Source organism: Streptomyces sp. NPDC047971 (assembly GCF_040653355.1).
Lineage (GTDB): Bacteria > Actinomycetota > Actinomycetes > Streptomycetales > Streptomycetaceae > Streptomyces.
The window spans coordinates 1-115,343 of sequence record NZ_JBEZNW010000004.1; the positions used below are offsets into that span (position 1 = coordinate 1).

General features: G+C 71.7%; 92 protein-coding genes, 1 tRNA gene, 2 rRNA genes, 1 other RNA gene, 1 pseudogene and 1 riboswitch (1 of these 98 running past the window's edge). Of the genes and pseudogenes, 64 read left to right on the forward strand and 33 right to left on the reverse strand.

The features are described 5' to 3' along the window. Positions 1 to 74 (forward strand): 23S ribosomal RNA (locus AB0D99_RS05505); the annotation flags it as partial. Positions 75 to 147: 73 nt separating this feature from the next. Then, positions 148 to 264 (forward strand): 5S ribosomal RNA (gene rrf, locus AB0D99_RS05510). 105 nt (positions 265 to 369) lie between these two features. Here the strand turns inward: rrf and AB0D99_RS05515 are convergent. The 5 genes from AB0D99_RS05515 to AB0D99_RS05535 are packed head-to-tail and all read right to left on the reverse strand — an operon-like array spanning position 370 to position 5,786. Then, a complete protein-coding gene (locus AB0D99_RS05515; protein ID WP_362357231.1) occupies positions 370 to 1,680 on the reverse strand; it encodes a DUF58 domain-containing protein in 1,311 nt (436 codons plus the stop codon). A 12-nt stretch (positions 1,681 to 1,692) separates the two neighbouring features. Next, on the reverse strand, positions 1,693 to 2,676 hold the full coding sequence (locus tag AB0D99_RS05520) for a MoxR family ATPase (RefSeq protein ID WP_362357233.1): 984 nt from the start codon (positions 2,674 to 2,676) through the stop codon (positions 1,693 to 1,695). Then, positions 2,673 to 3,869 carry a DUF4350 domain-containing protein gene (locus AB0D99_RS05525; protein WP_362357235.1) on the reverse strand — a complete coding sequence of 399 codons (1,197 nt, stop codon included), beginning with the start codon at positions 3,867 to 3,869 and terminating at the stop codon, positions 2,673 to 2,675. The genes AB0D99_RS05520 and AB0D99_RS05525 overlap by 4 nt, the downstream gene beginning before the upstream one ends. Next, positions 3,866 to 4,555, reverse strand: a complete 690-nt coding sequence (locus AB0D99_RS05530) for a DUF4129 domain-containing protein (RefSeq protein WP_362357237.1) — start codon at positions 4,553 to 4,555, stop codon at positions 3,866 to 3,868. The genes AB0D99_RS05525 and AB0D99_RS05530 overlap by 4 nt, the downstream gene beginning before the upstream one ends. Positions 4,556 to 4,559: 4 nt before the next feature. Then, positions 4,560 to 5,786, reverse strand: a complete 1,227-nt coding sequence (locus AB0D99_RS05535; RefSeq protein WP_362357239.1) for a hypothetical protein — start codon at positions 5,784 to 5,786, stop codon at positions 4,560 to 4,562. Between the two features lie 803 nt (positions 5,787 to 6,589). Here AB0D99_RS05535 and mtrA point away from each other — a divergent pair. The 6 genes from mtrA to AB0D99_RS05565 all read left to right on the forward strand — a co-directional run bounded on the left by mtrA (position 6,590) and on the right by AB0D99_RS05565 (position 14,301). After that, the gene (gene mtrA / locus AB0D99_RS05540) at positions 6,590 to 7,267 is read left to right on the forward strand and encodes a two-component system response regulator MtrA (RefSeq protein ID WP_009333493.1); all 678 of its coding nucleotides are present in this window, start codon (positions 6,590 to 6,592) and stop codon (positions 7,265 to 7,267) included. Position 7,268: 1 nt separating this feature from the next. Beyond that, on the forward strand, positions 7,269 to 9,281 hold the full coding sequence (gene mtrB / locus AB0D99_RS05545) for an MtrAB system histidine kinase MtrB (protein ID WP_362357242.1): 2,013 nt from the start codon (positions 7,269 to 7,271) through the stop codon (positions 9,279 to 9,281). Positions 9,282 to 9,366: 85 nt separating this feature from the next. Beyond that, a complete protein-coding gene (locus AB0D99_RS05550; RefSeq protein WP_362357675.1) occupies positions 9,367 to 11,139 on the forward strand; it encodes an LpqB family beta-propeller domain-containing protein in 1,773 nt (590 codons plus the stop codon). A 409-nt stretch (positions 11,140 to 11,548) separates the two neighbouring features. Then, positions 11,549 to 12,316 carry a ComF family protein gene (locus AB0D99_RS05555; protein WP_362357244.1) on the forward strand — a complete coding sequence of 256 codons (768 nt, stop codon included), beginning with the start codon at positions 11,549 to 11,551 and terminating at the stop codon, positions 12,314 to 12,316. A gap of 330 nt (positions 12,317 to 12,646) precedes the next feature. Next, positions 12,647 to 13,327 (forward strand): ribosome-associated translation inhibitor RaiA, encoded by a 681-nt coding sequence (gene raiA, locus AB0D99_RS05560; RefSeq protein WP_362357246.1) that lies wholly within the window; start codon positions 12,647 to 12,649, stop codon positions 13,325 to 13,327. A gap of 218 nt (positions 13,328 to 13,545) precedes the next feature. After that, positions 13,546 to 14,301 carry a response regulator transcription factor gene (locus AB0D99_RS05565; RefSeq protein WP_362357248.1) on the forward strand — a complete coding sequence of 252 codons (756 nt, stop codon included), beginning with the start codon at positions 13,546 to 13,548 and terminating at the stop codon, positions 14,299 to 14,301. A 21-nt stretch (positions 14,302 to 14,322) separates the two neighbouring features. Here AB0D99_RS05565 and AB0D99_RS05570 read toward each other — a convergent pair whose 3' ends face one another. Both AB0D99_RS05570 and AB0D99_RS05575 read right to left on the reverse strand, forming a co-directional pair. After that, positions 14,323 to 15,486, reverse strand: coding sequence for a crosslink repair DNA glycosylase YcaQ family protein (locus tag AB0D99_RS05570; RefSeq protein WP_362357250.1), 1,164 nt, complete (start codon positions 15,484 to 15,486; stop codon positions 14,323 to 14,325). Positions 15,487 to 15,516: 30 nt separating this feature from the next. Continuing rightward, positions 15,517 to 16,101, reverse strand: a complete 585-nt coding sequence (locus AB0D99_RS05575; RefSeq protein WP_362357252.1) for a GNAT family N-acetyltransferase — start codon at positions 16,099 to 16,101, stop codon at positions 15,517 to 15,519. A 238-nt stretch (positions 16,102 to 16,339) separates the two neighbouring features. Here AB0D99_RS05575 and secA point away from each other — a divergent pair, with 238 nt between their 5' ends. Next, positions 16,340 to 19,144: a preprotein translocase subunit SecA gene (gene secA, locus AB0D99_RS05580; RefSeq protein WP_362357254.1), complete on the forward strand. Its 2,805-nt coding sequence runs from the start codon at positions 16,340 to 16,342 to the stop codon at positions 19,142 to 19,144. Positions 19,145 to 19,308: 164 nt separating this feature from the next. On the opposite strand, the gene AB0D99_RS05585 is transcribed toward secA, so the two are convergent. Then, the gene (locus AB0D99_RS05585) at positions 19,309 to 19,719 is read right to left on the reverse strand and encodes an Rv3235 family protein (protein WP_362357677.1); all 411 of its coding nucleotides are present in this window, start codon (positions 19,717 to 19,719) and stop codon (positions 19,309 to 19,311) included. Between the two features lie 472 nt (positions 19,720 to 20,191). Here AB0D99_RS05585 and AB0D99_RS05590 point away from each other — a divergent pair, with 472 nt between their 5' ends. Continuing rightward, the gene (locus AB0D99_RS05590; RefSeq protein WP_362357256.1) at positions 20,192 to 20,698 is read left to right on the forward strand and encodes a hypothetical protein; all 507 of its coding nucleotides are present in this window, start codon (positions 20,192 to 20,194) and stop codon (positions 20,696 to 20,698) included. 40 nt (positions 20,699 to 20,738) lie between these two features. Next, entirely contained in the window at positions 20,739 to 21,398 is a 660-nt protein-coding gene (locus tag AB0D99_RS05595; RefSeq protein WP_362357258.1) for an HAD hydrolase-like protein, read from the forward strand. Between the two features lie 165 nt (positions 21,399 to 21,563). Here the strand turns inward: AB0D99_RS05595 and AB0D99_RS05600 are convergent, their stop codons facing one another. After that, positions 21,564 to 22,121 (reverse strand): DJ-1/PfpI family protein, encoded by a 558-nt coding sequence (locus tag AB0D99_RS05600; protein WP_362357679.1) that lies wholly within the window; start codon positions 22,119 to 22,121, stop codon positions 21,564 to 21,566. A gap of 406 nt (positions 22,122 to 22,527) precedes the next feature. On the opposite strand from AB0D99_RS05600, the gene AB0D99_RS05605 reads away from it, so the two are divergent. Further along, complete coding sequence (locus AB0D99_RS05605) at positions 22,528 to 27,483, forward strand: NAD-glutamate dehydrogenase (protein WP_362357260.1); 4,956 nt, start codon at positions 22,528 to 22,530, stop codon at positions 27,481 to 27,483. Between the two features lie 49 nt (positions 27,484 to 27,532). On the opposite strand, the gene AB0D99_RS05610 is transcribed toward AB0D99_RS05605, so the two are convergent. The 3 genes from AB0D99_RS05610 to AB0D99_RS05620 all read right to left on the reverse strand — a co-directional run bounded on the left by AB0D99_RS05610 (position 27,533) and on the right by AB0D99_RS05620 (position 30,649). After that, positions 27,533 to 28,663, reverse strand: a complete 1,131-nt coding sequence (locus tag AB0D99_RS05610; RefSeq protein WP_362357681.1) for a glycosyltransferase family 87 protein — start codon at positions 28,661 to 28,663, stop codon at positions 27,533 to 27,535. A gap of 236 nt (positions 28,664 to 28,899) precedes the next feature. Beyond that, the gene (locus AB0D99_RS05615; protein ID WP_362357683.1) at positions 28,900 to 29,625 is read right to left on the reverse strand and encodes an ABC transporter ATP-binding protein; all 726 of its coding nucleotides are present in this window, start codon (positions 29,623 to 29,625) and stop codon (positions 28,900 to 28,902) included. 115 nt (positions 29,626 to 29,740) lie between these two features. Beyond that, the gene (locus tag AB0D99_RS05620; RefSeq protein ID WP_362357262.1) at positions 29,741 to 30,649 is read right to left on the reverse strand and encodes an ABC transporter permease; all 909 of its coding nucleotides are present in this window, start codon (positions 30,647 to 30,649) and stop codon (positions 29,741 to 29,743) included. Positions 30,650 to 30,791: 142 nt separating this feature from the next. Between AB0D99_RS05620 and AB0D99_RS05625 the strand changes: the two genes are divergently transcribed. Continuing rightward, positions 30,792 to 31,397: a TetR/AcrR family transcriptional regulator gene (locus AB0D99_RS05625; protein ID WP_362357264.1), complete on the forward strand. Its 606-nt coding sequence runs from the start codon at positions 30,792 to 30,794 to the stop codon at positions 31,395 to 31,397. Positions 31,398 to 31,487: 90 nt separating this feature from the next. On the opposite strand, the gene AB0D99_RS05630 is transcribed toward AB0D99_RS05625, so the two are convergent. The 4 genes from AB0D99_RS05630 to AB0D99_RS05645 all read right to left on the reverse strand — a co-directional run bounded on the left by AB0D99_RS05630 (position 31,488) and on the right by AB0D99_RS05645 (position 38,795). Then, entirely contained in the window at positions 31,488 to 32,291 is an 804-nt protein-coding gene (locus AB0D99_RS05630; RefSeq protein ID WP_362357685.1) for a carbohydrate ABC transporter permease, read from the reverse strand. 152 nt (positions 32,292 to 32,443) lie between these two features. Continuing rightward, positions 32,444 to 33,745, reverse strand: coding sequence for a sugar ABC transporter permease (locus AB0D99_RS05635; protein ID WP_362357266.1), 1,302 nt, complete (start codon positions 33,743 to 33,745; stop codon positions 32,444 to 32,446). 4 nt (positions 33,746 to 33,749) lie between these two features. Next, complete coding sequence (locus AB0D99_RS05640) at positions 33,750 to 35,126, reverse strand: ABC transporter substrate-binding protein (RefSeq protein ID WP_362357268.1); 1,377 nt, start codon at positions 35,124 to 35,126, stop codon at positions 33,750 to 33,752. Between the two features lie 123 nt (positions 35,127 to 35,249). After that, positions 35,250 to 38,795: an FHA domain-containing protein gene (locus AB0D99_RS05645; RefSeq protein WP_362357270.1), complete on the reverse strand. Its 3,546-nt coding sequence runs from the start codon at positions 38,793 to 38,795 to the stop codon at positions 35,250 to 35,252. 441 nt (positions 38,796 to 39,236) lie between these two features. Here AB0D99_RS05645 and AB0D99_RS05650 point away from each other — a divergent pair, with 441 nt between their 5' ends. The 5 genes from AB0D99_RS05650 (at position 39,237) to AB0D99_RS05670 (ending at position 45,382) form a co-directional block, all read left to right on the forward strand. Next, on the forward strand, positions 39,237 to 40,925 hold the full coding sequence (locus AB0D99_RS05650) for a serine/threonine-protein kinase (protein WP_362357272.1): 1,689 nt from the start codon (positions 39,237 to 39,239) through the stop codon (positions 40,923 to 40,925). A gap of 107 nt (positions 40,926 to 41,032) precedes the next feature. After that, positions 41,033 to 42,298 (forward strand): serine/threonine-protein kinase, encoded by a 1,266-nt coding sequence (locus AB0D99_RS05655; RefSeq protein WP_362357274.1) that lies wholly within the window; start codon positions 41,033 to 41,035, stop codon positions 42,296 to 42,298. A gap of 51 nt (positions 42,299 to 42,349) precedes the next feature. Further along, on the forward strand, positions 42,350 to 43,456 hold the full coding sequence (gene prfB / locus AB0D99_RS05660; RefSeq protein WP_362357276.1) for a peptide chain release factor 2: 1,107 nt from the start codon (positions 42,350 to 42,352) through the stop codon (positions 43,454 to 43,456). Positions 43,457 to 43,619: 163 nt separating this feature from the next. Continuing rightward, entirely contained in the window at positions 43,620 to 44,147 is a 528-nt protein-coding gene (locus tag AB0D99_RS05665) for a GNAT family N-acetyltransferase (protein WP_362357279.1), read from the forward strand. A gap of 341 nt (positions 44,148 to 44,488) precedes the next feature. Further along, a complete protein-coding gene (locus tag AB0D99_RS05670; protein WP_362357281.1) occupies positions 44,489 to 45,382 on the forward strand; it encodes a hypothetical protein in 894 nt (297 codons plus the stop codon). Positions 45,383 to 45,476: 94 nt separating this feature from the next. Here the strand turns inward: AB0D99_RS05670 and AB0D99_RS05675 are convergent, their stop codons facing one another. After that, positions 45,477 to 45,662, reverse strand: a complete 186-nt coding sequence (locus tag AB0D99_RS05675) for a hypothetical protein (RefSeq protein ID WP_362357283.1) — start codon at positions 45,660 to 45,662, stop codon at positions 45,477 to 45,479. 258 nt (positions 45,663 to 45,920) lie between these two features. Between AB0D99_RS05675 and ftsE the strand changes: the two genes are divergently transcribed. From ftsE to ssrA, 5 genes are all read left to right on the forward strand, one after another. Continuing rightward, positions 45,921 to 46,610: a cell division ATP-binding protein FtsE gene (ftsE, locus tag AB0D99_RS05680; RefSeq protein WP_260229593.1), complete on the forward strand. Its 690-nt coding sequence runs from the start codon at positions 45,921 to 45,923 to the stop codon at positions 46,608 to 46,610. Positions 46,611 to 46,631: 21 nt separating this feature from the next. Continuing rightward, entirely contained in the window at positions 46,632 to 47,549 is a 918-nt protein-coding gene (gene ftsX, locus AB0D99_RS05685; protein WP_362357286.1) for a permease-like cell division protein FtsX, read from the forward strand. Between the two features lie 78 nt (positions 47,550 to 47,627). After that, a complete protein-coding gene (locus tag AB0D99_RS05690) occupies positions 47,628 to 48,818 on the forward strand; it encodes a S41 family peptidase (RefSeq protein WP_362357288.1) in 1,191 nt (396 codons plus the stop codon). 18 nt (positions 48,819 to 48,836) lie between these two features. Next, positions 48,837 to 49,376 carry an SsrA-binding protein SmpB gene (smpB, locus tag AB0D99_RS05695; RefSeq protein ID WP_362357290.1) on the forward strand — a complete coding sequence of 180 codons (540 nt, stop codon included), beginning with the start codon at positions 48,837 to 48,839 and terminating at the stop codon, positions 49,374 to 49,376. A gap of 102 nt (positions 49,377 to 49,478) precedes the next feature. Next, positions 49,479 to 49,871, forward strand: a transfer-messenger RNA (tmRNA) gene (gene ssrA, locus AB0D99_RS05700). Positions 49,872 to 49,923: 52 nt separating this feature from the next. Here ssrA and AB0D99_RS05705 read toward each other — a convergent pair. Further along, positions 49,924 to 51,183 (reverse strand): MFS transporter, encoded by a 1,260-nt coding sequence (locus AB0D99_RS05705; RefSeq protein WP_362357292.1) that lies wholly within the window; start codon positions 51,181 to 51,183, stop codon positions 49,924 to 49,926. Positions 51,184 to 51,265: 82 nt separating this feature from the next. On the opposite strand from AB0D99_RS05705, the gene AB0D99_RS05710 reads away from it, so the two are divergent. The 3 genes from AB0D99_RS05710 (at position 51,266) to AB0D99_RS05720 (ending at position 55,015) form a co-directional block, all read left to right on the forward strand. Then, on the forward strand, positions 51,266 to 52,234 hold the full coding sequence (locus AB0D99_RS05710) for a LysR family transcriptional regulator (protein WP_362357294.1): 969 nt from the start codon (positions 51,266 to 51,268) through the stop codon (positions 52,232 to 52,234). A 201-nt stretch (positions 52,235 to 52,435) separates the two neighbouring features. Then, entirely contained in the window at positions 52,436 to 53,803 is a 1,368-nt protein-coding gene (locus tag AB0D99_RS05715; RefSeq protein ID WP_362357296.1) for a nitrate/nitrite transporter, read from the forward strand. Between the two features lie 75 nt (positions 53,804 to 53,878). Then, positions 53,879 to 55,015 (forward strand): uroporphyrinogen-III synthase, encoded by a 1,137-nt coding sequence (locus tag AB0D99_RS05720; protein ID WP_362357298.1) that lies wholly within the window; start codon positions 53,879 to 53,881, stop codon positions 55,013 to 55,015. 21 nt (positions 55,016 to 55,036) lie between these two features. Here AB0D99_RS05720 and AB0D99_RS05725 read toward each other — a convergent pair whose 3' ends face one another. Further along, positions 55,037 to 55,534 (reverse strand): anthrone oxygenase family protein, encoded by a 498-nt coding sequence (locus AB0D99_RS05725; protein WP_362357300.1) that lies wholly within the window; start codon positions 55,532 to 55,534, stop codon positions 55,037 to 55,039. 209 nt (positions 55,535 to 55,743) lie between these two features. On the opposite strand from AB0D99_RS05725, the gene AB0D99_RS05730 reads away from it, so the two are divergent. From AB0D99_RS05730 to AB0D99_RS05755, 6 genes are all read left to right on the forward strand, one after another. Beyond that, complete coding sequence (locus tag AB0D99_RS05730; RefSeq protein ID WP_362357302.1) at positions 55,744 to 56,295, forward strand: ABATE domain-containing protein; 552 nt, start codon at positions 55,744 to 55,746, stop codon at positions 56,293 to 56,295. A gap of 82 nt (positions 56,296 to 56,377) precedes the next feature. Continuing rightward, on the forward strand, positions 56,378 to 56,965 hold the full coding sequence (locus AB0D99_RS05735) for a sigma-70 family RNA polymerase sigma factor (protein ID WP_362357304.1): 588 nt from the start codon (positions 56,378 to 56,380) through the stop codon (positions 56,963 to 56,965). Further along, entirely contained in the window at positions 56,962 to 57,876 is a 915-nt protein-coding gene (locus AB0D99_RS05740) for a zf-HC2 domain-containing protein (protein ID WP_362357306.1), read from the forward strand. Before AB0D99_RS05735 ends, AB0D99_RS05740 begins: the two co-directional genes overlap by 4 nt. A gap of 62 nt (positions 57,877 to 57,938) precedes the next feature. Beyond that, positions 57,939 to 60,284: a UvrD-helicase domain-containing protein gene (locus AB0D99_RS05745; RefSeq protein WP_362357308.1), complete on the forward strand. Its 2,346-nt coding sequence runs from the start codon at positions 57,939 to 57,941 to the stop codon at positions 60,282 to 60,284. Between the two features lie 366 nt (positions 60,285 to 60,650). After that, a complete protein-coding gene (locus tag AB0D99_RS05750) occupies positions 60,651 to 62,087 on the forward strand; it encodes an NAD-dependent malic enzyme (RefSeq protein WP_362357310.1) in 1,437 nt (478 codons plus the stop codon). Positions 62,088 to 62,466: 379 nt separating this feature from the next. Continuing rightward, entirely contained in the window at positions 62,467 to 62,748 is a 282-nt protein-coding gene (locus AB0D99_RS05755) for an HU family DNA-binding protein (RefSeq protein ID WP_017237029.1), read from the forward strand. Between the two features lie 161 nt (positions 62,749 to 62,909). On the opposite strand, the gene murA is transcribed toward AB0D99_RS05755, so the two are convergent. Then, entirely contained in the window at positions 62,910 to 64,250 is a 1,341-nt protein-coding gene (gene murA / locus AB0D99_RS05760) for a UDP-N-acetylglucosamine 1-carboxyvinyltransferase (RefSeq protein ID WP_352187417.1), read from the reverse strand. 266 nt (positions 64,251 to 64,516) lie between these two features. On the opposite strand from murA, the gene AB0D99_RS05765 reads away from it, so the two are divergent. The 15 genes from AB0D99_RS05765 (at position 64,517) to AB0D99_RS05835 (ending at position 82,458) form a co-directional block, all read left to right on the forward strand. Beyond that, entirely contained in the window at positions 64,517 to 65,077 is a 561-nt protein-coding gene (locus tag AB0D99_RS05765; protein ID WP_362357313.1) for a YqgE/AlgH family protein, read from the forward strand. Between the two features lie 29 nt (positions 65,078 to 65,106). After that, positions 65,107 to 65,400, forward strand: a complete 294-nt coding sequence (locus tag AB0D99_RS05770) for a DUF3039 domain-containing protein (RefSeq protein WP_329120009.1) — start codon at positions 65,107 to 65,109, stop codon at positions 65,398 to 65,400. Between the two features lie 209 nt (positions 65,401 to 65,609). Then, positions 65,610 to 66,917 carry an extracellular solute-binding protein gene (locus AB0D99_RS05775; protein WP_362357315.1) on the forward strand — a complete coding sequence of 436 codons (1,308 nt, stop codon included), beginning with the start codon at positions 65,610 to 65,612 and terminating at the stop codon, positions 66,915 to 66,917. Positions 66,918 to 66,919: 2 nt separating this feature from the next. Further along, positions 66,920 to 67,960: a sugar ABC transporter permease gene (locus AB0D99_RS05780; RefSeq protein WP_362357687.1), complete on the forward strand. Its 1,041-nt coding sequence runs from the start codon at positions 66,920 to 66,922 to the stop codon at positions 67,958 to 67,960. Beyond that, positions 67,957 to 68,796, forward strand: a complete 840-nt coding sequence (locus AB0D99_RS05785) for a carbohydrate ABC transporter permease (RefSeq protein WP_362357317.1) — start codon at positions 67,957 to 67,959, stop codon at positions 68,794 to 68,796. The genes AB0D99_RS05780 and AB0D99_RS05785 overlap by 4 nt, the downstream gene beginning before the upstream one ends. A gap of 78 nt (positions 68,797 to 68,874) precedes the next feature. After that, positions 68,875 to 70,560 (forward strand): beta-N-acetylhexosaminidase, encoded by a 1,686-nt coding sequence (locus AB0D99_RS05790; RefSeq protein WP_362357319.1) that lies wholly within the window; start codon positions 68,875 to 68,877, stop codon positions 70,558 to 70,560. A 224-nt stretch (positions 70,561 to 70,784) separates the two neighbouring features. Then, on the forward strand, positions 70,785 to 71,660 hold the full coding sequence (locus AB0D99_RS05795) for an FAD binding domain-containing protein (RefSeq protein ID WP_362357321.1): 876 nt from the start codon (positions 70,785 to 70,787) through the stop codon (positions 71,658 to 71,660). Continuing rightward, positions 71,657 to 73,006, forward strand: coding sequence for a 2Fe-2S iron-sulfur cluster-binding protein (locus AB0D99_RS05800; protein WP_362357323.1), 1,350 nt, complete (start codon positions 71,657 to 71,659; stop codon positions 73,004 to 73,006). Before AB0D99_RS05795 ends, AB0D99_RS05800 begins: the two co-directional genes overlap by 4 nt. Then, a complete protein-coding gene (locus tag AB0D99_RS05805; protein ID WP_362357325.1) occupies positions 73,003 to 75,318 on the forward strand; it encodes a molybdopterin cofactor-binding domain-containing protein in 2,316 nt (771 codons plus the stop codon). The genes AB0D99_RS05800 and AB0D99_RS05805 overlap by 4 nt, the downstream gene beginning before the upstream one ends. 532 nt (positions 75,319 to 75,850) lie before the next feature. Next, on the forward strand, positions 75,851 to 76,396 hold the full coding sequence (locus tag AB0D99_RS05810) for a hypothetical protein (RefSeq protein ID WP_362357327.1): 546 nt from the start codon (positions 75,851 to 75,853) through the stop codon (positions 76,394 to 76,396). A gap of 33 nt (positions 76,397 to 76,429) precedes the next feature. Then, positions 76,430 to 77,977: a WXG100 family type VII secretion target gene (locus AB0D99_RS05815; RefSeq protein WP_362357329.1), complete on the forward strand. Its 1,548-nt coding sequence runs from the start codon at positions 76,430 to 76,432 to the stop codon at positions 77,975 to 77,977. A 28-nt stretch (positions 77,978 to 78,005) separates the two neighbouring features. Beyond that, on the forward strand, positions 78,006 to 79,367 hold the full coding sequence (mycP, locus tag AB0D99_RS05820; protein WP_362357331.1) for a type VII secretion-associated serine protease mycosin: 1,362 nt from the start codon (positions 78,006 to 78,008) through the stop codon (positions 79,365 to 79,367). A gap of 288 nt (positions 79,368 to 79,655) precedes the next feature. Continuing rightward, positions 79,656 to 80,081: a hypothetical protein gene (locus AB0D99_RS05825; RefSeq protein WP_362357333.1), complete on the forward strand. Its 426-nt coding sequence runs from the start codon at positions 79,656 to 79,658 to the stop codon at positions 80,079 to 80,081. A gap of 5 nt (positions 80,082 to 80,086) precedes the next feature. Further along, entirely contained in the window at positions 80,087 to 81,874 is a 1,788-nt protein-coding gene (locus tag AB0D99_RS05830) for an alpha/beta hydrolase (protein WP_362357689.1), read from the forward strand. A 107-nt stretch (positions 81,875 to 81,981) separates the two neighbouring features. Next, positions 81,982 to 82,458 (forward strand): hypothetical protein, encoded by a 477-nt coding sequence (locus AB0D99_RS05835; RefSeq protein WP_362357335.1) that lies wholly within the window; start codon positions 81,982 to 81,984, stop codon positions 82,456 to 82,458. Between the two features lie 108 nt (positions 82,459 to 82,566). Here the strand turns inward: AB0D99_RS05835 and AB0D99_RS05840 are convergent, their stop codons facing one another. From AB0D99_RS05840 to AB0D99_RS05855, 4 genes are all read right to left on the reverse strand, one after another. Next, complete coding sequence (locus AB0D99_RS05840; RefSeq protein WP_362357337.1) at positions 82,567 to 84,639, reverse strand: PQQ-binding-like beta-propeller repeat protein; 2,073 nt, start codon at positions 84,637 to 84,639, stop codon at positions 82,567 to 82,569. 52 nt (positions 84,640 to 84,691) lie between these two features. Further along, positions 84,692 to 86,860, reverse strand: coding sequence for a PQQ-binding-like beta-propeller repeat protein (locus AB0D99_RS05845; protein ID WP_362357339.1), 2,169 nt, complete (start codon positions 86,858 to 86,860; stop codon positions 84,692 to 84,694). A 4-nt stretch (positions 86,861 to 86,864) separates the two neighbouring features. Continuing rightward, positions 86,865 to 87,758, reverse strand: a complete 894-nt coding sequence (locus tag AB0D99_RS05850; RefSeq protein ID WP_362357341.1) for a serine/threonine protein kinase — start codon at positions 87,756 to 87,758, stop codon at positions 86,865 to 86,867. Positions 87,759 to 88,022: 264 nt separating this feature from the next. Continuing rightward, a tRNA-Cys gene (locus AB0D99_RS05855) sits at positions 88,023 to 88,094 on the reverse strand. A gap of 268 nt (positions 88,095 to 88,362) precedes the next feature. Here AB0D99_RS05855 and AB0D99_RS05860 point away from each other — a divergent pair. From AB0D99_RS05860 to AB0D99_RS05880, 5 genes are all read left to right on the forward strand, one after another. Continuing rightward, positions 88,363 to 89,814 (forward strand): MFS transporter, encoded by a 1,452-nt coding sequence (locus AB0D99_RS05860; RefSeq protein ID WP_362357343.1) that lies wholly within the window; start codon positions 88,363 to 88,365, stop codon positions 89,812 to 89,814. 218 nt (positions 89,815 to 90,032) lie between these two features. Next, a complete protein-coding gene (locus AB0D99_RS05865) occupies positions 90,033 to 91,823 on the forward strand; it encodes a DEAD/DEAH box helicase (RefSeq protein ID WP_362357345.1) in 1,791 nt (596 codons plus the stop codon). Positions 91,824 to 92,205: 382 nt separating this feature from the next. After that, positions 92,206 to 92,847: a helix-turn-helix domain-containing protein gene (locus AB0D99_RS05870; RefSeq protein WP_189975433.1), complete on the forward strand. Its 642-nt coding sequence runs from the start codon at positions 92,206 to 92,208 to the stop codon at positions 92,845 to 92,847. 112 nt (positions 92,848 to 92,959) lie between these two features. Further along, complete coding sequence (locus AB0D99_RS05875) at positions 92,960 to 93,583, forward strand: hypothetical protein (protein ID WP_362357347.1); 624 nt, start codon at positions 92,960 to 92,962, stop codon at positions 93,581 to 93,583. A 53-nt stretch (positions 93,584 to 93,636) separates the two neighbouring features. After that, on the forward strand, positions 93,637 to 94,431 hold the full coding sequence (locus AB0D99_RS05880) for a S16 family serine protease (RefSeq protein WP_362357349.1): 795 nt from the start codon (positions 93,637 to 93,639) through the stop codon (positions 94,429 to 94,431). Here AB0D99_RS05880 and AB0D99_RS05885 read toward each other — a convergent pair. From AB0D99_RS05885 to AB0D99_RS05900, 4 genes are all read right to left on the reverse strand, one after another. Then, entirely contained in the window at positions 94,364 to 95,671 is a 1,308-nt protein-coding gene (locus tag AB0D99_RS05885; protein ID WP_362357351.1) for an MFS transporter, read from the reverse strand. The genes AB0D99_RS05880 and AB0D99_RS05885 overlap by 68 nt on opposite strands. Beyond that, positions 95,668 to 95,874 (reverse strand): hypothetical protein, encoded by a 207-nt coding sequence (locus AB0D99_RS05890; RefSeq protein ID WP_362357353.1) that lies wholly within the window; start codon positions 95,872 to 95,874, stop codon positions 95,668 to 95,670. The genes AB0D99_RS05885 and AB0D99_RS05890 overlap by 4 nt, the downstream gene beginning before the upstream one ends. An 18-nt stretch (positions 95,875 to 95,892) precedes the next feature. Beyond that, a complete protein-coding gene (locus AB0D99_RS05895) occupies positions 95,893 to 96,639 on the reverse strand; it encodes a helix-turn-helix domain-containing protein (protein WP_362357355.1) in 747 nt (248 codons plus the stop codon). A gap of 113 nt (positions 96,640 to 96,752) precedes the next feature. Then, complete coding sequence (locus AB0D99_RS05900; RefSeq protein WP_362357357.1) at positions 96,753 to 97,232, reverse strand: Lrp/AsnC family transcriptional regulator; 480 nt, start codon at positions 97,230 to 97,232, stop codon at positions 96,753 to 96,755. A 121-nt stretch (positions 97,233 to 97,353) separates the two neighbouring features. Between AB0D99_RS05900 and hppD the strand changes: the two genes are divergently transcribed. Further along, positions 97,354 to 98,499: a 4-hydroxyphenylpyruvate dioxygenase gene (gene hppD, locus AB0D99_RS05905; RefSeq protein WP_362357359.1), complete on the forward strand. Its 1,146-nt coding sequence runs from the start codon at positions 97,354 to 97,356 to the stop codon at positions 98,497 to 98,499. 414 nt (positions 98,500 to 98,913) lie between these two features. On the opposite strand, the gene AB0D99_RS05910 is transcribed toward hppD, so the two are convergent. Further along, positions 98,914 to 100,443, reverse strand: a complete 1,530-nt coding sequence (locus AB0D99_RS05910; protein ID WP_362357361.1) for a tetratricopeptide repeat protein — start codon at positions 100,441 to 100,443, stop codon at positions 98,914 to 98,916. Positions 100,444 to 100,530: 87 nt separating this feature from the next. Between AB0D99_RS05910 and AB0D99_RS05915 the strand changes: the two genes are divergently transcribed. Then, positions 100,531 to 101,910, forward strand: coding sequence for an FAD-linked oxidase C-terminal domain-containing protein (locus AB0D99_RS05915; RefSeq protein WP_362357363.1), 1,380 nt, complete (start codon positions 100,531 to 100,533; stop codon positions 101,908 to 101,910). Between the two features lie 31 nt (positions 101,911 to 101,941). Here the strand turns inward: AB0D99_RS05915 and AB0D99_RS05920 are convergent, their stop codons facing one another. Further along, positions 101,942 to 102,433 (reverse strand): SsgA family sporulation/cell division regulator, encoded by a 492-nt coding sequence (locus tag AB0D99_RS05920; protein ID WP_362357365.1) that lies wholly within the window; start codon positions 102,431 to 102,433, stop codon positions 101,942 to 101,944. Between the two features lie 293 nt (positions 102,434 to 102,726). Between AB0D99_RS05920 and AB0D99_RS05925 the strand changes: the two genes are divergently transcribed. After that, positions 102,727 to 104,202: an RDD family protein gene (locus AB0D99_RS05925; protein WP_362357367.1), complete on the forward strand. Its 1,476-nt coding sequence runs from the start codon at positions 102,727 to 102,729 to the stop codon at positions 104,200 to 104,202. 125 nt (positions 104,203 to 104,327) lie between these two features. Then, on the forward strand, positions 104,328 to 105,098 hold the full coding sequence (locus tag AB0D99_RS05930) for an RDD family protein (protein WP_362357369.1): 771 nt from the start codon (positions 104,328 to 104,330) through the stop codon (positions 105,096 to 105,098). A gap of 13 nt (positions 105,099 to 105,111) precedes the next feature. On the opposite strand, the gene AB0D99_RS05935 is transcribed toward AB0D99_RS05930, so the two are convergent. Further along, complete coding sequence (locus AB0D99_RS05935) at positions 105,112 to 105,384, reverse strand: hypothetical protein (RefSeq protein ID WP_362357371.1); 273 nt, start codon at positions 105,382 to 105,384, stop codon at positions 105,112 to 105,114. A gap of 370 nt (positions 105,385 to 105,754) precedes the next feature. On the opposite strand from AB0D99_RS05935, the gene AB0D99_RS05940 reads away from it, so the two are divergent. After that, the gene (locus tag AB0D99_RS05940) at positions 105,755 to 108,196 is read left to right on the forward strand and encodes an immune inhibitor A domain-containing protein (RefSeq protein ID WP_362357373.1); all 2,442 of its coding nucleotides are present in this window, start codon (positions 105,755 to 105,757) and stop codon (positions 108,194 to 108,196) included. 124 nt (positions 108,197 to 108,320) lie between these two features. After that, a pseudogene (locus tag AB0D99_RS05945) lies at positions 108,321 to 108,566 on the forward strand (hypothetical protein); the annotation flags it as partial. Between the two features lie 182 nt (positions 108,567 to 108,748). Here AB0D99_RS05945 and AB0D99_RS05950 read toward each other — a convergent pair. Next, a complete protein-coding gene (locus AB0D99_RS05950) occupies positions 108,749 to 109,345 on the reverse strand; it encodes an isochorismatase family protein (protein ID WP_362357375.1) in 597 nt (198 codons plus the stop codon). 107 nt (positions 109,346 to 109,452) lie between these two features. Beyond that, positions 109,453 to 110,781: a nicotinate phosphoribosyltransferase gene (locus AB0D99_RS05955; RefSeq protein WP_362357377.1), complete on the reverse strand. Its 1,329-nt coding sequence runs from the start codon at positions 110,779 to 110,781 to the stop codon at positions 109,453 to 109,455. A gap of 100 nt (positions 110,782 to 110,881) precedes the next feature. On the opposite strand from AB0D99_RS05955, the gene clpS reads away from it, so the two are divergent. The 6 genes from clpS to AB0D99_RS05985 all read left to right on the forward strand — a co-directional run. Continuing rightward, the gene (gene clpS, locus AB0D99_RS05960) at positions 110,882 to 111,187 is read left to right on the forward strand and encodes an ATP-dependent Clp protease adapter ClpS (RefSeq protein ID WP_329120087.1); all 306 of its coding nucleotides are present in this window, start codon (positions 110,882 to 110,884) and stop codon (positions 111,185 to 111,187) included. Continuing rightward, the gene (locus AB0D99_RS05965; protein ID WP_362357379.1) at positions 111,187 to 111,771 is read left to right on the forward strand and encodes a DUF2017 domain-containing protein; all 585 of its coding nucleotides are present in this window, start codon (positions 111,187 to 111,189) and stop codon (positions 111,769 to 111,771) included. The genes clpS and AB0D99_RS05965 overlap by 1 nt, the downstream gene beginning before the upstream one ends. A 315-nt stretch (positions 111,772 to 112,086) precedes the next feature. Next, positions 112,087 to 113,538 (forward strand): amino acid permease, encoded by a 1,452-nt coding sequence (locus AB0D99_RS05970; RefSeq protein ID WP_362357381.1) that lies wholly within the window; start codon positions 112,087 to 112,089, stop codon positions 113,536 to 113,538. Positions 113,539 to 113,615: 77 nt separating this feature from the next. Continuing rightward, positions 113,616 to 114,044, forward strand: a complete 429-nt coding sequence (locus AB0D99_RS05975) for a M67 family metallopeptidase (protein WP_362357383.1) — start codon at positions 113,616 to 113,618, stop codon at positions 114,042 to 114,044. Positions 114,045 to 114,075: 31 nt separating this feature from the next. Beyond that, positions 114,076 to 114,149: riboswitch (cobalamin riboswitch) on the forward strand. Positions 114,150 to 114,208: 59 nt separating this feature from the next. Next, complete coding sequence (locus AB0D99_RS05980) at positions 114,209 to 115,177, forward strand: ABC transporter substrate-binding protein (RefSeq protein WP_362357385.1); 969 nt, start codon at positions 114,209 to 114,211, stop codon at positions 115,175 to 115,177. Beyond that, positions 115,174 to 115,343, forward strand: partial view of an iron ABC transporter permease gene (locus tag AB0D99_RS05985; RefSeq protein WP_362357387.1) — the beginning only. Its footprint extends 955 nt past the window's final position; only the first 170 of its 1,125 coding nucleotides appear in the window; its start codon is at positions 115,174 to 115,176; the stop codon falls past the right edge of the window. Before AB0D99_RS05980 ends, AB0D99_RS05985 begins: the two co-directional genes overlap by 4 nt.

Below are 115,343 nucleotides of genomic sequence, written 5' to 3' on the forward strand. Positions count from 1 at the left end.
GGTTGATAGGCCGGATGTGGAAGCCCAGTAATGGGTGGAGCTGACCGGTACTAATAGGCCGAGGGCTTGTCCTCAGTTGCTCGCGTCCACTGTGTTAGTTCTGAAGTAACGACCGTGATTATGCCCGGTTGGTCAACTTCATAGTGTTTCGGTGGTCATAGCGTTAGGGAAACGCCCGGTTACATTCCGAACCCGGAAGCTAAGCCTTTCAGCGCCGATGGTACTGCAGGGGGGACCCTGTGGGAGAGTAGGACGCCGCCGAACAATCATTGTGGGAAAGCCCCGCACCTTCTGGTGCGGGGCTTTTCTGCGTTCAGGACCCGGGCAGTGGCCCATCTGTGGGCTCCCTTCGGGAGCCCACAGTCGTTTTCAGAGCCGGCCGGCCGCCTTCAGCGCGAGGTAGGCATCCGCGAGTGCCGGGGCGAGTTCGTCAGGCGTGGCGTCCACGACCGTGACTCCGTGGTGGCGGAGTTGTTCAGCCGTTCGCCGACGCTGGGCCTGGGCCTGTGTGGCGGCCGCGGCCTCGTAGACACCGTCGGTGGTCCCGCGTTTCGCCGCCATGGCGGCCGTGTGCGGATCGGCGACGGAAGCGATCAGAACCGTGTGGCGCTGGGTGAGCTGCGGCAGGACCGGGAGGAGGCCCTCTTCCACGGGGGCCGCGTCGAGACTCGTGAGGAGGACCAGCAGTGAGCGGCGCGGGGCCCGGGCAAGCGCGGTGGCGGCCAGGGAACGGGCGTCGGTCTCCACGAGCTGGGGTTCGAGCGGAGCGAGGGCGTTGACCACGGCGGGCAGCACGTCGGAGGCGGAGCGGCCCTGGACCTGGGCGCGGAGGCTGCGGTCGTAGGCCAGGAGGTCGACGCGGTCGCCGGCACGGGAGGCGAGCGCGGTGAGGAGAAGTGCGGCGTCCATTGCGGCGTCGAGGCGCGGGACGTCTCCGACGCGGCCCGCGGAGGTGCGGCCGGTGTCGAGAACGATCAGGATGTGGCGGTCGCGCTCGGGCCGCCAGGTGCGGACGGCGACGGTCGTCTGGCGGGCCGTGGCACGCCAGTCGATGGAGCGGGTGTCGTCACCGGGGACGTACTCGCGAAGGCTGTCGAACTCGGTGCCGTCACCTCGGGTGAGGACGCTTGTGCGGCCGTCGAGTTCGCGGAGGCGGGCAAGGCGTGAGGGCAGGTGCTTGCGGCTGTTGAACGGCGGCAGCACGCGGACCGTCCAGGGGACGTCGTGGTTGCCCTGTCGGGCGGCCAGGCCGAGGGGGCCGTAGGAACGGACCGTGACGCGCTCCGCGTGGCGATCTCCGCGGCGGGTCGGGCGCAGGGCCGTGGTGATCCGGCGGCGTTCGCCGGCGGGCACGGTGAGCTTCTGCCGGGACGCTGCCTGGCCGGTGCCCGGGAGCCAGCTGCTCGGTGGCCAGGCGTCGCGGAGTTGGGCGCGCAGGCGCCGCCGCGAGGTGTTGGTGACCGTGAGCTGTACCTCCGCGCCGTCACCCAGTCGAACTGTTGTGTCACCACTTCGGGTGAACTGCAGCGTTCGCACTGGCGCGGCCATCGCGTAGTCGCACAGAATTGCGAGTGAGAGAGGCGCGTTCACCGCGAGCATCCCCGTCCAGCTGGGGGCGAGGATGCCCACGGGCAGCGATCCGAGGGCGGCGAGCAACGCGGTTCGTCCGGTGAGGGCCATGGGGCGCCGTTCTCAGCGGGGTACGGGGACGTGGGCGAGGATCGAGTTGATGACGGAGTCGGCGGTGACGCCCTCCATCTCGGCCTCGGGCCGCAGTTGGACGCGATGGCGGAGGGTGGGCAGGGCCAGGGCCTTCACATCGTCCGGGGTGACGTAGTCCCGGCCGGTGAGCCAGGCCCAGGCGCGGGCGGTGGAGAGCAGGGCGGTGGCCCCTCGGGGGGAGACACCGAGGGTGAGTGAGGGGGATTCACGCGTGGCACGACAGATATCGACGACATAGCCGGCGATCTCGGGGGAGACGGAGGTCTTGGCGACGGCGTCGCGGGCTGCCTCCAGCGCGGCGGGGCCGGCGACCGGGCGGACACCGGCGGCCTTGAGGTCGCGGGGGTCGAAGCCGTTCGCGTGCCGGGTCAGGACGTTGACCTCGTCCTCTCGGGAGGGCAACGGGACGGTCAGCTTCAGCAGGAAGCGGTCGAGCTGGGCCTCGGGGAGGGGGTAGGTGCCCTCGTACTCGACCGGGTTCTGGGTCGCGGCGACCATGAACGGGTCGGGCAGCGGGCGAGGCGTTCCGTCGACGGTGACCTGGCGTTCCTCCATCGCCTCCAGGAGCGAGGACTGTGTCTTCGGAGGCGTGCGGTTGATCTCGTCGGCGAGCAGCAGGTTGGTGAAGACCGGACCGGGCTGGAAGGAGAACTCGGCGGTGCGGGCGTCGTAGACCAGTGAGCCGGTGACGTCGCTGGGCATCAGGTCCGGGGTGAACTGGACGCGCTTGGTGTCCAGTTCGAGTGTGGCTGCGAGCGCGCGGACGAGCAGTGTCTTCGCGACGCCGGGGACTCCTTCGAGGAGGACGTGTCCCCGGCAGAGCAGGGCGACGACGAGTCCGGTGACGGCGGGGTCCTGGCCGACCACCGCCTTCGCGATCTCGGTGCGCAGAGCCTCCAGGGAGGCGCGGGCGCTGTCCGAGTTCGTGGCGGTCTCGGGGGTCGGGGCGCTCATGAGGTGCGTACCTCTCTTTCGAGGGCGTCGAGTTGGTCTGCCAGGCGGATGAGAGCGGCGTCGTCGGCGGGAGCCGGGCCGAAGAGAAGGTCCCGGGGGTCCGCGGCGGCCTCGGTGAGGCGGGCGGAGATCGCGGGGAGCAGGGTCTCGGGGGAGTGGGCGTCCTGGGTGGCGACGCCGAGGAGCGGGGCGATCCGGGTGCGGGTGGCGGTGCGCAGCAGGGCGGCCGCGCGGTCGCGTGCGTTGCCCTTGCGGTAGAGGCGGGCGCGGCCCTCCGTGGCCTCGGAGGCCCGGATGGCCACGGGAAGACGTTCGGTCACCAGCGGGCCGAGGCGTCGGGCTCGCCAGATGGCGGCGAGGGCGGCGGCGAAGGCGAGTTGGAGGGTGCCCCAGAGCCAGCCCGAGGGGATGAGCGAGAGGAAGCTGTCGGCGGCGCTGTCGGAGGACTCGTCCTCGGCGGCGGAGGTGTCGGAGAGGGAGGGGAGGTACCAGACGAGATGGGTACGGGAGCCGAGGAGTTGCAGGGCGAGGGAGGCGTTGCCCTGCTCGTCGAGCCTTTCGTTGGTGAGGAAGTCCGCGGAGCCGAGGAGCACCGTGTCGCCGCCGGCGGTCGGGACGCGGAGCAGGGTGGCCTTTCCGCCGCTGAGGTAGCAGGTGTCGGCCGTGTCGATGTCGGTGGTGTACCGCTCGCCGCCGATGTCGACGCTGCCGGCGCGGACAGCGGCGGGCAAGGAGCACTGGGGCTCTCGGGTGGTCACCGAGGCGCTGGTGGCGACGGTGACGTCGGGGGCCAGGGTGTCGAGGGAGGGATGGCTCGCGCCGACGAGAACGGTTCGGCCGTGAGACTTCGTCATGGCCTCGCGCAGCGAGGACTGTTGAAGGTCGGTCAGCAGATCCGGGGTGGTGACCAGGAGAGTGCTGTCGGTCCCGGCGGCGGTGGTGACCTCGTCGAGTGTGGTGGCCACCTGGATGTCGACGCCCTGGGCCTTGAGGATCTCGGCGACGGCTCGGCTGCCGTTGGGGTCGGCGGAGCGGGGGTCGAGGTGGCCGTGGTGGTCGGAGGACTGCACGGTCGCCAGGACGATCCCGCCGATCAGAATCAGGCCGATGACGAGGAGTGCTCCCCGGGTCCGGGTCCAGATCTGGAGGGTCGAGAGGGAGGCCGAGGTGGCGCTGGTGCGCGGCCGGCTCATGTCGGCGCTCCCGTGGCTGCGGTGTCGAGGGCGGGCTTGGTCCGCTCCAGGGACAGGTCCAGTTCCTCGATGCGACGGTACGCGGGCTCGTCGGCGGTGCGACCGCCGTATGTGACGTCGTCGAAGGAGCGGGCGGCGGCGCGGAGTTCGTCCGTGTGGGACGGCAGGGAGCGGCCCGCCTCGGCGGCGGCCTCGTCGGCGGTGCGGCCGGGGCGGGGGTCGAGGAGGGTGCGTTCCTCCAGGGAGCGGACGATGGCGCGCATCCGCTCCTGGACCGCCTGGTTCCAGCGGCCGGCGGAGGCGTGTCGGGCGGCGGCGGTCCGGTGCTGGGCGGCGGTGCGGGGCCCGTCCTCGAAGAGAGAGTCCCCCGAGGCAGAGGTCCGCTGCGGGGTGCCGAGCCGCCACCAGAGGGCGGCGACCAGGGCGAGCACGACCACGACGATCACGAGAAGTCCCAGCAGGCCCCCGGGGGTTGCCCCGGAGGCCGAGTCGAAGAGGTCGCCGACCCACTCCCAGAATCGGTCGAGGCCGCGTTCGAGGAGGCTGGGGTCGTTCTCGTGGTACATCGGTTTGGACAGTTCCCGCTCCGCCGCCTCCCGGGCGGGGACGCGGGGGATGTCCAGTGGTACGTCGTCGGCGTCCTGGATCGGCCACCGCGCCGTGATCATGCCCCCCGTGATGTGCACCCCGTCAGCTCCCGGTGGCGTGTTCGCCGGGGGCGGGACCGTAGCCGGGAACGCCGGCGGCTCGGGCGAGTTCGAGGTCCAGGGCTTCGCGGCGGATGCGCTGGTCCACGTAGAGGAGGACGGTGACACCGGCGGAGATCGGGTAGGTGATCGCGCTGGTGATCACGCCGCCGATGCCGGTGATGATCAGGAACGGCCAGCCGAACTCGGGGGTGGAGCCGGAGGCCAGGCCGCTGAGGCCCTCGCCGTCGACGGCGAGCGCGAGCATGGCGAAGGGGACCGTGATGATCATCCCCACGATGAAGAGCAGCAGCTGTGTCAGCAGCGTGATGCCGAAGATGCGCCACCAGGAGCCCTGGACGAGCTTGGCGGAGCGCTTCATCGACTGGAGGACGCCCTGTCGCTCCAGCATCAGGGCCGGCGAGGCCAGACTGAAGCGGACCATGAGCCAGACGACGACGACCACGCCGGCGATGGCACCGAGGACGATGAGCGCGCCGTCGGTCACCTCGCCGAGGAGGATTCCGGGCAGCATGGCGCCGAACACGATCGCCGCGCTCATCAGGGGGAGCAGCAGGGTCAGACCGAGCAGACGGAGCAGTCGCGGGCGGGCCTCCTGCCAGGCCGCGCCGATCGAGACCGGGCGCCCGAGGACCGCGCGGCTGATCACCACGGTGAGGAGCGCGGCGCTCACCAGCGTCGCCATCAGGAGGATGAGGATCGCGGGGATCGAACCGATCAGCGAGGTCTGCAGGGACTCGCCGAGCTGCGCGATGGCCTCGTCGGGGGAGGCGTTCGGGTCGACCGCGGGCGGCGTCGGGACCAGGAACCGCTGGACGAGGATGTCGGCGACCTGCGAGATCACGGCGACGGTGACCGTGATGGTCAGGACCGTGCGCCAGTAGGTACGCATCGTGGAGACGGCGCCGTCGAGGATCTCGCCCATGCCCAGGGGGCGCAGCGGGATCACACCGGGCTTGGCGGCCGGCGGCTTGCCCCAGTTCCCGTGGTGCGGCGGGCCGCCCCAGCCCTGGCCGGGCCGGGGCGCGGGGGCCTGGCCGGGCACGGGGGTGGTCGGCGGGGACCACTGTCCGGCGGGCGGCTGGTCCTTGGACCACTGGGGGGCGGAGCCGTTCGCGTCACCGGGCGTCGCGGGCCGGGGAACCCCGGTTCCGTTCTCGCCGTCGGAGGGAGCAGATCCGGGCGAGGTCCAGCCCGGAGTGTCGTTCACGGTCGTCCACCTCGAGGAATGGTCGCGGGGCCGGCTCGGCGAGCCGACGCGGTCTCAGTGGCCGATCGCCTGTGCGGGCGGCGGGCCGGTGCCATCGTGCCACGAGGGGCCCACCGGTGGGCGGGGCCTGCTGTCTCCATTCTCTTCTTCCTCGTGGGCGCTCCCGAGGGCAGAGGGGGGCGGATGCCTGATCAGTCCGTACAAACCGCGGCGGCGGGCGGAGCGGGTGCGGGGGCTCCGGATTCGAACGGGGTTATGGAGGGGCCCGGCCGGTGCCGTGGTCGCCGTTGCTCACCGCCGCGCCTCCGGTGGGGGTCTCGGCTTCGGGGGCGGCGCGGGCCGCCCCGGCCGGTCGGCGGCGCTCCGGCGGTTCGTCAGAGCGGTGGGGGATCCCGTGGCCGCGAGCGGGGCCGGGTGGCGCTGGAGCTTCTCGCCGAGGTCCGTGTGGAGGCGGGGCGCGGAGGAGGGGTGCGGAGTATCGGGTCTGCTGGGGGCCAGGGGCGTCGCACAGGTCCGAGACCTCCGGTCCCGGAGCGCGGAGCGCGGCTCGACGGTGGGTGTCGAGCGGCGCCGGTGCCCGCGCGGTCCGCCGAGGAGATCTTCTCCCGGGCATGGGCCGCGGCCAGCCGCTCGGGGTACGGTTCTGGGCGACCACAACGGGGCCACGGGCGTGACTTCCATGTCTGACATCAACACCCACAGACACCGGCAGCCAACGGCGAGCAATCGCGGACGTCACCGCAGCTCAGTGAGGTATCTCACCAGCCGCCTTAGGACTGATACGGAAATGGGATGATGTCGATATGAAGGGACGCGTTCTTGTCGTCGACGACGACACCGCACTGGCCGAGATGCTCGGCATCGTGCTGCGGGGCGAAGGGTTCGAGCCGTCGTTCGTAGCGGACGGCGACAAGGCGCTCGCCGCATTCCGTGAGGCCAAGCCGGACCTGGTGCTGCTGGACCTGATGCTGCCCGGCAGGGACGGCATCGAGGTGTGCCGGCTCATCAGGGCCGAGTCCGGTGTACCCATCGTCATGCTCACGGCCAAGAGCGACACCGTCGACGTGGTGGTGGGACTCGAGTCCGGGGCCGACGACTACATCGTCAAGCCGTTCAAGCCGAAGGAGCTCGTCGCCCGCATCCGGGCGCGGCTGCGGAGGTCGGAGGAGCCCGCGCCGGAGCAGCTCGCCATCGGCGATCTGGTCATCGACGTGGCCGGTCACTCGGTGAAGCGGGACGGGCAGTCCATCGCCCTGACGCCGCTCGAGTTCGATCTGCTGGTCGCGCTGGCCCGTAAGCCGTGGCAGGTGTTCACCCGCGAGGTCCTGCTGGAGCAGGTCTGGGGCTACCGGCACGCTGCCGACACCCGGCTCGTGAACGTGCACGTCCAGCGGCTGCGCTCGAAGGTCGAGAAGGACCCGGAGCGCCCCGAGATCGTGGTGACCGTCCGTGGTGTCGGCTACAAGGCGGGGCCGAGCTGACATGAGCATAGGCAGTACTGCTCCGAAGCCCGGGGACCCGGGAGTCCGGTCGGGGCGGACTGCCGGACCGAGGCGGGGGGGCTCGCGATTCGGCCGTCTGCTCCGTGGTGGACGGCTGCTCCAGGACGGGGCGCCGGGTGGACCGGTGCTCCGGCTCCTCGCCCGATGGGTGCGCCGTCCGCTGCTGCCCGCCGTGCGGCTGTGGCGGCGCAACCTCCAGCTCCGTGTGGTCGCGGGCACCCTGCTGATGTCACTCGGCGTGGTGCTCCTGCTCGGCCTGGTCGTCATAGGCCAGGTCCGCAACGGTCTGCGTGATGCCAAGGAACAGGCCGCGCAGAGCCAGGCCGCCGGTGGTTTCTCGGCTGCCCAGGACAAGGCGGCGACGACCCCGTACGTGCCCGGAGGGCAGGACGGCGGGCGCGCCGGTGCCTCGCTGACCTGGCGCTCCACGCTGGTGGAGCAGCTCGCCAGTGGCGGCCAGAGCGCGTTCAACGTGGTCGCGCTGTCCCTGGAGGATTCGGACGGGCCCGCCAGCCGGGGCGCCCGTGCCTCCGGCGAGGTCGATCCGGCCACGAGCATCCCCGACGAACTGCGGCACTCCGTCGGCCAGGGCGCGGGCACCTTCCAGACGTACACCCGGATCCACTACACCAACGGCAAGGACTCCGAGGCCGGGCTCGTCATCGGCAAGCGGCTCAACGACGCCGAGGGCACCCAGTACGAGCTGTACTACCTCTTCCCGCTGACGCACGAGGAGGACTCCCTCGCGCTGGTGAAGGGCACGCTGGCGACCGCCGGGCTGTTCGTGGTCGTGCTGCTCGGAGCCATCGCCTGGCTGGTGGTCCGGCAGGTCGTCACGCCCGTCCGGATGGCGGCGGGGATCGCGGAGCGGCTCTCGGCCGGTCGTCTGCAGGAGCGGATGAAGGTCACCGGCGAGGACGACATCGCCCGGCTCGGTGAGGCCTTCAACAAGATGGCGCAGAACCTCCAGCTCAAGATCCAGCAGCTGGAGGAGCTCTCGCGGATGCAGCGCCGGTTCGTCTCGGACGTGTCGCACGAGCTGCGGACACCGCTGACGACGGTACGGATGGCGGCGGACGTCATCCACGAGGCGCGGGTCGACTTCGACCCCGTCACCGCGCGCTCCGCCGAGCTGCTCGGCGACCAGCTGGACCGTTTCGAGTCGCTGCTCGCCGATCTGCTGGAGATCAGCCGGTTCGACGCGGGTGCCGCGGCGCTGGAGGCCGAGCCGATAGACCTGCGCCAGGTCGTCCGGCGGGTCATCGGTGGCGCGGAGCCGCTCGCCGAGCGCAAGGGCGGCCGGATCGTGGTCGTCGGCGACGAGCAGCCGGTCGTGGCCGAGGCGGATGCCCGCCGGGTCGAGCGGGTGCTGCGTAATCTGGTCGTCAACGCCGTCGAGCACGGCGAGGGCCGGGACGTGATCGTCCGGCTGGCCGCCGCGGGCGGCGCCGTCGCCGTGGCCGTACGGGACTACGGCGTGGGTCTCAAGCCCGGCGAGGCGACCCGGGTCTTCAACAGGTTCTGGCGGGCCGACCCCGCACGCGCGCGCACCACCGGCGGTACGGGCCTGGGCCTGTCGATCGCGGTGGAGGACGCGCGGCTGCACGGCGGCTGGCTCCAGGCATGGGGCGAGCCCGGCGGCGGCTCGCAGTTCCGGCTCACCCTGCCGAGGACGGCGGACGAGCCCCTGCGCGGCTCCCCGATCCCGCTGGAGCCGGAGGACTCGCGGCGCAACCGTGAGCAGGCGGCGGCCGCCGAGCGGGCGCAGGAGAGCGGGGCACGCCGCATGACCGTGCCGGTGCAGACCGCGGGGGACCGGCCGGCGCTGCCCGTGCCGCCGAGGCTGCCCACGGTGCCGCGGGCCACGGTGGATCCGACGGCCCTGCCGGGCAATGGCGCGCGGGTGGTCGCGCGGACGTCGGCCGAGGCCGACAGCGGTGAGTCGATGGCGTCGGCGAACGCCGAGGGGGAGGACGGAACAGGTGAGCGCTGACTCTCGAGGGCAGCGGTCGTCCGGTGCCGTGCGGGCGGGTGTGCTGTTCGCCTGCGGCGGTGTGCTGGCGACCGGCTGCGCGACGATGCCCGACAGCGGGGACGTACGGCAGGTGAAGGCGTCCAACCCGGGCGACTCGCAGGTCCGGGTGTACGCCGTGCAGCCTCGGGAGAACGCGGAGCCCGACGAGATCGTCGACGGTTTCCTGGAGGCGATGACCAGCGACGACCCCGGTTTCGCCACGGCACGGAAGTATCTGACGAAGGAGGCCGCGCGGACCTGGAAGCCCGGCCAGAGCATCACCGTGCTCACCACGGCGCCGGACCGTGAGCAGGCGGACCGGATCGCGGACCCGGAGAGCCAGGGGCGGTCGTATCCGATCCGCGGCCGGCAGATCGCCACGGTGGACGCCCGCCACGCGTACCAGCCGATGAGCCCTGCCGAGTACAAGGACTTCATCCACGTGGTGCAGCAGCCCTCCGCGGACGGCAAGGGCAAGGAGTGGCGCATCGACCACCTGCCGTCGGGGCTCGTGCTCAGTGAGGCCGACTTCCAGCGCAACTACCGCTCCGTCAACAAGTACTACTTCGCCTCGGGGCAGGAGTGGGTCGTCGCCGACCCGGTGTACATCCGGCAGCGGCAGGATCCGGTGACCCGGATGGACCCGGTGACCCAGACCGTCAAGGCGCTGCTCGAAGGTCCGACGAACTGGCTGAAGCCGGCGGTGGATTCGCGTTTCCCCTCCGGTACGGAGCTGAAGGAGGGCGTCACCTCGCTGACCACGGACGACCAGTCCACGCTGAAGGTGCCACTCAACGCCAAGGCCGACCGGGTGGGCGGGGAGGTGTGCCGGCGGATGGCGGCTCAGTTGCTCTTCACGCTGGGCGATCTGACGTCAGTACGGGTCGAGCAGGTGGAGCTCCAGCGGGGTTCGGACGGCGGGCGGCTCTGTGTGCTGTCGAAGGCGCAGGCGGAGGAGTTCGCCCCGGTCCACGACTCGGGCCGGGCGGAGAACCCGTTCTTCGTCGACGAGCACGGCATGGTGAAGACGCTGCCGGTCGGTGGCAAGGAGGACGCGGAGGCGGACGCGACGCTCGGGCCCTTCGGCAAGGGCGCGATGCCGCTGCGGTCGGTCGCGGTGGACCGTGAGGAGAGCCGGGCGGCCGGGGTCGGCAAGGACGGGCGCGAGCTGCGCGTGGCGTCGATCCTCTCCGACGACGAGCTGCCTCCCGCGCTGGTGTCGAGCGGCGCGGCACGGCCCGAGGACCGGTTGTCCGCGCCGAGCTGGGACGGGCGGGGCGACCTGTGGGTCGCGGACCGCGACCCCGTGAAGCCGCGTCTGTGGATGGTCCCGGGAGGCGCCGGGGAACCCGTCGAGGTCCGGGCGCCGTGGCTGGCGGACGGGGCCCGGGTCGAATCGCTGAGGGTCTCCGCGGACGGTGTGCGGATCGCCCTGCTGCTCAAGGAGAAGGAAGGCCGCACCATCCTGAAGATCGGCCGGGTGGAGCGGGAGGGCAGCGGGACGCAGCAGGCGGTGTCGGTCACCGATCTGCAGCCCGTGGCGCCGCGGATGGAGAACGTCACCGCCGTGTCCTGGGCCGGTCCGAGCCGGCTCGTCATGGTCGGCAAGGAGGCGGGTGGCGTCCAGCAGATCCGCTACATCCAGACGGACGGCGCGACCTCGACGGCCTCGGTGCTGCCCGGCCTGAACGGGGTGACGGCCGTCGCCGCGCCGAACGACGAGCGCGCTCCGGTGGTCGCCTACTCGGGCAACGACGGCATCGTGCGCCTGATGCCGGGCGCGAACTGGCAGCGGATGGGCAAGGTCGCGGGCTCCGCACCGGTCTACCCGGGCTGACCAGCGGCTCCGTACGGTCTCTCCGGGCTGACCAGCGGCTTCGTCGGGTCTATCCAGGCTGGCCACCGGACGCGGAGTTCCCCGGCCCTCCGGCCGAGACCGGACGCGGACGTCCCCGGCCCTCCCGGCCGGGCCCGGGAGGGGCCCGGCCTGCCGCCCGTGACCGCCTGGCCGGGCCTCTGGCGTGGGCCCCTGGCCGTGACGCCGTGCCCCGGGCGGGCCCGCCGCCGGTGGGGCCGGTGGCCGGGCCGGGCCCCCGAGCGTGGGCGCCGTGACCGCCTGGCCGGGCCCGCCCGCCGGTTGGGTCGGCCGCCTGGCCGCCGCGCCCCGTCGCCCACCGCCCCGTCGTCCCGTTGCCCCGTTGTCCACAGGGGTGGCCGCCCGGGTCCGGCAGGAGGACAGTGGAGCCATGCGGGGGTGGTGGCGCGAGATCGCCGGACTGGTGCTGCCGGTCGCCTGTGGAGGCTGCGGCAGGCCCCGGACGGAGTTGTGCCCGCGGTGCGCGGACGAGCTGACGGGCCCCGGACCGCGCAGGGTGCGGCCCGTTCCCGAGCCGGCCGGGCTGCCGGTCGTCCATGCCTCGGCGCCGTACGCCGGGTCCGTACGCTCGCTGCTTCTCGCCCACAAGGAGCGTGGCGCGCTCCGTCTCGCCGGACCTCTCGGGTCGGCGCTCGCCGGCGCCGTGGAGGCTGCTGCCAGCCGCTGTGACGCCTCCGGGACGGGCCCCCTTCTCCTTGTACCGGTGCCCTCGTCACGTCGCTCGGTGCGGGCGCGTGGCCACGATCCGACCCGGCGCATCGCGCTCGCGGCGGCGGGCCGGCTGCGCGATCGGGGGAGGGCCGCCCGGGTGATTCCGGTGCTGCGCCAGCGCCGCGTCGTGGCCGACCAGTCGGGGCTCGGCGCCCGTGGACGGTTCGCCAACCTGGCCGGGGCGCTGCAGGTGGTGGCCGGCGGCGCGCGGCTGATGGAGGGAGGCCGCGTGGTGCTCGTCGACGATCTGATGACCACGGGCGCCTCGTTGACGGAGGCGGCCCGGGCACTGGGTGCCGTACACCCGCCGTTCATTCGGGCACGGAGTGAAGGCATGGAACGGAGCGCGCCGGAAAGGGGATTCGTACACGCGCCGGCGGCGGTGGTCGCTTGTTCTCCGGCGTCGTTCGAAATAAACCGGAACTGACGAAGAGCTTGCATCGTTGCAGGTGGTGAGAGGTGAGAACACCCGAACGGGGGTATGTCGCGGTAGCGGGTGCCGACACCCGTCCGAACGAGCTATGTTCGGTTGTGAGGAATGGCGAATGCTACGCCTCAGCGAATGCACGGGTGCGCCTACAGGACAGGAGTTCAGGGCGAATTAACCTCGGATCGGTGGGGTGGGGATCTTGCCGGCTGGGGAGGAGGAGGTGAAAGTCGCCAAGTCCGAGGCTCCGGCATTCACCGGAGTCTGGTGCAAAGGGAGAAGCTCGACGGCCGAGGAGCCGTTCTGAGCGATCCGGGAACGGAGTTCTGCGTGGACATCGTCGTCAAGGGCCGCAAGACCGAGGTGCCCGAGCGGTTCCGCAAGCACGTGGCCGAGAAGCTGAAGCTGGAGAGAATCCAGAAGCTCGACGGCAAGGTGATCAGCCTCGACGTCGAGGTGTCCAAGGAGCACAACCCGCGGCAGGCCGACAGGTCCGACCGTGTAGAGATCACCCTCCACTCCCGAGGCCCGGTGATCCGGGCAGAAGCGGCGGCAGGCGACCCGTACGCAGCACTCGACCTCGCCAGCGACAAGCTGGACGCGCGACTGCGCAAGCAGCACGACAAGCGGTACACCCGCCGAGGAAACGGCAGGCTGTCGGCCGCCGAGGTCGCCGATGTGGTGCCGGGCGTCGCCCAGCTCAACGGAAACGGCGAGCTGGTGGGCGAGGAGTCCGGTGGAGTGCCCACCACGATGATGGGCTCGATCGAAGTGCAGGGCGAAGGCCCGCTGGTGGTCCGCGAGAAGACGCACCGGGCCGCCCCCATGACCCTCGACCAGGCGCTCTACGAGATGGAGCTCGTCGGTCACGACTTCTATCTGTTCGTCGACTCCGACACCAAGCAGCCGAGTGTCGTCTACCGGCGGCACGCGTACGACTACGGCGTCATCCATCTGGAGAGCGACCCGCTCGCCGAGGGCGGCGGCGCCGGTGGTGCCCTCGGCGGCTGACCCACAGCCCCAGCACCACCCCTACTCTGTCCGTCACGGTGCCCCTGGAGCGCCCCATGCGCCCCCAGGGGCACCCCCGTGCGCCCCCGTGGTCACCACGGGATCACCGCACTGTCCGCCGGGCATGAAATCATGGCGTGCACGCCAACCGGTGCTTTGAGAGCAGCGGTTGGAGGACCGAACACGAATTCAGGCCACGGCCTTCAGGGGGAGGAACGATGGCGGACAGCTTCGGGCCGGTGCACAGCGGGCGAGAGCCTGATGGCGCGGCCACCCCCGAGCGATCGGAATCGGACAGCGGGGACTCCCGCAAAGAGCCGATCCGGGTCCTCGTGGTCGACGACCATGCCCTCTTCCGTCGTGGCCTGGAGATCGTCCTCGCCCAGGAGGAGGACATTCAGGTCGTCGGCGAGGCGGGCGACGGGGCGGAGGCCGTCGACAAGGCGGCCGATCTGCTGCCCGACATCGTGCTGATGGATGTCCGGATGCCCAAGCGCGGCGGTATCGAGGCATGCACCTCCATCAAGGAGGTGGCCCCCAGCGCGAAGATCATCATGTTGACGATCAGCGACGAGGAGGCCGATCTCTACGACGCGATCAAGGCGGGCGCGACCGGCTATCTCCTGAAGGAGATCTCCACCGACGAGGTCGCCACCGCGATTCGCGCGGTGGCCGACGGCCAGTCGCAGATCAGCCCGTCGATGGCGTCCAAACTCCTCACGGAGTTCAAGTCGATGATCCAGCGCACGGACGAACGCCGACTGGTACCGGCACCCCGGCTGACCGACCGCGAGCTCGAAGTCCTCAAGCTCGTCGCGACCGGGATGAACAACCGGGACATCGCCAAGCAGTTGTTCATCTCCGAGAACACGGTGAAGAACCACGTGCGCAACATCCTGGAGAAGCTCCAGCTGCACTCCAGGATGGAGGCCGTGGTCTACGCGATGCGGGAGAAGATCCTCGAGATCCGCTGACGGAGGAAGGCGTCCGCCGGATCAGCCGAGCGCGGCCGTCAGCGGGGCGATCAGCTCCGGGCGGTCCGCCCGCTCGATCCGTACGGAGTCGCAGCCGACCCACTCGGCCGCCTCCCGCAGCGCCTGCGCCATCGGTGCGACGGCCTTGGGGGACTCCAGCGACAGCTGCCTGGCCACCAGCGTCCTGCCGTCGCGCGCCGGGTCCACGCGGCCCACCAGCCTGCCGCCCGCGAGGAGCGGCATGGCGAAGTAGCCGTGCACCCGCTTCTGCTTCGGTACGTACGCCTCCAGGCGGTGGGTGAAGCCGAAGATCCGCTCCGTGCGCGGCCGCTCCCAGATCAGCGAGTCGAACGGCGACAGCAGCGTCGTCCGGTGCCGGCCGCGCGGCTCCGTCGCCAGCGCCGCGGGATCCGCCCAGGCCGGCTTGGCCCAGCCCGCCACCGTCACCGGCACGAGGCCGGACGCCTCCACCACCGCGTCGAACGCCTCGCCCTTGATCCGGTGGTAGTCGGCGATGTCGGAGCGCGTGCCCACGCCCAGGGCCTCGCCCGCCTGCCGCACCAGCCGCCGCAGACACTCCGTGTCGTCCAGGTCGGCCTGGAGCAGGGCGTCCGGGATCGCCCGCTCGGCGAGGTCGTAGACGCGCTTCCAGCCGCGGCGCTCGGTGCAGACCACCTCGCCGTACATCAGCGCCCGCTCGACGGCGATCTTCGACTCGGACCAGTCCCACCACTCGCCCTTGTTCTTCGCGCCGCCGAGCTCCGTCGCGGTCTGCGGGCCCTCGGCGCGCAGCTGCTTGATCACGGCGTCGTACGCCCCGTCGGGCAGGTGGTGGTGCCACTGCGGGCGGGCACGGTAGGAACGGCGCCGGAACGCGAAGAGCGGCCACTCCTCGACCGGCAGGATGCAGGCCGCGTGCGACCAGTACTCGAAGGCGTGCCCCTCGGTCCAGTACGCGTCCTCGACCGTCCTGCGGCCCACCGCGCCCAGCCGGGCGTAGGGGATCAGCTCGTGCGAGCGGGCCAGGACGGAGATCGTGTCGAGCTGCACCTGCCCCAGATGCCGCAGCACGCCCCGCACCCCGGCGCGGCGGTCGGGCGCGCCCAGGAACCCCTGGGCGCGCAGGGCGATCCGGCGGGCTTCGTCCGCGGACAGTTCGGCAACGGGCGGCGGCGCAGTCGTCATGATCCGCACCCTAGAGGCAGGCACTGACATTCATCCCGGGGTCCGGGAAGTCGCCGCCACGTACGGCAGGGCGCACGGCAGGCCGAGGTCCGACGGCAGCAGGGCGCCGACCCAGACGTCCCGCAGCACTCCGTTGTTCGGCAGCGCGGCGCGCAGCACGCCCTCGACCGTGAAACCGGCCTTCTCCGCGGTCGCCCGCGAGCCCTGGTTGCCGACCTCGGCGCGCCACTCCAGGCGCGTGCAGCGCAGCTCCGTGAAGGCCCATTCGGCGAGCGCGAGGACCGCCTCGGTCATGTAGCCGCGGCCCCGGTGCTCCTCGGCGGTCCAGAACCCGACCTCCCAGGTGCCCGAGCGCGGGTGGTGCAGGGCGACGGCGGCGAGGAGCGGGCCGCCGTCCCGGAGGCGTACGGCGAAGCTGTACTCCGTGTCGTCGCGCCAGCCGTCGGGGACGACGCGGTTCAGGAAGAACTCGGCGTCCTGGCGCCCGTAGGGCGAGGGGACGGTCGTCCAGCGCTGGATCTCGGGGTCCTGGCAGATCGCGTGGACCTCGTCGACGTCCTCGGGCGCGAACCTGCCGAGGGCCAGGCGTTCCGTGATCAGTGTCTTCGGCTCCATGACGGAATTCTGGTGAGCGGAGCGTTGCGAAGCGAACACTTTTCGGACCCTGCGGCACCTTCGGCGCGTCTCGAGCGTTCTCATTCCGGGCGGCGGTGACGCTCCGGCCTTCGGGCCTCCCGGCGCGGCGGCGGTCTCGCTTACGATGGCCGTTGCGGTGGGGACCACCTGCCGTGCCCGCGCCCGAGTCCATCACAAGACCCAGTGCCAGGCCCGACCGGCAAGGAGACCAGCCTCAGTGTCCGTCTTCAACAAGCTCATGCGTGCAGGCGAAGGCAAGATCCTGCGCAAACTGCACCGCATCGCGGACCAGGTCAACTCCATCGAAGAGGACTTCGTCAACCTCTCCGACGCCGAGTTGCGGGCGCTCACCGATGAGTACAAGCAGCGGTACGCCGACGGTGAGAGCCTCGACGACCTGCTCCCCGAAGCCTTCGCGACCGTCCGCGAGGCCGCCAAGCGCGTACTCGGCCAGCGCCACTACGACGTCCAGCTCATGGGCGGTGCCGCCCTGCACCTCGGCTATGTCGCCGAGATGAAGACCGGTGAGGGCAAGACCCTCGTCGGCACGCTCCCCGCGTACCTGAACGCGCTGTCCGGCAAGGGCGTGCACCTGATCACGGTGAACGACTACCTGGCCGAGCGCGACTCCGAGCTCATGGGGCGCGTCCACAAGTTCCTGGGCCTGACCATCGGCTGCATCCTGGCCAACATGACGCCGGCCCAGCGTCGCGAGCAGTACAACTGCGACATCACGTACGGCACGAACAACGAGTTCGGCTTCGACTACCTCCGCGACAACATGGCGTGGTCCAAGGACGAGCTCGTCCAGCGCGGCCACAACTTCGCCTGTGTCGACGAGGTCGACTCGATCCTGGTCGACGAGGCCCGTACGCCGCTGATCATCTCCGGCCCGGCCGACCAGGCCACCAAGTGGTACGGCGACTTCGCCAAGCTGGTCACCCGCCTCACCAAGGGCGAGGCGGGCAACCCGCTGAAGGGCATCGAGGAGACCGGCGACTACGAGGTCGACGAGAAGAAGCGCACCGTCGGCATCCACGAGGCCGGCGTCGCCAAGGTCGAGGACTGGCTGGGCATCGACAACCTCTACGAGTCGGTGAACACCCCGCTCGTCGGGTACCTGAACAACGCCATCAAGGCCAAGGAACTGTTCAAGAAGGACAAGGACTACGTCGTCATCGACGGCGAAGTCATGATCGTCGACGAGCACACCGGCCGTATCCTCGCCGGCCGCCGCTACAACGAGGGCATGCACCAGGCGATCGAGGCGAAGGAAGGGGTGGACATCAAGGACGAGAACCAGACCCTCGCCACGATCACCCTGCAGAACTTCTTCCGCCTCTACGACAAGCTCTCCGGCATGACCGGTACGGCCATGACCGAGGCGGCCGAGTTCCACCAGATCTACAAGCTCGGCGTCGTCCCGATCCCGACGAACAAGCCCATGGTCCGCAAGGACCAGTCGGACCTGATCTACCGGACCGAGGTCGCCAAGTTCGCCGCCGTGGTCGACGACATCGCGGAGAAGCACGAGAAGGGCCAGCCGATCCTCGTCGGTACGACGTCGGTCGAGAAGTCCGAGTACCTCTCCCAGCAGCTCTCCAAGCGCGGCATCCAGCACGAGGTGCTCAACGCCAAGCAGCACGACCGTGAGGCCACGATCGTCGCCCAGGCCGGCCGCAAGGGCGCCGTCACCGTCGCCACGAACATGGCCGGCCGAGGCACCGACATCAAGCTCGGCGGCAACCCCGACGACCTGGCGGAGGCCGAGCTGCGTCAGGCGGGCCTGGACCCCGTCGAGCACGTCGAGCAGTGGGCCGCAGCCCTCCCGGCCGCCCTGGAGCGTGCCGAGGCGGCCGTGAAGGCGGAGTTCGAGGAGGTCAAGGAGCTCGGCGGGCTGTACGTGCTGGGCACCGAGCGCCACGAGTCCCGCCGGATCGACAACCAGCTGCGCGGTCGTTCCGGCCGTCAGGGCGACCCGGGCGAGTCCCGCTTCTACCTCTCCCTCGGCGACGACCTGATGCGCCTGTTCAAGGCCCAGATGGTGGAGCGCGTGATGGCCATGGCCAACGTGCCGGACGACGTGCCGATCGAGAACAAGATGGTCACCCGTGCCATCGCCTCCGCGCAGTCCCAGGTCGAGACCCAGAACTTTGAGACGCGTAAGAACGTCCTGAAGTACGACGAGGTCCTCAACCGGCAGCGTGAGGTCATCTACGGCGAGCGCCGCCGCGTCCTGGAGGGCGAGGACCTGCACGAGCAGATCCAGCACTTCATGGACGACACGATCGACGACTACATCCGCCAGGAGACCGCCGAGGGCTTCGCGGAGGAGTGGGACCTCGACCGGCTGTGGAACGCGTTCAAGCAGCTGTACCCGGTGAAGGCGTCCGTGGACGAGCTGGAGGAGGCGGCCGGCGACCGCGCGGGCATCACCGCCGAGTTCATCGCCGAGTCCGTCAAGGACGACATCCACGAGCAGTACGACGCGCGTGAGAAGTCGCTCGGCTCGGACATCATGCGTGAGCTGGAGCGCCGCGTGGTCCTCTCCGTGCTCGACCGCAAGTGGCGCGAGCACCTCTACGAGATGGACTACCTCCAGGAGGGCATCGGCCTGCGCGCCATGGCGCAGAAGGACCCGCTGGTCGAGTACCAGCGCGAGGGCTTCGACATGTTCACCGCCATGATGGAGGGCATCAAGGAGGAGTCCGTCGGCTACCTGTTCAACCTGGAGGTCCAGGTCGAGCAGCAGGTCGAGGAGGTCCCGGTGAAGGACGCGGCTCCGTCGCTCTCCAAGGAGGACGCCGTGCCGGCGCCCGCCGGGCGTCCGGAGATCCGTGCCAAGGGGCTCGACGCCCCGCAGCGGCCGGACCGGCTGCACTTCACCGCGCCCAAGGTGGACGGTGACGGCAGTGTCGTCGAGGGCGACTTCGTCAGCGGGGACGCCGGCGGTGACGGTCTGACGCGCGCGGAGCGTCGCAAGGCGCAGAAGAGCAGCGGCGGGCGTCGCCGCAAGAAGTAGCCCCCAGCGGGGAGGAGGGGCCGGGCACCGGGTGAGGTGTCCGGCCCCTCCGGCATGTCCGGCCGGTCAGGTCCGCCCCGCCCCCTCCGCCCCGTCCGCCCCCTCACGTCCGCCTCCCTCACGTCTGCCCCCGGTCCCGTCCGCCCTCCGCCCCTTCCGCCCCGTCAGGGACGGGCCTGGGCGGGCACGCGCGGCCGGGCCGGTGCGCGGTCGGCGGGGGCGGGCGACGGGTCCCCCACGCGCGCGTGGAGGCCGTCCAGCTCGACGGCGGCGCAGCGCCAGCGGCGGTCGGCGCCGCGCTCCAGGCGGAAGGCCATGGCCCTGATCCGTTCGCCGGTGGCGACGACCGCGCAGACCTCGACGGCGCCCGTCCTCGGCGGATGGAAGCGGCAGGTACGGAGCACGGGCCGGGCGCCCAGGGACCTGAAGGGGGTTTCCGGGGCGAGCTGGACGAGCTGTTCGTACGCCTCCCCGACCGTCATCCCGAGCATCCAGTGGACGGGCCGTTCGCCGCTGAGGACGGCGAGCAGGCGCTCGGCGAAGAGGGCGTGCGGCGGGAGCGCGCGGGGCGGCACGCGGACGGCGGAGGGGGCCCCGGGGCGGGTGCCCGGGCGGGACCCGGCCGAGCCTCGGGGGCCGGTGCCGGCCGGGCCGCGGGGCGCGGTGCGGGGGCGAGGGGCACGGGGACGCGTGGTGGCGGTGGGGGTGAGCGAGGGAACCGGCCGGGACGGGGGCGGCGGCGTGCGCGTCGTGGTGATGGCGTCCATGGGCGGGTCCCCGTTCCGTACGGCCTCGGCGGTTCTACCGGGCGGTAACTTCTGTTGGGGATCTTGTTACGGGGGTGCTCGGCGCACCCGCAAGGCTCCGTGGCGGCCCGCGAGGCCGTGCGGCGGATTCACCTATCAGAGTGACGGGACGGTCTTCCCGGTCTGCCGGAGCGGGGGCGGGGGATGCCTCGGGTGGACCCGTGAGGCGGCGGCCCGGAGACCCCGAAGGGGGACTCCGCACGTATCCTGAGGGCGTTTCCGACTACGAAAGCGGCCAGCCATGCGCGTGTACGTCCCCCTGACCCTTCCCGGTCTCGCACAGGCGCACAAGGCGGGCGAGCTCGGCCCCGGACCGGTCACCGCGTACGCCGTCACCCCGGCACTGCGCGAGTGGTACGTCTCCGACGACATCGAGGAGCTCGAGTACGCCGCGCTCAGCCGGGCCGCGTCCGCGTCCCTGCGGCTGCTCGCCGGCGACCCCTCGGCGGCACGCCGCCGGATCGTCGTCGCCGTCGACGTACCGGACAAGGAGGCCGTGGTCGACCCCGACCGCGGTCTGGACGCCTCCTCGCTGGGCGAGGTCCGCATCGCCGGAGCCGTACCGCTGGCGAAGGCGGCGGCCGTGCACGCCGACGCGGACGACGCCGAGACGGACGTCTCGGCGGCGGCGGACGCGCTGGGGGCGGCGGACCAGGGTGACGACGACGCGCAGTTCACGGTGGACGGCGCCGAGGACCACGAGCTGCTCTGGTTCGGCGTGCAGGAGATTCCGGGGCTGCTCGGCTGACGGACGTCGCCCTGTCGGCGGGTGCCGGTACCGTCTTCGCATGGGGAAGCACGGAAAGCACCTGGTCTGGGACTGGAACGGCACGCTGCTCGACGACACGGACGCCGTCATCGGGGCGACGAACGCCGCCTTCGCCGAGCTGGGCCTGGAGCCGATCACGCTCGCGCGCTACCGGGACCTGTACACGGTGCCGGTGCCGAAGTTCTACGAACGGCTGATGGGGCGCCTGCCCACGGACGCCGAGTGGGAGCTGATGGACGGTGTGTTCCACCGGCACTACTGGACGCGGGCCGAGGGCTGTGGGCTGACGATCGGGGCGGCGGAGCTGCTGGCCGCGCGACAGGCGTCCGGGTTCACGCAGTCGCTGCTCTCCCTGGCGCCGCATGCCGAGCTGGTCCCGCTGGTGCGCAGGCACGGTATCGAGGAGCGGTTCGTGCGGGTGGACGGGCGGGTCGGGGCGTCGACGGAGGGGAAGTCGGCGCACATGGTCCGCCACCTTCAGGCGCTCGGCGGTGTCGATCCGGTGCGGATCGTGGTGATCGGGGACGCCGCCGACGACGCGCGGGCGGCGGCGCACGTGGGGGCGCGGGCCGTTCTGTACACGGGCGGGTCGCACAGCCGGGCGTCGCTGGAGGCCGTCGGGGTCCCCGTCGTCGACTCGCTCGCGGAAGCGGTCGCCGTGGCGGAGGAGCTCGTCTAGGGCGGGTTTCGAAAGTGGCGCCGTCCGCCCGAAGGGCGGGGGCAGGCGGGACTTTCGAAACACGCCCCAGGGGCAGGCCCGGAGGGCCGGTCCGCGCGCCGGGGCGGTCGCGCGGGAGGGCTCGCATTGCGCGCCCCGCCCGCGCGGCCGCCGTGGGCCGAGGCGTCAGCCCGCCGCGCGCAGGACCTTCAGGAACTCGCGCATCCAGGCCGGGTGGTCCGGCCAGGCCCGCGAGGAGACCAGCGTGCCGTCCACCACCGCCTCCGTGTCCTGGAAGCCGGCGCCCGCCGCCTGCATGTCGAGTTCCAGGGCCGGGTACGCCGTGACCCTGCGCCCCTCCAGGCCGCCGATCGCCGCCGTCAGGAGGGGACCGTGGCAGATCTGGGCCACCGGCTTGTCCGCGTCGAAGAACGACTTCAGGATCTTCCGGAGCTCCGGGTCGTTGCGGAGGTACTCCGGGGCCCGGCCGCCCGGGATCACGACCGCGATGTAGTCGCCCGGATCGACCTCCGAGAACGCCAGGTCCGCGGGCCAGGTGTACCCCGGCTTCTCGGTGTAGGTGTCGTAGCCCGGCTCGAAGTCGTGCACCACGAACCGCAGCTGTTTGCGCGCCGGAGCGGCGATGTGGACCTCGTACCCCTCTTCGAGAAGACGCTGGTACGGGTACATGACCTCCAGTGATTCCGCCGCGTCCCCGGTCACGATCAAGATCTTCGCCATGATGACTCCCAGATCGGTGGGTACCCCGCGTCCACGTTGCCCGCGGCGCCCCGCTTTGCCAAGAGGACATGTGTCGCTGTCCATAACGTCAAACTTCCACCCCCTCTTTTGTACACATACGGACCATGACGACTCCGGGGTGGAGAGCGATAGGCTTTTCCCGTGATCAGCGCGATACGCCGAGGGGGCAGCGAAGCCCCCGGCTCTCGCCCGGTCCGCTACCGCGGCCGGGCCGACAAGGCGTTCGCTGATCCCTGCCGTCCGGGCCTCCCGCCGACATTGGCCGATATCGGTTCGGACATCTCTCATCACGACATAACGTCGACGTCGACCGGTAACCCCGCGTCGTGGCGTTGTGTCATTTCTTCCACCGACGTCACGCAACGGCGCGCGACAGGAGCCAGAGGACATGCAGACCAAGCTGGACGAAGCCAAGGCCGAGCTGCTCGCACGGGCCGCCCGGGTAGCTGAGACCGGTCCGGTCGGGGGGCAACTTCCGACGGGGCCCGAGAAGGGGAAGCGCCCGGACAGGGACACCCTGCTCGACTACCTCCAGCGCTACTACCTGCACACCGCGCCCGAGGACCTCACCGACCGAGACCCGGTGGACGTCTTCGGCGCCGCTCTCTCGCACTACCGGCTCGCGGAGAACCGCCCCCAGGGCACCGCGAACGTCCGCGTCCACACCCCGACGGTCGAGGAGAACGGCTGGACCTGCAGCCACTCCGTCGTCGAGGTCGTCACCGACGACATGCCCTTCCTGGTCGACTCGGTCACCAACGAGCTCTCCCGGCAGGGCCGCGGCATCCACGTCGTGATCCACCCGCAGGTCCGCGTCCGCCGCGACCTGACCGGCAAGCTCATCGAGGTCCTGCCGGGCGAGGCCAGGGGCGAGCAGGCCCACGACGTCCTCACCGAGTCCTGGATCCACGTCGAGATCGACCGCGAGACCGACCGCGCCGACCTCAAGCAGATCACCAGCGACCTGCTGCGCGTCCTGTCCGACGTCCGCGAGACCGTCGAGGACTGGGAGAAGATGCGCGAGACCGCGCTGCGCATCGCCGAGAACCTGCCCGACGAGCCCACCGCCGACGATCTGCGCCCCACCGAGGTCGAAGAGGCCCGCGAGCTGCTGCGCTGGCTCTCGGACGACCACTTCACCTTCCTCGGCTACCGCGAGTACGAGCTGGTCAACGGAGACGCGCTGGCAGCCGTCCCCGGCACCGGCCTCGGCATCCTCCGCTCCGACCCGCACCACGGCGGCGAGGACGACCACCACGCCCCCGTCTCGCCGTCCTTCAGCCGGCTGCCCGCCGACGCCCGCGCCAAGGCACGCGAGCACAAGCTGCTGATCCTGACCAAGGCGAACAGCCGGGCCACCGTGCACCGCCCCTCGTACCTCGACTACGTGGGCGTGAAGAAGTTCGACGCCGAGGGCAACGTCATCGGGGAGCGCCGCTTCCTGGGCCTGTTCTCCTCCGCCGCGTACACCGAGTCCGTCCGCCGCGTCCCGGTCATCAAGCGCAAGGTCCAGGAGGTCCTGGAGGGCGCCGGTTTCTCGCCGAACAGCCACGACGGCCGCGACCTGCTCCAGATCCTGGAGACGTACCCGCGCGACGAGCTCTTCCAGACCCCGGTCGACGAGCTGCGCTCCATCGTCACCTCCGTCCTCTACCTGCAGGAACGCCGCCGACTGCGGCTCTACCTGCGCCAGGACGAGTACGGGCGCTACTACTCCGCCCTCGTCTATCTGCCGCGCGACCGCTTCAACACCACCGTCCGCGAGCGGCTGACCGGCATCCTCATGGAGGAGCTCGACGGCACCAACGTCGACTTCACCGCGTGGAACACCGAGTCGATCCTCTCCCGGCTCCACTTCGTCGTCCGCGTCGAGCCCGGCACCGAGCTGGCCCAGCTCTCCGACGCCGACAAGGACCGCATCGAGGCGCGGCTCGTCGAGGCCGCCCGCTCCTGGGCCGACGGCTTCGCCGAGGCCCTCAACGCCGAGTGCGGCGAGGAGCGCGCCGCCGAGCTGCTGCGCCGCTACGGCAACGCCTTCCCCGAGGGCTACAAGGCCGACCACTCGCCGCGCTCCGCCGTGGCCGACCTGGTCCACCTGGAGCAGCTGACGAGCACCGGCAAGGAGTTCGCGCTCTCGCTGTACGAGCCGGTCGGTGCCCGCCCCGGCGAGCGCCGCTTCAAGATCTACAAGTCCGGCGACCAGATCTCCCTCTCCGCCGTCCTCCCGGTGCTCAACCGGCTCGGCGTCGAGGTCATCGACGAGCGGCCGTACGAGCTGCGCTGCGCCGACCGTACGCACGCCTGGGTCTACGACTTCGGCATGCGGATGCCCGCCCCGACCGCCAACGGCGCCTCCTTCAGCGACGACGCGCGCGAGCGGTTCCAGGAGGCGTTCGCCGCCACCTGGACCGGCCAGGCCGAGAACGACGGCTTCAACTCGCTGGTCCTGAGCGCCGGGCTGACCTGGCGCCAGGCCATGGTGCTGCGCGCCTACGCGAAGTACCTGCGCCAGGCCGGTTCGACGTTCAGCCAGGACTACATGGAGGACACCCTCCGCAACAACGTCCACACCACCCGGCTGCTCGTCTCGCTCTTCGAGGCCCGGATGTCCCCGGAGCGCCAGCGCGCCGGCATCGAGCTGATCGACGCGCTCCTGGAGGAGCTGGACGCCGCCCTGGACCAGGTCGCGAGCCTGGACGAGGACCGCATCCTGCGCTCCTTCCTCACCGTCATCAAGGCGACCCTGCGGACGAACTTCTTCCAGAACTCGACGGACGGAGTCCCGCACTCCTACGTGTCGATGAAGTTCGACCCGCAGGCCATCCCCGACCTCCCCGCGCCCCGGCCGGCCTTCGAGATCTGGGTGTACTCGCCGCGCGTCGAGGGCGTCCACCTGCGCTTCGGCAAGGTCGCCCGAGGCGGTCTGCGCTGGTCCGACCGGCGTGAGGACTTCCGCACCGAGATCCTCGGCCTGGTCAAGGCGCAGATGGTGAAGAACACCGTCATCGTGCCCGTCGGCGCCAAGGGCGGCTTCGTCGCCAAGCAGCTCCCGGACCCGTCCGTGGACCGCGACGCCTGGCTGGCCGAGGGCATCGCGAGCTACAAGACCTTCATCTCGGCGCTGCTCGACATCACGGACAACCTGGTCGCCGGCGAGGTCGTGCCCCCGGCCGACGTGGTCCGCCACGACGAGGACGACACCTACCTCGTCGTCGCCGCCGACAAGGGCACGGCGACCTTCTCCGACATCGCCAACGAGGTCGCCGTCTCCTACGGCTTCTGGCTCGGCGACGCCTTCGCCTCCGGCGGTTCGGCGGGCTACGACCACAAGGGCATGGGCATCACCGCCCGCGGTGCCTGGGAGTCCGTGAAGCGGCACTTCCGCGAGCTCGGCCACGACACCCAGACCGAGGACTTCACCGTCGTCGGCGTCGGCGACATGTCCGGCGACGTCTTCGGCAACGGCATGCTGCTCTCCGAGCACATCCGCCTGGTCGCGGCCTTCGACCACCGTCACATCTTCATCGACCCGACCCCGGACGCGGCCGTCTCGTACGCCGAGCGCCGCCGTCTCTTCGAGCTGCCCCGCAGCTCCTGGGCCGACTACAACACCGAGCTCCTCTCCGCGGGCGGTGGCATCCACCCCCGTACAGCCAAGTCGATCCCGGTCAACGCGCAGATGCGGGCGGCCCTCGGCATCGAGGCCGGCGTCACCAAGCTGACCCCGGCCGAGCTGATGCAGACGATCCTCCACTCGCCCGTCGACCTGCTGTGGAACGGCGGCATCGGCACGTACGTCAAGTCGTCCGCGGAGTCCAACGCGGACGTCGGCGACAAGGCGAACGACGCCATCCGCGTCAACGGCGAGGCCCTGCGGGTCAAGGTCGTCGGCGAGGGCGGCAACCTCGGTCTGACCCAGCTGGGCCGCATCGAGTTCGCCCGCAAGGGCGGCCCCGACGGCGAGGGCGGCAAGGTCAACACCGACGCCATCGACAACAGCGCCGGCGTCGACACGTCCGACCACGAGGTCAACATCAAGATCCTGCTGAACGGGCTCGTCGCCGAAGGCGACATGACCGTGAAGCAGCGCAACAGGATCCTCGCCGAGATGACCGACGAGGTCGGCTCGCTGGTCCTGCGCAACAACTACGCGCAGAACGTCGCGCTGGCCAACGCGGTGACGCAGTCGCCGTCCCTGCTCCACGCCCACCAGCGGTTCATGCGCCGCCTGGAAAGGGACGGCGCGCTGGACCGCTCGCTGGAGTTCCTGCCGCAGGACCGGCAGATCCGCGAGCTGCTCAACAACGCCAAGGGCCTGAGCCAGCCGGAGGTCGCCGTCCTCCTCGCGTACACCAAGATCACGGTGGCCGACGAGCTGATCGGCACCGAGCTGCCGGACGACCCCTACCTGCGGGGTCTGCTCCACGCGTACTTCCCGACGCAGCTGCGCGAGAAGTTCGCCGAAGCGGTCGACAGCCACCCGCTGCGCCGGGAGATCGTCACCACGATCCTGGTCAACGACACCGTGAACACCGGTGGCTCGACCTTCCTGCACCGCCTCCGCGAGGAGACCGGCGCGTCGATCGAGGAGATCGTCCGCGCGCAGACCGCCGCCCGGGTCATCTTCCGGCTCGGCGAGGTCTGGGACGCCGTCGAGGCGCTCGACAACCGGGTTCCGGCCGACGTCCAGACCCGGATGCGGCTGCACTCCCGCCGTCTGGTCGAGCGCGGTACGCGCTGGCTGCTCGGCAACCGGCCGCAGCCGCTCCAGCTCGCCGAGACGATCGACTTCTTCGGTGAGCGCGTCGAGCAGGTCTGGGCCGAGCTGCCGCAGCTGCTGCGCGGCGCGGACCTGGAGTGGTACCAGTCGATCCTGGAGGAGCTGACGGAGGTCGGCGTGCCGGAGGAGCTCGCTCTGCGGGTGGCCGGCTTCTCCTCCGCCTTCCCGACGCTCGACATCGTCGCGATCGCCGACCGCACCGCCAAGGACCCGATGGCGGTCGCCGAGGTCTACTACGACCTGGCGGACCGGCTGCGGATCACCCAGCTCATGGACCGGATCATCGAGCTGCCGCGCGCCGACCGGTGGCAGTCGATGGCCCGCGCCTCCATCCGCGAGGACCTGTTCGCCGCGCACGCCGCTCTCACCGCGGACGTGCTCTCGGCGGGCAACGGCAGCTCGACGCCGGAGGAGCGGTTCAAGGGCTGGGAGGAGACGAACGCGGCGATCCTCGGCCGGGCGCGCACCACGCTGGAGGAGATCCAGGGCTCGGAGACCTTCGACCTGGCGAATCTCTCGGTGGCGATGCGGACCATGCGCCAGCTGCTGCGCGCGCACAGCTAGTCGGTCATGCGCGAGGGCCCCGCCGGTATCCGTACCGGCGGGGCCCTCGTCATGGCGCGGGTGTGACGGTCGAGGTCCACAGCCGCCGGGCGGCCAGCAGGGCCGCCGCGAGCAGCAGCACGTTGCGGACGGCGAGAGCGGCCACGCCCGGCCCGGAGCCGGTCAGGACGTCCTCGTAGAGGACGGGGTACGCGAGGGAGCTCAGTGCCGCGGCCGGCAGGAGCAGCAGCGCCACCGGTCGCATCACGGTCCGCCGCGAGGTGAGGCAGACGGCGCTCAGACCGAGCAGCCAGATCATGTACTGGGGGCTGATCACCCGGCTGGTGACGGTGAAGAGCAGGACCGCGGCGAGCGCCGCGTCCAGCGGGGTGGCCTCGCTCCAGCGGCGGGCGCAGAGCCGCCACAGCACCAGCCAGACGAAGGCGAGGACCGTCAGCAGCAGCGCGAGCCGGCCCACGCTGGAGACGTACGGGCCGACGTACTCGAAGGCGCCGTAGCGGTACTGGACGGTGCCCGACCATCCGCCCGCCGCCCTGGCCACCGCGAGCGCGGTGCCGCCCAGCGACTCGATCTGGACGCCGCGGTCGCCCTGCGGGCGCAGGAAGCCGAGGGAGTTCGAGAAGAGGAGGGCCAGGGTGGCGAGGAGGGCCGCGGCGGTGGTGGCGGCCGCGGTCCAGGCGTCGCGGGTGGTACGGCCCCGGGGGGTGCCGATCAGGGTGAGCACCGGCCAGACCTTCACCAGCGTGCCGAGCGCGGCGAGCGCCCCGCCGAGCCGGTGCGCGGCGGGGCGACGGGCCGTCAGCGCCAGCAGGGCGAGGACGGCGAGGGCGGTGACCTGGACGTCGTACCGGGCCAGCGGGATGTGCAGCAGCAGGGGGAGTCCGCCGACCCAGATCCAGGCGCCGTGGGTGACCCGGTCGCTGTCCGCCCGGGCGAGGGCCAGGGTGACCACGGCGTCGGCGAGGAGGGTGAGGGCGACGAAGCCCTGGAAGTACGTGAGCCAGGGCAGCGCCCCGGGGGACATGATCACCAGGCCCGCGCCGGGCGGGTACTGCCAGGTGATGTCGTTCACCGGGAACGTGCCGTGCGTGAACTCCCGGTACCAGTGCTGGTAGAGGACGTGCACCTCGCGGCCGACACCGCCCACGCCGAGGGTGTCGCGCAGCAGGAGCAGCGCCATGCCGGCGCGGGTGACGACCCAGACGACGGCGAGGGCGAGGGCGGTTCCCCGGCCGACGTTGACGAACGTGGCCGAGGTGAAGGTGTCCGAGTCGAAGGGGGAGCCGGTGAGGCCGGGCGGCGCGGGGGCACAGGTGGGGGCGCCGCCCGGTTCGGGCTCCTGCTCGGGAGTGTGGTTGCGATCCGTCGTCATCGAACCGCACTCTATGAGGTTTTGGGCGGTTTGCCCGAGTTTTGTCAGCCCTTCTTGGTGAACGCCTCGTACGCCGCCACGACCTCCTTGGCCGGTCCGTCCATCCGCAGGGTGCCGGCCTCCAGCCACAGCGCGCGGTCGCAGGTCTCGGTGATGGTGGAGTTGGAGTGGGAGACGAGGAAGACGGTGCCCGCCTCGGCGCGCAGCTCGTCGATGCGCTGCTGGCTGCGGCGGCGGAACTTCGCGTCGCCGGTGGAGAGCGCCTCGTCGATCAGGAGGACGTCGTGGCTCTTCGCCGCCGCGATGGAGAAGCGGAGGCGGGCGCCCATGCCGGAGGAGTACGTCCGCATGGGCAGCGAGATGAAGTCGCCCTTCTCGTTGATCCCGGAGAAGTCCACGATGTCGTCGTAGCGGGCGTCGACCTCCGCGCGGGTCATGCCCATCGCGAGTCCGCCGAGGATCACGTTGCGCTCGCCGGTCAGATCGTTCATCAGCGCCGCGTTGACCCCGAGGAGGGAGGGCTGGCCGCGGGTGTAGATCCTGCCCTCGTTGACGGGCAGCAGGCCGGCCACGGCCTTGAGGAGGGTGGATTTGCCCGATCCGTTCGAACCGATCAGGCCAATCGCCTCGCCCCGGTACGCGACGAAGCTGACGCCCTTGACCGCGTGCACCTTGCGGGCGCCGGGAGTGGCGCGCCGGGAGAAGATCCGGCTCAGCGCGGCGGTGGCGCTGCCCTTGCCGCCCCGGGCGCCGTTGACGGTGTAGGTGATGTGGACGCCGTCGGCGACGACGGTGGGGGTGCGCTCCGGAGCCGGAGCCGGAGCCGGGGCCTGGGCCTGGGCCGGTGCGGCGGTCGGCGCCTCGGTGGGGGTCTGCGTCAGGGTCTCAGCCACGGCCGTAGGTCTCCTCTGCCTTCCAGAAGTAGATGAATCCGCCGACGAACGCCACGAGCGCCCAGCCGGCGGCGAGCGCCCAGATGTGCGGTGGCAGCTGGTCGGCGGTGAAGCTCCCGATGAGCGCGAAGCGCATCAGGTCGATGAAGACGGCCGCCGGATTGCCCTGGAGGGCCGCGATCGCCGCGTCCGGGAGCCGGCCGCTCGCCGCCAGGTGCTGGATGGACCACATCGCGCCGGAGACGTACATCCAGGTCCGCAGCACGAACGGCATCAGCTGGGCGACGTCCGGGGTGCGGGCGGCCAGGCGGGCCATGGCGAGCGCGACCCCGGAGTTGAACAGTGCCTGGAGCAGCAGGGCGGGGACGGCCAGGAGCCAGCTCCAGCGGGGGAACTCGCCGCAGCAGAACAGGATCGCGACGAGCACCCCGAGCGAGAGCAGCAACTGCTGGAGCTGCTGGAGCGCGAGGGCGAGCGGGAGGCTCGCGCGGGGGAAGTGCAGGGCGCGGACGAGGCCGAGGTTCCCGCTGATCGCCCGGGTGCCGGTCATGATCGACTGGGAGGTGAAGGTCCAGACGAAGATGCCCGTGATCAGGAACGGGACGTAGTCCGGGATGTCCTTCTGGACGTTCATCAGGACGCCGAAGATCAGGTAGTACACCGCCGCGTTGAGCAGCGGGGTCACCACCTGCCAGACCTGGCCGAGCTTCGCCTGGCTGTACTGCGCGGTGAGCCGCGCCGTCGCGAACGCCCCGATGAAGTCGCGCCGGGACCAGAGCTGCCCGACGTACGCGGGGAGGGTGGGGCGGGCGCCGCTGACGGACAGGCCGTGGCGCCGGGCCAGCGCGCGCAGGTCCTCGGGGGCGTGGGGGCTGGGTTTCGTGAGCGTCCCGGTGGTCACGAGCTCGCTTTCGGCGCGGGTGATGGGTGCTGGCGATGGAACGGGTCCGTATCGTCGCTACGGTGAGAGTAGGACGGTCGGGCGTCGCAACGCAACCGTCTCGTCGTGACGTGGGCGTACGCCGTTGGCTAGGATCGCGTTCATGACGACACCCTCCGGATCCCCTCGCCGCGCCCCCGCGGGAGCCGCCGTTCTCCGCGAGGACGTCACGGAGGCCATCCGCACGGCCGTCTTCGAGGAACTGGCCGCGGTCGGATTCGCCCGCATGTCCATCGAGGGCATCGCGCGCCGCGCGGGCGTCGGCAAGACCGCCGTCTACCGCCGCTGGAAGTCCAAGCTCTCCCTCGTCCTGGACCTCGTCGGCGCCTTCGCCGCGCAAGGGCTGCCGGCGCCGTCCACCGGCTCCCTCGTCGGCGACGTGCGCGCGCTGCTCGAAGTCGCCTCGCACGCCCTGCGCCACCCCGTGGCCTCGCAGGTCATCCCGGACCTGCTGGTCGAGGCCGCCCGGCAGCCGGAGATCGCCCAGGCGATCAAGTCGGCCCTGCTCGACGGCCAGCAGGGGGTCGTCGCGCAGATCGTGCGCGAGGCCGTGGCGCGCGGGGAACTGCCCGAGGGCGCGGACCCGGACCGGGCGCTCGACGTGGTCGTGGGACCCCTCTACTGGCGGCTCGCGGTGGTCCGCGGCGATCTGCCGAAGGGATACCTGGACGACCTCGCCCGCTCGGCGGTGGCGGCGCTCACGGCCTGAGCGTGGTCCGAGGTGCGCGCCTCGGCGACCACTCAGGACGCCACGGGTACGGAGGCGGGCCCCGCACCCGTGCCGTCCGGCAGGCCCCGGCTACTTCACCGCGCCCGCCATCACGCCCGAGACGAACTGCCGCTGGAAGGCGAAGAACACCGCCAGCGGGATCACCATCGACACGAAGGCGCCCGGCGCCAGCACGTCGATGTTGTTCCCGAACTGCCGGACCTGCTGCTGCAGCGCCACCGTGATCGGTGGGGACTCGGAGTCCGCGAAGATCAGCGCGACCAGCATGTCGTTCCAGACCCACAGGAACTGGAAGATCCCGAGCGAGGCGATCGCCGGGCCGCCCAGCGGCAGGACGACCCGGGTGAAGAGCCGGACCTCGCCCGCCCCGTCGAGCCGCGCCGCCTCCAGCAGCTCCCTGGGGATCTCCGCGAAGAAGTTCCGCAGCAGGAAGATCGCGAAGGGCAGCCCGAAGGCCGTGTGGAAGAGGATCACCCCGAGCGTCGTCTCGAAGATGCCGACCGTGCCGAAGAGCTTCGAGACGGGGACGAGCGCCACCTGCACCGGGACCACCAGAAGCCCCACGACCACCAGGAACCACCAGTCGCGGCCGGGGAAGTCCAGCCAGGCGAAGGCGTACCCGGCGAGCGAGCCGATGACGACGACCAGCACCGTGGCCGGGACGGTGATCAGCACCGTGGAGACGAGCGAGCCCGTGATCGTGTCGTTGGCGAGGAGCGCGGAGTAGTTCTCGACCGTGAGCTGGGCGGGCGAGGTGAAGACCTCCCACCAGCCGCTCTCGCTGATGTCGGAGGGGGAGCGGAGCGAGGACAGCAGGAGTCCTACCGCCGGCATCAGCCAGAACAGCCCGACGAGGACGAGGAAGATCCGCATCCCCCCACCGGCGGCGCGGGCGGCGAGCCGCGCGGCCGGACTCCTCCGTACCGCGGGACCTCCCTCCGGGGCCGCACCCTTCGCCGCGGCCGGCCCCCTCCGCGCGGCCGGAACCTTCTGCGCGGCAGGACTCCTCCGCGCGGCGGGACCGCTCATCGACGGGCCTCCCTTCGCATCCGGCGGATGTTGAACGCCATCACCGGGATCACCAGGAGCAGCAGCAGGACGGCGATGGCCGAGCCGACGCCGAGATCCGCGTCCGTGCCGAAGGACGAGCGGTACAGCTGGAGCGCCAGCACGTTGGCATCGTCCTGGGCGGAACCCGGCGCGATGATGAAGACGAGGTCGAAGACCTTCAGCACGTTGATCATCAGGGTGACGAGGACGACCGCGAGGACCGGAGCCAGGAGCGGGACCGTGATCCGGCGGAACACCTGCCATTCGTTCGCGCCGTCGACCCGGGCCGCCTCCAGGAGCTCCCGGGGCACGCTCGCCAGACCGGCCGCGATCAGGACCATCGCGAACCCGGCCCACATCCACACGTAACTGCCGATGACGGCGGGCGTGACGAGCGAGGGGCCCAGCCACTCGACCCCGTTGTACTGCTCGCGGAAGTTGCTCGCGGGCAGCCGCAGCAGGGCTCCGTCGGCGGCGGCCGGGAGGCTGAACGTGCCGTCGGCGGCCACCGTGGTGGACGCGACGACAGCGCCGTCCTTCACCGCCTCCACGCGCAACCCCTTCAGACCGAGTTCGCTCGCGTCGACGACGTTCGGCCGCCCGCCTCCGCCCCGGGTGAAGTCCAGCCAGGCGGTCCCGGTGATCCGGTCCTCCCGCGGGGCCGGTTCGCGCGCCGGACGGGCGTCCTTCGGCATCTGTGCCGGGGCGACGCCGATCAGCGGGAGCCGCGCCGTCTCACCCGTACGGACCGGGCTCTCGGTGATGAACGCGCCGCCGCCCGCCGCTTCGAGCGGGTGGACCGGCAGTGGGCGCGCCCGGGGGAAGACGGAGGACTCGGCGAACGTGTCGTGGACGCCGACCCAGACGGCGTTCGCGACGCCCCGGTCCGGATCCTGCTCGTAGACGAGCCGGAAGATGATTCCGGCGGCGAGCATCGAGATCGCCATCGGCATGAAGACGATCAGTTTGAACGCCGTGCCCCAGCGGACCCGCTCGGTGAGCACCGCGAAGACCAGGCCGAGCGCCGTGGCCACGGTCGGGGCGAGGACCACCCAGATCGCGTTGTTCTTGACGGCGGTGAGGATCGTGTCGTCCGTGAAGAGCTCGACGTAGTTGTCGAGTCCGGCGAAGGAGTCCCCGGACGCGTCGAAGAAGGAACGGTGGACGGAGTACCCGATCGGGTAGACCACGAGCGCACCGAGCAGGACCAGCGCCGGGAGGAGGAACCCCACCGCGACGGACCTGCGCGTACCGGTGACCTTCGAGGCGGACGCCACGGCGTCAGCTCTTGTACGCCTTGGCCGCGTCGGCCTCCAGCCTCGCCTGGGTCCCCGCGATGTCCTTCGGGTTCTTCAGGAAGTCCTGGAGTGCCTTCCACTCGCCCTTGCCGGGAGTGCCGCCGAACGACTGCGGCATCTGGTCCGACATGTCGAAGCGGAAGTCGTCCCCGGCCTCCAGCATCGCCTTGGCGATCTCACGCTGGACGTCGTTCGGGTACGAGGCCAGGTCCAGGTTCTTGTTGGGCGAGAGGAAGCCGCCGGCACCCGCCCAGATCGCGGCCGCGTCCGAGGAGGCGAGGAAGGTCAGCAGCGCCTGGGCGCCCTTCGTGTCCTTCAGCGCCACCGCCGCGTCCCCACCGGTGACGACGGGGGAGGCCGCGCCCACCGCGGGGAACGGGAAGACCTTCGCGTCCGTACCGATCTTCGCGCTCGTCTGCGCGATGTTGACGGCGGAGAAGTCGCCTTCGAAGACCATCGCGCCCTTGGGCTGGTCGCCGCCCGTGAAGGTCTGGGTGACCGAGACCGGGAACTCCGTCTGCAGCGCGCCGTCCGCGCCGCCCGCGATCAGCTCCGGCTTGCCGAACAGTTCGGCGAGGGTGGTGAGCGCCTGCGCGACGGACGGGTCGGTCCACGCGATCTCGTGCTTGGCCAGCTGGTCGTACTTGGTGGGGCCCGCCTGGGAGAGGTAGATGTTCTCGAACCAGTCCGTCAGGGTCCAGCCGTCCGCGCCGCCGACGGACACCGGGGTGACACCGGAGGCCGAGATGGTCTCGGCGGTGGAGAGGAACTCCTTCCAGGTCTTGGGCTCGGTGGCGCCGGCGTTCTCGAAGACGGCGTTGTTGTACCAGATCAGGGACTTGTTCGCGGCCTTGAAGTACACGCCGTACTGCTTGCCGTCGACGGCGCCGAGGTCCCGCCAGCCCTGCGAGTAGTTCTTGACGAGCTGGGCCTCGGTCTCGGGGCCGACCGGCTTGAGCCACTTCTGGGCGGCGGCCTGCTGGATCGCGCCGACCTGCGGGAACATCGCCACGTCGGGCGGGGATCCGCCGGCGATCTTCGTGCCGAGGAAGTTCACGATCGGGTCCTGCGCGGGAACGAAGGTGACGGTGGCGCCGGTGCGCTTCTCGAACTCCTTCAGGACCTTGGTGAAGTTCTCCTGCTCGGGGCCGGTCCAGACGGCCGCGACCTCGACCTTCTCGCCCTTGAGGGAGGGCAGGGTCACGGAGCTTCCGGAGGGGGCCGGCCGGCCGGGGTCCTTCGTGCCGCCGCCGTCCCCGTCACCGTCGTCGCCACAGCCGGCGAGCGTCAGGCCGAGGGTGAGCGCGGTGACCGCGGCAACGGTCCGTGCGGCCCTGCGTGTACGAAGAGTTGTGCGCATGAATGCCCCGTCTCTCCTGTGCGCGTGGTCGTCCCGTCCGCTCAGGTCTACGCCGGGGGCTCGGGCCCCGCAATACCGCCTTCCGTGGCAACCGGGGGATCGTGATGGCCTCGTGACGTCCCGTCAGGCTCTCGTCGCGGGTGTGAGGGGTGCTACGGGCGAGGCGTCGACCGAGCGGGCGGCGCGGTCGAGCGCGCTCGCGAGGAGCGCCAGGTCCGTGGGGCCGTTGCCCAGCTCACGGACCGGTCGACGGGTGGGCGGGTCGCCCATCCGCTCCCATTCCAGCGGGACGACCGTCGGCCGGAGGGTCGCCGTGCGCGGGATGCGGCCGGTGACCCGCCCGGACTGGAACGGCGTCACTCGGCCGTCCGGATGCCCGAGCCGCCCACGGCCGGGCGCCGGCGCGTCGGGACCCGTGGCGAGCGGGGCCGGGTCGAGCACGACCCGCAGTCGGGCGCCGTGGGCCAGCTCCGTGTCCGCCGTACGGTCCGGCCGGGCCGAGGTCACGACCAGATGCACCCCGAGCCGCTCCCCGGACCGCGCCACGGCCTCCAGCGCCCGCACGACGGACCCGGCGGCGGGCCGCCCCGGCGATCCGAGCGCGGGCGCGACGAGCGCGTCGAAGTCGTCGACGAGCACGACGAGACGGGGGAGGTGGGTGGCGCCCGCCGGATGGCCCGCCGTGCCCGCGGCCTCGCCCCGCGCACGCGGGGCCGCGTCGCCGTACGACTCGGACTCCCCGCCCGGCCGGGGCACCCGGGCGGAGGCCCGCTCCACGGGGCCGGCGTCGGCGGGGCGGGCGACCCGTCCGCTGGGCCGGTCGCCGAGCGAGCCGTCACCGGCGGCGCTGTCGGAGGACAGGCCGTCACCGCCGGTGCGGGCGGTGCGTCCGCTGGGGTGGGTCCGGAGGTCGTCGGCGCCCGGGTGGGGGGTGCGGCCACTCGGGCGGTCCGCGAGATCGCCGGAGCGGAACGGCAGCCGGCCGCTCGGACGATCACCGAGATCGTCGCCACCGGTCCGCGGGTCGGGCACGCCGGGGCGGCCACCGCCGCGAACGGTCCGGGCGCTGGGCCGGTCGCCGAGCGTGCCGTCGGCCGTGCGGCCCATGGAGTGGTACGTGAGGTCGCCGGCGCCGGGACCGGGGCGGGCGCCCACCGCGCCCTCGCCGGTACGGAGGGTGCGGCCGCTCGCCGCGTCCTCCACACGGGCCACCGACTCCGCGGCGCTCGGGGTGCGCTGGCCGATCAGGCGTCCCGTCGTGCGGCGGTCGGAGAAGCGGCCGTCGCCCAGGATCTCCGCGCGGCGCTTCAGCTCGGCGCCCAGCGCCTGGGCGAACTCCCGCATCCGTACCGGGTCGGAGGCGACCAGATGCTCGGTGACGTGCGGCAGCTCCGTACACGCCGCCAGTCCCTCGCCGCGCTCGCCCCCCGCGCCGTCGACGAGGAGCAGGCCCAGCCGGTCGGGCCGCCCGCCGGCCGCCAGCGAGGCGGCGATCGAGCGCAGCAGCTCCGTGCGTCCGCTGCCCGCGGGCCCCTCGATCAGCAGATGGGGGCCTTCCTCGGTCAGGTCCACCGACACCGGTCCGCGTGGCCCGGCGCCCAGGACGGCCGTCCCCTCCCCGGCGGCGGCCCAGCGGGCCATCAGCGAGGCGGGCGTGGCCCGGGCGAGACCGAGCTCGTCGAGCAGCCGGGCGGACGGGGGCAGCGCGGCCGCGGCCGTCCGCCCCGCCGTGGCGGGCGCGTCGGTGCGCAGCGGGGCCAGCGCCCGCCCGAAACGCTCGGCCCAGGCGACCGAGACCGCGTCCACCACACCGACGGTGCCGTGCCCCGCGGCCCGGCCCCCCGCCGTACGCAGCAGCCGCAGCGCCGTCGCGACGTCGCCGCTCAGCAGCGCCACGGCCCCGCACTCACGGAACGCGAGCGAGGCCGCGCACGCCGTCTCGTACGTCGCGGCGACGGGGGAGACCGGCGAGGCCGCCGGCGCCTCGGCCAGGCAGAGTAGATGGATCCCCGCCGCCGCCCCGGCCCCCGCGAGCCGCGCGGTGGTCTCGCGCAGCGCCGCGGAGCCGGGGTCGCCGTCCACGATCACGACGGTGACAGGACCCTCGTGGCGCGCCGCGGCCTCGGCGACGGCCGCCCGGTCGGCGCTCGGCCAGCCGGGACCCAGAGGTCCGTCGTCCAGCCTGCGGGTGAGCTCGGACGTACGGGCCTGGGCCTGTTCCCGGTCGTACGCGAGGAGCAGCCGGCAGTCCTGGCCGTGCGCCGGGCGCAGGTGCGGGAGCCAGCCGAGCCAGCCCCAGGCGCGGCGCCGCTCCTCCAGCGGGCGGCCGCGGTCCGCGCTGATCAGCACGATCTCCAGGTCAGAGGGGGAGTGCAGGGCGGCGAGCTGGGCCACCACGGAGCGGGCGAGCCCGGCCAGCCGCTTGCCGGGGCCCGCGAGCCCGAGCGATCCGGCCTCGCGGAGCCCGACGGTGACGGGCACACCGGACAGCTCGGCCCGGTCGGTCGTGCCGAGCCGGACGACCAGCGCCTCCGGATGGTCCGGGCCCCGCTCCCAGAGCCGCGGACCGGGGCCGAGCGCGGTCAGCAGCACGGCGGCCGGGTCGGGCCAGGTGTCGGCGGCCCGCGCCTGCCCGGCGGCCGGCTCCGCACCGGACGCGGCGCCGTCCGTCGACCCGGTCTCGGCACCGGGGGCCGCCAGGTCCTCGCGGGGGCCGGTGAACCGTCGCGCCCATGCCCCGAGGCCGCGCCTGCCGCGCGGGGGCGTCGCCTGGCGCGGGGTCTGCCGGGTCCTGCTGTGCCCCTCGCCCGATGCCTCGCCGTCCCCGGGCTCCTCGGCGCGGGCGTGGGCCGGGGAGGACGTGGCGCCGCCGGCCCCGCCGTGCGTCGCGTCCTGGGAGGCGGGTGAGTGCGGCCAGGCGTCGCGCCCCCGCGCACACCCGTACGCCCCGTCCGCCTCGTCCGCGCCGGGCAGCCCGGAGCCGCCACCGCTGCCCGAGGCCGCTTCCCCGCGCGTCGCGTACGGGCCCACCCGCAGGTGTCCCTCGCCGTCGGGGGTCGTCGGCAGCGAGTCCGTACCGCAGCCGCCCGGCCCGGCCAGCCGGAGGGCGGACTCGCCGAGGCGGAGCAGCGCCCCGGGCAGCAGGCGGACGGGGCGGTCGCCGACGGTCGTGCCGTCCAGCGTCGTGCCGTTCGTGGAGCCGAGGTCGGCGACCGTCACCCGGCCGTCGCCGCCGACGGTCACCGTGCAGTGCACCCGGGAGACGTCCGGGTCGTCGAGCGGCACGTCCGCGTCCAGGGAGCGGCCGATTCTGATCGGGCCGCCGTGCAGCAGATGCACACCGCCCGCGTCCGGCCCGGCGACCACGTGGAGCCGGGCCGCGGCGCCCTCGCCGAGGCTGTCGTCCTCGCCGGGCACCTGGAGGGTGAGGACCGCGCCGTCGACGAGCGGGGGCTCGCCGAGGGCGCAGCGGCGGGCGTCGAGCCGCTCTCCGCCCGCGTAGAGCACGGTCGTGCCGGAGGAGGAGGTGTCCGGGCCGGAGACGGCCGCGGCCAGACCGGAGGCCACGGTGGCCAGGGCCGTGCCGGCCGGGGCCGTGACGAGGACGTCGCACGCGCGCCCCGCGCCGTGGCCGGAGTGCGGCGCGAGGACGGTCAGCCGGATCTGCATCGCCGTCAGCGGTCCCTTCCGCGTGATGCCCGGCAGGGGAACGCCCTGTGTCTCCCCCCACCCGGCACGGACGCGTCGTCCGGTACAGGTCGGCACGGCGCGGGGCTCCCGACCCCTCGATACGACGTGCTGTGTGCATCCTCGCACCTGCCGCCGACAACCCGCCCGCGGGTCGCCTCCAAGTGATCTTGAATGGTCGGCTGTGGACCAAAAAGTGCCTGGTTGGGTACGCCTTCCGACGACCCCGGCAACCGCCGGTACGACAAACGCGTCTTCTTTTCGGACAAGTCGGCACCCGGAATCAGCCGCATCGCGATCGACCGTTGACCCGTTCGACGGCACTAAAGTGGGTCGGACACCCGGACGGGTCACAACAGATGTCACAACGGATGACAAGGACCCCGGGGCCCCAGGGACCACGATCAGCAGGGAGCGCGTGACGTGCGGCCAATCGGCAGCAAGTACCTGCTCGAGGAGCCGCTCGGACGCGGCGCCACGGGCACCGTCTGGCGAGCCCGCCAGCGAGAGGCGGCGGGCGCCGAGGCGGCCGTGCAGGGCCAGCCCGGCGAGACCGTGGCGATCAAGGTCCTCAAGGAGGAGCTGGCCAACGACGCGGACATCGTGATGCGCTTCCTGCGCGAGCGTTCCGTGCTCCTGCGGCTCACCCACCCGAACATCGTGCGCACCCGTGACCTGGTCGTCGAGGGCGATGTCCTCGCCCTGGTGATGGACCTCGTCGAGGGCCCGGACCTGCACCGCTACATCCGGGACAACGGCCCGCTCACCCCGGTCGCGGCCGCCCTGCTCACCGCGCAGATCGCCGACGCGCTCGCCGCGAGCCACGCCGACGGCGTCGTGCACCGCGACCTCAAGCCCGCCAACGTGCTCCTCGCCGAGCAGGGTGGCCAGATGCACCCGATGCTGACGGACTTCGGCATCGCGCGCCTCGCGGACTCCCCGGGCCTGACCCGTACGCACGAGTTCGTCGGCACGCCCGCGTACGTTGCGCCGGAGTCCGCCGAGGGCCGCCCCCAGACCTCCGCCGTCGACATCTACGGCGCGGGCATCCTGCTCTACGAGCTGGTCACCGGCCGTCCGCCGTTCGCCGGCGGCTCGGCCCTGGAGGTCCTGCACCGGCACCTCAGCGAGGAGCCGCGCCGTCCCTCGACCGTGCCCGGCCCGCTGTGGACGGTCATAGAGCGCTGCCTCAGCAAGAACCCGGACCACCGGCCCAGCGCCGTGAACCTGGCCCGCGGACTGCGCGCGGTCGCCGCGGGCATCGGCGTGCACTCCACCCCCGCCCAGATCGAGGCGGCCGAGGGAGTCGGCGCGCTGCTCGCCCCCGACCCGGCGCCGGCGCCGGTCCCGGAGACCCCGGGGGCGGCCGATCCGACCCAGGTCCTGCCCAGCGGCGCGGGCGACCGCTTCGACCCGGCCGCCGCGACCAGCGTCCTGCCGACCAGTGGCCCGGGGGGCGGCGGTGCCGACCCGACGTCGGTCATGCCTCCCGTACCGTCGCAGCCCCCGCAGGGCGGGCCCGAGGACGCGCACCCCTGGCAGAACCAGCTGCGCGCGGCCCGCGACCGCAACGAGCAGACGCAGGTGCAGTACCTGGACCCGAGCCAGGACCCCCTGCGCCGCCGTCCGCAGCGCCAGCCCCAGCAGCCGCAGCATCAGCCGCAGCACCAGCAGCCGTACGGTCAGCAGCCCCAGCCGTACCAGCAGCAGCAGCCGCCGCGGCCTCCGCAGCGCCAGCAGTACGCCCCGCAGCCGCAGCCGCAGCCGCAGCAGCAGTACCAGCCGCAGCCGCAGCAGCAGCAGTACGCGCCCCCGCAGCGGCCGCCCCAGTCCCAGCCCCCGGCCCCGCGCGAGCCGCGTCCGCCGCGTCAGCGCAGCGCCAACCCGATGCGGATCCCGGGCCTCGGCTGCCTGAAGGGCTGCCTCTTCACGATCGTCCTCTTCGTCGTCGCGGGCTGGCTCATCTGGGAGCTGACCCCGCTCCAGGACTGGGTGGCGCAGGGCAAGGGCTACTGGGAGGCCATCGGCGACATGGTCTCGTCCGTCTCGACGTGGGTCTCCGAGCTCGGCGGCACGGAGAGTGGTACTACTACCGGCGGTACGGGGCAGTAGTACTGCCGATTTATCGACTTCCGAGGGGTGATTTCCCCTCGGAAGTGACGACCAGCGGCTGTGGACGCGTAACTTATTCGCGACCGCCAGCCGCTGAGGGAGCAGTCTTGGCACGGAAAATCGGCAGCCGCTACACCGCCCACCAGATCCTCGGTCGGGGCAGCGCCGGCACGGTGTGGCTCGGCGAGGGCCCCGAGGGCCCCGTCGCCATCAAGCTGCTGCGCGAGGACCTGGCCTCGGACCAGGAGCTCGTCGGACGCTTCGTCCAGGAGCGCACCGCCCTGCTCGGTCTCGACCACCCCCGGGTGGTGGCCGTCCGCGACCTCGTCGTCGACGGCAACGACCTCGCGCTCGTCATGGATCTGGTCCGCGGCACCGACCTGCGCACCCGGCTCGACCGGGAGCGCAGGCTGGCCCCCGAGGCGGCCGTCGCGATCATCGCCGACGTCGCCGACGGGCTCGCCGCCGCGCACGCCGCCGGAGTCGTCCACCGGGACGTCAAGCCGGAGAACATCCTGCTCGACATGGAGGGCCCGCTCGGCCCCGGCGGAGCCCACCCCGCGCTCCTCACCGACTTCGGCGTCGCCAAGCTCATCGACACCCCGGGCCGCACCAAGGCGACCCGGATCATCGGCACGCCGGACTACCTGGCCCCCGAGATCGTCGAGGGCCTTCCGCCGCGAGCCGCCGTCGACATCTACGCCCTCGCGACCGTCCTGTACGAGCTCCTGGCCGGGTTCACCCCCTTCGGCGGCGGCCACCCGGGCGCCGTCCTGCGCCGCCACGTCACCGAGACGGTCGTCCCGCTGCCCGGCATCCCCGAGGAGCTCTGGCAGCTGATCGTCCAGTGCCTGGCCAAGGCCCCCGCCTCGCGGCTGCGCGCCTCCGAGCTGGCCAGCCGGCTCCGGGAGTGCCTGCCCCTCCTCGCCGGGCTGCCGCCGCTGGACGTCGACGAACCCGACGACGCCGAGCACACGGCGGAGGGGTACGAGGACGAGTCCTCCACGACCCGTTCCGGCCTGGGCGCCCACTCCGGCACGGCTTCCGGCGACGGTGCCCCGCGCCGCGCCGCCGTGCCGCTGGTCCCCGGCGCCTCGCCGGACTCCAACCGGGACACCCACACCTCCATGCGCGTCCCCGCCCCCGACGAGCTGGCCGGCGGCCCCCTGGGCACCGCCCGGGCCCCCCGCTCCGCCGGCGCCAGGAGACCCGGCTCGGCCCGCCACAAGGCCGAGGCGGTCCGCAAGCGCCGCATCACCCTCTCGATCGCGGCGGTCGTGCTCCTGGGCGCCGTGGGGGCCGGCGGCTACCTGGCGACCGCGGAGGACTCCGACGCACCGCCGCAGGACTCCAAGACGTCCACACAGCCTTAGAGCGCGGGCGGGCGGGTCCGGTCGCTTGCCACGAGCCGTTACGCTGGACGCGTGGCAGTCGTGGATGTATCCGAAGAGCTGAAGTCCCTCTCCTCGACCATGGGGTCGATCGAGGCCGTCCTGGACCTCGAGAAGCTGAGGGCCGACATCGCCGTGCTCGAAGAGCAGGCCGCGGCCCCGTCCCTGTGGGACGACCCGGAGGCGGCGCAGAAGATCACCAGCAAGCTTTCGCACCTCCAGGCCGAGGTCCGCAAGGCCGAGGCCCTGCGCGGCCGGATCGACGACCTCGGGGTGCTCTTCGAGCTCGCCGAGGAGATGGACGACCCGGACACCCGCGCCGAGGCCGAGACGGAGCTCGTCGCCGTCCGCAAGGCCCTGGACGAGATGGAAGTCCGCACGCTGCTCTCCGGCGAGTACGACGAGCGCGAGGCGCTGGTCAACATCCGCGCCGAGGCGGGCGGCGTCGACGCCGCCGACTTCGCCGAGCAGCTCCAGCGCATGTACCTGCGCTGGGCCGAGCGCCACGGCTACGGCACGGAGGTCTACGAGACCTCGTACGCGGAAGAGGCCGGCATCAAGTCGACCACCTTCGTGGTCAAGGCTCCGTACGCCTACGGCACGCTCTCGGTCGAGCAGGGCACGCACCGTCTGGTCCGCATCTCGCCCTTCGACAACCAGGGCCGCCGCCAGACCTCGTTCGCGGGCGTCGAGATCCTCCCGGTCGTCGAGCAGTCCGACCACGTCGAGATCGACGAGTCCGAGCTGCGCGTGGACGTCTACCGCGCGTCCGGCCCGGGCGGCCAGGGCGTCAACACGACCGACTCGGCGGTGCGCATCACGCACATCCCGACCGGCATCGTGGTCTCCTGCCAGAACGAGCGCTCCCAGATCCAGAACAAGGCGAGCGCCATGAACGTCCTCCAGGCCAAGCTCCTGGAGCGCCAGCGCCAGGAGGAGCGCGCCAAGATGGACGCCCTGAAGGGCGACGGCGGCAGCTCCTGGGGCAACCAGATGCGTTCGTACGTCCTCCACCCGTACCAGATGGTCAAGGACCTCCGGACGGACTTCGAGGTCGGCAACCCGCAGTCGGTCCTGGACGGCGAGATCGACGGCTTCCTCGAGGCGGGCATCCGCTGGCGGAAGCAGCAGGAGAAGTAAGCCGGCCGATCGCCTCACGACTCCACGGCGCCGGGCCCGTCGCACCACGCGTGCGGGCCCGGCGCCGTGTCGTCGTGCGACCGGTCGGCAGAACCCGACCCGCCCTTCCCCGCGTTCGCGTCGAGGGTTTCCGTAGGGTGCCGGGATGGTGAAAGTGCGAGCCATGACCGCGGACGACGTCCCGGCGGTCTCGGCGATACGGGTGAGCGGCTGGAAGGCCGCGTACGAAGGCATCCTGCCGAGGTCCTTCCTGGACGCCATGACGGTGGAGGCGGACGTCCGGCGGCGCCGGCGGTACTTCGAGGAGGCGAACGAGCTCACGGCCGACCTCGTGGCGGTCGACACCGGCGGACGGGTCGTCGGCTGGGCCTGTCTCGGGCGCTCGGACGACACCGGAACAGGTCCGGACACGGGCGAGCTCCACGCCCTGTACGTCCAGCCGTCGCTCACCGGGTCCGGCATCGGCGGCACCCTGCTCGACGCCGCGCACGCCCACGCCGATGCCGTCGGCCTCGCGCCGGTGGTGCTGTGGGTCCTCGCCGACAACACCGGGGCGCGCCGCTTCTACGAGCGGGCGGGCTACACCGCCGACGGTGCGGTCCAGGAGGACGACTACGACGGGGTGTCCGTACCCGAGGTCCGATATCGTCGCGGCCCGGCGGAGCGTGACCGGCCGTCAGCCCGGACGTAGCGCCTCGATACGCCACGAAGCGGCCCCAGGTGTTCGCTTGCGCAAGCGGAACGGGTCCGAGCAGGCCGCTTTGTCGACAAGGGAACTGGCGTGGCCGGGCCTGAAGTTCAGCGTTTACGTCACAGTTGCATCCCCGCATGGCGGGCAACTGGTGATCTTTCGGGCATCGCACGCGCAACGTCCTTGACGCGTATGCGGAAACTCGGGAGGGTGGCCGGTGGCATGCGTATCTCTGGGGCGTGTGTGAACGGGGGCCGGTTGAGTGCAACGCCAACTCCCGCTGCCCGAGGCCCCCGAGCGCTGCTCCAATGACGAGATGAGCTACTGGGGGTAGCAGCCAGATGACGAAGAAGACGCGGATCCGCGTAGCGCGCATAGCGGCCGGCGCGGTGATCGCCGCCGGCGCGTCGCTCACTGCGGCGGGTGCCGCATCGGCCGTGGGCGTGTCCTTCGGCGCCGAGGTCAACGACGGCACCGTCGAGGTTGCGGTCGGCGTCAACGACACCACCGGCAACACGACCGTCGGGTCGACCGAAGGTACGACCGAGGGCAACACCGGCGGTAACGAGACGACCGGTGGCAACGAGACCACGGGTGGCAACGAGACCACCGGCGGTAACGAGACCACGGGTGGCAACGAGACCACCGGCGGTAACGAGACCACGGGTGGCAACGAGACCACCGGCGGTAACGAGACGACCGGTGGCAACGAGACCACCGGCGGTAACGAGACCACGGGTGGCAACGAGACCACCGGCGGTAACGAGACGACCGGTGGCAACCCGACCACGGGTGGCAACGAGACCACCGGCGGCAACCCGACCACCGGTGGCAACGAGACGACCGGTGGCAACCCGACCACGGGTGGCAACGAGACCACCGGCGGCAACGAGACCACGGGCGGCAACCCGACGACCGGTGGCAACACCGGCGGCAACCAGACCACCGGCGGTTCCACCGCGACCGGTGGCTCCGCCGACGGTGGTTCCTCCACCAACGGTGGCGGCAACACCTGCACCGTGGACCTCGACGGCGCCGAGTGTGTCGAGAACAACCCCGACACCAACAACGCCGGCTCGCAGCCCGTCGAGCAGGGCAAGGCCAAGGAGGAGCTGGCCGAGACCGGCGCCGCCGAGACCTCGTTCCTGATCATCGGCGCGGCCACCATGATCGCCGGTGGCATCGGCTTCCGGATGCTGCCGCGTCTGGTCGGCGGCGGGCGCGCCGCCGTCTGAGCGGATCGCTGAGGCCGTGAGGCCACAGACATGACGGAGAGGGCCGGGGGAGTACCCCCGGCCCTCTCTCGTGTCCGGCTCGTATGCGGAAGTGCTACGCGGTCTGCAGCGCCGCGAGCAGCGCCACCATCGCCACCAGGGCGATCACCAATGTCAGCACCATCGCAGGGGTCAGGCCCGCCGACGGGCCCAGACGCTCCCGATTGGCGCGACAGACGGGGCAGCGGCCCTCTGCGACGGGTGCCGCGCAGTTGGCGCACACCAGTCGGTCGTAGGTCATGCGCTCTCCTCCTCCCGCACAGCGGTCCACGCGGGGTCCACACCCAGCACAACGCTCGACGGCACCCGAGCGTTCCTCCTACCACTGTGCCAGCTCCACGGCTTTTCGGCGCGCCCCGCCGGATTACACCCGGAACGCATCGCTTCCGCCCCGAAGGGCGAAAAGGATAAACCACGCAAGCCGGGACCGCGACTGCGCAGGCCATCGCCTGTCGCGTAAGGTCGCGCACACCTACTCCCGGCCGACCGTGGTGCATCCGTGATCCGATTCGACAACGTCTCCAAGTCCTATCCGAAGCAGAACCGCCCCGCGCTCCGGGATGTATCCCTGGAGATCGAGAAGGGGGAGTTCGTCTTCCTCGTCGGTTCCTCCGGCTCCGGTAAGTCGACTTTCCTCCGGCTGATCCTGCGCGAGGAGCGCTGCAGCCATGGCCAGGTGCACGTCCTCGGCAAGGACCTCGCCCGGCTGTCCAACTGGAAGGTGCCCCAGATGCGGCGCCAGCTCGGAACCGTCTTCCAGGACTTCCGGCTGCTGCCCAACAAGACCGTCGCCGAGAACGTCGCCTTCGCCCAGGAGGTCATCGGCAAGCCGCGCGGAGAGATCCGCAAGGCCGTGCCCCAGGTCCTCGACCTCGTCGGCCTCGGCGGCAAGGAGGACCGGATGCCCGGCGAGCTCTCCGGTGGTGAGCAGCAGCGCGTCGCCATCGCCCGGGCCTTCGTCAACCGGCCCATGCTGCTGATCGCCGACGAGCCCACCGGAAACCTCGACCCGCAGACCTCCGTCGGCATCATGAAGCTGCTCGACCGCATCAACAGGACAGGGACCACCGTCGTCATGGCGACCCACGACCAGAACATCGTCGACCAGATGCGCAAGCGCGTCATCGAGCTCGAGAAGGGCCGTCTCGTCCGCGACCAGGCACGCGGCGTCTACGGATACCAGCACTGAGCAGGTAGGGGACAGATCACCATGCGCGCTCAGTTCGTGCTCTCCGAGATCGGCGTCGGTCTCCGGCGCAATCTCACGATGACCTTCGCCGTCATCGTCTCCGTGGCCCTCTCGCTCGCCCTGTTCGGCGGTGCGCTGCTCATGCGCGAGCAGGTCAGCACGATGAAGGACTACTGGTACGACAAGGTCAACGTCTCCATCTTCCTCTGCAACAAGAACGACGCGGCCACCTCTCCCAAGTGCGCCAAGGGCGCGGTGACCAGCGAGCAGAAGGAACAGATCGAGGCCGATCTGAAGAAGATGGACATTGTGGAGAAGGTCATCCACGAGTCCACTGATGACGCCTACAAGCACTACAAGGAGCAGTACAGCGACACCGCCATCGCGTCGGTCATCACGCCCGACCAGATGCAGGAGTCGTTCCGGGTCAAGCTGGACGACCCGGAGAAGTACAAGGTCGTCGCCACGGCCTTCGCGGGGCGGGACGGCGTGGAGTCCGTCCAGGACCAACGCGGCATCCTGCAGAACCTCTTCGACCTGATGAACGGCATGAACGTCGCCGCGCTCGGCGTCATGGCGCTGATGCTGATCATCGCGCTGATGCTGATCGTCAACACGGTGCGCGTCTCCGCCTTCAGCCGGCGGCGTGAGACCGGCATCATGCGGCTGGTCGGTGCCTCCAGCTTCTACATCCAGATGCCGTTCATCATGGAGGCGGCCTTCGCCGGCCTCCTCGGCGGAGTGGTCGCCTGCATCATGCTGCTGGTCGGCCGGTACTTCCTGATCGACCACGGCATCGCGCTCGCCGAGAAGATGCAGCTCGTCAACTTCATCGGCTGGGACGCCGTCCTGTCGGTGCTCCCGCTCGTCCTCGTGATCGGCCTGCTCATGCCGTCCCTGGCTGCATTCGTGGCGCTGCGCAAGTACCTCAAGGTGTGAGAAGAGCCCCTTGAGTGCCCCGGGCGCCGTGCGGTCAACGACCGTACGGCGCCTTTCGCTTGTCCTAGAGTGGGCGCCATGCCGGTGGGCCCCGGGTCCCGACCCGACCTCTGTCTCCGGCCCCGCGGCGTCCTCCGTGGGGCCGCTTTGACGTTGGTCTTCACCGGGGTCCTCGCCACCGCCGCGGCCACCGGGGTGCTGCCCCGGCAGGAGACCGCCTCGGTGAAGCGCGAGCAGTCCGCCCCGCCGCGCGACACCGTCGACCGGGCCGCCCTCGCCCGCGCCGCCGCCGATGCCATGGCGGACGGCAAGTCGGGCAAGAAGGCCGCCGAGGAGTTCGTCAGCCGCAGCGGTGACCGCTGGGGCGCGGTGTACGACCGGGACGAGTTCGAGGAGTTCGAGCAGGCGCTGGACGGCTCGTACACCGGAGTCGGCATCTCCGCGCGGAAGGCGGCGCAGGGCCGTATCGAGATCTCCCGCGTCCAGACCGGTGGACCCGCCGCGAAGGCGGGGCTGCGCGCCGGAGACCGTCTCGTCGCCGTCGACGGGCGCGGTGTCGGCGCCCTCTCCGTCTCCGAGGTCGTGGCCCTGCTGCGGGGCGCCGGCGTCTCCGGCTCCGCGGTCGCCGTCCGCGTCGAACGCGACGGCTCCGCCTGGACCGAGACCCTGCGCCGGGCCAGGCTGGCCACCGAGGACGTCACCGTACGCCGCCTCGACGACGGCGTCGTGCTGATCAAGGTGACCGCCTTCAGCAAGGGCGCGGGCGAGCGGGTGCGGGACGCGGTGCGGGACGCCCCGACCGGCGCCGGCGTCCTGCTCGACCTGCGCGGCAACGCGGGCGGTCTGGTCTCCGAGGCCGCCGTCGCCGCCTCCGCCTTCCTCGACGGCGGCCTGGTCGCGACGTACGACGTCGACGGCGAGCAGCGTGCGCTGTACGCGCAGAGCGGCGGCGACACCCACCGGCCCGTGGTCGCCCTGGTCGACGGCGGCACCATGAGCGCCGCCGAGCTCCTCACCGGCGCCCTGCAGGACCGTGGCAGGGCGATCACCGTCGGCGCGAGGACCTTCGGCAAGGGCTCGGTGCAGATGCCGAGCGCGCTGCCCGACGGCTCGGTCGCCGAGCTCACCGTGGGCCACTACCGCACCCCCGCCGGGCACGGCGTCGACGGCAGGGGCATCACCCCCGACCTGATCGTCGGCGATGCCACCGGCAAGCGGGCCGAGGAACGGGCCAGGACGGTATTGAGTGGCCTCGGAGGGGGCTCGTAGTGCGAAAATGGCCGCACTATGGCAAAGGGACTCGTGAACGTGCAGGGCAAGCCTGCCAAGAAGAAGGACCCGGAGAAGGGTCCTGAGCGCAAGATCATCGCGCAGAACAAGAAGGCGCGCCACGACTACCACATCATCGACACCTACGAGTGCGGTGTGGTGCTCATGGGCACCGAGGTGAAGTCGCTCCGCATGGGCCGCGCGTCGCTGGTCGACGGCTTCGTGCAGATCGACGGGCACGAGGCGTGGCTGCACAACATCCATGTGCCCGAGTACATGCAGGGCAGCTGGACCAACCACTCGGCGAAGCGGAAGCGCAAGCTGCTCCTGCACCGCGCCGAGATCGACAAGCTGGAGGCGAAGTCGCAGGAGACGGGTCACACGATCGTGCCCCTCGCCCTGTACTTCCTGAAGGGCCGCGTCAAGGTCGAGATCGCGCTCGCCAAGGGCAAGAAGGAGTACGACAAGCGGCAGACCCTGCGGGAGCAGCAGGACACGCGCGAGACGAACCGGGCGATCGCGGCGGCGAAGCGTCGTCAGCGGGCCGCTGCCGTCTAGCGCCGCCGTCGCCTCCCCTTAATACGCTGGCAACCGTGCGCGGTCGTCACGTACCATGGGGCCTGCACCTCACAGCGGGTGCGCGCATTGAAAAATCAACATGGGGATGATCGGTTTCGACAGCGGATGTCGAAGCAGGGGAAGCGTGTCGAGGAAGCGGCAATGATCTCGTAAACCATATGTCGCAACCAATAATCGCCAACTCCAAGAGCGATAACTCCCGCTTCGCCCTCGCTGCCTAATTTTAGGTAACGAGCAGAAGCCTCTGTGAGGAGCGTCAGCCCGGGGATGGTCCCGACCCGGATCCTGGCGTCATCAAGGGATCTAAACCTCTAGCCCCGGTCACGGGGGCCTGAGGGAAATCAAACAGTGACTGAGCCCGTCGGAGACTTGTCCGCGTGATCTCCGGGGCTGAGAAACTCATAGCGGACTGCACACGGAGAAGCCCTGGTTCTGCACCGTTGGACGCGGGTTCGATTCCCGCCATCTCCACTCATCCCATGTGGGCACAGGCCCGGCGGTCGTCACGACGACCGCCGGGCCTCTGTCATTCCCGGCGCGGCCGCGGCGCCGTCTCCCGGGCGGTGCGGGTCGCCTCCCGCAGGAGGGCCAGCGCGGCCGCGGCCACCGGGACCAGGAAGGCGTACGCCGTCGACGGGGCGTTCTCGGCCGTCCAGCCGCCGGTGGCCGAGCCGACCGCGATGCCCGCGAGGAGGGCGGTCACGGCGAGCGTCATGCCCTCGTTGAGCCGGCCCCGCGGAGTCAGACGCTGGACGAGGGCCATCCCGGTGACCAGCGTCGGGGCGGTCGCCATGCCCGCCACCAGCAGACCGGCCGCGAGGGCGAGCAGCGAGCCGGTCGAGGCGCCGAGGAAGGGCAGCGCCATCAGGCAGGTCATCGCCACGAGGCAGGTGCGCAGCCGGACCGCGCGGCCGGTGCGGCCGTAGACCAGACCGGCCGCGCAGGAGCCCGCGGCCTGCAGGGCCAGGACCGGGCCGGCGAGCGGCCCGTCCACGTGCGCGAGCGTCACGACCTCCATCGCGCCGAAGACCGCGCCCGTCGCCAGGAAGACGCCGAGCAGCGGCACCGTTCCGGCCACCCGCAGCAGGGAGCCGGGCGCGGTGGCGGAGCGGGGCGTGACCGGGGGTTCGGTGGAGCGCTGGGCAGCGAAGACGAGGACGCCGGTGAGCAGCAGGACCGCGCCGAGCAGTGTGCCCGCCTCCGGGAACAGCGCCGCGCACACGAACGCGGCCAGGACCGGGCCCAGCATGAAGCACAGCTCGTCGACGGCCTGTTCGAAGGAGTTGGCCGTGTGCAGCGCCGCCGGGTCGCCCCGGTACAGGTGGGCCCAGCGGGCGCGGGACATCCCCCCGGTGTTGGGGCAGGTCGCCGTCGCGGCGCACGCGGCGAACAGCGTCCAGGCGGGCGCCCGGTGGTGCACGCACAGCAGCAGGGCCAGCGAGCCGAGCACGGCCAGCGCCGTGGCGGGGACGGCGACCCGGGCCTGCCCGTGGCGGTCGACGAGCCGCGCGGTCCACGGGGCGACGACGGCGGTGGCGGCCATCCCGGTCGCCGTCACGGCGCCGGCGAGCGCGTACGAGCCGTACGCTCCCGCGATCATGATCACCGCGCTGACGCCGAACATGCCCATGGGCAGCCGCGCGATCAGATTGCCGGCGGTGAAGGCGCGGGCGCCGGGAGCGGCGAAGAGCCGCCGGTAGGGGCCTGCGGCGCCGGTGCGGGGTTCGCGGTAGCGCGGGGCGAGGGCCGGGCCGGCGGGGGTGAGCATGAGGTCGTGGTGCGGCATGGGACTAGCCTCCGGGGACCCCTCGGCCGCGGTCCAACACCTGATCCGTGGCCATTCACGCGCCTGTGTTGTTAAATGCCGGGTGGCCACTTCGTACGACATCGAGCCCCGGCTGCTGCGCGCCTTCACGGCCGTCGCCGACGAACTGCACTTCACCCGTGCCGCCGCCCGCCTGTACGTCGCCCAGCAGGCCCTCAGCCGCGACATCCGGCGGCTGGAACGGGAGCTGGGCACGGACCTGTTCGTCCGGACGACCCGTCAGGTGACGCTCACCCCGGACGGTCTGCGGCTCCTGCCGTACGCCCGGCGGGTGCTGGCCGCCTGCGACGAACTCGCCGACGCCTTCCGGGCGGCCGCCAGGCCCCTGCTGGTCGACCTCAACAGCACCGGACTCCCGGCCCAGGGCCGCGTCCTGGCGCGGGCCCGCGAACTCGCGCCGGAGCAGGAGCTGATGGCCCGCTACGAGAGCGGGCTGACCGGGGCCACCGCCGAGATCCTCGCCGGGCGCCTCGACGTCTCCTTCGGACGGTACGGCGGGCTCGACGCGTCCACGCGCGGGCGGCTCGCCGCGCAGTTCGTCCGCTACGAGCCCATGGCGGTGGTGCTGCCCGACGACCACCGGCTCGCGGGGCGGGCGACGGTGCCGCTGGCGGCGCTGGAGGGCGAGAGCGTCTACGCGGGCGCCGGGAACGACCGGACTCCGGAATGGACCGACCTGGCCGCCAGGCTCTTCGCGGGACGCGGCATAGCCGTCGCGCCGCCCGCGCCGATGGCGGTGGGGAAGGAGGAGTTCCAGCGCATCATGGCCAAACTCCGCATGCCCGTCCTCGTGGTCGTCGACTTCCCGCCGATGCCGGGCTGCGTGTTGCGACCCCTCGTCGACCCCGTACCGCTCTCGCCGGTGAGCCTGGTGTGGCGCAAGGGGCTGCGGCACTCCGGTCTGGACGCGCTGCGGACCGCCGCGGCCGAGATCGGCCGGCGGGAGGGCTGGCTGGACCGCCCCGCGGACTCCTGGCTCCCGGAGGGGGAACCGGGAGTGCCGGGGGCCTGAGTCCGGGAGCCGCGTGGGGGAGCGGTGCGGGAGAGCCGGGCCCCGTCCCCGTACTCACATCAGCTGTGCGCGCCGGGTGAGAGCAAGGTTCCGTACCCGTCACTTTCCGCCACCGGCACGAAACGCGGCTTCCCTAGGGTCTTCCCCAAGATATCCAGGGCGTCTGGACGCTCGGGAAACCCGACACCGTGGAGGTACGTGATGGGCGGCCGGTGGATCGAACGGTGGGAGCCGGAGGACGAGACCTTCTGGCGTGAGGGAGGGGAGCGGATAGCCCGGCGCAATCTGGTCTTCTCCGTGTTCTCCGAGCACATCGGCTTCTCCATCTGGAGCCTGTGGTCGGTCATGGTCCTGTTCATGGGACCGGAGTACGGCATCGACCCGGCGGGGAAGTTCTTCCTGATCGCGACCGCGACCTTCGTCGGCGCGCTCATCCGGATCCCGTACACCTTCGCCGTCGCCCGGTTCGGCGGCCGGAACTGGACGATCTTCAGCGCGCTGCTGCTCCTCCTGCCGACGGGCGTGGCCTTCACCGTGATGGAGCCGGGCACCTCGTACACCACCTTCCTGCTGGTGGCGGCGCTGACCGGCGTCGGCGGCGGAAACTTCGCCTCCTCCATGACCAACATCAACGCCTTCTTCCCGCTGCGGAAGAAGGGCTGGGCGCTCGGCCTGAACGCCGGCGGCGGCAACATCGGCGTCCCCGTCGTCCAGCTCGTCGGCCTGCTCGTCATCGGCACCGCCGGCGCCATGCACCCGCGGATCGTCCTCGGTGTCTACCTCCCGCTCATCCTGATCGCGACGGTGTGCTCCGCGCTCTTCATGGACAACCTCGCGCCGGTGAGGAACGACACCGGCGCCGTGAAGGAGGCCGTGGGGGCCAAGCACACCTGGATCATGGCCTTCCTGTACATCGGCACCTTCGGGTCCTTCATCGGCTACAGCTTCGCCTTCGGCCTGGTCCTGCAGACCCAGTTCGGCCGGACCCCGCTCCAGGCCGCCTCGCTCACCTTCATCGGTCCGCTGCTCGGCTCGCTGATCCGGCCCGTCGGCGGCTCGCTCGCCGACAAGTACGGGGGCGCCCGCATCACCCTCGCGACCTTCGCCGCCATGGCGCTCGCGACGGCGGTCGTCGTCTACGCCTCGGTCGTCGAGTCCCTCGCGGTCTTCCTCGTCGGCTTCATCGGACTCTTCGTCCTCAGCGGCCTCGGCAACGGCTCCACGTACAAGATGATTCCCGCGATCTTCCTCGCGCAGGGCCATCGCAAGGGCCTGTCCGGCGAGGAGGCGGAGTCGTACGGCCGCAGGCTCTCCGGCGCCTCCATGGGGCTGATCGGCGCGGTCGGCGCGCTCGGCGGGCTCGGCATCAACCTGGCCTTCCGGCAGTCCTTCCAGACGGCCGGCACCGGCACCTCGGCCTTCGTCGCCTTCCTCGTCTTCTACGCGGCCTGCATGGTGGTGACCTGGGCGGTATACCTTCGCCGCACGGACGCGGTCCCGGACACGGCGGAGGGCGCGGCCGGTGCCTCGGGCGAAGCGGCGCCGCAGCGCGGTTACGCCGAGGTGTGATCCGAAGTGGTCCGTAACGGCCAGGAAATACCGGCGAACCGAGTCTGTGACCAATCGCCGTCAGGCTCGGTCGTCATGTACGAGCAAGAGCAGGGTCCCCTCGCGGGGTTCACCGTCGGCGTCACGGCGGCACGGCGCGCGGACGAGCTGGGCGCGCTCCTTCGCCGCCGGGGCGCGGCCGTGGTCCACGGTCCGGCACTCAGGATCGTGCCGCTCGCGGACGACACGGAACTGCTCGCCGCCACCAAGGAACTCATCGACCACGCCCCGGACGTCGTCGTCGCCACCACGGCGATCGGCTTCCGGGGCTGGGTCGAGGCGGCGGACGGCTGGGGCTACGGCGAGGAGCTCCTCGACTGCCTGCGGGGCGTCGAACTCCTCGCCCGCGGGCCCAAGGTCAAGGGAGCGGTGCGGGCGGCGGGGCTCACGGAGACGTGGTCGCCGTCGTCCGAGTCCATGGCCGAGGTGCTCGACCGGCTCCTCGCCGAGGGGGTGGCGGGACGGAGGATCGCGCTCCAGCTGCACGGGGAGCCGCTGCCCGGCTTCGTGGAGGCGCTGACGGCGGGCGGTGCGGAGGTCGTCGGCGTACCGGTCTACCGGTGGATGCCGCCGGAGGACCTCGCCCCGCTGGACCGGCTCCTGGACGGGGCGCTCGGCGGGTCCCTGGACGCGGTCACCTTCACCAGCGCGCCGGCCGCCGCCTCGCTGCTGACACGGGCGCAGGACCGGGGGCTGCTGCCGGAGTTCCTCGCGGCGCTCCGGAACGAGGTGCTCGCGGTCTGCGTGGGGCCGGTGACGGCGCTGCCGCTGCAGGCGCACGGCGTCGACACGCTCCAGCCGGAGCGCTTCCGGCTCGGTCCGCTGGTGCAGCTGCTCTGCCAGGAGCTGCCCTCCCGGGCCCGCGCGCTCCCGGTGGCGGGACACCGCATCGAGATCCGCGGGCACGCGGTCCTCGTCGACGGCTGTCTGCGCCCGGTCCCGCCGGCCGGGATGGCGCTGCTGGACACCCTGGCACGGCGACCGGGCTGGGTCGTCTCCCGCGCCGACCTGCTGCGCGCCCTGCCGGGCGCGGGCCGCGACGAGCACGCCGTGGAGACGGCGATGGCCCGGCTGCGGACGGCACTCGGCACGCCGAAGCTGATCCAGACGGTGGTCAAGCGGGGGTACCGGCTGGCGCTCGATCCGGTGGCGGACAGCAAGTACGACGAGTAGGAGAGGCGGAGCGGGGCACGGTCACCGCGCCCCGCGATCGCCGGCCCCGCGCACCGAGAGCGCCCGCAGCAGGCAGACGAAGCCCACGGCCGTCAGGCCCGCGCGGACGACGTTCCACGCCACCCACGGGGTCTCGAAGTCAGCGCGGGCCCGCACCGGTTCCGATGCGGCCGCGAGGGCGTCGTTGAGCGGGACGTTCACGGCCGAGGTGACCACGAAGACGGCCACGTACAGGATCAGCGCCGCGAGCGCCCACGGCTTCGCCGGTGTGCCCCGCGACTGCCATGCCGCGATCGCCGTCAGGATCAGCGCCCCGAAGAAGGGCGTGAAGAAGACCGGATTCTGGATCACGTCGTTGATGTTCCGCATCACCTCGACGAAGACCCGGTCGTCGCTGCGCGCCAGTGCCGGCATCACCGAGCACACGTACGCGAACCAGACCCCGGCGATCAGTCCCGTCGCCACCGTCGCGGCGCCCAGCACCGTGCCGGCCGCCGTCCCACCCCTGTTGTTCGTCATGCCCCCAGTCAAGCGACCGGAGCCGGGCGGATCCATGGGTGCGCGTCCACGCTCCATACGCGGGCGTCCACGGGGGCGGGCTTCGCGACAGCCCTCCGGGACACGAACCGTGACGCGCCCCCTGGCGGGGTCCGCCCGCTGTGGGCACTCTGGTCGGGCGCCCCACCGGCTCCCCGCCGGCCCCACGACCGCGAGGTGGTGACAGGGTCATGACCGTACGGTTCGACTCCGGGCGGATCTGCCTGGATCTGGCCGCCCACGCGCTCGGCCGCGCCGACGCGCTCGACGACTTCCTGCGCACCACCGGACTCGTCCCGGCCGCCACCCCGCTCGCCGCGCTCGACGCCCACTGGCTCCTCCGCTTCCGTGAACTGCGCGACTGCGTCCGCGAACTCGTCGGAGCCCAGCTCGACGGGCGGTGCGCCGGTCCCGCGCTGGAACGCCTCAACGCGTTCGCCGCCGCCTCCGCCCCGCCCGCGCCCCGCGCCGTCCGCACGGAAGCCGGAGGGCTCGTACGGGCGTTGAGCGACGAACCCGACTGCCGCGCCCTGCTCGCCGCCGTCGCCCGGGACGCCGTCGACCTCCTCACCGACCCGGCCGCCCGCGCCCTGCTCCGACGGTGTGAGGGAGACAACTGCCGCCGCTGCTACCTCGATACGTCGCGAGGACGCCGGCGGCGCTGGTGCTCCAGTGAGACCTGCGGTAACCGAGAGCGAGTTGCCCGGCATCGGGCAGCCCGCAAGGGAATCGTGCCCGTGTGAAAAAATCTCGCACGACGTTGAGTCGAACCCGCTCCGGCTCCGTACCTCTCGGCGACAACAAGGTCTCGACCGGGAGGTTCAGGTGCGCAAGGATGCGGCCGTGGCCGATGACCGTCCGCATCGGGCCCGGCATCGCAGCGAGGTGCCACGCATTCGACCCGACGTCCCTGACGAGGAGTTGATGCGTGCTCTCTATCGCGAACATGCCGGACCCCTGCTCGCCTACGTACTACGCCTCGTCGCCGGCGACCGCCAGCGTGCCGAGGACGTCGTACAGGAGACGCTCATCCGTGCCTGGAAGAACGCCGGCCAGCTCAACAGGGCGACCGGCTCCGTCCGACCTTGGCTGGTGACGGTTGCCCGGCGCATCGTCATCGACGGCCACCGCAGCCGGCAGGCCCGGCCTCAGGAGGTCGATCCGTCACCGCTCGAGGTCCTGCCCGCGGAGGACGAGATCGACAAGGCGCTGTGGCTGATGACGCTCTCTGATGCGCTCGAAGATTTGACGCCCGCCCACCGGGAAGTGTTGGTCGAGACCTACTTCAAGGGGCGTACGGTCAATGAGGCGGCCGAGACCCTCGGCATACCTGCCGGGACCGTGCGTTCCCGGGTTTTCTACGCACTCCGTTCGATGAAGCTCGCGCTGGAGGAGAGGGGGGTATCGGCATGACACCGCCGCACGACGCCGCGGGTGCGTACGTACTCGGCATCCTGGACGACGTCGACGCCGCCGCCTTCGAGGCGCACCTGGTGAACTGCGACCTCTGCACCGCGCACGTCGAGGAGTTCGCCGGGATGGAGCCGATGCTGGCGATGCTGGCGGACGGCGGCACCACGCCCGCCGCGCCCGAGACCTACACCGGCCCGTACGCCGCCCCCGACCCCTTCACCGGGCCGGTCGGATCCATGGGACCCGTGGGTCCCGCGACCGATCCGTACGCGGACCGGATCTTCGACGACTTCGCGCCGCGGCCGCCGGCCCCGCCCCGCCCCCGGCGCGTCCCCACCGCTCCGGTCTCCCTCGACTCCACACCCGGGCCGCAGCTCCTCGGCCGGCTCATGGACGAGGTGGGCGCCAAGCGGGCGCGCTCCCGGCGCCGCACCTTCTACCTCGTCGCGGCCGCCGCCGTCCTGGTCATCGGCGGTCCCGCCGTCGCCGTCGTCGCCACCTCCGGAGGAGACAAGGAGAACCGGGCGATCGACCCCCACCCCACCAGTCCCGCCGAGGACGCCTTCTTCAACCACATGGAGGAGAAGATCCAGGCCACCGACCCGACGACCCGGGTCAGCGCCACGGTCGGCATGGAGAAGAAGGGCTGGGGCACCCACACCGTCCTCGAACTCAAGAACGTCAAGGGCCCGCTCAAGTGCCGGCTCGTCGCCGTCTCCAAGAGCGGTGAGGAGGAGGTCGTCACCTCCTGGGCCGTCCCCACGTGGGGCTACGGCATCCCCGGAGCCACCCAGGAGAGCGCCAAGAACCCGCTCTACGTGCACGGCGGGGCGGCCATGGAGCGCAACGACATCGACCACTTCGAGGTCCGGACCTTCGACGGCGAACGCCTCGTGGAGGTCGACGCCTGACATTTCGGCCCCCTGTGGCGTACGCTCGACGGCTGCCCAGTGCACGTCAGAAGGGGGCCTTAGTGGCCGCGCAGGAAGCCGTGGACACCGTGGACACGGTCCGGGACCGTGAGATCGGTGTCGAGCAGGAACATCTGGACCAGGTCTACCGCCGCCTCGAGGAGAAGATCCGCGAGGCGGAGTTCCTGATGAACGACGCCGCCAAGCGCGGCCAGGTCGGCACGCCCGGCGCGCTCGCCGAGCGCGACGCCCAGGTGTTCCGGGCCGGTATCCACCTCAACCGGCTCAACAACGAGTTCGAGGACTTCCTCTTCGGCCGGATCGACCTGCTCTACGGCAAGGACGGCAAGAAGGGCCCCGACGGCGCCTACACCTCCGTCGAGCCCGCCGAGGACGCCGTACGGCCCGACAACACGGCCGACATCGGCGAGACCCTCCACATCGGCCGGATCGGCGTCCTCGACTCCGACTACGCACCGCTCGTCATCGACTGGCGCGCACCCGCCGCCGCCCCCTTCTACCGCTCCACGCCGGTCGACCCCGGCCGGGTGGTGCGCCGCCGCGTCATCCGCTCCAAGGGCCGCAAGGTCCTCGGCGTCGAGGACGACCTGATGCGCCCCGAGCTGAAGGCGACGCTGGCCGGGAACGAGCTGCCGGTGATCGGCGACGGCGCCCTGATGGCCGCCCTCGGCCAGGCCCGCAGCCACACCATGCGCGACATCGTCTCCTCCATCCAGGCCGAGCAGGACCTGGTCATCCGCGCGCCCGCCGCCTCCGTCACCTACGTCGAGGGCGGCCCGGGCACCGGGAAGACGGCGGTCGCCCTGCACCGGGCGGCCTACCTGCTCTACCAGGACCGGCGGCGGTACGCGGGGGGCATCCTGATCGTCTCCCCGACCCCGCTGCTCGTCTCCTACACCGAGGGCGTCCTGCCCTCGCTGGGCGAGGAGGGCCAGGTCGCCATCCGCGCCCTCGGCTCGCTCGTGGACGGCGAGGAGGCCACCACGTACGACGAGCCCGCCGTGGCCCGCGTCAAGGGCTCCTCCCGGATGCTCGCCGTCCTGCGCAAGGCCGCCCGCGGCGCCCTGGAGACCCCGGCGCCCAAGCCCGCCGAGGGCGACCAGCTCTCCTTCGACGAGCCCCAGGAGCCCGCCGGCACGCCCACCCGCCTGCGGGTCGTCGCCTTCGGCCGCCGGCTGGAGCTGGAGGCCGACGAGCTCCACCGCATCCGGCACAACGTCCTGGGCGGCTCCGCCCCCGTCAACCTGCTGCGCCCGCGCGCCCGCAGGCTGCTGCTCGACGCGCTGTACGCCAAGTCCGGCGCCGCCGGCCGGCACAGTGACCCCGAGCTCGCCGCGGAGCTGCGCTCCTCCTTCGACGAGGACGTCTCCACGGAGGACTCGTTCCTCCACTTCCTCGACGCCTGGTGGCCCGAGCTCACCCCCCGCCAGGTCCTCGCCGCGATGGCGGACGAGAAGCGCCTCGGCCGCTGGGCCCGGCGCGTCCTCAACCCCGGCGAGGTCCGCCGCCTCGCCCGCTCCCTGCGGCGGGACGGGCTCTCCGTGCACGACGTGGCGCTCCTCGACGAGCTGAACACCCTCCTGGGCGCCCCGGTCCGGCCCCGCAAGAAGCGGGAGTACGACCCGCTGGACCAGCTGACGGGCCTGGAGGAGCTGATGCCCGTACGGGAGGAGACACAGCGGGAGCGGGCCGAACGGCTCGCGGCCGAGCGCACCGAGTACGCCCATGTCATCGTCGACGAGGCCCAGGACCTCACGCCCATGCAGTGGCGGATGGTGGGCCGGCGGGGCCGCACCGCGACCTGGACGGTCGTCGGGGACCCGGCGCAGTCGTCCTGGTCGACCCCGGACGAGGCCGCCGAGGCCCGCGACGAGGCGCTGGGCAGCCGCCCGCGCCGCCGCTTCGAGCTGACCGTGAACTACCGCAACCCCGCCGAGATCGCCGAGCTTGCCGCCAAGGTGCTCGCCCTCGCCATGCCCGGCAGCACCTCGCCGCGCGCGGTCCGGTCGACCGGTGTCGTCCCGCGCTTCGTGCCGGTGGAGGAGAAGATCGATCTGGCCGAAATCGTACGGAACGAGGCGCAACGCCTCCTCGAACAGGTGGACGGCACGGTCGGTGTCGTGGTCGCCATGAACCGGCGCGAGCAGGCCGCCCGCTGGCTGGCCGACCTCGGTGACCGGGTGGTGGCACTGGGCTCCCTGGAGGCCAAGGGCCTGGAGTACGACGCCACGGTGGTGGTCTCGCCCGCGGAGATCGCGGACGAGTCGCCGGCCGGTCTCCGGGTGCTGTACGTGGCGCTGACGCGTGCCACGCAGCAGCTCACCGTCGTCTCCGGCGCCCGGGACGTGCCGGACGCGAAGGGGGTCCCCGACCTGCTCAGGGACTGATTTCCGGTCAACCTGCGTCGCAGGAATCACTTGCCAGAGTGGTTTGTTAGCCTGTCTATGGCACCGGCTCGATCCAAGCCCCCGGGCCCAACCTTCGTCCCTCAGAGGGACCTCTTGCCGCGAGGCGAGCATGGCGGGTCGGTGCCACTTAGTACATAGCTACGAAGTTGAGGTCCCTGTCACCCCTGGTGGCGGGGACCTCTTCTGTTTCCCCACAGGTTCTCGTATGGTGGAAACTACTTTCCGAAAACAAAATGACCGCATTACCTGCTACCGGCAGGTAGGTGCGACGATCGGAGGGCGCCGCCGGGCAACCAGCCGAGGCGGCGTAGCAACGAAGCTCAGGGAAAGCAGAGGAACTCGGCCATGGCAACGGCGCCCAGCGTCTCGTACTCGATGACGGTCCGGCTGGAGGTTCCCGCCAGCGGAACCGCGGTCTCCCAGCTCACCACGGCGGTGGAGTCCCACGGCGGTTCCGTCACCGGCCTCGACGTGACCGCCTCCGGCCACGAGAAGCTGCGGATCGACGTCACCATCGCCGCCACCTCCACCGCGCACGCCGACGAGATCGTCGAGCAGCTGCGCACCATCGAGGGCGTCGTCCTCGGCAAGGTCTCCGACCGTACGTTCCTGATGCACCTCGGCGGCAAGATCGAGATGGCGTCGAAGCACCCCATCCGCAACCGTGACGACCTCTCCATGATCTACACCCCGGGCGTCGCCCGCGTGTGCATGGCGATCGCCGAGAACCCCGAGGACGCCCGCCGCCTCACCATCAAGCGCAACTCCGTCGCAGTCGTGACGGACGGCTCCGCCGTCCTCGGCCTCGGCAACATCGGCCCCAAGGCCGCCCTGCCCGTCATGGAGGGCAAGGCCGCCCTCTTCAAGCGGTTCGCCGGCATCGACGCCTGGCCGCTCTGCCTGGACACCCAGGACACCGACGCCATCGTCGAGATCGTCAAGGCGATCGCCCCCGGCTTCGCGGGCATCAACCTGGAGGACATCTCCGCCCCCCGCTGCTTCGAGATCGAGGCCCGCCTGCGCGAGGCCCTCGACATCCCCGTCTTCCACGACGACCAGCACGGCACGGCGATCGTCGTCCTCGCGGCCCTCACCAACGCCCTGCGCGTGGTGGGCAAGGGAATCGGCGACGTACGGGTCGTCATGTCCGGCGCCGGCGCGGCCGGTACGGCCATCCTCAAGCTGCTCATCGCGGCGGGCGTGAAGCACGCCGTCGTGGCCGACATCCACGGCGTCGTGCACGCCGGCCGCGAGGACCTCGTCGAGGCCGCGAAGGACTCGCCGCTGCGCTGGATCGCCGACAACACCAACCCCGAGGGCGTCACCGGCACCCTCAAGCAGGCCGTCGTCGACGCGGACGTCTTCATCGGCGTCTCCGCGCCGAACCTGCTCGGCGCGGACGACGTCGCCGCGATGGCGGAGGGCGCGATCGTGTTCGCGCTCGCGAACCCGGACCCCGAGGTCGACCCCGCAATCGCCCGCCAGACCGCGGCCGTTGTGGCCACCGGCCGCTCGGACTTCCCGAACCAGATCAACAACGTGCTGGTCTTCCCGGGCGTCTTCCGCGGTCTGCTGGACGCTCAGTCCCGCACGGTCAACACGGAGATGATGCTGGCGGCCGCCTCCGCCCTCGCCGACGTCGTCACCGAGGACGAGCTGAACCCGAACTACATCATCCCGTCGGTCTTCAACGACAAGGTCGCCGGTGCCGTCGCGGGCGCCGTCCGCACCGCCGCGAAGGCGGCGGGCGCGGGTGCCGACAACGGGACGAACGGACTCTGAGAGAGTTCGCGCACGACGTACGGCGGGCCGGAACGGGGCCGTGGAAGGTCCCGGGCCCGCCGTCGGGACGGCGCGTCGCCGGGCGCCGCGCCGTAGATCCGCCGTAGGGTGGCGCTTCGGCTCCAAAGAGTTTCGGCGGAGTCGACGGAACGTCACCACGCCAGAGCCCGTGGCGCTTTTCGTGTGACCCCAGAGGGTGCCGGATTGGCGTTCCCGCCGCTGGTGGGGGCAGGATGCCTATTCGGGCGCGAGGGTCTGTCACCAGACCCGGGTCCGGGGACTGTCCGAGGGCCCTGGCAGCATCGGCTTCGCTGTGCCCATACATGCGGCTCCGCCGCATGGCACGCCTCACAGGCAAGAAGAACACGGGAGTAACAACATGAACCGCAGTGAGCTGGTGGCCGCCCTGGCCGACCGCGCCGAGGTGACCCGCAAGGACGCCGACGCCGTGCTGGCCGCTCTCGCCGAGACCGTCGGCGAGGTCGTCGCCAAGGGCGACGAGAAGGTCACCATCCCCGGCTTCCTGACCTTCGAGCGCACCCACCGTGCCGCTCGCACCGCTCGTAACCCGCAGACCGGCGACCCGATCAACATCCCGGCCGGCTACAGCGTGAAGGTCTCCGCGGGCTCGAAGCTCAAGGAAGCCGCCAAGGGCAAGTAAGCCTGCAGGCACACCGCCGGAGGCGCCCACGCGGGCTTCTGGGCGGACGAAAGGGCGGCCACCCTGTCAGGGGGTGGCCGCCCTTTCGTACGCCCGCGAGAGGGCCCCTCGGGGCCCGCGGACCGCCTGAGGCCCTCGCGCCTCAGGCGGTCGCCGTCACGTCAGACGAGTGCGCTGCCGGGGAGCTCGACCTTCGCGCCCAGTTCCACGAGCTTCTCCATGAAGTTCTCGTAGCCGCGGTTGATCAGGTCGATGCCGTGGACGCGGGACGTGCCCTGGGCCGCCAGCGCCGCGATCAGGTACGAGAAGCCGCCCCGGAGGTCCGGGATGACCAGGTCGGCGCCCTGGAGCTTGGTGGGGCCGGACACGACCGCCGAGTGGAGGAAGTTGCGCTGACCGAAGCGGCAGTCCGAACCGCCCAGGCACTCGCGGTACAGCTGGATGTGGGCACCCATCTGGTTCAGCGCCGAGGTGAAACCGAGCCGCGACTCGTAGACCGTCTCGTGGACGATGGAGAGGCCCGCCGCCTGCGTCAGGGCCACCACCAGCGGCTGCTGCCAGTCCGTCTGGAAACCGGGGTGCACGTCCGTCTCCAGCGCGATCGCGTTGAGCGAGCCGCCCGGGTGCCAGAAGCGGATGCCCTCGTCGTCGATCTCGAAGGCGCCACCCACCTTCCGGTAGGTGTTGAGGAACGTCATCATCGAGCGCTGCTGGGCACCGCGCACGTAGATGTTGCCCTCGGTCGCCAGCGCCGCCGACGCCCAGGACGCCGCCTCCAGGCGGTCCGGGAGCGCGCGGTGCGTGTAGCCGTCGAGCTTGTCGACACCGGTGATGCGGATGGTGCGGTCGGTGTCCATCGAGATGATCGCGCCCATTTTCTGCAGGACGCAGATCAGGTCCTCGATCTCCGGCTCCACGGCGGCGTTGGAGAGCTCGGTGACGCCCTCCGCCAGCACGGCCGTGAGCAGCACCTGCTCCGTCGAGCCGACCGAGGGGTACGGCAGCCGGATCTTGGTGCCGCGCAGCCGCTGCGGGGCCTCCAGGTACTGGCCGTCCGCCCGCTTCTCGATCGTCGCGCCGAACTGACGCAGCACGTCGAAGTGGAAGTCGATCGGGCGTCCGCCGATGTCGCAGCCGCCCAGGCCGGGGATGAAGGCGTGGCCGAGGCGGTGCAGCAGCGGTCCGCAGAAGAGGATCGGGATGCGCGACGAACCGGCGTGGGCATCGATGTCGGCCACGTTGGCGGACTCGACGTGCGTCGGGTCGAGAACCAGCTCGCCCGGCTCCTCGCCGGGGCGGACCGTCACTCCGTGCAGCTGCAGCAGCCCGCGGACCACACGGACGTCACGGATGTCGGGCACGTTGCGCAGTCGGCTCGGCCCGCTGCCGAGGAGAGCGGCGACCATCGCCTTGGGCACGAGGTTCTTCGCGCCGCGGACGCGGATCTCACCCTCCAGCGGGGTTCCGCCGTGGACAAGCAGTACATCGTCTGTGCCGGTCATGAATCTCGCGTTCCGGTGGGGGTCGGGCAGGGGGCCAGGGAAAAGGGTAAGGGGCGGGGGCACCCCCCTAGGAAGCATCAGGGGGCCTGTCAGATGTAATGAATTCGGCACAACACTCTCTGTTCACCCAATCTTGCGGAGCGTCACGGTCCGTTTGTGTCCGGCGGGCGCCGTCCGGATCCGCCCTGAACTGCGCGGGTACCCCGTGTGTGTCCACTCCACCGGACGACCTCCCTAATCGGCGAAGATGCGGGATCATGTGTCGCATGACCGAGGTGTCCTCGCTCACAGGGCGGCTGCTCGTCGCCACCCCCGCCCTGGCCGACCCGAATTTCGACCGCGCGGTGGTGCTGCTCCTCGACCATGACGACGAGGGTTCGCTCGGCGTGGTTCTCAACCGGCCGACCCCCGTCACGGTCGGTGACATCCTCGCGCCCTGGGCCGACCTCGCGGGCGACCCCGGCGTGGTCTTCCAGGGCGGCCCCGTCTCCCTGGACGCGGCGCTCGGTGTCGCGGTCATCCCCGGTGACGAGGGTCCGCTGGGCTGGCGCCGCGTGTTCGGGGCGATCGGCCTGGTCGACCTGGAGACCCCGCCGGAACTCCTCGGCCCGGCCCTGGGCTCGCTGCGGATCTTCGCCGGCTACGCGGGCTGGGGCCCGGGCCAGCTGGAGACGGAACTCGGCGAGGGCGCCTGGTACGTGGTCGAGTCCGAGCCGGGCGACGTGTCCTCGCCCCACCCCGAGACCCTGTGGCGAGAGGTCCTGCGCCGCCAGCGGAGCGACCTCGCGATGGTGGCGACGTACCCGGACGATCCCTCGCTCAACTGAACCCGGGCTTTTCAGTACCCTTGGTCTCCATGAGCACTCTCGAGCCCGAGCGCGGGGCAGGTACGGGAACCCTCGTGGAGCCGACGCCGCAGGTGTCCCACGGTGACGGCGACCACGAGCGCTACGCCCACTACGTCCAGAAGGACAAGATCATGGCGAGTGCCCTCGACGGCACTCCCGTGGTGGCACTGTGCGGCAAGGTCTGGGTACCGGGGCGCGACCCCAAGAAGTACCCCGTCTGCCCGATGTGCAAGGAGATCTACGAGTCCATGGGTCCCGGTGGGGACAAGGGCAAGGACGGCAAGGGCGGCGACAAGAAGTAGCCCGCTCTCCCGCCGCGGGGACGGCCCCCGGTGCGTGTACCTCGGTACGCGCACCGGGGGCCGTCTCGCGTTGCAGAGGGTGCTTCCCCCGGTCACAGAGTGGTTGAGACCACTTGTCCGGGAGTTGGCGCGGCCCTAACCTCTCGCGTGTTGTGCAGCACGAAACGCCCGTTGCGTATGCTGCAACGCCGATTGGTGGGAGCCCCCGTATGAAGCTTTCTGCCCGTATCGCCGCCCCTGTCACCGCACTCGTCCTCGCCGGCCTCACCGCCACCGCCTGCGCCCCGCAGACCTCCGACGGCAAGGCCACGACGGACGAGAAGACCGGCACCGTGCGCGTCTGGCTCTTCCAGGAGGTCGCCAACGCGCCCAAGGAGCAGGTCGTCGACGCCGCGGTCGCCGCCTTCGAGCAGCGGCACAAGGGGGCGAAGGTCGAGGTCGAGTACATCCCCGTCGACACCCGCGCCCAGCGCATCAAGGCCGCCTTCAACGACCCGAAGTCCGCCCCCGACCTCATCGAGTACGGCAACACCGACACCGCCGGCTACGTGAAGGACGGCGGACTCGCCGACATCAGCGCCGAGTTCGGCGGCTGGGCCGACGCCGAGGACACCGACGCCACGGCCAAGGCGTCCGTCACCGTGGACGGCAGGATCTACGGCGCCCCGCTCTTCGTCGGCGTCCGCGCGCTCTACTACCGGACCGACGTCTTCAAGGACCTCGGCATCTCCGCGCCCACGTCCCAGGACGAACTCGTCTCCACCGCCAAGAAGATCCACAAGGCCAGGCCGGACCTCTACGGCATCGCCGTCGGAGGCGCCTACACCTACGGCGCCATGCCGTTCATCTGGGCCAACGGCGGCGAACTCGCCACCGAGGCGGGCGGGTCCTACAAGGCCGCCATCAACAGCGAGGCCGCGCGCAAGGGCATCGCCGCCTACACCTCCCTCTTCGGCGACGACAACTGTCCGGCCGCCAAGTGCGCGCAGATGGGCGGCAACGCGACCGTCACCGCCTTCGCCTCCGGCAAGGCGGCGATGGCCATCGGCGGCGACTTCAGCCACGCCGCCGTGGAGGCCGGCGCGGTCAAGGGCAAGTACGCCGTCGTACCGCTCCCGGGCGTCACGGCCGGCTCCATCGCCCCCGCCTTCGCCGGCGGCAACAACATCGGTGTGATGAAGAGCAGTTCGCACCGCACCCTCGCCGTCGAACTCATGAAGTCCCTGGCAGGCAAGGAGACCCAGGGCAGGCTCTTCGACGCGATGGGCTTCCTGCCGACCTACACCGACGTACGGGCCGAGGCCGCGCGCAAGCAGCCCTTCGTGAAGCCCTTCATCGACTCGCTCGGCGCCGGCGCCAAGTTCGTCCCCGCCTCCCCGGGCTGGGGCAAGATCGACTCCTCGCTGGTGCTGCCGACGATGTTCCAGGAGGTCGTCAGCGGCCGCAAGGACGTGAACGCCGCCTCGGACGACGCCGCCAGGAAGATGGACGAGGCCTTCGCGTCCGCGGGCCGATGACGATGACGGCCCGTACGAACGCCGGCGGCACACGGACGGACGGCCCGGCCGGTACGAAGACGGACGGCGCGCACCCCGCCGGCGGAGCCCCCGGCCCCGCCGCGGGCGGCCGGATCCCCCGTCCCCGTCGCCGGGCCCCGGGCGGCCCGGCGTCCCGCCCCCGCACCGGCCGCGCCGGGTGGACCCCCTGGCTCTACCTCCTGCCCGCGCTCGTCGTCCTCGGCGGGCTCCTGCTCTACCCCATCTACCAGCTCGGGCTCATCTCCTTCCTGGAGTACACCCAGGCCCAGGTCAGCGGCGGCGAGCCGACCTCCTTCCGGGGCTTCGGCAACTACACCGAGCTCTTCTCCGACCCGCAGTTCTGGCAGGTGCTCCTCGCCACGGTCCTGTTCGCCGCCGCATGCGTCGTCACCACCCTCGTGGTGGGCTGCGCGCTCGCGGTCCTGCTGACCCGCGTACGGGCCGTGCCGCGCCTCGCGCTCATGCTCGCCGCGCTCGGCGCCTGGGCCACCCCCGCCGTCACCGGCTCCACCGTCTGGGTCTTCCTCTTCGACCCCGACTTCGGCCCGGTGAACCGGCTCCTCGGCCTCGGCGACCACTCGTGGACGTACGACCGCCTCAGCGCCTTCGCGCTGGTCCTCTTCGAGGTCGTCTGGTGCTCGTTCCCGTTCGTGATGGTGACGGTGTACGCGGGCATCAAGGCCATCCCGGGGGAGGTCCTGGAGGCCGCCGCCCTCGACGGGGCGTCGCAGTGGCGGATCTGGCGTTCGGTCACGGCGCCGATGCTGCGGCCCATCCTCGTCGTCGTCACGATCCAGTCGATCATCTGGGACTTCAAGGTCTTCACCCAGATCTACGTGATGACGAACGGCGGTGGCATCGCCGGGCAGAACCTCGTCCTCAACGTGTACGCCTACCAGAAGGCGTTCGCCTCGTCCGAGTACAGCCTGGGCTCGGCGATCGGCGTCGTCATGCTGCTGATCCTGCTGGCGGTCACGCTGGTCTACCTCCGTCTGCTGCGCCGCCAGGGAGAAGAACTGTGAGCGCGTTCCGCATCCGGCGCCCCGGGCGCCTCGCGGCCGAGGCCGCCGCCCTGCTCGTCGCGGCCGCCGTCGCCTTCCCGCTGTACTGGATGGTCCTCTCCGCCTTCAAACCGGCCGGCGAGATCCAGTCGACCGACCCGCGGCCGTGGACGCTGTCCCCGTCCCTCGACTCCTTCCGGCGCGTCTTCGAACAGCAGGAGTTCGGCCGGTACTTCCTCAACTCGCTGATCGTGGCCGGCACGGTCGTCCTGGCCTCCGCGCTGATCGCGTTCCTCGCGGCGACCGCGGTGACCCGGTTCCGGTTCCGCTTCCGGACGACGCTGCTCATCATGTTCCTGGTCGCCCAGATGGTGCCGATCGAGGCCCTGACCATCCCGCTCTTCTTCCTGATGCGGGACTTCGGCCAACTCAACACACTGGGCTCGCTGATCCTGCCGCACATCGCCTTCTCGCTCCCGTTCGCGATCTGGATGCTCCGCGGATTCGTCAAGGCGGTCCCCGAGGCGCTGGAGGAACAGGCCCAGATCGACGGCGCGAGCCGCACGCGATTCCTGTGGCAGATCCTCTTCCCGCTGGTCTTCCCGGGGCTGGTGGCGACGAGCGTGTTCTCGTTCATCTCGACCTGGAACGACTTCCTCTTCGCGAAGTCCTTCCTCATCAGCGACACCTCGCAGTCCACCCTCCCGATGGCGCTGCTGGTCTTCTTCAAGCCGGACGAGAACGACTGGGGCGGGATCATGGCGGGGTCGACCGTGATGACGATCCCGGTACTCGTCTTCTTCGTCCTCGTACAGCGCCGCCTGGTCTCCGGACTCGGCGGGGCGGTCAAGGACTGAAGCGGGCCGCCCTCGCCGGCCCGCGTGACCCGCTTCCGCTCCGTGCCCCCAGGACCTCCGTCTCGAAAGGCCGATGCCATGCACGACGACCACGACCGTCACGAGCCGCTGATCCCCGAGCCCGGGAGGGTCGAGGCGCGCGAGGGCGGCCCCGGCGGCCCCGCGCTGGACGCGGACACGACGCTCGACGCGAGGCCGGGCACCGAGGGTGTGGCGCGCTGGCTCCGCGGCGCGCTCGGCGCCGCCACCGGACTGCCGTTCGCGCCCGTCGCCGGCGCCCAGGGCGGTCGTCACGGCGGCGGGATCCGGCTGCGCGTCAGTCCCGAGGTGGCGGAGGCGTACGGCCCCGAGGGCTACCGTCTGTCGACCGACGGTTCCCTCGACGACGTCGCCGTGCTCGTCGAGGGCGGCAGCGCGGCCGGCGTCTTCTGGGGTGCCCAGACGCTCCGTCAGCTGCTGGGACCCGACGCGTACCGGAAGGCTCCGGTCGGCCGGGCCGACCGGGTCTGGGACCTTCCCCCGCTCACCGTCACCGACGGCCCCCGTTTCCGCTGGCGCGGGCTCATGCTGGACGTCTCACGGCACTTCATGCCCAAGGACGACGTCCTGCGCTACCTCGATCTCCTCGCCGCCCACAAGCTCAACGTCCTCCACCTCCACCTCACCGACGACCAGGGCTGGCGCATCGAGATCAGGCGTCGTCCCCGGCTCACCGAGGTCGGCGCCTGGCGCGCCCGTACCAAGTGGGGGCACCGGGCCTCGCCGCTGTGGAACGAGACCCCGCACGGCGGTCACTACACGCACGAGGACATCCGCGAGATCGTCGCGTACGCCGCCGAGCGGCACATCACGGTCGTGCCCGAGATCGACATCCCCGGCCACTCGCAGGCCGCGATCGCCGCCTACCCCGAACTCGGCAACACCGACGTGGTCGACACCGCCTCCCTCGCCGTCTGGGACACCTGGGGCGTCAACCCGAACGTCCTCGCCCCCACCGACGCCACCCTCCGCTTCTACGAGGGAGTCTTCGAGGAGGTGCTGGAGCTCTTCCCCTCCACCTTCGTGCACGTCGGCGGCGACGAGTGCCCCAAGGGCCAGTGGCAGGAGTCCCCGACGGCCCAGGCCCGCATCAAGGAGCTGGGGCTCGCCGACGAGAACGAGCTGCAGTCCTGGTTCATCCGGCACTTCGACCGCTGGCTCGCCGACCGGGGACGCCGGCTGATCGGCTGGGACGAGATCCTGGAGGGTGGCCTCGCACCCGGTGCCGCCGTCTCCTCCTGGCGGGGGTACGCGGGCGGGATCACGGCGGCCGAGGCGGGCCACGACGTCGTCATGTGCCCCGAGCAGCAGGTGTATCTGGACCACCGTCAGGCGCCGGGCGAGGAGGAGCCGATGCCCATCGGGTACGTGCGGAGTCTGGAGGACGTCTACCGCTTCGAGCCCGTGCCGCCGGGGCTGTCCCCGGAGGCCGCCGCCCATGTCATCGGCACCCAGGCCAACGTCTGGACCGAGGTCATGGAGAACCGCGACCGGGTGGACTACCAGGTCTTCCCGCGCCTCGCCGCCTTCGCCGAGATCGCCTGGTCGGCCCTCCCCGCGCCCGAGGAGCGGGACTTCGCCGGGTTCGAGCGCCGGATGGCCGCCCATTACCGGCGCCTGGACGCCCTCGGCGTCGGCTACCGGCCGCCGACCGGACCGCTGCCGTGGCAGCGGCGCCCCGGCGTCCTGGGACGGCCCATCGAGGGGCTCCCCCCGAACGTGTGAGTAACCTCGCGCCCCCGTGTCACCCAAGAGCGGCAAACCGGAAGTTACCGTCCCCTGTGGGATCTCCTGGACGGAACCGTCCTTCGCGGACCCTCGCGTCGGGCGGCTCGGAAGATGTGCCAGAGTTGCCACGTCCGGCCTGTGAGCACGTACGGTACGGCCACACAGGCGTCACAGCCGGGGACAGTCGGGGACCGCCGGGGACACCGGGAAGGGGCAGCGGGTTGACCACGCACGCACCACAGACGGCGCAGTCCGTGACGCTGCCCGCCTCGCTCGACGAGGCGGTGGCGGCGCTCACCGCCATGCCCGCCGCCGTGCCCGTCGCGGGCGGCACCGACCTGATGGCCGCCGTCAACAAAGGCCAGCTCAGGCCCGCCGCGCTCGTCGGCCTCGGCCGGATCAACGAGATCCGCGGCTGGCAGTACCAGGACGGCCACGCGCTCCTCGGCGCCGGCCTCACCCACTCCCGGATGGGCCGCCCCGACTTCGCGGCCCTCATCCCCGCCCTGGCCGCCGCCGCGCGCGCGGCGGGACCGCCCCAGATCCGCAACGCGGGCACGCTCGGCGGCAACGTCGTCACCGCGGCCCCCACGGGTGACTCCCTGCCCGTGCTCGCGGCCCTGGAGGCCGACCTGGTCGTGATGGGCCCGCACGGCACCCGCGAGATCCCCGTCTCCCACCTGCTGGCCGGCCGCGACCTGCTGGCGCCCGGTGAGCTGGTCGCGTTCGTCCGCGTCCCCCTCCTGCACGCCCCCCAGGTCTTCCTCAAGGCCACGGGCCGGACGGGCCCGGCCCGCGCCTCGGCCTCCGTCGCCGTCGTCCTCGACCCGGCCCGGCGCGGTGTGCGCTGCGCGGTCGGCGCCATCGCCCCGATGCCGCTGCGCCCGCTGGAGGCCGAGCACTGGATCGCCTCGCTGGTGGACTGGGACGGCGAGCGGGGCCTCGCGCCGGAGGCGCTGACGGCGTTCGGCGAGTACGTGGCCGCCGCCTGCATCCCGGACCCGCCGGGCGACGAGCAGCTGCCGTCGGCCGTACTGCACCTGCGGCGCACGGTCGCCGCGCTGGCCCGACGGGCACTGGGGAGGGCGCTGTCGTGAGCAACGAGAACCACGGTCACGGGCAGGGGGGCGGCTGGGAGCCGATCCCGCAGAGCGAGGGCTACGACGGCGATGCCACCGCCTTCGTGCAGCTGCCGCCCGAGTTCATGCTGGACGGCGTCCCGCTGGAGGCGCCGGGCCACGGCTACGTACCGCCGATGATCACCCCGCTCGTGCCGCTGACGCCCGAGGCGGCGACGGATCCGGCGGCGACCGGTTCGTGGGTGGTGCAGATGCCGACGGCGGCGGAGGGCGCGGAGCCGGAGCCGGAGTTCCTGTCGGAACCGGATCCGCACGCGACGGGCCAGTGGAGCTTCGAGGCCGCGTCGGACCCGGACCCCGGCGCCACGGGCCAGTGGACGATTCCGGTCGTGTCGGACGGTGCGGACTCGGCGGACGAATCGGGCGAGTACACGGCGTCGATGCTGGCGCAGTACGCGAGCAGCGCACCGGCGACCCTGCCGGGCGGCGCGCCGGCGCCGTGGGCGGTCCAGGAGCCGGAGCCCGTCGAGCCCGCGGAGGCCGTGGAGTTCCCCGAGGCCGTCGGGGCCGTCGAGGCCGCTGAGTTCCCCGAGGCTGCCGGGGCGGTCGAGAGCGCCGAGGCCCCTGCGGCCCCCGAGGGCGGCGTGGAGGCCCCCGAGGCCGGCGTGGAGGGCCCCGCGGCGCACGAGGCCCCCGAGTTCCCCGAGGGCGCGTCCCCGGGCCCCGAGGGCCCGGACCCCTCGCCCGCCCACGCGGACGCCGCCGAGCCCGCCGCCGAGCCCACCACGGGCAACAGCGCGGACAGCGGCGAGCACCCGCACATCTCGTACGTCCTTCGTGTGAACGGCGCCGACCGGCCCGTCACGGAGTCCTGGATCGGCGAGTCGCTGCTCTACGTGCTGCGCGAGCGGCTCGGCCTGGCGGGCGCCAAGGACGGCTGCTCGCAGGGCGAATGCGGCGCGTGCAACGTCCAGGTCGACGGCCGGCTCGTCGCCTCCTGCCTGGTCCCCGCGGCCACGGCGGCCGGCAGCGAGGTGCGCACGGTCGAGGGCCTGGCGACCGACGGCGAACCCTCGGACGTCCAGCGCGCCCTGGCCCGCTGCGGAGCCGTCCAGTGCGGCTTCTGCGTCCCGGGCATGGCCATGACCGTGCACGACCTGCTCGAAGGCAACCACGCCCCGACCGAGCTGGAGACCCGCCAGGCGCTCTGCGGCAACCTGTGCCGGTGCTCCGGCTACCGGGGCGTCCTCGACGCCGTCCGGGAGGTCGTCGCCGAGCGCGAGGCGAGCGCGGCCTCCGACCACGACGACGAGGCGCGCATCCCGCACCAGATCCCCCACCCGCACGACGGAGGCACGGCGTGAGCAGCGACGCGACCACCGCCACCCCCCTTCCGGCCTCGCCGGAGCTCGACGGCGTCGAGGAGGAGACGGTCGCCCACGGCCTGGGCTCGTCCCTCCCGCAGGCCGACGCGCGGGCCAAGACCGAGGGCACCTTCCCGTACGCCTCCGACCTGTGGGCCGAGGGCCTGCTGTGGGCGGCCCTGCTGCGCTCGCCGCACCCGCACGCCCGGATCGTCTCCATCGACACCACGGCCGCCGCCGACATGCCCGGCGTACGCGCCGTGGTGACGCACGCCGACGTGCCGGGCGAGGCGACGTACGGCCGGACCGTCGCCGACCGTCCGGTCTTCGCCTCCGACCTGGTCCGCCACCACGGCGAGGCGATCGCGGCCGTGGCCGCCGACCACCCGGACACCGCGCGGCTCGCGGCGGCGGCGATCGCCGTCGAGTACGAGGTCCTGGAACCCGTCACGGACCCGGAGAAGGCCTTCGCGGCCGAGCCGCTGCACCCGGACGGCAACCTGATCCGCCACATCCCGCTGCGCTTCGGCGACGCGGAGGCGGCCGGCGAGATCGTCGTCGAGGGCCTCTACCGGATCGGCCGGCAGGACCCGGCCCCCATCGGCGCCGAGGCCGGCCTCGCCGTGCCCCGACCGGACGGCGGGGTGGAGATCTACACGGCCTCCACCGACCCGCACACGGACCGGGACCTCGCGGCGGCCTGCTTCGGCCTCTCGCCGGACCAGGTGAAGGTCGTGGTGACCGGCGTCCCGGGTGCCACCGGCGACCGTGAGGACCCGGGCTTCCAGATCCCGCTGGGCCTGCTGGCGCTGCGTACCGGCTGCCCGGTCAAACTGGCCGCTACGCGCGAGGAGTCCTTCCTCGGCCACGCCCACCGCCACCCGACGCTGCTGCGCTACCGCCACCACGCCGACGCGGAGGGCCGTCTGGTGAAGGTGGAGGCCCAGATCCTCCTCGACGCGGGCGCCTACGCGGACGCGTCCTCGGAGTCCCTCGCCGCGGCCGTGGCCTTCGCCTGCGGCCCGTACGTCGTCCCGCACGCCTTCATCGAGGGCTGGGCGGTCCGTACGAACAACCCGCCGTCCGGCCATGTGCGGGGCGAGGGCGCGATGCAGGTGTGCGCGGCGTACGAGGCCCAGATGGACAAGCTGGCCCTGAAACTGGGCCAGGACCCGGCGGAGCTGCGCCTGCGCAACGTCCTCGCGACGGGCGACATCCTGCCGACGGGCCAGACCGTGACCTGCCCCGCGCCGGTGGCCGAACTCCTCGCGGCGGTGAGGGACTTCCCCCTCCCCGCGCTTCCCCTGGACTCCCCGGAGGAGGACTGGCTGCTCCCGGGCGGCCCGGAGGGCGCGGGCGAGCCGGGCGCGGTGCGGCGGGGCGTCGGCTACGCGGTCGGCATGGTGCACATGCTCGGCGCCGAGGGCGCCGACGAGGTCTCGACGGCGACGGTACGGGTCCAGGACGGCGTGGCGACGGTCATCTGCGCGGCCGTGGACACCGGTTCGGGGTTCAGCACGCTGGCGCGCCAGATCGTCCAGGAGACCCTGGGTCTGGACGAGGTCCACGTCGCCCCGGCCGACACGGACCAGCCCCCGGCGGGTCCGGCGACGCACGGCCGCCACACCTGGGTGTCGGGCGGTGCGGTGGAGCGCGCCGCGAAGATGGTCCGCACCCAGCTGCTGCAGCCGCTGGCCCACAAGTTCGGCATGTCGACGGAGCTGCTGCAGATCACGGACGGCAAGATCACGTCGTACGACGGCGTCCTGTCGACCACGGTCACGGAGGCCATGGACGGCAAGGAACTCTGGGCCACGGCCCAGTGCCGCCCGCACCCCACGGAGCCCCTGGACGAGTCGGGCCAGGGAGACGCCTTCGTGGGCCTGGCCTTCTGCGCGATCCGCGCGGTGGTGGACGTGGACATCGAACTGGGCGCGATCCGCGTGGTGGAGATGGCCGTCGCCCAGGACGTCGGCCGCGTCCTCAATCCGGCCCAGCTGGCGACCCGCATCGAGGCCGGTGTCACCCAGGGCGTGGGCGCGGCCCTCACGGAGAACCTCCGCACGGCCCGCGGCCTGATCCGCCACCCGGACCTGACGGGCTACGCACTCCCGACATCCTTGGACGCCCCGGACATTCGCATCGTGAAACTCGTCGAGGAACGCGACGTGGTGGCCCCCTTCGGCGCCAAGCCGGCGAGCGCGGTCCCGGTGGTCACGGCCCCGGCGGCGGTGGCGTCAGCGGTACGCGCGGCAACCGGACGCCCCGTCAACCGCCTCCCGATCAGGGCCCAGGCGGCGGTGGGGGCGTGACCACCCGCTGGACGGCCGTCCGGTCGAATCCGGGAATCCGTGTGCCCCCGACGGCGGCCGGCCTGTGGCCGGTCCCGTGGGGGCGGCCACTCAGCGGGACCGCCTTCCCCCGGAAGATGGCATGAACTGGTGGTCGTCCGGTAGCAGTTCGGCCGAACACCGTGGGCTCCGCGGCTTCGAGACCCGGGCCGCTCCCCGAGCCTGAGGACCCGGTCGCGTGGGCGGGCGGGCGGACGGGCAACGGGCACGAGGCGCGCGAGGGCAGGGGTACCGACGCGAGTGAGCCGAACCCCGGGCCGTTCGCACCATGAAACGCGTCACACGACCGGAGGGCTCCTGACCAGGTCCTCCACGGTCGTACGAATTCAGCCATCCAGGCCCTGGGGAAACGGCCCTTGGCCCGGCCGGCGGTTGATCTCCGTGCCCAAGTCGTAACCACGGGATCTGCGTTGCGCGTGCAACCCAGAGGTGCGCTCTGTCCGTCGTCTTGACTAGAGTGAAGGTCTGAGACTTGTCGAACGGGGAGGCGGCGATGGCCGAGGCAGCGATGGACGGCGGCGGGGGAGCGAGTGGCTCGCTGTCGACGATGGGGATGTTCGGAGGGGTCATCGGGGCGGCTGCCGCCGCGGCCAGCCTGGCCGTCGAGGTAAGCGAGTTGGCCAATCTCAAGAGCCGTGTGGACCAGCTGCTCAAGGACTTCCAGGAGTCCCACGCGGGCCCCGGCAAGATCGCCAACGACTGGCTGGACAAGGGTGCGCTCGCGGGTCCGGGGTTCAAGGAGGCCGAGTTCCTCTTCTCCTCGTACGACGTCGTGCGCGAGGAGCTGCTCAAGTTCTCCAAGGTCCTCGGACTCCAGATGGAGAGCATGAAGATCGCTATCGATTTCTCGAAGACCGGGTACGAGAACATCGACGACGACATCCGTGCGCGCATGCGGTTGCTCAACACGCAGATCACGGATCTGCAGAAGCGTGAGGGCGAAGAGGGGCAGGATCGCCGCGCCATGGGCGCGACGTCGCAGACGGAGATCCCGCAGACCGCCGCGCCCACGGGCGAGGGCACGCAGGGCGGCTACTAGTGAACGACACGACGGGAACGGGGGAACAGTCGCATGGGTGAGACGCCCAAGACGCCACAGGCCGCATCGACACCACTCGACGGGCTGACCAACGAGCAGCTGCTGGCGATGCTCACTCCGATCCAGAAGGAGCGGGCCGAGGCGCTGTCGATCAAGCTCGGGAACGCGGCGAAGGAGATCACGAAGATCGCCGAGTACCTCCGGGCACGTGCCTCCGGCGGCCTCAACTGGAAGGGTGCCGCGTCGGAGGCGTTCGTCGAGTGGACGGGCGCCACGGCAAGCGCCACCTTCTACCTCGCGGGGTACACCGAGCTGGCCAGCAAGTGTCTGGCCGAGTCGGCCCAGGCCATGGTCGAGGCGAAGAGTGGAGTGGACGACCTCGCCAAGACGAGCGCGGACGCGAAGGCGGACTACGCGAGCGCCCAGCGCATGAAGAACGCGGCCATCCACGACCCCGGCGCGGGCAAGACCGAGGTGAAGACCGCGACCGACAGCATGAACGCCGCGGCGACCGCCCGTGAACGGGCGCGCATCGAGGCGTTGATGAAGCTGCGGTCGCTGGGGCAGACGTACACCCACAACGGCCAGCGGGTGAACAGCGCCCCGAGGCCGGAGTTCCCCGCGCCCTCCACGATGAACGACGAGTGGCGCAGTCCGCGGAACATGATGCAGCTTCCCGGCAGCTCCTCGAGTGGGCGAGTGTCCTCGACAACCGGTGGTTACGAGACCGCCGGGCGGGCGAAGTCGACAGGCACCGGTGACGGGTCCGTCGGAGGCGACACCGACGGCGGCGTCGTCCGCCCCGTCGAGACGACTCCGACGCGGCCCGGCACCGCCGTCCCCGAGCCCAACGTGGAACTGGAGATCGACGGCGGTCTGGTGCTCCCCGACGCCCCGACCCTTCCGTCGGGGCCTCCCGGCACCACGGCGCCTCACCGGCCGGACACCCCTGTCACCTATCCCGACGGCAGGACCATGGTTCCGCCTCCCCTCACCGGAGGCACCAGCAACCCGTATTCGCCCGGTGGAGGCGGCAAGGTGCCGCCGACGATGCGAGGTCTGCCTGGCCCTGGGACGGTCGGGCCCACGAATCCCGTCGCCCGCACGCCGCGGGACGGAATCGTCGGTGGGCGTCAGGTGCCGCAGAACGGACGTCCGCAGGTGGGGCTGCCGCGGACCACGGTCATCGGTCAGGAGACCACTCACGGCCGCGGTCCCATGGGCACCGGTCCGCACATGGGCGGCTCCGGCCCCGGGCAGGGCGCCGGCTATCAGAACGGTCGTCGACTCGCGACGGAGTCGGGTGGCATGGTCGGTGGTCGGGCTCAGCAGTCGGGCCAGGCCAGCGCGCGCCCCTTCACTCCGGGCGGCTCCGGCCTCGTCCGGGGCGGTCAGCCCGGTGCCGGCGGCGCGGGTGCGGCGCAGGGACGTGCGATGGGAGCACCGCTCCACGGTGCCGGCGCTCGGACCGGGGACTCTCGTTCCGAGGAGCGGAACGGCGAGCGTCCTGACTACCTGACCGAGGACGAGGAGACGTGGCAGCAGGGCGCGCGCCGTATCGTCCCCCCGGTCGTCGACTGATCTCGTAACGAAGGACACGGAGAAGCGCATGCGAACCAGCAGTGGACGGGCCATGGGTTCAGGCTCCCTTGTGGCGGCGACCATGGCCCTGACACTGCTGGGTATCGGCGCGACGCCGGCTCACGCGGAGACCGTCCGTCAGCAGCAATGGCATTTGGATGCCATGAAGGCCGACGAGATGTGGAAGATCAGCAAGGGAGCCGGCGTCACCGTCGCGGTCATCGACTCCGGCGTCGACGACTCCGTCGCCGACCTTCGAGGCCAGGTTCTCCCGGGCAAGGACTATTCGTCCCGGGCCGGAGACGAGAACAAGGACATCGACAATCACGGAACGAGCATGGCCGCCCTGATCGCCGCCACCGGGGCGCGGGGTGGGACTGCGGGCTCGTTCGGACTGGCACCGCAGGCGAAGATCCTCCCCATTCGAGTCGCCAGCAACACCGAGCGTCTGCAGGGCAAGTCCAAGGCGACGTACGCGGAAGGGATGGCGACGGCCATTCGGTTCGCGGCCGACTCCGACGCGAAGATCATCAACGTCTCCGCCGGTAGTCCTGTGACACCTCAGCCCGTGCTCGCCGAGGCGGTCCGGTACGCGCTGTCGAAGAACAAGCTGATCTTTGCGGCCGTGGGCAACAGTGCTGACGGGGGGAACGCCGTCGAGTACCCGGCTGGGACGCCTGGTGTCGTCGGTGTGGGCGGGTTGACCCGGAAGGCGGCGTGGTGGTCGCAGTCGCAGACCGGCCCGCAGGTGGATCTGGCCGCCCCTGCCGAGGGCATCGTCAGTGCCTGCTCCGGTGGTACGCAATTGTGCGGGGGTGACGGAACGAGTAGTGCCACCGCCCTCGCCGCCGCCTCCGCCGCTCTCATCTGGTCCAAGCATCCCGACTGGACCAACAACCAGGTCCTCCGCGTCATGCTCAACACCGCGGGCAAGCCGACCAACGGCGAGAAGCGCACGGACTACATCGGGTACGGAGGCGTGCGTCCCCGCATCGCGCTGACCAACCCCGGTGACCCCGGCCCCGCCGATGTCTATCCGCTGCCCGACCTCGCCGCCGCCGAGCCCGCGTCGCCTTCGGCGAGCCCCTCGTCCCAGCCGTCGGCCGCGCCCAGTGAGAAGCCGGCCACGGCCGCGCCCGCCGCGTCGGGGGACGACAGCGACTCCGGACTGTGGATCGCTCTCGGCGTCGGCGCAGCCGTCCTGGTCGGCGGCGCCGTTGCCGCTGTGGTCCTGCGGTCGCGACGGCGCAGTGAGGTGCCCCCGGTTCCGTCCATGGCTCCCGCCGCGCCGCCGTACCCGCCCTACGGCCCCCCGCAGCAGCAGCCCAACCCGTACCAGCAGCAGACCACGCAGTACGGGCCGCCTCCCGGCCCGGGCCTGCACGGCTGACGTCCCGCACCTTCGGGCACGATCGACCTGGCCCCCGGCCCGCCTCCGGATTCCGGCTGGGGTATGCCTCGTTCACGGTTCCGGACACGGTGGAGCGGCTCTCCCGAGACGCCCAAAACGGACCTCACCGCCTGTTTCGCCGGGATTCCGCATTGCACTTGTGTACGACGGGGGCGTACCCGGTAGCGTTACCGCTCGCGCGCCATTAAGGCGTCGTAGACGCATCGAGAACCGAACAACGGGGGAGACGCCGTGGCTGGTGAGACGCGACCGCAAAGCCTGCAGCAATTGATGCAGTCCGAGGGCGGAGGTTCTTCTGGCGAGCAGGGCATGAACCTGGCCGGGGTCGCTCCCGTTTCGGGCGGCGCCGGTGGTGCGGCCGACCTCAAGCAGAGCGAAGGACCGTGGACGCATGCCGCCGGTGCCGTCGTGAAAATGCAGTCGGACACCAACGCCGGACTGGCGAGGCTGGGCACCTCGCACGAGGGCGTGCAGGAGGGCACCGAGGGGCTTGAGGCCACCGCGGCGCTCAGCGCGGTGCTCTTCTCCTGGCAGGAGCGCCTGAAGACCGTACGGGACGAGGCCGGGAACCTTGAGGCCCCTCTGAAGCTGGTCGCCGTGGACCACGGCGAGTACGAGGCCAGCCAGTTGTCGAAGTATGCGCAGATCGCGCCCAGGCCCGACAAGGGCTCCGGCGAGCAGGGCGGTCGGTGACCGCGATGATCTCGATGCAGGAACTCAAGGACCTCAAGCTCAACGAACTCACCGAGGCCGGCCAGGGCTGGGGTGACGTCAGCAAGCGGGCGTACAACTCCCGCCAGGAGGTCGACAACAAGGTGGTGCCCAGGCTGACCGACGTCACCAAGGGCATGTCCACCCTCGCCGCGGCGTTCCGGTTGGGGCGGCTGAGCCGCAACTACCAGTACATCCACACCGAGTGCGGTCTGCTGCAGTTCGCGCTCAACGGTCTGGCCCAGGAAATGGCGGTCCCTCAGCGGAAGTTGGTCAACGCCCTGGCGGACGCCCAGCAGCTCGGGTTCACCGTGCATCCCGACGGGTCGGTCAGCTACCCCGCCGCAAGCCGGGAGGGTGCGGAGCAGAAGGCGCAGGGTGACACGGTCAAGGGATCGAGCGGGTTCTTCGCCGGAGCGCTGACCGATGCCGCCGCCTTGGTGAACCCCAACCCGAACGCGGCGAAGGCGCAGGACATCGCCGACACGATCGGAGACGCGCTCGCCGAGGCGCGGAGGATCGACGGGGAGTACGCCAACGCCATCCGCAGGCTCAAGGCCGAGCAGGGGCTCGACGTCACCGAGAACACCTGGGCCGATGTCCAGAAGGACTCGCAGGCGGTGCACGGCGCGGCGGACGACGTCTTCAAGGACGACATCCCCACCGGCAAGAGCCCGGCCGAGCGCAAGGCGTGGTGGGACGGCCTCAGCGAGGAAGACAAGATCGCGTACATGGCCGCGTATCCCGACACCATCGGCAACCTGGACGGGATTCCCGCGGTCGCACGTGACGAGGCGAATCGCAACTACATGCCCCAGCTCATGGGACAGCTCTCGGAGCGCGGCGGTGAGGACGCCCAGACGAAGCTGGCGGGTCTGCGCAAGATCGACGAGCAGCTCCGGGCAGGCGGTCAGCCGCCGATGTACCTGCTCGGCATCGGAGACCAGGGCAATGGGCGGGCCATCGTCGCGTACGGCAACCCGGACACCTCGCGCAACGTCTCCGCGTACGTTCCCGGCCTCAGCACGAAGCTCGACGAGGAGTTCGCCGGCGGCACGTTGAAGCGCGCGCGGGACACGGCGATCGGCGCGCAGGAGATCGACCCGTCGAGCGCCTCGATCGTCTGGCTCGGCTACGACGCCCCGCTCAGCGTGGACGTCATGACCGAGAACGACGCGGCGAACGGGGCGCCCGCGTACCAGAGCTTCATGGGCGGCCTCGCCGCGACCAACGCGCATGCCGACCCGCACATCACGGCCATCGGGCACTCGTACGGTTCGCTGACCGTCGGTACCGCCAGCCAGCAGCCGGGCGGAATGCCGGACGTCGACGACTACATCCTCCTCGGAAGCCCCGGCGTCGGCGTGGACCGTGCCGAGGACCTGGGAGTCGGCAAGCAGCATGTCTTCGTCGGCGCCGCGGAGAACGACATCGTGACCAAGCTCCCCTCGGGCGGCTCCGTCGTGGGTGGCGTCATCGGCGGCGCGACCGGGTTCGCGTTCGGCGGACCCGGAGGAGCTCTGCTCGGTGCCGGTATCGGCGCGGATCTGGGCGACCCCGGCGACGACGACGTGTGGTTCGGCAAGGACCCCGCCAGCGAGGACTTCGGTGCGACCCGTTTCCGTACGGAGGACGGGCCGAACGCGTTCACCAACTTCACGCTCGAGGCGCACTCGAACTACTTCGACCCGAAGAAGGACCAGATGTCCGCGGACAGCATCGCCAACATCGTGGCCGGCAATCCCGGTGGCATCACTCCTGAGGCCAGGCGATGAGGATGCGAGTGGCGACCGCCGCTGCCGCGGCCGCATTGGCGCTCCTGGCCGCGGGCTGTGGTCCGTCGGAGGAGTCGGGGGGCACGAACGAAGGAAGGGCGCAGGACATGAACATGCAAGAGGCTGCGGAGCGTGCCGACGAGCTCCTGTACGACACCGTCAAGTCCATCACGCCCCCGGTGAAGTGGGACCACGGCATCTCCACGGACGGGGGTTGCGAAGTGTCCCGGCGGATCTCCGTGACCACCGTGATCTCCCCGGAGCGCAAGGGGAACTTCCTGGGTGTGGTGGAGCGCCACTGGCAGAAACTCGGCTTCACCCACCGGGGTACGAACAAGAGCGAGAAGACTCCCGCGACGTACTTCCTCACACCGGACGGTTTCCAGATCAGGCTGCTGTTCGGTTACCAGGGGCAGGCTCACTTCGAGGTCGCCACTCCGTGTGTCGAGGAGTCGGACGTCCAGCCGCCCAAGACGGTTCCCGGCGGCCCCGCGTACGACGGGGCCAAGGCGCCCCTGCCGAACGAGCAGTCGGAGTTCTGGTCCGCGCCCTCTCCGATCTCCGGTGGCTCGCCGGCCAGCTGAGGCGACGGACACCCGCGGTGCGCGTGCGGACGCGCGCCGCGGTGTGCGTCCTCGTCGGTCGGGGGTGCCACTGACGCACCGGTCCCCCCACCGGCGCGCCGCCTGAGGTCAGAACGTCGGCATGGCGACCACTTTGCCCTGGCTGATCAGAAAGACCCGGTTGCCCGCGCCTGTCATGCTCCATGGGCCGCGGTTGTCCCGCTCGTACGTCCACACGCGCTTTCGGCTCGGCTTGGAGAAGCCCGAGACACCGAAGTCGTCGTAGCTTCCCTCGACGATCCATACGCAGTTGCCCTGAATCACGGGCGGTGTCAGGGGAGGTGTGCCGCCGTTGAGGTCGGACCACCAGCCGTCGCCTCGGCCGCCGTCCTTGTCGTAGTGGGTGACGATGACACCGTCCGCCGCCGTGACCCCGTCGGAATCGACGGCGGGCGGTCCCCAGCCTCCCTGATCGTCTTTCGGCGTCGTACGGGAGGGGACGGCCCAGATCTGGCGCCCTTCGAGGGTCAGGGCGGTGAGGGTCCGCCCGCCCATGTAGACGACGCCCTTTTCGATCACGGGCAGAAGGGGCGCCGTCGTCTGGTCGGTGATCTTCCACTGCTCTTTGCCCGACTTCGTGTCCAGCCCGCGTACCGTCCCGTCCGTGCCGCTCAGCACCAACCGGTTTTCTGCGACGGCGGCGAACGGGCCCGTGTCGTCCGCCGAACTCTCCGTGGACGTGACGGTCCAGCGCGTCGTGCGGTCGGCGGTGCCGATGGCCCGCAGCTCACCCTTGTTGGTGAGGAAGTAGACCGCGTCGACATCGGCGGCCAGCAGGAACGCCACGTCGGCTTCCGGAGCCGACCACTCCTGAGCGCTGGTCGAGGCGTTGAAGCAGAGGAGAGCGCCCGATTCGCTCGCCGCCACGAACCGGTCCTCGTCCAGGGCGAGCTGGCGGGCGCGGGCCGACAGCTGCGGCAGCGTCCACTTCGGTGCACCGTCGGTCACCTTCAGGGCTGTGAGACCTCCGTCCCTGGCCGCGAAGATCACCACGTCTCGCAGGACGATCGGTGCCGGGAGCGGGCCCGACGCCGCGGCCTCGACCGGACCCCACAGCGGATTGGGCCTGATGCCCTCATTGGCCTGGTCCAGCAGAGGGGCGTCCGGGGCGTCTCCTGCCGGCGGCAGCTCGGTGTCGTCCCGGCCGAGCCACCAAGCCGTACCGCCGCCGCCCGCGAGCAGCACCACCCCGCCGCCACCCAGGGCGGCGAGGAAACGGCGTCGGCTGGGACCGCGCTGGACGACGGCCGTGGGAGCGGCAGCGGTCTGCCGCCGGATGTCGGCCTCGCGTTGCTTCACCTCCTGGTGAAGTGGTCCCTGTCGCCAGACGTTGCGAGCCTTCTTGCCCGGGGCGAAGGCGCGAGCGATCTGGTCAGGGGACGGGCGGAACTGCGGGTCCTTGGCGAGCAGCGGTGCCAGGAGGATCCGGATCTGCTCCGGAACGGCATCGAGATCGGGCTCCTCGTGAACCACCGCGTACTGGACGGCGGCGACGTGCGCGCCGTTGAAGGCACGCCGCCCGGTCGCCGCGTACACGAGCACCGCCCCGAGCGAGAAGACGTCGGCCGCTCCGGTGACACGGTGCCCGAGGACCTGCTCCGGAGCGCCGTAGCCCGGGGTGACGGGAATCTGTCCGACGGTCGTCAGGGTGAGTCCGTGCTCCGGGCGGGCGATGCCGAAGTCGATGACCCGGGGCCCGTCCGAGGTGAGGATGATGTTGGCCGGTTTGATGTCGCGGTGGACGAGCCCCGCGGCATGGATGTCCCTCAACGCCTCCGAGAGCGCGGTGGCGAGGGCACGTACCGTCGTCTCGTCGAAGGAGCCGAGTCTGTCGACCGCCTGTCCCAGCGTGGGGCCGGCGAGGAACTCCGTGGCGATCCAGGGCCGTCCGGCCTCCATCTCGGCGCCGAGGACTCGGGCGACGCCCCGGCTGGTCACCGCCTGCGCCGTGTGTGCCTCACGGACGAATCGCTGTGCCAGGTGGTGGTCGTGGGCGAGTTCCGGACGCAGGACCTTCACAGCGGCGGGTCGGCCGTCCGGTCCGGAGGCCACGTACACGCGGCCCATGCCGCCCTCACCCAGGACGCCGAGGACTCGGTACGGACCGACGCGCAGGGGATCGCCGAGGCCCAGGGGGTTCATGGGTGTTCACATCCTGTTCGAGATATGGGTCATGCCGTCGACGTGCGACGTCTCACTTCAGCGGGAGAGCGATGAGGAAGTCCTCACCCGTGGCGAACATCCGTCCTTCCCGCGCCTGCGGGAGTACGTGGTCGACATCCGTCTGGTAGACCCAGGCACGCTTCCGGGTCTTCAGGTCGAGGGCGGCGAGTCCGAGTTCGGAACGGAAGTAGACGCAGCGTTCGCCGACCGCCAACGACTGGTCGCTTTCCGGCAGCGCAGGGTTGCCGGTGACGACGCGTTCCGTCCAGAGCATCTGCCCGGAGGCCGCGCTCACGGCGCAGACCGCGCCGTTCGTGACCGCGTACACCACGCCACCCCGCAGAACGGGGGCGGAGAGCGGATCGACGGCGGAGATCCGGTACGTCCACTCCTCTCCTCCGTCGGAGAGCCGGTAGGCCGCGAGGACGTCGCCACCGGTGTAGAGACGGTTGTCGTCCAGGCAGAGTCGGTTGCGGCCGGCGTTCCCGACGCTGATCGGGATCTTCTGCTCCCAGCGGGTCAGGCCCGTCGCCCTGTCGCGCGCCACGGCGAGCGTCGTCTCACCGAGCCGGTCGCCGTATTCGAGGGTGATCAGCAGGTCGCCCCGGACTGCCGAGGTGATCACGTGGGGGCCGTCCCCCTCCTGCCGATTGAGCAGGTCACGTCGCCACAGTTCCTTCCCCGTACGGGTGTCCGCGGCGACGATGTGCGTGGAGCCGAGCGAGGCGCGGGTGCCTGTACCGCCGGCGGCGTAGACCGCACCCTCGACAGCACAGAGCACCTGCGTGGAGTACACGTTGGCGTTGAGCCCTTTGAGGGTGACGCCCCCACGCCTGAGCTGATACCGCTCGGTGTCGACGGTGCGGACGGTCAGGTCGTGGTGCACGTCCTCCATCCTCCGAGGAACGACGTAGACCTGCGCGCCGTCCGACGCGGCGGTGCGTGGCGCGGTCTCGACCGAGCAGACGCCCGCGATCTCACCGGACCCGATGTCGGTGAACGCGATTCCCAGCCCGGCGACGAGCGCCACGCTCCCGCCTGCGAGCAGCGGATACGCGCGCTCCTCCTTCAGGGGCACCGCCATCTCACGGCTCCACAGCGAGACGGGTGCCTCTCCCAGCAGCGGAGCGGTGGGCAGCTTGGAATCGTCCGGCTGCTCCTCGCGCCGCCATGCCCAGACGCCCGCGCCCGTTCCCGCGGTGGCGAACAGCGCGCCGGCGCCGAGCGCGAGGAGCTTCCGGCGGGACGGGCGGGGGGACGAGTCGCTCGGTGACGTCTCCGCGTACGGGTCGTCCTCGGGGGCCGGGAGGCGGTGGGGGCGGTGGAGCCAGACCTGGGTGGCGCGGCGGGCGATGTCCGTCAGGAGGAGGGGCGGGAGATGGTCCGCGAACTCGCCCCGGCCGTCGTGGAGGTGGGCCGTCAGGTCGCCGGTCGTCGGGCGGGCGGACGGGTCCTTCGCCAGGCAGGCCGTCAGGAGCGGGAGCAGGGGGTCGGGGACGCCCGTGAGGTCGGGGTCGGCGTAGCGGACGCGGTAGAGGAGGTCCGCCGGGGAGCCCGTTCCGAAGGGTCCGTGGCCCGTGGCCGCGAAGACCAGGACGCCCGCGAGGGCGAAGACGTCGCCTGCCGGGGTGTGTTCCTGGCCGCCCGCCTGTTCGGGGGACATGAACGCCGGGGTGCCCGTCGCCGCGCCCGTGCTCGTCAGGTGGTCGTCGCCGGCCGCGCGGGCGATGCCGAAGTCGATGATCTTCGGGCCGTACGCGGTGACCAGGACGTTGGAGGGCTTGAGGTCGCGGTGGACGACGTCCGACGAGTGGAGCTGCGCCAAGGCCCCCGCGAGGGCGGCGCCGAGCGCGCGGACCGTCGGTTCCGGGAGACCGCCGCACAGGGCGACCGCGTCGTCGAGCGGCGGACCGAGGACGTACTCCGTGGCCAGCCAGGGGGTTTCCGCCAACGGGTCCGCGTCCACGACGGCCGCCCCGTGCCGGTCGCCGATGACCCGTGCCGCGTCCGTCTCCAGCCGGAAGCGGGTACGGAAGGCGGCGTCGGAGGCGAGCCCGGAGTGCATCGTCTTCAGCGCGATGGTACGACCCCCGGGCGTGCGGGCCAGATACACCGTGCCCATGCCGCCCGAGCCCAGGCGGGCGAGCAGCCGGTACGCGGCGATCGCCGCCGGGTCGGTGTGCAGGAGTGGTGACAGCATCGCGTCAGTTCCAGGGCAGTTCGGTGGCGAGGATCTCGGACGACTGGCGGGCGAGCGCCGCCACGACCCGGCCGGGCAGCCAGCCGGGGGTCAGCAGGGAGCCCGCCGAACCCAGCACCGTCTCGTGCGGGGTCGGCGGAGCGAGCGCGGCCAGGACGTCGGCCGCGGTGGGGCGGTCGGCGGGGTCGCGGGAGAGGCAGGATGCCGTCGACGGACGCAGGGCCGCCGGGAGTTCGGAGCGTTCCGGTGCGGTGTGCCCGGTGGACGCGTACGCGAGGACGGCGCCGAGCGCGTACACGTCACCCGGTGGGCGCGGCCGTCCGCCCGACGCCTGCTCGGGTGCCAGCGCACCCGGGTCGAGACCCGGGAGGTCCGAGCGCCGGGTCCCGTCCGGTGCCGCCGCCCGTACCGCGCCGAAGCACGTCAGGCGCGGGCCGTCGGCCGTGAGGAGGACGGCGGCAGGGGACACACCGGCGTGGGTGATGCCCTGCGCGTGGGCGGCAGCCAGCGTCTCGGCGAGGGCGACACCGATCACCCGGACCGTTTCCTCCGGCAACGGGCCGCCGTGCACGGCCAGGGCGACGGGGAGCGGGAGCGCCGGAACGTACGGGGTCGCGTGGAACGGCGGAGAGCCCGGATCCGCCACCTCCGTCACCGGCGCCGTCCAGGGGCCGAGGAGCCGCTGGGCCTCCTGGGCCTCCGTCAGGAAGCGGGCGGGGTCGGCGCCGGGGAGGGGCGCGGAGAGCAGCACCGTACGGTCGCCCTCCGTGCTGCGGGCGACGAAACGGCGGCACGGGACGTGGCCGCTCCGCGGGGGCGACGACGGGTCGAGACGGGTGATCAGACGGTACGGGCCGATGCGCCGCGCGGATTCCTCGTTCGGGCGCGGCCGTTCCACGTCGAACCCCCCTGTTGTCCACCCCATGCCACCCCGGCGGTTGCTGGAGCAACAGGAGCCTACTCAAGTGGCGCCGGGGAGAGGGGGCCGCGGGTGCCGGGACGGGGGTGGCGCGGGTGGTGACCCCGTGAGTCCGAAGCCACGTCCGCGGGGGACGCTTCCGGCCGATCACGGGTGTCGCGCGGATCGAGGCGCGTGGGGCGAGGCCGCGAGCAGGATGATGCCGGCTCCCTCCACCGTGGAGGGAGATCCGGTTTCCGTCAGAGACCGTGGCGGGATTCGAACCCACGTAACTCGCTTTGCAGGCGAGCCCCTGAACCACTCGGGCACACGGTCGTGTGGTGCAACGAGTACGACCGTAGGGCGGCGGGAGGGGCGGCTCAAGGGTTCCGGGCGGCGCGCAACATGACTGCCATACGGCGTTCACGGTCGGCCGGTCGGAGGGGTCGGAGGGGTCGGAGGGGCGGCCGGTCGGAGGGGCGGCGGGTCGGCCGGTCGGCTGGTCGGAGGGTCGGCTGGTCGGCCGGTCGGCGGGTCGGCGGGGCGGTCGCGGGGGCGACTCCCGACAGGGTCCATTTCGCCTTACGCCCCTTACCCTGGGGCCATGAGCGCCCTCGAACCCCGCGACGCCGACGTCGTGCCCGCCGCCGCCGTCCCCCTCCCGGGCGGCGGATCCGTGCTCGACAGGGACCACCGGGCGCTCAGCATCGGCATCGTCTCCGTCGTCCTGCTCATCGCCTTCGAGGCGACCGCCGTCGGGACCGCGATGCCGGTCGCCGCCAGGGAGCTCGGCGGGATCCCGCTGTACGCGTTCGCCTTCTCCGCGTACTTCACCACCAGCCTCTTCGCCATGGTCCTCTCCGGGCAGTGGTCCGACCGGGCCGGGCCGCTCGCCCCGCTCACCGCCGGCATCTCCGCCTTCGCCGCCGGGCTGCTGCTCTCCGGGACCGCCGGGGCCATGTGGCTGTTCATCCTCGGGCGGGCCGTGCAGGGGCTCGGCGGCGGGCTGGTGATCGTGGCGCTGTACGTGGTCGTCAGCCGGGCCTACTCCGAGACGTTGCGGCCCGCGATCATGGCGGCCTTCGCGGCCAGTTGGGTCGTCCCCTCCGTCGTCGGGCCGCTCGCCGCCGGAACGATCACCGAACACCTCGGCTGGCGGTGGGTCTTCGTCGGGATTCCGGCCCTCGTCGTCCTCCCGCTGGCTCTCGCCCTGCCCGCCATTCGCCGCACCGCCTCCGGCCCGGCGGACCCGGCCGCGCCGCTCCCGCCGTACGACCGGCGCCGCATCCGGCTCGCGCTCGGCATCTCGGCCGGGGCGGGGCTGCTCCAGTACGCGGGCCAGGAGCTGCGCTGGCTCTCGCTGCTGCCGGCCGCGGTGGGCGCGGCGCTGCTGGTGCCGGCCGCGCTCGGGCTGCTGCCGCGCGGCACGTACCGAGCGGCGCGGGGGCTGCCCTCGGTGGTGCTGCTGCGCGGGATCGCGGCGGGGTCGTTCATCGCCGCCGAATCGTTTGTTCCGCTGATGCTGGTCACCCAGCGCGGCCTGAGCCCCACGCTGGCCGGCCTCTCGCTCGCGCTCGGGGGCCTGACCTGGGCGCTCGGGTCGTGGGTCCAGGCCCGGCCGTGGATGGAGCCGTACCGGGAGCGGTCCGTCGTCGTCGGCATGGTGCTCGTCGCGGCGGCCGTCGCGACCGCGCCGACCGTGCTGGTCCCCTGGATGCCGGCCTGGATCGTCGCCCTCGCCTGGGCGTGGGGCTGCCTGGGCATGGGCCTGGTGATCTCCTCGACGAGCGTGCTGCTCCTGAAGCTCTCGGCTCCGGAGGAGGCGGGCGCGAACTCGGCGGCGCTGCAGATCTCGGACGGCCTGTCCAACGTGCTGCTGCTCGCGGCGGGCGGCGCGGCGTTCGCCGCGCTGGGCGGGGGAGCGGTGGGGCACGCGGCCGCCTCCGGCGGGGGCGGCCACCCCATGGCGTTCGCGGCCGTGTTCCTGCCGATGGCGGGGGTGGCGCTGGCGGGGGCGTGGGTGGCGACGCGGCTGCGGGTGCCGGAAGGACGATGACCCCATGCGGCGCCGCACGGGGTCGTGCGGTACCCGTCCACCTCACGCTGTTCGAGCTCCCACGGTCGCCGCGCGGCTGCCGGCGTTCGCCCGCTGAGACGGGGCTGTGACGCTCGCCGCACCGGGCGAGGTCACGGCCCCGTCCGCCCCGCCGGTTCTCCGGCGCACCGGTAAGGTGGCCCGGTTGTCATATCTGGACGAGCGTCGAACCGGAGACCGTGACTACCACCGCCACCTCCTCCCACCACCTCTCTCCCGCCTTCCCCGGCCGGGCCCCCTGGGGTACCGCGAACAAGCTGCGAGCCTGGCAGCAGGGCGCCATGGAGAAGTACATCCAGGAGCAGCCCCGCGACTTCCTCGCGGTCGCGACGCCCGGCGCCGGAAAGACCACCTTCGCGCTGACCCTCGCGTCCTGGCTGCTGCACCACCACGTCGTGCAGCAGGTGACGGTCGTCGCGCCCACCGAACACCTGAAGAAGCAGTGGGCCGCCGCCGCCGCGCGGATAGGGATCAAGCTCGATCCCGACTACAGCGCCGGGCCGCTCAGCAAGGAGTACCACGGCGTCGCCATCACCTACGCCGGTGTCGGCGTACGGCCCATGCTCCACCGCAACCGCTGCGAGCAGCGCAAGACCCTCGTCATCCTCGACGAGATCCACCACGCCGGTGACTCCAAGTCCTGGGGCGAGGCGTGCCTGGAGGCGTTCGACCCGGCGACCCGCCGGCTCGCCCTGACGGGTACGCCGTTCCGTTCCGACACCAACCCCATCCCCTTCGTCACGTACGAAGAGGGGAACGACGGCATCCGGCGGTCGTCGGCGGACTATACGTACGGCTACGGCAACGCCCTCGGCGACGGCGTCGTGCGGCCCGTCATCTTCCTCTCCTACAGCGGCAACATGCGCTGGCGCACCAAGGCCGGTGACGAGATCGCCGCCCGCCTCGGCGAGCCCATGACCAAGGACGCCGTCTCCCAGGCGTGGCGCACCGCCCTCGACCCGCGCGGCGACTGGATGCCGAACGTCCTGCGCGCCGCCGACCAGCGCCTCACCGAGGTCCGCAAGGGCATCCCCGACGCCGGCGGGCTCGTCATCGCCTCCGACCAGGACTCCGCCCGCGCCTACGCCAAGCTGATCCGTGAGATCACCGGCACCAAGGCCACGGTCGTCCTCTCCGACGAAGCGGCCGCCTCCAAGCGGATCGACGAGTTCAGCGAGAACAACGACCGCTGGATGGTCGCCGTCCGCATGGTGTCCGAAGGGGTCGACGTCCCCCGGCTCGCCGTGGGCGTGTACGCGACGACCATCTCGACCCCCCTCTTCTTCGCCCAGGCCGTGGGGCGTTTCGTACGTTCCCGCAGGCGCGGCGAGACCGCGTCGGTGTTCCTTCCCACCATCCCGAACCTCCTCGGCTTCGCCAACGAGATGGAGGTCGAGCGCGACCACGTGCTCGACAAGCCGAAGAAGGACGGCGAGGAGGACCCGTACGCCGAGTCCGAGAAGGAGATGGCGGAGGCCGAGAAGCAGCAGGACGAGGACACCGGCGAGCAGGACATGCTGCCCTTCGAGGCGCTGGAGTCCGACGCCGTCTTCGACCGGGTCCTCTACGACGGCGCCGAGTTCGGCATGCAGGCCCACCCGGGCAGCGAGGAGGAGCAGGACTACCTCGGCATCCCGGGTCTCCTCGAACCCGACCAGGTGCAGCTCCTCCTCCAGAAGCGGCAGGCCCGGCAGATCGCGCACAGCCGCAAGAGGCCGGACTCCGAGGCCGACCTGTTGGAGCTTCCGGCCGAGCGGCGGCCCGTCGTTTCCCACAAGGAGCTTCTTGAGCTGAGGAAACAGCTCAACACGATGGTCGGTGCGTACGTTCACCAGAGCGGCAAGCCCCACGGCGTCATCCACACCGAGCTGCGGCGGGTGTGCGGCGGGCCGCCGAGCGCCGAGGCGACGGCCGGCCAGATCCGCGAGCGGATCAAGAAGGTGCAGGAGTGGGCCACCCGGATGCGGTGAGCGGCACGAGGCTGTGAGGACGGCTCGTACGCGGTCGCGTACGGGCCTTTCGCCTTCCATGGCGGTGTCCGACGGGCTTGTCCGGACACCGTGTGCGTCGCACGTATCGTCGATTTTGTCCGGTGAATCTCCTTGACCGGCTGACTTCCGCCGCGAACCGACCGTATCCGGTCGCTCGCGCCCGGATTCTGGACGAGGTCTTCCGCTGAGCGGAGTGGATCGCTACTGTCCCCCGCAATGCAACCGCCCCGTGGCAGCGCCGCCGCGGAGCGCAGCCGGTGCGCATGGCCTGCCGGCGGCCTCTGACGTGCGTCGCCGCGGGACCGGCTTCGCTGCTCTCGTTTGAAGGTCCGCCGTCACTCACTCCGAAGGAGAGGGCGTCGTGACCGCGGAAACCTCCCAGACGCTCGACCGGGGCCTCAGGGTCCTCAAACTGCTCGCCGACACCGACCACGGCCTGACCGTCACCGAGTTGTCCAACAAACTCGGGGTGAACAGGACCGTCGTCTACCGTCTGCTCGCCACACTCGAACAGCACGCCCTCGTCCGACGCGACCTGGGCGGACGTGCCCGGGTCGGTCTCGGTGTGCTGCGGCTGGGCCGTCAGGTCCACCCACTGGTCCGCGAGGCCGCGCTGCCCGCGCTGCGCTCGCTCGCCGAGGACATAGGCGCGACCGCCCACCTCACGCTGGTGGACGGGGCGGAGGCGCTGGCGGTCGCCGTCGTCGAACCGACCTGGACCGACTACCACGTGGCCTACCGCGCCGGTTTCCGGCACCCGCTGGACCGGGGTGCGGCGGGCCGGGCGATCCTCGCGGCCCGGCAGGGCAGCCTGATCGAACCCGGTTTCACGCTCACCCACGGCGAGCTGGAGGCGGGCGCGAGCGGCGCGGCGGCTCCGCTGGTCGGGATCACGGGCATCGAGGGCAGTGTGGGCGTCGTGATGCTGGCGGACGCGGTGCCGGAGCGGGTGGGGCCGCGGGTGGTGGACGCGGCGCGAGAGGTCGCCGACGCGTTGCGCTAGGCGCGGCGGGCTGCGCTGGGCGCGGCGGGCTGCGCCACCCATGCCCCATGACCCACGCCCCGGAGCGCGAGGTGGGCGTGGGCCGGGGGCCGGGCCCGGCGCGGACGGACGCGTGACGGCGCCGTCCGCGGGGGCCGTGCCCACCCGCTCGGCCCCACGGACAGTCGCCCCATCGGGCGGCGGTGTCAGGGCCGGGGGCACCACCGCCGCTCAGACGCTGTACGACGACCGGCGGATCGCCGCCGCGGTGAATCTGGAGGGCTACCTGGACCGGGCCGACGGCGAGCTCTTCCCGGTGGCCCGGTACGGCGTCGCCCGCCCGCTGCTCCTGTGCGGTACGGACGGGTTCCGCGACGCCCGGCTGGACCGCTCCTGGTCCGCGCTGCTCGCCCGTCCGACGGGCCGTACGTGCCTGCGGCGACTCGACGGGGCGGATCACGGGGTGTTCACCGACTACGCCGCCCTCGTGCCCCAGTTGCACGCCGCGGGTCTGCTGACCACCGCGGACAGGATCCGACTCGTCGGCGCGATCGACCCCGGGGTGTCCGTGCCGACCGTGCGCCGGCTGGTCCGCGCGTTCTTCACCCGGACCGTCCCGCCCGCGAGCCTGGGCAGATCCGAGATCACCCCGCCCGCGAGCCCGGGCAGATCCCGGACCGTCCCGCCCGCGGGCCCCGGAAGCCCCTGGACCGTCCCGCCCGCGGGCCCCGGCAGCACCCCGGGCGTCCGGTCGTGAGGCGGCCCATGGACCCGACCGTGCCTCTCGGGGGTGCCCAGTAGATTGGGGGTGTGCTCTCCAGTCTCTCGCGTAACCGTGCCCTCGCGCTCTGTGCCCTGCCCGTCGCCGCGCTCTTCGCGGTCGTCGGGCTGGCGCCGCTGCCGTACGCCATCGCACAGCCCGGCGTGACCGCCGACGTGCTCGGCAAGGACAAGGGGCGCGAGGTCATCACCATCAGCGGCAAGCCGGTCCGGCCGACCGACGGCGAGCTGCTGATGACGACCATCTCGGCGACCGGGCCCAGCGTCGAGAACGACTTCGGCGATGTCGTCGACGCCTGGTTCCGCACCGACCGGGCCGTGCTGCCGCGCGACTCCGTCTACCCTCCCGGGAAGTCGGACGCCGAGGTCGAGAAGCACAACCTCGGCGAGATGAAGGAGTCGCAGGACGCCGCCACCTCGGCCGCGCTCGGCTACCTCAAGCTCGACCCGAACGACGTCGACGTCACGCTCCACCTCGCGGACGTCGGCGGGCCGAGCGCCGGGTTCATGTTCTCCCTCGGGATCGTCGACAAGCTCGTCGGCGACGGCTCGGGCGGCGACCTCACCGGCGGTCGGACCATCGCCGGTACGGGCACGATCGAGCCCAACGGCACCGTCGGGGCCGTCGGCGGCGTCTCCCTGAAGACCCAGGCGGCGAGCCGGGACGGGGCGAGCGTCTTCCTCGTGCCCGAGGCGGAGTGCTCCGACGCCCAGGCCGAGCTGCCGAAGGGGATGCGCCTGATCCCGGTCTCCACGCTCAGCGAAGCGGTGTCCTCGCTCCGCGCGCTGGAGCAGGGGCAGGAGGCGAAGGTTCCGAGCTGCTGACGTCCTTCGGGGCGGAGTCCATCCCGCGCCAGGCGGGGAAGACCATCGGGGCCAGCGTGACCAGGAAGTAGACGCCTCCGAGCGCGAGCAGCGCCGTCGTCAGGCCGGTCCGCTCGACGAGCTGTCCGGCGACGAGGCCGCCGAGCGGAGTGGCGAGGAGCACACCGGCCGTCGTCACCCCGGAGACCCGGCTGCGCAGGTGGTCGGGGACGCGTTCGTACATGAGGGTGGCGAGGATCGGGTTGAGGACCCCGGCCCCGAACCCGCTCGCCGCCATCGTGACGAGCAGCGGAAGCGTGGTGTCGGTGAGCGCCGCCATCACGTACGGCGGGGCGCCGCACAGCAGGAACCCGGCCGTGAAGACCGCCCGGCGGGGGAAGCGGTGACCGACCGCCCCGTACAGCACCGCGGCGAGCAGCGCCGAGCCGCCGAAGACGGCGACGAGCAGGCCGAGGGCGGCCGAGCCGCCGAGGTCCTCCCGGGCGTGCACGGGCAGCAGGACCGAACTCCAGCCCTGGCTCAGGCCGTTGGTCGCCATCACCATGACCACGATGCCGAGCAGCAGCCGGGAGCGGAGCACGAAGGCGTACCCCTCGCGCAGCTCGGCGCGGTAGCCGGACAGTGAGAAGGGGGTCGGGTCGGGCTGGGGCGCCGCGGCCGGTATCCCTCGCAGGCCGACCAGGACCAGCAGGGCGGAGAGCCCGAAGGTGACGGAGTCGAGGAGGAGCACGGCGTCCGCGCCGATGAGGGCGACGAGGACGCCGGCGAGGGCGGCTCCGGTCATCCGGGCGCCTCGGGAGACGGCGTCGTAGAGGCTCGCGGCGCGGGAGAGCGGGGTCCCCGCGTGGCGGGCCAGGTCGGGGATCAGGACGTGGCGGGCGGTCTCGCCGGGCGCGTGGAAGAGGCCGGTCACGGCCATCAGCGCGCAGAGCATCCAGAACTCCAGCACGCCGGCGCCGTGCAGGAGCGGGATCGCGGCCAGTGCGAGCGCGCAGACGAGGTCGGAGACGACGCTGATCCTGCGGCGTCCGATCCGGTCGATGACCGGACCGCCGACGATCGCGGAGACGACGACGGGGACGGCCGCGCAGAAGGCGACCAGGCCGGCTTTGCCGGGGCTGCCCGTGGTGTCGAGGGCGAACCACGGGACCCCGATGAGGGTGAGCGCGTTGCCGGTGATGGAGATGGCGTTGGCGGCCAGGACGGTGGCCAGTGGAGCACGTCCCCCCGGAGCGCTCATGCGGCGAGCGGGAAGCGTCGGGCGCGGGTGCCCGGCCGGGGCTGGGACGGGAGGGCGAGGCGCAGCCCTAAGGCGACCATGGTCCAGCCGATCCGGGCGCGGACGGGGTTGCAGGCCGGGGTGCGGGGCGGGGAGTCGGCGGCCGCGCGGCGGAGTTCGGCCGCCTGGACGTGGTGCAGCTGGAGGTGGATGTCGGCATGCATGGCTTCGTGGTCCCTTTCTCAGTTCTCGTACTGGGGGAACGCGTGCAGGTGCATCCGTACGCGGGCGGCGCCCGGCGCGTCGGGGTCGGCACCGTCGCGGTACGCGTCGATCAACTCGTGGATATCCGCGGTGAGTTCGCGCAGGCGCTCGGGCGGCAGGCGCAGGGTGAAGTCGCTCATGTCGGAGGCTCCGGTCCACGTCTGGCCCCACTCGTGGCGGGTGCCGAGCCAGGTGTTGAGCTCCTGGGTGTGGATGGTCGCGATCTCGTGCAGGTAGACCTCGACCGCGCCCCGGACCTCGGGGTCGGGGTTCTCGTACAGCGACTCGTCGAAGGTCGTGCCCTGTACGGCCGCCTTCCACCACCGCTCGCGCCCCTTGCCCCGGCTCGTGTCGTCCTCCACGAAGCCGTGCGCGGCGAGCTGGCGCAGGTGGTAGCTGGTCGCGCCGCTGGACTCGCCGAGCCGCTCGGCCAGGTGGGAGGCGGTGGCGGGGCCGTGGTGGCGCAGGGCGCGCAGCAGCTGGATGCGGAGCGGGTGGGCGAGGCCGCGCAGTGAGCGCGGGTCGAGCGTGCGGCTCAGCGGCTGCTCGGGCGTCGGCTTCTCGGGCTGCGGTGCCTCGGGTGTCGCCTGCTCGGGTGTCGGCTGCTCGGGCTGCGGTGCCTCGGGCGTCGCCTGTTCGGGCTGCGGTGCCTCGGGCGTCGGCTGTTCGGGCTGCGGCGCGGCACGTCGGGGCCGGGGTGCGGGCTGGTGCTGGGGCTCGGGCATGGCTTGAGCCTAGAGTTGCAAAGAGACCCTTGCAAGGGATTCTTTGCAACTCTTTCTTTGGAACTCGCCCTCGCGCTCCTTTCCGGAACTCTCGTGAGCCGCCCGGCCGTTCGCTACGCCGTCGGCCCGTCCTCCGCCGCCTGCTCCACCAGAGGGATGATCCGCAGGGGAACGGGGTTCTCCATCACGATCGCCGTGGAGGCCCGCACGATGCCCTCGAAGCCGACGACCCGGTCGATCACCCGCTGCAGGTCCGCGTTGGAGCGGGCGACGAGCCGGCAGAGCATGTCCCCGTGGCCGGTCGTGGTGTGCAGTTCGAGCACCTCGGGCACGGTCGCCAGATGGCTCCGGACGTCGGGCCCCTGCCCCTGCTTGATCTCCAGCGTGGCGAACGCCGTCACGGGATAGCCGAGCGCCGCCGGGTCCACCTGGGGGCCGAACCCGCGGATCACCCCGTTGGCCTGGAGCCGGTCCAGGCGCGCCTGCACGGTGCCGCGCGCCACACCCAGTCGGCGGGACGCCTCCAGGACTCCGATCCGAGGCTCCCGGGCGAGGAGCACGATCAGTCGCCCGTCCAGATGATCGATCGCCACAGCGGCCCCTCCATGGTCATCCTGTACAAGTATCCCCGCCATACTGGCTGGTCGCTGTACACATTGACCAGTGCTCCGGCGAACTATTGCGCAGCTTGCCGATCGGCGGGACTCTGCCGCTATGACTGAGACCATCGATCACACCCCTTCCACGGCGCGGCAGGCCGATCCCTTCCCCGTGAAGGGCATGGACGCGGTCGTCTTCGCCGTCGGCAACGCCAAGCAGGCCGCGCACTACTACTCCACGGCCTTCGGCATGAAGCTCGTCGCCTACTCCGGACCGGAGAACGGCAGCCGCGAGACCGCCAGCTACGTCCTGACGAACGGCGCCGCCCGCTTCGTGTTCACCTCCGTCATCAAGGCGTCCACCGACTGGGGCCGCTTCCTCGCCGAGCACGTCGCCGCGCACGGTGACGGCGTCGTCGACCTGGCCATCGAGGTGCCCGACGCGCGCGCCGCGTACGCCTACGCCGTCGAGCACGGCGCGACCGGCATCACCGAGCCGTACGAGGTGAAGGACGAGCACGGCACCGTCGTCCTCGCCGCCATCGCCACCTACGGCAAGACCCGCCACACCCTCGTCGAGCGCTCCGGCTACGACGGCCCGTACCTGCCGGGCTTCGTCGCCGCCGCCCCGATCGTCGAGCCGCCGGCCAAGCGCACCTTCCAGGCCATCGACCACTGCGTCGGCAACGTCGAGCTCGGCAAGATGAACGACTGGGTCGGCTTCTACAACAAGGTCATGGGCTTCACGAACATGAAGGAGTTCGTGGGCGACGACATCGCGACCGAGTACTCGGCGCTGATGTCGAAGGTCGTCGCCGACGGCACGCTCAAGGTCAAGTTCCCGATCAACGAGCCGGCGATCGCGAAGAAGAAGTCGCAGATCGACGAGTACCTGGAGTTCTACGGCGGCGCGGGCGTCCAGCACATCGCGCTGGCCACCAACGACATCGTGGCGACCGTCCGCTCCATGCGGGCCGCCGGTGTCCAGTTCCTCGACACGCCGGACTCGTACTACGACACGCTCGGCGAGTGGGCCGGCGAGACGCGCGTGCCCGTCGAGACCCTGCGCGAGCTGAAGATCCTCGTCGACCGCGACGAGGACGGCTACCTGCTGCAGATCTTCACCAAGCCGGTCCAGGACCGCCCGACCGTCTTCTTCGAGATGATCGAGCGTCACGGCTCCATGGGCTTCGGCAAGGGCAACTTCAAGGCCCTGTTCGAGGCGATCGAGCGCGAGCAGGAGAAGCGCGGCAACCTCTGATCCCGCCGATGCCGACGGGCCCGGGGCGACCGCCCCGGGCCCGTCGCCATGAGCACCCGGGTCCGCCCGGGCGTCGGCACGCTGCGGCGCCCGCGGGGTTGGCGCCGCAGCGCGGCCGGCGGACGCCTCCGGGTCCAGGCGACGGCGCGCGGAACGAACGGCCCCGACCCGGGGGCGGGTTCCTCCCGGTCGGCCTTCCTCGGGCGTCCCCGTGTCTGCGCTCCGTCCGCGGTCGTCCTGCTCTGGGCGTGCCCCAGTCAGCCTTCCTCGGGCGGCTCCCGGTCTGCCTTCCGTCCCCGGTCTGCCTTCCGCGGTCGTCCTGTCTTCGGCGTCCCCCGGTCGCCCTTCCTCGGGCGTCCCCCGGTCGCCCTTCCTCGGGCGTCCCCCGGTCAGCCTTCCTCGGGCGACTCTCGGTCAGCCTTCCTTCGGCGTCTCGCGGTCGGCCGCCTTCGGCGTCTCCCGGGGAGTCGAAGTCTCCGGAGCGCGGGGAGTCGAAGTCTCCGGAGCGCGGGGCGCCGGGGTCGCCGGGGTCTCCCGGGGTTTCGGAGTGCTGTCCGGTTCCGGCCGCTCCGCGCGGAGTTCCTCCGGCAGCTCGTCCGGCGGGTCGCCGAGCGCCGCCACCGCCGTGCGCGCCTTCGGGGCCAGCAGCGGCGAGAAGGCCGGGTTGATCCGCAGCGCCTCCGCCAAGTGGCGGCGGGCCGGGCCGTACTCCTCCACCGCGCGCTCGATCTCGCCCCGGTGGTAGGTGAACAGCGCGCTCCGCAGCCCCTCGTCCGTCGCGCGCTTCGCGTACTCCAGCGCCTCCTCCGGCCGGCCCGAGCGGAACAGCGCCCACCCCAGCGCGTCCGCCACCTGCACCGACCGGTGTCCCCGCGCCCACTCCGCCCGCAGCCGCCGTACCGCCGCCGCCGGGTCGCCGTGGTCCGCCTCGAACAGGCCGAGGACCGCCTCCGCGTTGACCCACGTCCGCGTCCGCAGCAGTTCGTACTGGCTCCGCGCGTCCCCGTCCAGGCCCAGCGACTGGTAGAGCTCGCCCGCCTCCAGGACGTACTCCGGCAGCGGCAGCTTCGCCAGCACCGTCCGGTAGCCGAGGACCGCCTCGTCCGTGCGGCCGAGCGCCGCGAGCGCCCGGGCCCGGCCGGCCATCGCAGGGCCGTGGTCCGGTACGAGCGCGAGCGCCTTCCCGTACTCCGCGAGCGCCTCCTCCGGTTCGCCCCGCTCCCAGGCCAGATCGCCGAGCCGGCCCAGCGCCGCCGCCTTCTCCGCGCCCGACTCCGCCCGTCCCACCGCGTCGAGCGCGGCCACCGCCGCGTCCTCGCGCCAGCCGCGGTTGCGGTACATCTGCGCCGTGCGCGCGCTGACCGCCCCGCCCGTGCGCAGCTCCTCCAGGGCGGAGAGCGCCTTCTGGGCGTTCTGGTACTCCCCGAGGCCGTTGTACGCGTCGATCAGCAGCGGGTACGCCGACCAGCGCTTCGGGTCCTTCGCGCGGACCGCCTCGCCCCAGGTCCGCGCGGTCCGCCAGTCGCCCCGCGCGGTGGCCAGGACGCCGAGCCCCAGCTGCGCGTCGAGGTTCCCGCGGTCGGCGGGCCGCAGCTCCAGCGAGCGCTTCAGGGCGCGTTCCGCCCGCGGGTAGGACGCGGTGTCGCCGAGCCGTGTACCCCGCTCCGTGTACGCCGCGCCCAGGACGGCCCAGGACGCCTCGTCCCTCGGATGCTCCTTCAGCCACTGCTCGCGGTCGGCGATCAGCGCGCCCAGGTCGGGCAGCGAGGCCGGGGCTCCCGCGTTGGCCGCGAGCACCGCGCGCTCGGCGGGACCGGGGGCGGCCGGCTTCCCGTCGCCGAACAGACCCGGAGCGAGTTCGGGGGCGTACAGCAGTGCCGTCGCCGCGAGCACCGCGCCCACCCCGGCGGCCAGGACCGACCTCGACACGTTCTCCGTCTTCATGCCGCTCACTGTGCGCCTGTACGAAGAGCACACGAAGGACCACGACGGCGGGTTCACACCGATGGCCCCGGGTGCCACGCTGGACGCATGGACGATCTTCTGACGCGGCTCCACACGGAACTGCGCGCGGGCCTGCCCGCCGAGGCGCTGATCACCGACCCGGACGTCACCGCCTCCTACGCCAACGACATGGCGAGCTTCTGTACGGCCGGTACCCCCGCGGCCGTCGTGCTCCCGCGCACCGTCGAGCAGGTCCAGCACATCATGCGGACCGCGACCGCGCTGCGCGTCCCGGTCGTCCCCCAGGGGGCGCGGACCGGCCTGTCCGGTGCCGCCAACGCCTCCGACGGCTGCATCGTGCTGTCGCTCGTGAAGATGGACCGGATCCTGGAGATCAGCCCGGTCGACCGGATCGCCGTCGTCGAGCCGGGCGTCGTGAACGCCGTCCTGTCGCGCGCGGTGAACGAGCACGGCCTGTACTACCCGCCGGACCCCTCCAGCTGGGAGATGTGCACGATCGGCGGGAACATCGGCACCGCCTCCGGCGGTCTGTGCTGCGTGAAGTACGGGGTGACGGCGGAGTACGTCCTCGGTCTGGACGTGGTCCTCGCCGACGGGCGGCTGATGTCGACCGGCCGGCGCACCGCCAAGGGCGTCGCCGGATACGACCTGACCCGGCTCTTCGTCGGCTCGGAGGGCAGCCTCGGCATCGTTGTCGGCGCGACCCTCGCGCTCCGGCCGCAGCCGCCCGTACAGCTCGCGCTCGCCGCCGAGTTCCCCTCCGCGGCGGCCGCCTGCGACGCCGTCTGCGCGATCATGGAGCGCGGCCACACTCCCTCGCTCCTGGAGCTCATGGACGGCACCACCGTCCGTGCCGTCAACAGGATGGCGAACATGGGTCTGCCCGACACCACCGAGGCGCTGCTGCTCTGTGCCTTCGACACCCCGGACCCGGCCGCGGATCTGGCCGCCGTCGGGGAGCTGTGCGCGGCGGCCGGGGCCACCGAGGTCGTCCCGGCGGAGGACGCCGCCGAGTCCGAACTCCTCCTCCAGGCCCGTCGGCTGTCGCTGACCGCCCTGGAGACGATCAAGTCCGCGACGATGATCGACGACGTGTGCGTGCCGCGCACCAAGCTGGCCGCGATGCTCGACGGCACCTCCGCGATCGCGGAGAAGTACGACCTGACCATCGGGGTCTGCGCGCACGCGGGGGACGGCAACACCCACCCCGTCGTCTGCTTCGACCAGGCGGACGAGGACGAGTCGCGGCGTGCGCGGGAGTCCTTCGACGAGATCATGGCCCTCGGACTGGAACTGGGCGGCACGATCACCGGCGAGCACGGCGTGGGTGTGCTGAAGAAGGACTGGCTGGCGCGGGAGTTGGGACCGGTGGGCCTGGAGATGCAGCGGGGCATCAAGCGGACCTTCGACCCGCTGGGGATCCTCAACCCCGGAAAGCTGTTCTGACACCGGCACCGCTCCGCGTGTCGCCGGCCCCTCACGCCTCACCGTCCTGGGACTCGTCCGACGGCCACGGGTCGCGCAGCCACAGGTCGTCGGCGACCGAGGTGGTGGAGAGCAGTTCGGCCAGCCCGTCGTCGATGCCGAGCTGCTCGGACTCGGTGCCCGGCGGTACGGCGCGCAGGGTCCGCTCCAGCCACGCGGACACCTGCGCGGACGGTGCTTCGAGCAAGGCGTCGCCGTCGGGGGAGGAGAGGGCCATCAGGACGACGTTGCGCCCGTCGACCTTCGTGGGCCAGATACGGACGTCCCCGTGGCCGCACGGCCGGAAGACGCCCTCGACGAGGAGCTCGCGGGCGAACGTCCAGTTGACGGGGTGGTCCGAGCCGACGTGGAAGGTGATGTGCACGGCGTACGGGTCGTCGGTGCGGTACGCGAGCCGGGCGGGCACGGGCACGGAGCGCTCGGGGGAGAGCACCAGCTTCAGCTCCAGCTCGCGCTCGACCACGGTGTTCTCGGTGTTCTGCATGGCGTGACGTCCTCTCCGCTCCGGGACCCCGGGTGGGCCCGCACCGGAAGAGAGCGCGGTCGTGCCCGGGCATGACGCGACTTCGGGGAATTTTCTTGGAGGAGATTTCCGCGAGGAACCGGCGGGATCGTCGGCCCGAGCGTGACGGTGAGTGGCGGGATCCGTGGGTATGTCGCTCGAAGGCGGGTTTCTCGCGGCCACGTTCTTCCCGCGGCACCGTTCTTCGTTACTGTCCTCCTTGGGCCCGCGGGCCCGATGTCGTAGAAGCGTTGTCACGGAACGGAGTCGGGGCAGTGGCTACTCCTCCTGGAGCCGGCGGGGAGGTACCGCAGGCCGGGTACTACCCGGACCCGTCCATTCCCGGATACATCCGGTACTGGAACGGGGGCGCCTGGGTGCCCGGGACGAGCCGTCCCGCGCCCAAGGAGGGCGAGGCGCCGCCGGCCGCCCCGGCCGGGGCGATGCCCGCCGGTCCCGCGCTGGCGCCGAACCCCTCGCCCGCGCCGGTCGTTCCGTCCACCCCGGTGCCCGCCGTCGAGGAGACGGGACCCGTCTTCCTGGACGAGGAGCCGGTCGCCGAGCCGCGGCCCGAGCCCGCCTCGGCCTGGCAGGCGGACGTCTCGCGGCAGACCGGCTTCGGTGGCGAACGGGACCAGCGGGTCTCGTGGGGCGCCCCGGAGGGGGAGCCGGCCGCCCCGGCGCCGGCCGCGCCGGACCCTCGCGTGGCCGCCACCCCGGCCCCTGAGCCCGAGCCGGCCCCCGCGCCCGCCGCGCGCCCCGCTGCGGCGTCCTCGGCCCGCCTCGGCGGTATGCCCGTCACTCCGGCCCCGGCCGCCGATCCGACGGGCGGCGCGCTGCCCGGCGTACGGCAGCCGCAGGCGGAGGGGACCATGACGATCCGTGCCCTCGCGCCGCAGGGCGGGCAGTCGGCCCGGTCCACCGGCGCTCCCCAGGGCGCACAGGCGGCACAGGCTCCGCAGAGCACCCAGGACGCCCCGGCCGCGCAGAGCCCGCAAGGCCCGCAGGCCCTCAGATCCCCGCAGGCCCCGCTCCCGCACGTCCCCGGCCAGCCGCAGCCCGCGCCCGCCGCAGCGGCTCCCGCAGCCACCCCCGCGCCCGTCACCACCGGCCCCGGGGGCGGCGCCCCCTCCTGGCCGCAGCAGGTGCAGCAGCTCGCGCAGCCGGCGCCCGCCGGGGCGAGCCCCGGGGCCGAGGCCGAGCAGCCCGTGCTGCCCTGGAAGCCGCCCGTCGAGGACCCGTTCCTCCAGGCCGCCCGGGCGCAGGCGGCCGCCCGCCCCGCCGGTCTCGGCAAGCGCCTGGTGGCGCGCCTCGTCGACACCCTCGTCCTCGGCGCGCTCGTCGGTGGGGCGTCCTTCCCCTTCGTCACCCAGGCGCTGGACCACATCGACGCCAAGATCGAGGCGGCCAAGCAGACCGGCACCACGGTCCAGGTCTGGCTCCTGGACGGCACCACCTCGCTCAACTTCGGGATCGCGCTGGCCGCCCTGCTCGTCATCGGCGTGCTGTACGAGGCGCTGCCCACCGCGAAGTGGGGCCGCACGCTCGGCAAGAAGCTCTGCGGACTCCAGGTGCGGGACATCGAGGCGCACGAGCCGCCGACCTTCGGCGCGGCTCTGCGGCGCTGGCTCGTCTACAGCGTCCTCGGGCTTCTGGTCCTCGGCGTCCTCAACGTCCTGTGGTGCCTCTTCGACCGTCCCTGGCGCCAGTGCTGGCACGACAAGGCGGCTCACACGTTCGTGGCGCGGTAAGGGGTCTGCTGCGGATCGGGCCGGATCGCGGCCCGATCCGCACGACACCCCCTGGCCCGTACGGCGGTCGCTCGAACGGGCGGCGATTCCTTGCGGGGCCCTCGCTCGCGGGATGCACTGCCCCCATGAGCAACGACCAGCCGACGCCCGGCCAGCCGCCCGAGGACGACCCGTTCCTCAAGAAGCCGCAGGAGCCCACGCCGCCGTCGGCGGGCTCTCCGCCGGGGGGTGGTGGTCAGCCGCCGCCCCCCGAAGGACCGCCACCGGGAGGTCCCCCGCCCGAGGGGCCGCCGCCCGGAGGCCCGCCGCCCGGGGGCCCGCCTCCCGGTTCCCCGTACGACAACGCACCGCCGCCGCCCCCGCCGTACGGCTCGCAGCCCTACGGCGGCGGGGGAGCCTACGGCGGCACGGACCCGCTCGCCGGGATGCCCCCGCTCGCCGACTCCGGCAAGCGCATCCTCGCGAGGATCATCGACTGGCTGATCGTCGCGATTCCGCTCGCGATCATCGGCATCCCGTTCAACGTCTACGACCGGGCGACCGACAGCGACGACTTCGGTGACACCATCACCGCGACCAGCACCGGCACCGGTCTCGTCTTCCAGCTGATCACCATCGTCGCGTACGTCGCCTACGACACGGTGATGGTGGCGAAGAACGGCCAGACCTTCGGCAAGAAGTGGATGAAGCTGCGGGTCGCGATGCTCAACGACGGCTCCACGCCGCCGATGAACGCCTCGCTGATCCGCGCCATCGTGCTGTGGCTGCCGGCGCTGATCTGCTGCGCCTGCCTGTGGCCGCTGCTCCTGCTGATCCTGATCCTGGTCGACAAGCCCTACAAGCAGGGCCTGCACGACAAGGCGGCCAAGACCGTGGTGGTGTCCGTGCCGCAGTAGGACGGAGAGGGCCTCACGAACCGATCCGGGTATCGACCCCCGCGCCCACCGGCGCGGCCGGTACCCGGATCTCGTCGTTCCGGGGGCGGGGAGGGGCGGGGGCGACGGTGGCCCCGCGGTGCGCGGGCATCGTCACCGTGACCAGCAGCCCGAGAAGCAGCCCGGCGGTGCTGATGACCACGATCCCGAGCGGGGTCGTGGTGCGGGACAGCAGCAGCAGGGCGACGGTCGAGAAGACGACGGTGGCCGAACCATAGGCGAGCTGTGCGGCGTTCGGACGCGGCATGACGGGTACCGTCCCTCGAAGCATCGGCTGGTCGCACTCCCTGGCTGGGGCCGGAGGGACCCCCACCCGAGCGACTCTACGACGGTGGATGCCCGAGCGAAACGGGTAGTAAGCGTGACCTAACCCACGGTACGGATGCACAGGGGGCGCATGGAGTCATCGGTACCGCCAACCACCCCTCGCGATGCGCCTGGTGGACGTCCGGATAGCGGAAATCGACTCCTACATAGTGCAGTTGGCCTGTTCAAGTCAAGGTCTGTCTTTTCTCGCGTAACTCCGGTCGAATGTCGTCACTTGTGACGCGCGACCCCGCCCGCGGACACCCCACCCTCGGTCCGTGCGGTCGTGGGCGCCGGGGAGGAATCATCAAGTGACCAACAGACGACGGGCGATCAGAGCGTCCGCAGTCGTCGTGGCGCTCGCGGCCACCGCCGCGACGGCCTCGACCTTCACCACCTCGTGGGCCGACGACAAGGGGCCGGGCGCACCCGCCCCCATCGAGCGCCAGGACCCGGCTCCGGGAGCCGGCGTCGACAAGACGGCGGTCGACCACGACCTCGAAGGTCCGTACAGCAAGCAGCAGGAGCAGCAGCGCAAGGCCGCGCTGGAGCAGGTGCTGAGCGGTGAGACCAAGGTGGAGCGCCGCGGCGGCTCCCAGGTCGTCAAGCTCGACAGCAAGAAGTACGTCGAGCTGGGCCGCGAGAAGACCGACAAGATCTTCACGATCCTCGTCGAGTTCGGCGACAAGGTGGACAACACCACCCTGGTCGACCGTGCCGACGACGACACGACCGAGCCGAAGCCGAAGTTCGGCGGCACGCCCGGCCCGCTGCACAACCAGATAGCCGAGCCGGACCGTGCGAAGGACAACTCCACGGCCTGGCAGAAGGACTACAACCGGCAGCACTTCCAGGACCTGTACTTCGGCACCGGCAAGGACAAGAAGGGCCAGCCGAAGCAGTCCCTGAAGACCTACTACGAGAAGACCTCCTCCGGCCGGTACTCGGTCGAGGGCGGCGTCTCGGACTGGGTCAAGGTCGAGTACAACGAGGCCCGCTACGGCTCGAACTACTGCGGCAACAGCAACTGCGCCAACGTCTGGGACGCCGTCCGCGACGGTGTCACGGCGTGGACCGCGGACCAGAAGGCCAAGGGCCGCACCGACGCCCAGATCAAGGCCGACATCGCGCAGTACGACCAGTGGGACCGGTACGACTTCGACGCCGACGGCAACTTCAACGAGGCCGACGGCTACATCGACCACTTCCAGATCGTCCACGCCGGTGAGGACGAGTCCGCGGGCGGCGGCGCCCAGGGCGGCGACGCCCTGTGGGCCCACCGCTGGTACGCGTACGGCACGGACGCGGGCAAGACCGGCCCGTCGCACAACAAGTCCGGCGGCACGCAGATCGGCAACACCGGTGTCTGGGTCGGCGACTACACGATGCAGCCCGAGAACGGCGGCCTCGGCGTCTTCGCCCACGAGTACGGTCACGACCTGGGTCTGCCCGACCTGTACGACACCTCGGGCAAGCCGGGCGCCGAGAACTCGACCGGCTTCTGGTCCCTGATGTCCTCCGGCTCCTGGCTCGGCCGGGGCAAGGACTCCATCGGCGACCTGCCCGGCGACATGAACTCCTGGGACAAGCTGCAGCTCGGCTGGCTCAACTACACCAAGGTGAGCAACGAGCAGCGCGGTACGAAGTCCACCCACACGCTGGGCGTGGCCGAGTACAACACCAAGAACCCGCAGGCGCTCGTCGTCGAGCTGCCGAAGAAGAAGGTCACCACCGACGTCGTCGCGCCCGCCGAGGGCTCGATGCAGTGGTGGAGCGACATGGGTGACGACCTCAAGAACACCCTGACCCGCTCCGTCGACCTGACGGGCAAGTCGAAGGCCACCCTGGAGCTCAAGGGCTGGTACGACATCGAGCTGGACTACGACTACCTCTACACCGAGGTGTCGACGGACGGCGGCGCCAACTGGACCGCCCTGGACGGCACGGTGGACGGCAAGCCGCTGCCGCGCGACGCGAGCGGCGCCCCGGCGCTGACCGACGTCTCCGGCGCGTACAAGCCGCTCGTCTTCCCGCTGGACGCCTACGCGGGCAAGAAGTTCGACCTCCGCTTCCGCTACCAGACGGACGGCGGCGCGGGCGGCAAGGGCTTCGCGGCCGACGCCATCACGCTGACCGCCGACGGTGCCACCGTCTTCTCGGACAACGCCGAGAACGGTGACAACGGCTGGACGGCGAAGGGCTTCTCGCGGATCGCCAAGGGCTTCACGAAGGAGTACGAGCAGTACTACATCGCGGAGAACCGCCAGTACGTCTCGTACGACGCGACCCTCAAGGTCGGCCCGTACAACTTCGGTTTCACGGGTGACAAGGCCAGCTGGGTCGAGCACTACCCGTACCAGAACGGTCTGCTCATCTGGCAGTGGGACACCTCGCAGAAGGACAACAACACGGCCGTCCACCCCGGCCAGGGTCTGATCCTTCCGATCGACGCGCACCCGACGCCGCTGAAGAACGCCGACGGCACCCTGATGCGCAACCGCGTCCAGGCGTACGACTCGACGTTCGGCACCTACAAGACCGACGCGATCCGGCTGCACAAGGCGGGCGTGCCGGCGTTGGTGAAGTCGCAGCCCGGCGTCTCGGTCTTCGACGACCGACGGGGCACGTACTGGTACACCCAGACCGAGCGTGCCGGTGTCCAGGTAACTGACACCAACACCAAGATCGCGGTCGTCAAGGAGCCGAAGGACGGCCAGACGATCACCGTCCAGGTGGGTCCGTCTCAGAAGTAATCTGCATCTTCGCAGGTCAAAGCATGATCGGCCGTCGCCCTCTAGCGGGCGGCGGCCGATCGTGTTTAGGTGCCTCTGACCGAGTTCTTATTGACAGCAAGCTCACAGGGGGAGTGGTTTCGGGATGCCCGGTGGAGGGTTCTGCAAGTTGCCAGGCGGCAGTGTGGTCGTCGCGATCGGGCTGCCGAGCCCGGCCGGCGACGGCGCCACGGTCCGCTTCCTGGTCCATGCCGCGAACCGCGCCCGCGCCCTGACCCGGCTGCGGAACCTCGGCCTGCGGGCGGTCTACCTCCGCGGCAACGCGGAGCCACCGACCCCGGACGAGATCACCGCCGTCCTCCACCACCCGGACGGCCTCCTGTGGAGATCGACGGCCAGGGAGCTCTGGCACTCCGCCCGTCTGCTGCCCCGCGAACCGGTGGCCCATACACAGACCGCCGCGGAGCCGGAGCGCAGGGACATACCCACCGAGCCGCACCCCGCCGACCGGGGCGCCCGCCCGGCGGACCCGCGCCCGCACCCCGCCGACCTGGTGGTCCGCCTCGGCAGCCCTCAGACGACGGGCTTCCCCGTCAGCTGAACCCCGGCGCCCCGAAGCTCCTCCAGCGCCCGCTCCGTCGTCTCCTTGGCCACACCCGCCGTGAGGTCGAGGAGCACCTGGACCGCGAACCCCTCCCGGGCCGCGTCCAGCGCGGTGGCCCGCACGCAGTGGTCCGTCGCGATCCCCACCACGTCGACCTCGCGCACGTCCCGCTCCCGCAGCCACTCCGCGAGCGTGCGGCCGTTCTCGTCACGCCCCTCGAAGCCGCTGTACGCCGCCTCGTACGCCCCCTTGTCGAACACCGCCTCGATCGCCCCGCTGGCGACCGCCGGCGCGAAGTTCGGGTGGAAGCCCACCCCCTCCGTGCCGGCGACGCAGTGCACCGGCCAGGAGGTGACGTAGTCCGGCTCCTGGCCCGCGGGCGCGAAGTGGTCGCCCGGGTCGACATGGTGGTCACGCGTCGCCACCACGTGCTGGTACGCGGCGCCCGCCGCCTCCCCGACCAGGTCGGTGATGGCGGCGGCGACATCCGCCCCTCCCGCCACCGCGAGGCTGCCGCCCTCGCAGAAGTCGTTCTGAACGTCGACGACGATCAATGCGCGGTGCATGGCGGGTGTCCTTTGATGGGCCGGTGGCGGATCGGAAGCGGCGCGGAAGGGGAATGCGTCGAGCCTAGAGACTTCCCCCTCCTCGCGGGAGGGGGCGTCGCAGGGTGTTACACGTACTCCGTCGGCAGGACCGGCTCGCCCCGCGACAGCTGGATCGCCGACATCGGCAGCCCCGCCCGCGCCTCGAAGTGCCGCGTCCGCGCCGCCTCCAGCGGCTCGCGCGCCACCACGTCGCCGTCCTTCACCAGCTCGACCAGGAGCTGGTCGTCGGCGAGCTCCGGCGGGACCGGACCGGTGCCGAGCACCTCGGCCTCCGCGACGCCCTCCGCGTCCCTGCGGCGCGCCGCCCACTTGCGGCCGCCGACCGACGCCTTGCCGCCGACCGACTTCTTGGCGACCGGGGTCAGCGGCGCCTTCGGGTCGGCCGAGGTGGCCCGGGCGACCAGCTTGTAGACCATGGAGCAGGTCGGGTGTCCGCTGCCGGTGACCAGCTGCGTGCCCACGCCGTACGCGTCGACCGGGGCCGCCGCGAGCGAGGCGATGGCGTACTCGTCGAGATCCGAGGTCACCACGATCTTGGTGTCCTTCGCGCCCAGCTCGTCCAGCTGCGCCCGGACCCGGTGGGCGACGAGCAGCAGGTCGCCGGAGTCGATCCGGACGGCCCCGAGCTCCTTGCCCGCCACCTCGACGGCGGTGCGCACCGCCTCGGCCACGTCGTAGGTGTCGACCAGCAGCGTCGTACCCCGGCCGAGCGACTCCACCTGTGCCTGGAAGGCGTCCCGCTCGCTGTCGTGCAGCAGCGTGAAGGCGTGCGCGGAGGTCCCGACGGTGGGGATGCCGTAGCGGAAGCCCGCGGCCAGGTCCGACGTCGAGTCGAAGCCGCCGACGTACGCGGCCCGCGAGGAGGCGACGGCGGCCAGCTCGTGGGTGCGCCGGGCGCCCATCTCGATCAGCCGCCGGCCGCCGGCCGCGGCCGACATCCGGGAGGCGGCCGCGGCGATCGCCGAGTCGTGGTTGAGGATCGAGAGGATCACGGTCTCCAGGAGCACGCACTCGGCGAAGGAGCCCTCGACCCGCAGGATCGGGGAGCCGGGGAAGTACACCTCGCCCTCGGGGTAGCCCCAGATGTCACCGGAGAAGCGGTAGCCGGCCAGCCACCTCAGCGTCGGCTCGTCGACGATGCCCTGGTCGCGCAGGAATCCGAGGACGGCCGGGTCGAAGCGGAAGTTCTCGACGGCGTCCAGGACGCGTCCGATACCGGCCACCACGCCGTAGCGCCGCCCCTCGGGCAGGCGCCGGGTGAAAACCTCGAAGACCGAGCGCCGGTCGGCGGTGCCGCCCCGGAGGGCGGCCTGCAGCATGGTCAGCTCGTACTGGTCGGTGAAGAGCGCGGTCGACGGCACGTCCACCGGGAGCCCAAGGTCCGCAGCGTTCATGTCAGCGATGCTACACGAGAAATCGTCAGACTGACGATTTCTCGGTCGGAGAGGCGACCCGTTTGTGCGACCCCCCTTCCGAGGTGGCAGCATGGGGTAAGTGAGCGTCGCGCCTATTGAGATCGAACGTACGGAGTCGGCCGAGGAGACCCACGCGGTCGTCGAGCCGGATGTCCCCTGGGTGACCCTCGTCCACAACGATCCGGTCAACCTGATGAGCTATGTGACCTACGTCTTCCAGGCGTACTTCGGTTACTCCAAGGACAAGGCGCACAAGCTGATGCTCGACGTGCACCACAAGGGCCGCGCGGTGGTCTCCAGCGGCACCCGCGAGGAGATGGAACGGGACGTGCAGGCGATGCACGGTTACGGACTGTGGGCGACCCTCACCCAGGACCGCGGCTGATGGCGGGCCACTTCGAGGCGCTGCCCGGCGGCGGCGCGGCCGTCGCGCTCGACGAGGTCGAGATCTCCATCCTGCGCTCCCTCGCCGTCCAGCTCCTGGAGCTGATCGGGCCGGGCGACGAGCCGGTGGAGGGCGAGGACCCGCTGGCCGCGCTCTTCGCCGAGGGCCCGAGCGAGCCGCCGTCCGACCCCGCGCTCAGGCGGCTCTTCCCCGACGCCTACGGCGACGAGGACGAGGAACTGCGGGCCGCGGCCGCGGACTTCCGGCGCTACACCGAGAACGACCTGCGCGCGCGCAAGCGCGAGGACGCCCTCGCGGTGATCCGCAGCCTGGACGCGCTCTCCTCCGGTGGCGAGGGCGGGGCGATCCTCAAGCTGACCGCCGACGAGTCCCGCTCCTGGCTCGGCGCCCTCAACGACCTCCGGCTGACCATCGGGACCCGCCTGGAGGTCACCGACGAGGACGAGAGCGGTGAGCTCTACCGGCTCCCGGACTCCGATCCGCGCAAGCCGATGGTGATGGCGTACCTCTGGCTCGGCGCGCTGCAGGAGTCGCTCGTCGAGACGCTGATGTCCGGGGCGTGAGACGCGGCGTTCACGTCGTGTTCGCTCAGCGGACGCTCAAATCCGGATAACGAATGCGTCACCAAAGTCTTCGCGTTGGCCCTCTTGAGTGACTTTTGTCCGGTTCTCCCTGTGGCGTGCGTCACTTCGACGCACGCCGATCACCGTTTCCCCCGTGATAGATCTTCACGACCGCCCGGGGACGCCACCCCTGTTCCCGGGGGCGCTTGGACCGGCTGACCGCCGGTAGCACTCCATCCATATCCGGGGGGATCAGGACCTGATCCGCGGCCAGACGCAGTCGGCGCGGATCGGCATGGAGAAAGGCGCACCACCATGACCTCAGTGCAGGTCGACAAGCAGCACGACGGCAGTGAGGCCGCGGACTCCGCCGACGGCGAGGGTTATCACCGGGCACTCGGCGCCCGCCAGATCCAGATGATCGCGATCGGCGGCGCCATCGGCACCGGGCTCTTCCTCGGCGCGGGCAAGGGCATCTCCAAGGCGGGCCCCAGCCTGATCCTCGCGTACGCCATCGCGGGCCTCGTCATCTTCTTCATCATGCGGGCCCTCGGCGAGCTCCTCATGTACCGCCCCGTGTCCGGCTCCTTCTCGGAGTACGCGCGCGAGTTCATCGGCCCCTTCGCGGGCTTCGTGACCGGCTGGACGTACTGGCTCTTCTGGGTCGTCACCGGCATCACCGAGGTGACCGCGGCGTCCGAGTACATGCAGTACTGGACGAAGAACACGGACGGCATCCTCAATCAGCCGCAGTGGGTCTTCGCCCTGATCTTCACGGTCGTCCTGTTCCTCGCGAACCTGATCTCCGTCAAGCTCTTCGGCGAGCTCGAGTTCTGGTTCTCGATGGTCAAGGTCACCGCGATCGTCGGCATGATCCTGATCTGCGCCGGCATCCTCACCATCGGCTTCTCCGACGCCGGTGACACGGCCTCCGTGACCCTGCTGTGGTCCGAGGGCGGCTTCTTCCCCAAGGGCATCGGCTCCACCCTGATGACCCTGCAGATGGTCATGTTCGCCTTCCTCGCGGTCGAGCTGGTCGGTGTCACGGCGGGCGAGTCCAAGGACCCGAAGACCGTCCTGCCCAAGGCCATCAACACCGTGCCGTGGCGCATCGCCGTCTTCTACGTCGGCGCGCTGATCATGATCCTGTCGGTCGTCCCCTGGACCCACTTCCAGCCGGGCGTCTCCCCGTTCGTCGCGGCCTTCGAGAAGATGGGCCTCGGCATCGGCGCCGCGATCGTGAACTTCGTCGTCCTGACCGCCGCGCTCTCCTCCTGCAACTCGGGCATGTACTCCACCGGCCGGATGCTGCGCGACCTCGCGCTCAACGGCCAGGGCCCGAAGTTCTTCACCAAGCTGACCAAGAACGGCCTGCCGCTGATCGGCACCTCGTTCTCGGCCGGACTGATGATGGTCGGCGTCTGGATCAACTACCAGTGGCCGGGCGAGGCGTTCAACTACGTCGTCTCCTTCGCGACCATCTCCGGCATGTGGGCCTGGATCATGATCCTGATCTCCCAGGTCCGCTTCCGCCTCAAGGCCGACCGCGGCGAACTGCCCCAGTCCTCCTTCAAGGCCCCGGGCGGCATCTGGTGCAGCCTCTTCGCACTCGCCTTCATCGGCATGGTCATCGTGCTGATGGGCATCGACAAGGACGCGCGGATCTCGCTGTACTGCGCGCCGCTGTGGGCTCTGCTCCTCGGCGTCGCCTACCTGGTCCTGAAGGCGCGCAACCCGGAGGGCTCGGCCTTCGCCAAGCGCTCGTAACGCCTGCCTGTCCAGCATTCGGGCCGCCCCGTACCACTCCTCGGTACGGGGCGGCCCCTTTGCATATCCTGTCCGGCATGCTGACCATCACCCAGGCCCTGTACGACCAGATCGTGGAACACTCCCGCGCGGACCACCCCGACGAGGCCTGCGGCGTGGTCGCGGGTCCGGTCGGCGCCGGCCGCCCCGAGCGGTTCATCCCGATGCTGAACGCCGCGCGCTCGCCCACGTTCTACGAGTTCGACTCCGCCGACCTGCTGAAGCTGTACCGCGAGATGGACGACCGGGACGAGGAGCCCGTGATCATCTACCACTCGCACACGGCCACCGAGGCGTACCCCTCGCGCACCGACATCTCGTACGCGAACGAGCCCGGCGCCCACTACGTGCTGGTCTCCACCGCCGACACCGACGGCGCGGGCCCCTTCCAGTTCCGCTCCTTCACCATCGTCGAGGGAGTCGTGACCGAAGAGGACGTCAAGGTCGTCGAGGTGTACGACGCCTGAGAGACTGACCCGACACCAGGGCGGCAGGACCCAGGAAGCCGGTGCGAATCCGGCACGGTCCCGCCACTGTGACCGGCGCCTTCGGGCGCCGGGAGCCAGGAACTGACCTGCCGCCTCCCACCACCGACTGGGGACGTGGAAATCCCCGGAGGAGGCATACCGTCATGACCTGGCACCGCCGTGCCCTGCTGCCCGCCGCCCTCGTCTCCCTGCTGGCCGGCTGCGCGGCCCCCTCGGAGCAGACCCCCGCCGCGAAAGCGGCGCCGGGATTTCCGTACACCGTCTCCAACTGCGGTGTGAAGACGACGTACCAGGCGCCGCCCCAGCGGGCCGTCACCATGAACCAGCACGTCACCGAGGTCATGCTCGCCCTCGGCCTGGAGAAGTCCCTCGTCGGCACCGCCTACCTCGACGACCGGATCCTCCCCGCGTACAAGGCGGCGTACGACTCGGTGCCGGTGCTCGCGAAGGAGTACCCCGCCAAGGAGGCGCTCCTCGCCGCGAACCCCGACTTCGTCTACGGCGGCTACGCCAGCGCCTTCGACGCGAAGTCCGGCCGCAGCCGGGACGATCTGAAGGCCGCGGGCGTCAACACCCGCCTGAACATGGAGTACTGCCCCTCGGGCGCCTCCTCCCTCGCCGACCTCTACCGGGAGGTCGACGAGGTCGGCCGGACCTTCGGCGTCCCCGACCGCGGCGAGCGGTGGACGGCCGACGCGAAGAAGACCGTCGCGGCGACCGAGCGGAAGCTGAAGGGGCTCGCCCCGGTGCCGGTCTTCGTCTACGACAGCGGCGACAAGGCGGCGTTCACCGCCGGAGGCAAGGGCATCGGCAACGAGCTCATCACCCGCGCCGGCGGCCGCAACGTCTTCGCCGACCTCGACAAGGCATTCGGCGACGCGACCTGGGAGCAGGTCGTCGCCCGCAAGCCGGAGGTGATCGTCATCTACGACTACGGCTCCACGACCGTCGAGCAGAAGAAGAAGCGGCTCCTGGAGGACCCGGCCCTCAAGGACGTCCCGGCGATCAGGAACGAGCGCTTCGCCGTCATGCCGCTCTCGGACGCGGTCCTCGGCGTCCGCGTCCCCACGGCGATCGAGAAGCTCGCGACCCAGCTCCACCCGGCCCGATGACGGCCACCCCGCTCCCGGACGCGGACCGGACCCAGGGCCGGCCCGCCCCGGCCCCGGCGCCCCCGGTCCCGTCCGGCGGGGCCCGGCCCGGCCGGAAGCGGCGGGCCGGGGCCGGGCGGTATCTGCTCGTCCTCGGCGGGCTGCTCGGCGCCCTCGCGCTCTCCGT

Excerpts from the sequence above, each read along its gene's own strand:
- AB0D99_RS05605 (WP_362357260.1), top strand. The coding sequence starts at position 22,528 with ATGCAGACCAAGCTGGACGAAGCCAAGGCCGAGCTGCTCGCACGGGCC.
- murA (WP_352187417.1), bottom strand. The coding sequence starts at position 64,250 with ATGACCGGCACAGACGATGTACTGCTTGTCCACGGCGGAACCCCGCTG.
- AB0D99_RS05975 (WP_362357383.1), top strand. The coding sequence starts at position 113,616 with ATGCTGACCATCACCCAGGCCCTGTACGACCAGATCGTGGAACACTCC.
- AB0D99_RS05715 (WP_362357296.1), top strand. The coding sequence starts at position 52,436 with ATGGGCGGCCGGTGGATCGAACGGTGGGAGCCGGAGGACGAGACCTTC.
- mtrA (WP_009333493.1), top strand. The coding sequence starts at position 6,590 with ATGAAGGGACGCGTTCTTGTCGTCGACGACGACACCGCACTGGCCGAG.
- AB0D99_RS05665 (WP_362357279.1), top strand. The coding sequence starts at position 43,620 with ATGACCGCGGACGACGTCCCGGCGGTCTCGGCGATACGGGTGAGCGGC.
- AB0D99_RS05840 (WP_362357337.1), bottom strand. The coding sequence starts at position 84,639 with ATGAACCCCCTGGGCCTCGGCGATCCCCTGCGCGTCGGTCCGTACCGA.
- AB0D99_RS05645 (WP_362357270.1), bottom strand. The coding sequence starts at position 38,795 with ATGCAGATCCGGCTGACCGTCCTCGCGCCGCACTCCGGCCACGGCGCG.
- AB0D99_RS05790 (WP_362357319.1), top strand. The coding sequence starts at position 68,875 with ATGCACGACGACCACGACCGTCACGAGCCGCTGATCCCCGAGCCCGGG.
- smpB (WP_362357290.1), top strand. The coding sequence starts at position 48,837 with ATGGCAAAGGGACTCGTGAACGTGCAGGGCAAGCCTGCCAAGAAGAAG.
- AB0D99_RS05590 (WP_362357256.1), top strand. The coding sequence starts at position 20,192 with ATGCGCGTGTACGTCCCCCTGACCCTTCCCGGTCTCGCACAGGCGCAC.
- AB0D99_RS05690 (WP_362357288.1), top strand. The coding sequence starts at position 47,628 with ATGCCGGTGGGCCCCGGGTCCCGACCCGACCTCTGTCTCCGGCCCCGC.
- AB0D99_RS05755 (WP_017237029.1), top strand. The coding sequence starts at position 62,467 with ATGAACCGCAGTGAGCTGGTGGCCGCCCTGGCCGACCGCGCCGAGGTG.
- AB0D99_RS05965 (WP_362357379.1), top strand. The coding sequence starts at position 111,187 with ATGGCGGGCCACTTCGAGGCGCTGCCCGGCGGCGGCGCGGCCGTCGCG.
- AB0D99_RS05860 (WP_362357343.1), top strand. The coding sequence starts at position 88,363 with ATGAGCGCCCTCGAACCCCGCGACGCCGACGTCGTGCCCGCCGCCGCC.
- AB0D99_RS05780 (WP_362357687.1), top strand. The coding sequence starts at position 66,920 with ATGACGGCCCGTACGAACGCCGGCGGCACACGGACGGACGGCCCGGCC.
- AB0D99_RS05775 (WP_362357315.1), top strand. The coding sequence starts at position 65,610 with ATGAAGCTTTCTGCCCGTATCGCCGCCCCTGTCACCGCACTCGTCCTC.
- AB0D99_RS05720 (WP_362357298.1), top strand. The coding sequence starts at position 53,879 with ATGTACGAGCAAGAGCAGGGTCCCCTCGCGGGGTTCACCGTCGGCGTC.
- AB0D99_RS05835 (WP_362357335.1), top strand. The coding sequence starts at position 81,982 with ATGAACATGCAAGAGGCTGCGGAGCGTGCCGACGAGCTCCTGTACGAC.
- AB0D99_RS05670 (WP_362357281.1), top strand. The coding sequence starts at position 44,489 with ATGACGAAGAAGACGCGGATCCGCGTAGCGCGCATAGCGGCCGGCGCG.
- AB0D99_RS05950 (WP_362357375.1), bottom strand. The coding sequence starts at position 109,345 with ATGCACCGCGCATTGATCGTCGTCGACGTTCAGAACGACTTCTGCGAG.
- AB0D99_RS05675 (WP_362357283.1), bottom strand. The coding sequence starts at position 45,662 with ATGACCTACGACCGACTGGTGTGCGCCAACTGCGCGGCACCCGTCGCA.
- AB0D99_RS05970 (WP_362357381.1), top strand. The coding sequence starts at position 112,087 with ATGACCTCAGTGCAGGTCGACAAGCAGCACGACGGCAGTGAGGCCGCG.
- AB0D99_RS05890 (WP_362357353.1), bottom strand. The coding sequence starts at position 95,874 with ATGCATGCCGACATCCACCTCCAGCTGCACCACGTCCAGGCGGCCGAA.
- AB0D99_RS05815 (WP_362357329.1), top strand. The coding sequence starts at position 76,430 with ATGGGTGAGACGCCCAAGACGCCACAGGCCGCATCGACACCACTCGAC.
- AB0D99_RS05570 (WP_362357250.1), bottom strand. The coding sequence starts at position 15,486 with ATGACGACTGCGCCGCCGCCCGTTGCCGAACTGTCCGCGGACGAAGCC.
- AB0D99_RS05980 (WP_362357385.1), top strand. The coding sequence starts at position 114,209 with ATGACCTGGCACCGCCGTGCCCTGCTGCCCGCCGCCCTCGTCTCCCTG.
- AB0D99_RS05565 (WP_362357248.1), top strand. The coding sequence starts at position 13,546 with ATGGCGGACAGCTTCGGGCCGGTGCACAGCGGGCGAGAGCCTGATGGC.
- AB0D99_RS05930 (WP_362357369.1), top strand. The coding sequence starts at position 104,328 with ATGAGCAACGACCAGCCGACGCCCGGCCAGCCGCCCGAGGACGACCCG.
- AB0D99_RS05750 (WP_362357310.1), top strand. The coding sequence starts at position 60,651 with ATGGCAACGGCGCCCAGCGTCTCGTACTCGATGACGGTCCGGCTGGAG.
- AB0D99_RS05955 (WP_362357377.1), bottom strand. The coding sequence starts at position 110,781 with ATGAACGCTGCGGACCTTGGGCTCCCGGTGGACGTGCCGTCGACCGCG.
- AB0D99_RS05640 (WP_362357268.1), bottom strand. The coding sequence starts at position 35,126 with ATGCGCACAACTCTTCGTACACGCAGGGCCGCACGGACCGTTGCCGCG.
- AB0D99_RS05575 (WP_362357252.1), bottom strand. The coding sequence starts at position 16,101 with ATGGAGCCGAAGACACTGATCACGGAACGCCTGGCCCTCGGCAGGTTC.
- AB0D99_RS05910 (WP_362357361.1), bottom strand. The coding sequence starts at position 100,443 with ATGAAGACGGAGAACGTGTCGAGGTCGGTCCTGGCCGCCGGGGTGGGC.
- mycP (WP_362357331.1), top strand. The coding sequence starts at position 78,006 with ATGCGAACCAGCAGTGGACGGGCCATGGGTTCAGGCTCCCTTGTGGCG.
- AB0D99_RS05520 (WP_362357233.1), bottom strand. The coding sequence starts at position 2,676 with ATGAGCGCCCCGACCCCCGAGACCGCCACGAACTCGGACAGCGCCCGC.
- AB0D99_RS05550 (WP_362357675.1), top strand. The coding sequence starts at position 9,367 with ATGCCCGACAGCGGGGACGTACGGCAGGTGAAGGCGTCCAACCCGGGC.
- AB0D99_RS05935 (WP_362357371.1), bottom strand. The coding sequence starts at position 105,384 with ATGCCGCGTCCGAACGCCGCACAGCTCGCCTATGGTTCGGCCACCGTC.
- AB0D99_RS05595 (WP_362357258.1), top strand. The coding sequence starts at position 20,739 with ATGGGGAAGCACGGAAAGCACCTGGTCTGGGACTGGAACGGCACGCTG.
- AB0D99_RS05830 (WP_362357689.1), top strand. The coding sequence starts at position 80,087 with ATGATCTCGATGCAGGAACTCAAGGACCTCAAGCTCAACGAACTCACC.
- hppD (WP_362357359.1), top strand. The coding sequence starts at position 97,354 with ATGACTGAGACCATCGATCACACCCCTTCCACGGCGCGGCAGGCCGAT.
- mtrB (WP_362357242.1), top strand. The coding sequence starts at position 7,269 with ATGAGCATAGGCAGTACTGCTCCGAAGCCCGGGGACCCGGGAGTCCGG.
- AB0D99_RS05525 (WP_362357235.1), bottom strand. The coding sequence starts at position 3,869 with ATGAGCCGGCCGCGCACCAGCGCCACCTCGGCCTCCCTCTCGACCCTC.
- AB0D99_RS05810 (WP_362357327.1), top strand. The coding sequence starts at position 75,851 with ATGGCCGAGGCAGCGATGGACGGCGGCGGGGGAGCGAGTGGCTCGCTG.
- AB0D99_RS05770 (WP_329120009.1), top strand. The coding sequence starts at position 65,107 with ATGAGCACTCTCGAGCCCGAGCGCGGGGCAGGTACGGGAACCCTCGTG.
- AB0D99_RS05705 (WP_362357292.1), bottom strand. The coding sequence starts at position 51,183 with ATGCCGCACCACGACCTCATGCTCACCCCCGCCGGCCCGGCCCTCGCC.
- ftsX (WP_362357286.1), top strand. The coding sequence starts at position 46,632 with ATGCGCGCTCAGTTCGTGCTCTCCGAGATCGGCGTCGGTCTCCGGCGC.
- AB0D99_RS05625 (WP_362357264.1), top strand. The coding sequence starts at position 30,792 with ATGACGACACCCTCCGGATCCCCTCGCCGCGCCCCCGCGGGAGCCGCC.
- AB0D99_RS05885 (WP_362357351.1), bottom strand. The coding sequence starts at position 95,671 with ATGAGCGCTCCGGGGGGACGTGCTCCACTGGCCACCGTCCTGGCCGCC.
- AB0D99_RS05915 (WP_362357363.1), top strand. The coding sequence starts at position 100,531 with ATGGACGATCTTCTGACGCGGCTCCACACGGAACTGCGCGCGGGCCTG.
- AB0D99_RS05555 (WP_362357244.1), top strand. The coding sequence starts at position 11,549 with ATGCGGGGGTGGTGGCGCGAGATCGCCGGACTGGTGCTGCCGGTCGCC.
- AB0D99_RS05725 (WP_362357300.1), bottom strand. The coding sequence starts at position 55,534 with ATGACGAACAACAGGGGTGGGACGGCGGCCGGCACGGTGCTGGGCGCC.
- AB0D99_RS05765 (WP_362357313.1), top strand. The coding sequence starts at position 64,517 with ATGACCGAGGTGTCCTCGCTCACAGGGCGGCTGCTCGTCGCCACCCCC.
- AB0D99_RS05895 (WP_362357355.1), bottom strand. The coding sequence starts at position 96,639 with ATGCCCGAGCCCCAGCACCAGCCCGCACCCCGGCCCCGACGTGCCGCG.
- AB0D99_RS05920 (WP_362357365.1), bottom strand. The coding sequence starts at position 102,433 with ATGCAGAACACCGAGAACACCGTGGTCGAGCGCGAGCTGGAGCTGAAG.
- AB0D99_RS05630 (WP_362357685.1), bottom strand. The coding sequence starts at position 32,291 with ATGCGGATCTTCCTCGTCCTCGTCGGGCTGTTCTGGCTGATGCCGGCG.
- AB0D99_RS05845 (WP_362357339.1), bottom strand. The coding sequence starts at position 86,860 with ATGCTGTCACCACTCCTGCACACCGACCCGGCGGCGATCGCCGCGTAC.
- AB0D99_RS05740 (WP_362357306.1), top strand. The coding sequence starts at position 56,962 with ATGACACCGCCGCACGACGCCGCGGGTGCGTACGTACTCGGCATCCTG.
- AB0D99_RS05515 (WP_362357231.1), bottom strand. The coding sequence starts at position 1,680 with ATGGCCCTCACCGGACGAACCGCGTTGCTCGCCGCCCTCGGATCGCTG.
- AB0D99_RS05610 (WP_362357681.1), bottom strand. The coding sequence starts at position 28,663 with ATGGCGCTGCTCCTGCTGCGCGACACCCTCGGCGTGGGCGGTGTCGGC.
- AB0D99_RS05730 (WP_362357302.1), top strand. The coding sequence starts at position 55,744 with ATGACCGTACGGTTCGACTCCGGGCGGATCTGCCTGGATCTGGCCGCC.